The organism is Acinetobacter sp. Tr-809 (assembly GCF_011753255.1).
In the GTDB taxonomy this organism is placed as follows: domain Bacteria; phylum Pseudomonadota; class Gammaproteobacteria; order Pseudomonadales; family Moraxellaceae; genus Acinetobacter.
Genome location: NZ_VWVZ01000002.1, coordinates 575,443 through 690,785 on the forward strand (window position 1 = coordinate 575,443; position 115,343 = coordinate 690,785).

The following is a 115,343-nucleotide window of genomic DNA, read 5'->3' on the forward strand; positions in this document are numbered from 1 at the left end:
TGTATGGTCTAGTTTATTTAAAAATTATCCTGTAGACAGTAAAAAACAGCTTTTGGTGATTTCTTCTGGTGATACCTATTCACGCTTTATTGATCGTTTAGCCAAAGAAAATAAAGTGAATTTTCCAATAGTTTTAAAGCTGTATCAGAAGTTTATGATTCATGACACCATGAAGGCGGGTGTCTATGAAATTACTCAAGGTATGAGTATTCGTCAGGTGATGGATATGTTGTCTGATGCGGATAATGCGCAGATGAACCGTATTCTAGTCATTGAAGGAACAACTTTTTCACAATTGATTCAAAGTCTAAGAAAAGACCCGAATGTCACCAATACCTTACTTGATCTTCCGCACAGTGAATTATTAAAGCGATTAAATATCTCATATACGCATCCAGAAGGTCTATTTGCGCCTGATACTTATTTTTTCGCCAAAGGTGAAACGGATAAAAAAATCTTAACGGATTTGTATCGCCGTCAAATGAAATCCTTGGATGACGCTTGGGCCAAGAAAGCACCGAACTTACCGTATAAAGATAAGTATGAAGCCTTGATCATGGCTTCAATTATTGAGAAAGAAACTAGCCTTGATAGAGAGTTAGAACAAGTTTCGGGTGTATTTGTTCGTCGTTTGAAAATAGGGATGCGCTTACAAACAGATCCAACGGTGATTTATGGCATGGGTGACAACTACAAAGGCAATATCACCCGTAATGACTTGCGTACGCCAACGGCCTATAACACCTATACCATCAATGGTTTACCGCCAACACCAATTGCTTTACCAAGTAAAAAAGCGATTGAAGCAGCGATGCATCCAGATGATGCCAAAAATATTTACTTCGTTGCCACGGGCAATGGTGGGCATAAATTTACCGCGTCTTTAGAAGACCATAATCGTGCAGTGCAAGAATATTTAACTGTGCTACGTTCAAAGAAAAAGCAGGGCGAATAATGTTTATTAGTTTTGAAGGGACGGAGGGTGTAGGAAAAACTACGCTGATTCGTAAAATTCATCAGTACTTTGAACAGCAAGGTAAAGAGGTGGTGTTGACTCGTGAACCGGGTGGAACACCACTGGCGGAACAGATTCGCGCCTTATTATTAGCAGTGAATCATGAAGAGCAAATGAGTCATGATACCGAGCTGTTATTGATTTATGCAGCACGCGCACAGCATTTACAACAAGTGATTTTACCTGCATTAGCAGCAGGTAAAATTGTGCTGAGTGATCGTTTTACCGATGCCAGCTTTGCTTATCAGTGTTCTGGACGTGGTTTAAGTCAGGAAAAGTTGCAACTGTTAAATCAAACTTTTGTGGCGAAAATGCCGAATATTACCTTTTGGTTAGATGCACCGATTGAATTGGGTATGACCCGTGCGCGAGAGCGTGGTGCATTGGATCGTTTTGAGCAAGAGAAATTAAGTTTCTTTACTAAGGTGCGTGCAGGTTATGAGACCTTGTGGCAAGCAGAGCCTGAACGGATCAAGCGCTTAGATGCTACACAGAATGCGGATGTGGTGTTTGAAGATGCTTTGCAATATTTGAGATAGGCCAGTTCTAATGAATAAAGATCATGATAGCGATCATCTAGATAAGGCAATTGATGCGATATCTAGTCATACTGAACTCGCGATTTTTATTAAGAAATTACGTCAGAACTTTATAGATGATCCAAACAATTGGGAGAATATTAATCTGTCTGATTTTCTTGATGCTTTAGCTTCATGGACTGAAGATATGGACGGATATTATAAAAATACAGATCAGGTTGACCGTTTAGCTCAACCTGATTGGAAAACCTTTGCAGAAATGCTTATGGCTGCTCGAATTTATGAATAATTTTGGAGGCTAAAGATGTATAAGTAAGCATCTTTAGCCTTAATTTCATTACTCATTCACCAACGGTTGTTCTACCTTGAAATTTGGTGGTGTTAACACTGTCTTACGAATCTCATGTGAGAGTTCTGGATAATCCAGTGTGTAATGCAAACCACGTGATTCCTTACGCTCCATCGCACAACGTACAATCATTTCCGAAACTAAAACCAGGTTACGCAATTCAATCAGATTCTTGCTGACGCGGTAATCCTGATAATATTCAGTAATTTCACGCTTCAACATTTCAATACGGTGCAAAGCACGTTGTAAACGTTTGGTGGTGCGAACAATACCCACATAGTTCCACATGGTGGAACGAAGCTCATCCCAGTTTTGTAGGATCACTACATCTTCATCGGCATCGGTGACTTGCGTTTCATCCCATGTTGGAACATCTGGGAATTTAAACTCAGCATCAAATTTCTGTTCGATATCTTCTGCTGCGCTCATGCCATAAACGAAACATTCAAGTAGTGAGTTACTCGCCATACGGTTAGCACCATGCAAACCTGTATATGAGGTCTCACCAATGGCATATAAGCCATTTAAATCAGTTTGGCTATGTTCATCCACCACCACACCGCCACAGGTGTAATGCGCTGCTGGCACCACAGGGATCATATCTTTGGTGATATCAATACCGAGTTCAAGCAAACGCGCATACAGTGTAGGGAAGTGTTCGGTAATAAACTCTGGCGATTTATGGGTGATGTCTAACCAAACATGACGAATCCCTAAACGTTTGATTTCATGGTCAATGGTACGTGCCACAATATCACGTGGTGCAAGTTCAGCACGTTCATCAAAACGCAGCATGAAACGCTCGCCATCTGGTAGGCGCAAATAAGCACCTTCACCGCGCATCGCTTCGGTAATTAAGAAAGAACGCGCTTTCGGATGATATAAACAGGTCGGATGGAATTGGTTAAATTCCATATTTGCTACGCGACAACCTGCACGATAGGCCATGGCAATACCATCACCGGTTGCAATATCAGGGTTTGATGTGTAGAGATAAGCTTTCATTGCACCGCCACAGGCAAGGGCGGTAAATGGCGCTAGGAAAGTATGAACCTGTTCATTAGCTTCATCTAAAGCATATAGACCGATTGAACGATTGGCTTGGTTTTGATGCCCAAGCTTGTGCAGGGTAATCAGATCAATCGCAATATAATTTTCAAAAATCGTAATATTTTTTCGTTCTTTCGCACGTTCAACCAATGTAGTTGAAATAGCTTTGCCTGTTGCATCGGCAGAGTGAATGATACGACGTTGTGAATGACCACCTTCACGGGTAAGGTGTAATTGTTCATCATCATCTAGCGTAAATTGCACGCCTTGTTTGAGTAGGAAATCAACGGAAGGTTTACCACCTTCGACGGTATGTTTTACGGCATCCAACTCACAAAGATAACCACCTGCAATCATAGTGTCATTAATATGTTGTTGAATAGAATCTGTCTCGTCTAATACTGCAGCAACACCGCCTTGAGCATAGAAGGTACTGGCTTCTGTCAGCGCAGCCTTAGCTAAAATTGCAATGTTGTAATGACTTGGTAAAGAGAGTGCAAGACTTAAACCTGCACCGCCACTGCCCACAATAATCACATCAAAATGGTGAATTGTTTTTAAATCAGGCATGTCAATCTGCTTCAGTTTTAAACGTTCGCTAATGACACCGCTTTTTTGTCAAAAAGGCAAGGGCTAATCTGCCTGAAATTGAGTGAATTTTTAGCGAATGCTATTTATTCGCTTATTATTTTTGTCTGATCTGTACGAATGAGAAAATGATTACGTTTCAGTACATTGTTTTAATCTATCGTTAAGCTGTTCAGGATAAAACCATTTCTATCAAGTAAGTTATGGCGTATTTCTCCACAGTTTATTCACATTTCATCAGTCTAGATCGTTGTATGCATTGAAAATATAAACATATTTTTACGAAAAGAATGATAGGGGTGTGCTAGAAATATAGACCTAAATTTCATTTTAATTATCAGTGTGTAGGTTCTTGCTTCATGAAAAGTCGCTATTTACAACAAGGAATGTATGCTGCGGTATTTACGATAGCAGCGTCTCAAGTCAATGCTGCTGCGCCAGTAGATTTTTCAAACCTCGTTGAGCAGGTCAGTCCTGCTGTTGTGAGTGTCAATGTTGTAAAGAAAATGACTCAGGAAGAGTTGTTGCAACAACAAGTCCCTGAAATTTTAAGACGTTTTTTTGGTAATCAAGTGATTATCCCGCAACAGCAGGGCCCGCAAGAAAAAACTGCATTCGGAAGTGCATTCTTTATTGGCAAAGATGGTTATTTGCTTACCAACCGACATGTGATTGCCGATGCGTCACGTATTAGTATCACGCTGAATGATCGTCGTGAGCTTGATGCGACGCTTGTGGGAAGTGATGAACGTACCGATATCGCCTTGCTAAAAGTGACTGGCAGTAATTTCCCAGAGTTAAAAGTAGGTGATGTGAATCAACTTCGCGTTGGTGAGCCTGTACTCGCAATTGGTTCACCATTTGGTTTTGATTACTCGGCTTCTGCAGGGATCGTTAGTGCGAAATCACGGAATATGAGTGGGGAAACTTCGGTTCCATTTATTCAAACTGATGCAGCTTTAAACCCTGGGAACTCTGGCGGTCCATTGTTTAACCAGCGTGGTGAAGTGGTCGGTGTTAACTCGCGTATCTTTAGTGGTACGGGAGGTTATATGGGCTTATCATTCTCGATCCCAATTGATGTGGCGATGGATGTCGTACAACAATTGAAGACGACTGGTAAAGTAACCCGTTCTTATCTTGGTATTAAGATGCAAGATATTGATCGTAACTTGGCAGAAGCCTATAAATTGCCGAAACCAGAAGGTTCGTTGATTACTCAAGTAGAGCCAAAGTCTCCAGCTGACAAAGCAGGTCTCAAATCAGGTGATGTGATTTTAAAAGCCAATGGTACTCCAATTCTGCGTACCAGCGATTTACTTTATTCACTCAACCGTATCGCGCCAAACCAAACAGTTCAACTGGAAATCCTTCGTGATGATAAAACACGTACGATTTCTGCAACTCTGGGTACTGCACCAGATGATACGGCCGCTGATGCAGAGAAGAATAACCCAACCAGTGGTTTGGGTATGAGCATTCGTGACTTAACCGCAGCTGAACAAGCACGTTTGGAAGTTCGTGGTGGTATTTTGATTCAAGATGTGAAGCGTGGTGGTACAGCATCTTTATCTAATTTGGTTGCAGGTGATGTGATTGTACAAGTGAATGGTACAGCAATTACCAACAGTCAAATGTTTGCAAAAACTGTTTCTGCTTTGCCAAAAAATAGCGTTGCGCGTGTAACAATTATCCGTCAAGGTCAACGTGCAATTCTTGGATTACGTTTACCTTAATGATGGAATGAAGGTTATGTTGCTAAAACCACTCTAGAATTAGGGTGGTTTTTGTTTTGAAATCCTGTTCTGTTTAGACTAGTGTAGCTAGCGAAACGTTGGCCGTGATGAAATACGCAAAATTATGAGTACGATTTTTGATTTAAAAATACAAGTCCAGCCTAAGCATATCGATGTATTGGGGCATGTGAACAATGTAATGTATATCCAATGGATGCAAGATGTTGCTTCAGCACATATCGAGACATTGGGTTTAGGTTTGGCTCAATATTTAGAACTCAAACATGCAATGGTCGCAGTAGAACATCATGTTCAATATCGCAAGGCTGCTCTGGAAGGTGAAGAAGTCATCTTAAGGACATGGTTAGATGATATTAATGCACTTTACTCGTTTCGTCAGTACGCCTTCTATAGACCTAAAGATCAGAGCATTTTATTTGTTGGCAATACCAAATGGGCATGTATTGAAATTGATTCAGGACGTCCAAAACGTATGTCACCAAGTTTTACTCAAGCGTATCAGCCAATTGCAGCTGATTTAGATCCGATGGATTTCTCTATTTCATATGACGCAGTTTGATTGGTTTAAATATAGATAAATTGTTCGGTTGTTCATATCAAAGAGTTTATTATTTTGAATACTTTGAAAGCCTGTTCTGTTATAATCGCGGGCAATTTTATTAAACCATTTGGCTCACTACTTTTTAAAAGTATAGAGCGTTCTATTTTGTTAAGGTAACCCATGGCGCAAGCTAAAAAATCCGTAGATATCAAAAATATACGCAATTTCTCGATTATTGCTCATATTGACCATGGTAAGTCGACTTTGGCTGACCGTTTCATTCAAATGTGTGGCGGTTTACAAGATCGTGAGATGCAAGCTCAAGTATTAGACTCTATGGAGCTTGAGCGTGAGCGTGGGATTACCATTAAAGCTGCCTCGGTAACGTTGTATTACACGCACCCAAATGGTCAAGAATATCAATTAAACTTCATTGATACCCCAGGACACGTCGACTTCTCTTATGAAGTTTCTCGTTCTTTGGCGGCATGTGAAGGTGCGTTGTTGGTGGTTGATGCTGCTCAAGGTGTTGAAGCACAGTCAGTTGCAAACTGTTATACCGCGATTGAGCAGGGCTTAGAAGTTTTACCAATCTTGAATAAAATTGATTTACCTCAAGCTGAGCCTGAGCGTGTAATCCACGAAATTGAAGAAATTATCGGGATTGAAGCGACAGATGCACCAACCTGTTCAGCAAAAACAGGCCTAGGTGTTGAAGGTGTTCTAGAGCGCTTGGTTGATGTGATTCCTGCGCCAGAAGGTGATCGTGATGCACCGTTACAAGCCTTAATTATCGACTCATGGTTCGATAACTACCTTGGTGTTGTATCGCTTGTTCGTATAAAACAAGGTCGCATCCGCAAGGGCGACAAGATGTTGGTGAAATCAACGGGACAAACACATCCTGTGACTTCTGTCGGCGTGTTCAATCCAAAGCATACCGAAACTGACATCCTTGAAGCAGGTGAAGTTGGCTTTGTAATTGCAGGGATTAAAGACATTTTTGGTGCACCAGTTGGTGATACCATTACGCTTTCAAACACACCTGATGTTGCGACTTTACCGGGTTTTAAAAAGGTTAAACCACAAGTCTATGCAGGTCTGTTCCCGATTGATTCAAGTGACTTTGAACCATTCCGTGAAGCACTGCAAAAATTACAGATCAATGACTCTGCTTTATTCTTCGAACCTGAGAGTTCAGATGCTTTAGGCTTTGGTTTCCGTTGTGGCTTCTTGGGAATGCTGCACATGGAGATCGTACAAGAGCGTTTAGAGCGTGAATACGATCTTGATCTGATCAGCTCTGCACCGACTGTTATTTACGAAGCGTTAACCAAGAAAGGCGATATCATTTATATCGACAGCCCGTCAAAAATGCCAGATGGCTCGACGGTTGAAGATCTACGAGAACCGATTGCTGAATGTCATATCCTCGTGCCACAAGAATATTTGGGTAATGTGATGACTTTGTGTATCGAGCGTCGTGGTATTCAAAAAGATATGAAATTCTTGGGTAATCAAGTTTCAATCACTTTTGAAATTCCAATGGCGGAAGTGGTCATGGATTTCTTTGATAAATTAAAATCATGCTCGCGTGGCTTTGCTTCACTTGATTATAACTTCGTTCGTTTCGAGAGTTCAGCTCTGGTTAAGGTTGATGTTTTAATTAATAGCGAAAAGGTTGATGCCTTAGCAATGATCTGCCACCGTCAAGATGCTCGCCATCGCGGTATTGCATTGGTTGAGAAAATGAAAGATCTCATTCCTCGTCAAATGTATGATGTTGCGATTCAAGCCGCGATTGGTGCGCAAATTATTGCGCGTTCTACTGTAAAAGCAATGCGCAAAAACGTATTGGCAAAATGTTATGGTGGTGACGTTTCGCGTAAGAAGAAACTTCTTGCGAAGCAGAAAGAAGGTAAGAAGCGCATGAAGCAAGTGGGAAGTGTTGAGATCCCGCAAGAAGCATTCTTAGCTGTATTGAAAGTTGATAGATAAAGAATGATGAGGCTGGGGAAACGTTTGTTTTACCCAGTCAAAATACGAGCAGTTACACTGCAAGAGAGGGTTTGTGGATTTTGATTTTAACTTGATTCTGGTACCAGCAACACTGATTTTCTTTTTGGTGTGGTTACTGGATAAGTTGGTATTGAAACAGCGTGCAACACGTGGGCGTAATCAGGAAAATTTTGCTATCACATGGGCATATGATTTCTGGCCAGTGTTAGCTGTTGTACTTGTACTACGTTCTTTCTTGTATGAGCCATTTAATATTCCGTCGGACTCTATGGTACCTACCTTAGAAACGGGTGATTTTATTCTGGTGAATAAATTTGATTATGGCGTGCGTTTACCGATTGTAAATTCAAAAGTAATTAATGTTGGCGAACCGAAACGTGGCGAAGTAATTGTATTCCGCTATCCACCACAACCAACGATTAGCTATATTAAGCGTGTAGTGGGTTTACCAGGTGATCATATTCAATTTAAAAATGGTGAGTTGATTATAAATGGTAAACAGATTGCAAAAGTTGCAACACAATTTGCACGTGCTAAAGACCAGCAGGATACGCCTACAGCACTTTATTTCAAAGAAACTTTGGGTGAACACCAACATTTAATCCGCTACTTAGAGGGACGTAACCCACTTGCTGAGCAATTCCAGTTCGCACAGCTAAGAGGTGCTGAGGCCTTGGTTCCTTTTGTTGCTAAAGAAAATGATGTGTTTATCCAAAGCAATGGAAAAGATTGGGAAGTAACTGTACCTCAGGGACAATACTTCGCAATGGGTGATAACCGTGATCAAAGTGCAGATAGTCGTTTTTGGGGCTTTGTACCTGAAGCGAATCTAACAGGTCGTGCTTTTTATGTATGGATGCATAAAGAACCTGGTTTTAATCTTCCAAGTTTCAACCGAAATGGTAAGATTGACTAATAAAAATATATAGGAAATAGACAGATGCGTAAATCTCAACAAGGGACTTCGTATATTGCAATTTTATTTGGGGTGGTTTTATTTGCAGTTGCTGTGAAAGCAGCAATTGCGATTTGGCCAGCGTACTGGGATGACAAACTGATTAATACTCAGATTGAGGGGCTATTAAAAGATAGTCCTGCAAATATTACACCGAGTAAGTTTAATTCTCAGATGGATCAACGTTTTGATATGAACGGGATTCGTGATCTACATTTTAAAGATATTGCGCAAGTGACTTATAAAGACGATCTTGTGGTGATGAAGAAGTATGAAATCCGTAAGCCTTTCATGCTGAATATCAGTTTAGTGATGACCTTTGAGAAGACTTTTGACCAAAAATCTGCAAAACAAGCTCAATGATACACGGCTGCAAGGGCGAATAGGTCACCAGTTTAAACAGTTTGAATTGTTAAAACTGGCTTTGACCCATCGCTCGGTCAGCCATAAACATAATTATGAACGCCTAGAATTTCTAGGCGATGCATTATTAGGGATGATCGTTGCAAATTATTTATACAATGCCTATCCCCTGGAAAATGAAGGTCGCTTAACACGTATGCGTGCGACGTTGGTTCGACAGGAAGCATTGGGGAAAATTGCAAATGACTTGCAATTGAGTCGGTCATTAATTTTAAGCACAGGCGAGTTAAAATCTGGTGGACATCACCGTGAATCGATTTTGGCTGATACCGTTGAAGCAATCATTGGTGCTATTTATTTAGACAGTAATGATCTCAACTTGCTAGAGCGCATTGTGTTAAAATGGTATGAACCATATCTTGATCATATCGAACCGACAGATCAACTGAAAGACCCGAAATCACGTTTGCAAGAGTATTTACAAGCACGTAAAAAACCTCTCCCAGTTTACGAGGTTGTAGATATTCAGGGTGATGCCCCGAATCAACATTTCAAAGTGGAATGTGATGTAGCGGGATTGCCAAAAATTATAGGCGAGGGCTCAAGTCGTCGTTTTGCCGAACAAACGGCAGCGGCAGAGATTTTAAAATTATTGGAGCAATAACCTGATGTCTCATTCAGAAGAAAATAAGCCAGAAGCAACTGAACAGCAAGATGGCAATAATGTAGTTGATCAATTTTTTAGTTCTCAAGGAACCACAATTCCTTCAGATTTCAAAAGCGGTTTTGTTGCAATCGTTGGCCGTCCAAACGTGGGCAAGTCAACTTTGATGAACCATATCTTGGGTCAAAAACTATCGATTACTTCACGTAAGCCACAAACCACACGTCATAAGATCGTGGGGATTGATTCGCGTGAGAAATCGCAGGCTGTATTCGTAGATACCCCTGGGATGCATAAAAAAGAAGTACGCGCCATCAATAAGATGATGAACCGTGCTGCACATTCAGCATTGCGTGATGTGAATCTAGTTTTATTTGTGGTTGATGCACAAAAGTGGACTCAAAACGATGAATTGGTTTTGGAAAAACTTAAAAATGCAGATATGCCTGTGATCCTAGTGATCAATAAACTAGATACTTTTGAAAATAAAAATGAAGCTTTACCGCTGATTCGAGAGCGTGCCAAGTTAATGAATTTTGCTGAAATTGTTCCAGTTTCAGCATTGCGCGGTGCAAACCTAGATCATTTGCGTGACACGATTGAAAAATATTTGCCGTATCAACCACCTTTATATTCATTAGATCAGATAACCGATCGTTCTGAGCGTTTCCTTGCGAGTGAAATCATTCGTGAGAAAATCATGCGTCAGTTGGGTGAAGAGCTTCCGTATGATTTAACTGTTCAGATTGAATCATTTAAAACAGAAGAAGCAACTGTAAATGAAAAAACAGGTCGCTTAAAGCCACCTTGTACTTATATTGATGCAACGATTTTTGTGGAGCGCCAAGGTCAAAAGGCCATTGTGATTGGTGACAAAGGTGCGAAGCTGAAAAGTATTGGTATGGATGCACGTGCAGACATGGAAAAAATGTTTGAGCAAAAAATCATGCTAACACTTTGGGTGAAAGTCAAAGGTGGTTGGTCTGATGATGAGCGTGCATTGAAAAGCTTGGGCTATAGCGATATTTAACTGTCTTGCAATATGGATAGAGGTATGAAAACAACAATCCGTGTACTCGCAATTGTGACGTGTGTTTTTATGTTGCAGGGCTGTATTCATAAGCTCGTGACTGTACCTGTGAAAGTTGCTTATAAGACCACCAAAGGTGTTGTTAAAGGAACGGCTGCGGTTGTTGGTGCAGTCATTCCTGATGGCGATGATGATGAAAAGGATGAGAAAAAGAAGGACTAGTATCGTTCTATGATGCGTAATGAAGTCCTACATGGCTATTTGATTCATCATCGTAAATATCGCGAGAAAAGCCATATTGTGCATTTATATACACAAGAATATGGTCGAGTGGATGGGATTTTAAGACAAATCCCACCACCTCAATATCAGCCAATTCGTCTACAAGCGACAGGCAAATCAGAACTGAAAAATTTCACTAAACTCGAAATTCTGAATCAACCTGTGTTTTTTCATGGGGATGCTTTTTTTGCTGGTTTTTATTTGAATGAAATTCTATTGCGCTTATGTCCATTAGAAGAAGCCATGCCGCAAACCTTTGAAAAATATCAATTGATATTATTACAATTGCAACAACTCGCCTCACATGAGCAAGCGGCATTATTTCTGAGACAAATTTTACGTCAATTTGAACATGCTTTATTGCAAGAGCTGGGTTATGCAATTGACTTTTCAATTGACGCTAATCAACAAGAAGTTCAAGCACTTCAGCATTATTTGTTTCAGCTGAATGATGGTTTTTTACCAGTCACGCAAGCCTCACGTTCAACTCTTTCAGGCACGCTAATTGGCTCAATGAACGGTTATGAAGATGGACAGGATTTTTCTCCCGAACAGTTGCAATTATTAGGTAAACTATACCGTCAAATGATTAGCTCTTTGCTGGGTGATCGACCGCTGAAAAGCCGTCAACTCTGGATTCAAAATACGAAAACTTGATCTTCTCGATGCATTAATGGTGCAAATAGAAAAGATAAACAATAGGATATTTTTATGGCTGCAATCTTAGGTGTAAACATTGATCATGTTGCAACGTTAAGACAAGCACGTGGTACAACTTACCCTGATCCAGTTCAGGCTGCTTTGGTCTGTGAACAAGCGGGTGCAGAGGGGATTACTTTACATTTGCGTGAAGATCGCCGCCATATACAAGATGATGATGTGCGTCGTATGCGTCCATTGTTGAAAACACGAATGAATTTGGAATTGGCGGTAACTGATGAAATGGTTGCGTTTGCTAAAGAGATTCAACCTCAGCATGTTTGTTTTGTACCTGAGCGTCGTCAAGAAGTGACCACGGAAGGTGGATTGGATGTGGTTGGGCATTTTGAAAAAGTCAAAGCTGCTACTGAAGCGCTGAAAGCAATTGGCAGTGATGTATCTCTGTTTATTGATGCAGATTTAGCCCAAATTGATGCAGCGGTGGCGTGTGGTGCACCAACGATTGAGATTCATACAGGTGCATATGCTGATGCTGAAACTGATGCGCAACAGCAAGCTGAATTAGCCCGTATTATCAAAGGTGCTGAATATGCCGCGGCAAAAGGTTTGGTTGTGAACGCTGGGCATGGTTTGAATCTAGATAATGTTGCAGCGATTGCAGCAATTCCACAAATTCATGAATTAAACATCGGGCATTCAATTATTGCCGATAGCGTATTCGTGGGTTTGGCTCAAGCAGTAACAGATATGAAAGCAGCAATTCAGGCTGCTGCGAGATAAGTTGATGAGTAGCGTAAATTATGATGAGTTAATGCAACCTGTAATCGAGTTTTTAGGTTGTACGACTCCTCAGGCATGGTTGGATGAAGCCATTAATAATCTGGACATCTTAATGCAAGATCATGCCAACTGTGAGAAAAAAGCGGCGAGTACCGCCATGAACTTAATGTTTCGCTATAGTTTCTTTACGGACCTGCAAGTGAAATTGGCGCAATTGGTACGTGAAGAAATGCTGCATTATGAGCAGGTTTTGGAGTTCATGAACAAACGCGGCCAAGAGTGGAAGGGTTTGAGTGCAGGGCGCTACGCGGGTGGGTTACGTAAAGAAATCCGTACCTATGAGCCTGAGGCTCTGATTGATGTGATGATTATTGGTGCATTTGTCGAAGCACGCTCGTGTGAACGTTTTTATGCGCTGGCACCGATTGTGGACGATGAGCTGGGGCGCTACTACCGCTACTTGCTTAAGTCTGAATCTCGTCATTTTGAGGACTATCTGGCTTTAGCGTTGGATGTTGCAAAAACAGCGAAACTCAAAGATCCAGAAGAAACTATCCAGCAACGCATTGAGCATATTCGTGAAGTGGAAAAAAATCTGATCTTAAGTCCAGATGATACGTTTCGCTTTCATAGTGGTGTGCCAGCACAGGTCACTATCTCATCGTAATGAGATAGTGAATTGGGGATATAAAAATAACAACATTGAGAATTATAAATGAGATTTTTATCAAAAATAGTAGTTGTATTATTGTGCTTTTGGGCAGAGGGTATTCATGCTAAGAGCATTGAATTTATTAATATTGATCGTCATGTCTTAAAATGGAAAACAATACCGAAAATATTAGTTAATCCTTCTTTGTTACAAGGTAAAGATAGGGATCTGAATATTTTGATATATGTAAATGAGAAAGGGGAAGTCGTTGCATCAAAAATTAAGAAAAGTAGTGGTATTGTTGAGTTAGATGCTTTGGTGGTGGCTGAAATTAAGAAATCTAGTCTTTATCCGTATCAATTAAATGGTAAATATTATCCTGTTAGAGTCGAGCAACCCTTCGAATTTTATATTAATGATAATCAGGTGGATGATTCAGCTTTAACAGAAAGTGATAGAAGTAAATCAATAGAAGAGAAAGTTCATAAAGAAATAATGGGTTTATGGGAAGTTCCTACTGGTAGTGCAAATTTAAGTAATATAGTGAGATTTAATATATCAAGAAATAACGCAATTGATTCTATTCAGGTTCTTCAGAGTAGTGGGAATAGAATCTTTGATCTATCTACGAGACAAGCGGTTCGTCATTCAACAATTGTAAGTAGTTTAACGAATGCTGAGAAGAATGATTTCTTTCGTGGGTTGGAGTCAAGGGTGGTAACAATAGTATTTCGATCAAACTAAATATTAATTTGTACGTATAAAAAAAGCCCCGATCAATGATCAGGGCTTTTTAGAATCTTGGCTCTCCCACCTGGGCTCGAACCAGGGACCTGCGGATTAACAGTCCGTCGCTCTACCGACTGAGCTATGGGAGATTAGTAGATTGGCTCTCCAACCTGGGCTCGAACCAGGGACCTGCGGATTAACAGTCCGTCGCTCTACCGACTGAGCTATTGGAGAATCTGATGCGCATTTTAGGCATGAAAAGCAGATGCGTCAACAATAATAGTAAATAAAATTAATCGTTTGCTTGATTAATAATCTTTTTGGTGCATAGATAAGAAAATCTGTACAAAAAATACTTAATTTACTTAAAAATTAATCAGTTATTGTGCAGATCCTTAAATTTAGCAAGTGCCTCAATTCGATACTGAATCAGCATTTCACCAATTTCAGGACCAGTCACATGTTCAGGTAAATCCTGTGCACGAATATTTCTGACAATTTGCATTGCATCTAACATGAATTGTGCTTGTGGATATGGGCGTTGCTCTAAGCCTAAACGACCTTTAGCATCACACTCACAAGCTTGTACAAAGGCTTGTACCTTTTCTGGACGGCGAAGTACATCTAAGCGTTGCAAAAGGCGCCATAGAGTGCCAGGTTTTAGATTTTTCACTTGATGGCATTTTAAATGCTCTTTGCAAACGATCAATGCCAGACTTTTTAAATGTGTAGGTACTTTTAAACGATCACAGAGATCTGTCACAGGCTTTATACCACGTTCTTCATGCATGATATGGCGTGGCAGTTCATCTACAGGGGTGAGTGCCTTGCCAAGATCATGCACAAGCACAGCAAAACGCACATCAAGCGCATATTTAGCTAAACAGGCTTGTTTGAGTGCCATGAGGGTGTGAATACCACAATCAATCTCAGGATGATATTCAGGGCGTTGTGGTACACCAAATAGTGCATCAATCTCAGGAAATAAGATTTTTAAGGCATCACATTCTTTAAGTGTTTCAAAGTAAACATCTGCATGATCTTCTAGCAATGCACGAGAGGTCTCTTTCCAGACGCGTTCAGGAGTTAATGCATCAAGCTCACCTGATTGGGCAATTTTTTGCATTAATTGTAGTGTTTCATCTGCTATTTTAAAGCCGTAGCTTGCATAACGAGCTGCAAAACGAGCTACACGGAGTACGCGTAGAGGGTCTTCGGTAAATGCATCAGATACATGGCGTAGAATTTTTTGATCTAAATCTTGTTGCCCACCATAGGGGTCATAAACGGTACCTGCATCATCCATCGCCATTGCATTAATGGTCAAATCACGACGAATCAGATCTTCTTCTAATTTCACTGTGGTATCGGTAAAAAACTGAAAACCGTGATAACCAACACCAGATTTACGTTCTGTACGAGCAAGTGCGTACTCTTCTTTTGTTTTTGGATGTAAAAATACAGGAAAATCTTTACCAACAGGTTGATAACCTTCAGCCAATAGTTGCTCGGGCGTTGCTCCAACCACCACATAATCTTTTTCGTGATAGGGATGGCCGAGTAAATGATCTCGAACTGCACCGCCTACTAAATAAACTTGCATGAAAAAACCTCTATTCTTCACACAATCATGCTACAGAATAGAGGTTTTCTCAAGCGTTAAGCGAAGCTTTTCAATAAAAGCAGGGCTTGAGTGAACTTAGTTTTGACCTTGCTGAATTTCTGCAACCGTTAATGCTGTCATATTCACCAAACGACGAGTTGTCGCTGTAGGTGTAAGAATATGAACAGGTTTTGCAGCACCCAATAAAATAGGACCGATGGTCACATTATTACCAGAAGTTGCTTTTAACAAATTGAATGAAATATTGGCTGAATCTAGGTTCGGCATAATCAACAAGTTAGCTGAACCTTTGAAGCGTGAGTTCGGGAATGCAAAATGACGAATATTTTCATCTAATGCTGCATCACCATGCATTTCACCCTCTACTTCTAACTCAGGTGCCTGTTCTGAAAGTAGACGATAAACTTCGCGCATTTTTTGAGCGCTTGCATCCGTTTGGTCGCTACCGAAGCTTGAGTGAGAAAGCAGAGCCACGCGTGGTGTAATACCGAAACGGCGCACTTCTTCAGCCGCTAAAATGGTCATTTCAGCCAGTTGAGCCGCTGTTGGATTGGTATTTACATAAGTATCAGCAATAAATAAATTGCGATCTTCAAGCATCAACGCATTTAGCGTAAAGAACGTGCTGCGACCTTCTTTTAAGCCAATGACGTTTTTGACGAAATCTAAGTGAATGTCATAGCTTGAGTAAGTACCACACAACATACCATCAGCTTTGCCAAATTTAACCAACATTGCCGCGATAAGTGTAGAACGGCGACGTGCTTCACGTTGCGCATATTCAACCGTCACACCTTTGCGTTGCATGATTTGATGGTATTCTTTCCAAAAATCATCGTACGAAGGATTCTTCTCCTGATCGACGATTTCAATGTTCACACCATGTTGCAAGCGTAAACCTAACTTTCTGATATTGTCTTCAATTACGGCAGTACGACCAATCAGAATTGGTTTCGCTAAGCCTTCATCTACCACAATCTGAACCGCACGTAATACACGTTGATCTTCACCTTCAGCATATGCGATACGTTTTGGATCTGTTTTCGCTTGTGAGAAGATCGGTTTCATCAAGAATGCTGAGTTATAAACAAACTCAGAAAGACGTTGACGATATGCAGAGAAGTCTTCGATTGGGCGAGTCGCAACGCCAGAGTCCATTGCAGCTTTCGCTACGGCAGGCGCGATTTCTAAAATCAAACGTTGATCAAGTGGACGAGGGATCAGGTAATCGCGACCAAATGAAGCTGATTTTTCTCCATAGGTTGCAGCATCTGCTTCAACATGTGCCATGCGTGCAATTGCATGTACACAAGCAATCTTCATTTCTTCATTAATGGTGGTTGCACCAACATCCAATGCACCACGGAAGATGTAAGGGAAGCAAAGAGCGTTGTTCACTTGGTTTGGATAGTCTGAACGTCCTGTTGCCATGATTGCATCTGGACGAACTTCGTGTGCATGTTCAGGTAAAATCTCAGGATCTGGGTTTGCAAGTGCAAAAATAATTGGATTTTCAGCCATTTCTTTAACCATTTCTTTGGTTAAGATACCTGCTGCTGAAAGACCCAAGAACATGTCTGCGCCAGCCATCACTTCATGCAATTGTGTTGCTTGAATGTCTTGCACATAACGTTTTTTCGATTCATCCAATCCTTCACGTGAAGTAGTGAGTAGACCACGAGAATCAGCAACAACGATATTGGCTTTATTGACACCTAAAGCACAAAGTAAGTCTAAGCATGAAAGTGCTGCTGCACCTGCACCAGACGCTACAATTTTAATTTCATCAATTTTTTTATTCACCAGTTGCAAGGCATTGAGCAATGCTGAACCGACGATAATACTGGTTCCATGTTGGTCATCATGGAACACAGGAATTTTCATACGTTCGCGAAGTTTCTTCTCAATGTAGAAACATTCTGGTGCTTTGATATCTTCTAAGTTAATGCCACCAAAAGTCGGCTCTAGTGCAGCAACGATATCAACGATCTTGTCTGGATCATTTTCATCAATCTCGATATCAAATACATCAACACCAGCGAACTTTTTGAACAGAACGCCTTTACCTTCCATCACGGGTTTAGACGCGAGTGGACCAATATTTCCCAAACCAAGCACGGCTGTACCATTACTCACGACGGCAACCAGATTACCGCGCGCTGTGTATTTTGCAGCGGCAGAAGGGTCACGTTCGATTTCCAAACATGGCGCAGCAACACCAGGTGAGTAGGCAAGCGCTAAATCTCGTTGGTTAACGAGCTGCTTGCTAGGTGTCACACTGATTTTTCCTGGGGTTGGAAATTCATGGTAATACAAAGCGGCTTGTTTTAAAGATTGATCGTCCATCTGAGTCTCATTTGTTCCGATAATAATCAGACATCTAGCTGTCTAATTACGATATTAAGATAAGTGCACAAGAATATAGCACTAGTTCATGCTTTCGCACAGTCAAAAAAGCTTATTTTCACTGAACTACATGCATATTGACAGTTGCTATTCAGTGAAAAATAAACAGTAAAAAAGGTTAAAATTCACGTTTAAATGGAATATCTTGCGGTTGACTGCTGCTTCTGTTTTTGCAGGTATTCTGTTGCATGAGTTGATGTCAGCGGTTGTGAAAATAAGTAACCCTGTAATATGTCGCAATTTTGTCGTTTTAAATACTCATATTGCTGTTCTGTCTCAACACCTTCAGCCACAACTTTTAAGCCAATGGTTTTGCCCATGGCAATCATGGCATTAACGATCGCATCTTGTTTTGCATTACCAATTTTCGAGATAAAAGCACGATCAATTTTTAAAATGTCAATTGGATATTCGGTGAGGTATGCAAGAGAAGAGTAGCCTGTACCGAAGTCATCCAGTGCGATCGAAATCTGACGTTCTTTAATGGCATTCAACACCGTTTTGACACTGTCGGTATTTTCGATAAAGGCAGATTCAGTAATTTCCAATTCCAGATTTTTGCCTGAGATCTCGTAAGTATTTAATACAGCATCAATATCATGCAACAGTTGGCCGCGTAAAATTTGCTGTGCCACGATGTTGACTGCGATATTGATATTGTGAAAACCAAGTTTTTGCCATGTTTGCAGTTGCTTTGCAGCTTCATGCAAAACTAGTTGTCCAATATCAGAAATCAGGCTGGTACTTTCCGCTAAAGGAATGAAAATGCTTGGCATGATCAGCCCCTTGGTTGGATGCTTCCAACGGATTAGGGCTTCAAAACCATTAATTTGATGATTATGCGCATTAATCTTGGGCTGATAGTATACAACCAGCTCGTTATTCTGAATGGCTTTTCTCAGATCGAGCTCTAAATCTGTATATTTGGCAACAAAATTTGCTCTTTCATTGGAATAGTAGCGAATGGTATTCCCACCTAAGCGTTTGGCCTCGGTCAGTGCCTGTTCAGCATGAGTATTTAAGTTGTCGACTTGGCGTCCATGTTCTGGATATATAGCGACACCAATCGAAATACTGACGAAGTATTCTTGATCTGCAAGGTAAAATGGCTTGCTAAAGGCTTCAACGATGTTATTGCACAGTTGATGAATCGGTGGATGTAGTGGCGAAATTTCATAGATAATCGCAAAATCATCAGCGCTTAAGTGTGCGACCAATAAGGCATCAATATTACTAATGCGCAGACGTTGTGCGACCTGTTTCAGCAGCTCATTACCCGCTTGATTGCTAATAATTTCATTCAGGGCACGGAAACGGTCTATATTTAAACGAATGACAGCTAAATGTTGGATCGATGCTTCATTGACTAAATACTGGTGCAATTGCTGCTGATAATAAAACCGGTTGGGTAGATCGGTAAGCGTATCGTAATTGGTCAGATAAGAGAGGCGTTGCTCTTGATGTTTACGTTCGGTTTGATCTGAAACAATCCCAATATAATTGATGACACGATCTTGCTCATCTTTCACAGCATTGATATGAATCCACAAAAAACAAGATTTTTCAGAACTATAGGTTTCTTGAAATTCACCTTCATATTCCTGTTCTTCACGTAGTGTATCGAGAATCGATAAATGAAAATTATGATGATGTTGCTTATTTTGCTTGGTAATTTCAAATAACTGTTTATCGATGATGGCCTGTTTACCCATTCCTGTCAGCTGTTCATATTTAGGATTGACTTCAACATAGTTAAAGTTTTCATCTAAAATAAAAATACCTTCAGAGGCTTGCTCAAATACGCTGGCAGCAAGTTTTAAGCGCTCTTGATCTTTCTTTTCCTGATTAATATCGCGATGGATACCTACCATGCGTAAAGGGGTGTCATCTTTTGGATCTCTTAAAATTACCTGTCCAACATCGTGAATCCAAGTCCATTCACCATTATGGCGTTTAATTCTAAATGTTTCTTCGTAACGTTTGGTTTGACCACATAAATGATTATATAAGGTATTTTTTACTCGTTCGATATCATCAGGATGAATGATTTTATGCAACAGAGTGTAATGGTTTTCAGAATGGCGGGTAACGGCCTGACTATGTGCATTGGTCACACCAACGGTATGATTTTCAAGATTCCAGTCCCAAGGGCGGATACCAGCAGTTTCGTGAGCAAAGCTTAAGTTTTGACGATGCTCTTCTAAGCTTTCATTCATTTGTGTGAGATCAAACGTACGTTCACGAACTTTTTGTTCCAACAGGTGGTTGTTGAATTGTAGTTGCGCTTCAATATCTTTGGACTTATTTACTTCGCGTTGTAGTTGCTGACACAGTTCTTCAGTCCATTGGTTATGCTGCTCAGCCACGTCAATCAGTTGTTTATTTTTATCTAAAACCAAGGCCAAGCGTTTATGAATTTTATAGGTCACTTGCGCGCAGAGTACGGTGGCAAAAAATGAGGAATAATAAGCCAGATAGAACAGGGTATGGTCGTGGTCTCGATGCAAAAGCTGTGAGATGATTAAGGGGGCAATACTTGGGATAAAAAATAAGAAAAAGTAGCGAATATGTTGGGTTAAAAACGTCAGTGCAATGATATGGGAAGCAGTGAGCAATAAAGCCGTGAGGGTTAGCACATGCGACCCAATCAAATGCGGGATATCGACTGACAAATAATGATTGATGACAATGGTATTCACCCCAATCAGCAAGCCAGTAAAGAAACAGATCAGTTGGAAAATGATATTGGTCTGGTTGCTATAACGAACTGAGGAATAACGTTTTAATAAGAAATGACAAATACAGGTAAAACTGAACAAAAGGATGAGGGTGATACTCATCCATGTTGTAAAAATGTTGGATTCAAAAGAGTAAAAAATACCAAATAGCGCATAATCTAACAGACAAATACAAAATACGCTTAAGACGAATAAACGTACGTGATTTGGATAATCAATTTGGTCTGTATAGATAAACTGTGGCAAATTTTTGTCCTGAACCCCTAACATACAAAGAATAATCCTTTTAATTTTTTATCTATATTCACAGTCTTTGTTTTTTTGTAAACAGACGGAGCTTAATTTAAATTAGCGCTAAACATCACAGAAAGCAATGCCAAGTACTTAGCTCAATGAGAAGTGATAATTTAAAATCGACAAGGCAACGACAGGAGCGGTTTCAGTTCTTAAAACACGATCACCAATGCACCAGTTTTTAAATTGATGTTGATTAGCCAAGTGAATCTCAGCTTCACTCAAGCCACCTTCTGGACCAATCAATAGTGCAATGTCTGGTGAACTGTCGAGTAAGACATTGTCTTGGTCTTTGTTTGGAGCCAGTACAAAACGCGAAGGTGGTAACTCGGAATTCAGCCATTCAGTTAAGCTGATTGGTGGCAAAACTTGAGGAACACGGTTCATGCCACATTGCTCACAAGCGGCTATGGCGACTGATTGCCAATGATCTATTTTCTTCTGATCACGATCGTACTTTAAACGCATTTCACAACGTTCACTGGTGAGCAGTTGAATGCTCGTCACCCCCAATTCAGTAGCTTTCTGAATCGCATAATCCATGCGATCACCTTTACTCATCACCTGACCCAACACAACACGGAATGGTGCGGTACGATCGGCTGGATCAAACTGGTCTACAGAAACAAAGGCATTTTTCTTGTTGATTTCTGTCAGGGTAACGACATATTCACCACCTTTTCCATTGAAAAAGATGGCTTGTTCTTGCTCTTTTGCACGCAGTACACGGACCCAATGGTGAAATACCGATTCAGTTAATTCAATGGTATTGCCAGTGTTTAATTCAGTTTCGATATAAAAACGATTCATGCTTGGGTCGTGCTCGTACAAATTAGTTTAAACCAAGATCGACAACCAGTTGTCGAGTCGGTTCGGTTTGGTTCATTGAATAAAAGTGTAGGGTAGGTGCACCACCAGCAATCAAGCGTTCGCAAAGTTTTACAATCACTTCGTGACCAAATGCTTTGATACTTGCACTGTCATCGCCATACGCTGCGAGTTGCTTACGGATCCAACGTGGAATTTCTGCACCTGTACCATCTGCAAAGCGGATCAAGTTGCTTGCATTGGTGATCGGCATAATACCTGGTGCAACTGGAATATTCACGCCAGCTTTGGCAATGCGCTCAATAAAGTAGAAATAAGCATCTGGATTGAAGAAAAATTGAGTAATGCCTGCATTCGCGCCTGCATTTACTTTTTCAACAAAACGCTGAATGTCGCCATCAAAAGTCTCAGCTTGAGGATGCATTTCAGGATATGCGGCAACTTCAATGTGGAAGTGATCGCCTGAATGCTCACGAATAAAGCGGACTAAGTCCTGTGCATAAGGCAGCTCACCTAGGCCGACCTGACCTGAAGGCAAATCGCCACGTAAAGCGACAATACGATCAATCCCTTGAGATTTATATAAATCTAAGAGTTCAGCAATACGTGCTTTGTCGTCACCAATACATGAGAGGTGAGGCGCAACTGGTGTACCTTTGCCGTTAAAGTCACTAATCGCAGCTAAAGTACGTTCACGTGTCGAACCACCCGCACCATAGGTAATCGAGAAAAATTCTGGATTTAATAATTGTAATTCTTGATGAACAAGTTTTAATTTTTCCGCGCCCGCATCTGTTTTAGGTGGGAAAAATTCAAAAGAAATAGGAACACGCTTTGTCATTTCAAATCCTTTTTAAAATCGCTTGGAAATTTTAGAAAAAAGGGCAGTCCGTAAAACGTCTGCCCTGATTTTCTTAATATTTATAAGCGTCAGATTTGAACGGACCTTCAACAGGAACGCCAAGGTAATCTGCTTGTACTTGCGTTAACTGGGTTAACACACCGCCAAAACCAAGAACCATTGCAGCAGCCACTTCCTCATCTAATTTCTTCGGAAGGACTTCTACACGAATTGCAGCTTGTTTTTGCTCAGCAGGTAAGTCAGCAAATTTTTCAGCAAATAAATGCATTTGACCTAAGACTTGGTTTGCAAATGAACCATCCATCACACGTGAAGGGTGACCTGTTGCATTACCTAAGTTCACTAAGCGACCTTCAGAAAGAAGAATTAAGTAGTTGTTTTCATCTTCTGAACGATACACTTGGTGGACTTGAGGCTTCACTTCAACCCACTTATAACCACGGAGGTATGCAGTGTCGATTTCTGTATCGAAGTGACCGATGTTACACACTACAGCACCCGCTTTTAAGCTATCTAACATTGCAGAGTCACACACATGGTAGTTACCAGTTGTGGTCACAACAAGATCAGTATTGCCCAATAAGTCTTGGTTAATGTCTTCTTTTTTGCCAGTTTGTAGGCCATTTTTATATGGAGATACAACTTCATATCCATCCATACATGCTTGCATTGCACAAATTGGATCAACTTCAGTTACACGAACGATCATGCCTTCTTGACGTAAAGACTGCGCAGAACCTTTACCTACGTCACCATAACCGATTACAAGTGCACGACGACCAGAAAGTAACATGTCAGTTGCACGTTTGATGGCATCGTTTAATGAGTGACGGCAACCGTATTTGTTGTCATTTTTTGATTTCGTGATGGAATCGTTGACATTGATCGCTGGTACTTTAAGCGAACCGTCTTTCCACATTTCCAACAGACGTTGTACACCTGTAGTAGTTTCTTCGGTAATGCCGTGGATACGCTCTAAAAGTGCAGGGTATTTGTCATGAACAAGTGCAGTTAAGTCACCGCCATCGTCCAAGATCATGTTGGCATCCCAAGGCTGACCATTGACATTGATCTGTTGCTCTAAGCACCATACATATTCTTCTTCAGTTTCGCCTTTCCAAGCGAATACAGGAACACCACTTGCAGCAATGGCAGCAGCAGCATGGTCTTGAGTTGAGAAGATGTTGCAAGAGGTCCAACGTACTTCTGCGCCAAGCTCAACCAATGTTTCAATAAGAACAGCTGTTTGGATTGTCATGTGAATACAACCCAAAATTTTAGCACCAGCAAGTGGTTTAGCAGCTGAATAACGCTTACGTAAGCCGATCAAAGCTGGCATTTCTGCTTCAGCAAGTTTGATCTCTTTACGACCGTAGTCAGCAAGGGAAATATCAGCAACTTTATAATCTGTAAATGAAGCATTCACCGCGTTCATCAGGATCTCCTAGAAAAAATAGTATGGATCATTCTGTTCGCGGATGCCGTTGTTGGTCAAAACGAATGTCTAACCGATCGTCGAGCCTGGCAAATTGATCTTTAGTGCCGATCAATTGTCGCAGCATCCCTCGACTGGGCATAATGATACTTGGAAATTGAGTTGGTTCCAATGAAAATTTGTACGAAATGGTTAGAAAATGAGGGATTAAATAGAAGGGGAGAAATGTTTAAATATTGATTCTTAGCAATCAGGATTCCAAATCCCTTTGAAACCCTGAACGATCAGAAAATTTGTCATTATGCTTTTAAATGATCTTCGAATTCTTCGCCAAGCTGCATTGCTAAAGCATTACCAGATAAGTCACATGTGACTAGACCATATTCTTTTTTAAAGCTGAATGTAAAACCACGGTTATCTGTCAGATTTTTAACTGAATAGCCTAATTTTTCTAACCAAATACGGAAAGCCAATACGTTTTTTGCTTTAACAACTCTGTTTTTCATGACAGATCTCCTTGTGAACATGTAAATATTAATAAGGGTCGGTTAAATTTTTTTAAAGGGGGATTGCATAGATTTATTTTTCCACATGTAAGTAATGTAAATTTAGCGTAATTTTTATAGAGAGAAACTTATCTGCTGTTTGTTTATATTTTTGATTTTGTTTGATTATTTAATTCTGATATTTTAAAAAATAAACTCCTTTTTTTTATAAATGGCGCAGGATAAATGTAAAAAATAATTTCATTTTCCACTTTTAACAAAAATGGAAAATGAATCGTTTAAATTTAATGCGTTTATTTAGAACTGGTCTTTCAAACTGCGGATACGTGCAAAATCTTCAGCACTTTCTGTACGTAAAAAGGGATTGGTTTCAAGTTCTAATTCAATGGTACTTGGCAGGGTGATTTGATCTGCTGCTCTTAGAGCTTTGACCTGCTCTAACCGCTGCTGTAATGCCATATTGTCTGGTTCAACGGTGAGGGCAAATTCTGCATTGGCAAGGGTATATTCATGCGTGCAATATACTTTAGTTTGAATAGGTAAGGCAGCCAGTCGATTTAAAGAGTGATACATTTGTTCGGCAGTGCCTTCAAACAATCGACCACAGCCCATTGCAAATAAGGTGTCACCACTAAACAGCGTCTCTAGTTTTTCAATGAAATAAGTAATATGCCCTAGGGTGTGACCTGGCGTCGCAATAATTTCAACGTTTAGATCATTGAAATGAAAGTGATCATCATTTTGTAATGGGTTGGAGATCAGGGAAATTTTACTCAATTCATCGCGTGGACCGTAGACCATTATATTCTGATCGGCGAGTAAACCTTCAACTCCACCTGTATGATCTTTATGCCAATGCGTTAACCAAATTTGCTTCAGTTGCAATTGGTGTTGCTGGCAAAACTCAATGACTAAGCTGGCTTCTGTTGGATCGATCGCAACAACTTCTTGTGTATCTGTATCTTCCAATAACCAAATATAGTTTTTTAAGGCATTTTTTACGTCAATTGCATGAATCTTATAATGCATAGCCGAATCCTAAATCTTTGTTTCATGTGGTTATTGCGGATTGGGTACTCATAGCGAGTGCCTGTTTCTAGTGTAAGTGTAAATGCAATCTAGTGCAAAAGTCGTGTTGATTAGGAGCGCGGCTTAATGACTTTTTAGGGCATATTTTGACAGCAAAGTTCAGTCGATATCTTTATCGTTGACAAGTACCATATTTTCAATGAAGATGAAGTGAATATTAGATAAGTTAATGATTTATATTCATCTTTATTCATATAGAAACACTTAATTAAAGCTAAACAATATCAATAATTAGATTTAATAAGAGAAATACGGATTCTTTGCAATGGGTGATAAGTGATAAATCAGAAGAATAAGAGAGGGAATTATGTCTGAAATGATCGATCATGAAGTGGTCATTATTTTTAAAAAATATTTATATCCGCTCTCTGCCAAGCTTACTGAAATGTTGAATGAGCATTTTAGCCATCAAACTGAACGACGGGGCTGCGGTTACACGCAGGCGACACGTGTTATTGCGGAGTTTGTTTCTCAAGTTCGAGATCCAGTTGGGTTTCAGGACTTACGTATTTTTGAAGAATATGAGACCAAAGCTTTACGTAATATTCTGAATCAAAGTTCGTCTTATGGCTTAGAGTTAGAGACGTGGCGAAATTTAGATATCAATTTAGACGTTCAAAAGTGCTTACAGCGTTTAAATCCAGAAGAGAGCTTTGCGCAGAGCTTACAGCAGCAAGTCGATTTTCAAGCCACACTCAGAAACATTCATCAATATACCCAACTCGAAGAAAGCAAACTGATTTGCCAGTTACTGACTGACATTATCCTGCCTCAAGATGCAAGAAGTCTTGAAATGATTGAGTGTCAGGCCTTAGAGGAAAAACCTAAAGTCGGTTCTTGTCCGATGGCTGAGAAATTCTTTTTACGTATTGCACATCATCGTTTATTACGGCAGGGCGAAATCAATATTTTTGTCGATACACAGCAGCAACCAATCATGATGGAAAAACTGAACATGGGGGATAATCATTCCTGTATCAGTCTGGTGCCTTTGATGATGAATGGGGTGCGTTTACCTGCGGGTAGTTTATTTTCAGCCAGTTATGACATTGAGCAACTCGCTAAGCATAAAAATAAGCAATATAAGGGCTATGTAATTCCAATTACAGCAATGAATGGCTTTTGGTTTTTACGCTTGACCACTTTGGCCGTGTCTCCTGAAAATCGTGCACGTGCTTTTGGTTATCATTTTAAACAACAGATCGATAATGGATTATTTAGACCTGATACAACCGAATTGAGCCAACTCATGGATATTGCCCAAGATCAAATTTATGTAGGACATCCATGCTAAAAGCTTGTTACTCTCCACGCTATTATGCGCAAACGCATACCAATAGTATGGAAAAACTGACCGCTGTCGCGGATGTGTTACGTGCTCAGCAGATGGTTGAACTGATCGATCCAGGCAGTATTGATGTTGAACTGTTAAAGAAATTGCACAATCCACAGTATGTTGAAGCATTTTTGTCAGGACAGTCTGCATTTGCAACGATACAAGGGTTTAAGCCGTGGAATGAGCAGCTTCGGGATGCAATTTTGGCAGTACAGGCTGGACAATTGATTGGGGCTGAAATTGCATTCAAAGAAGGTATTGCTGCCAATATTGCCCAAGGCTTTCATCATGCCAGTTATGAATCCGGTGCTGCCTATTGTACATTCAATGGTTTGGCATTGGTCGCAAAGCAATATCCTGAGAAGCGGATTTTTGTGCTGGATTGTGATCAGCATGGGGGCGATGGGACTGCGATTTTCACCAACCGCATGAGCAATTTGGTGAACTTTGGGATTTTTGGGATTCGTTTTGGTTGTAAGGCTGGTGACCGTAGTCTGACCCGTTATATCCATCCCAAACAAGGCAATTTTGATTTATATCGTGAGGCGATTTTTGAGGCTTTTCAATATGCCTCCCGTTGGGAGACGGATCTGATGATTTATCAGGCAGGGATGGATTGTCATCAGCATGATAAATATGGTTCAAAGTGGTTTAGTACTGAATTGTTATTCGAGCGTGATCGCATTGTCTTTGAAATGGCGAAGAAAATGAAAATCCCTATGTTGTTTGTGTTAGCGGGGGGGTATCAGGCACTGGATGATTTGGTGCCTTTGCATGTAAATACCTTTAAGGCGGCGAATGAAGTTTACTTTGCATAAGCTGATTTAGTGTTGGCCCAAAACCAGAAATAGGCCCAAAGAAATAAAGATTAAACCACCCAATATAGACATAGTTTTTTGGATACTTTGGGATTTATTCATTTTTCTCATGACGAATTCAGCCAGAAAAACGCATACAAGATCTGCAGAAATAAAAATTGTATTCACGATTAAACCTAAAAGGATAAATTGTAGCCAGACTGGTGATTCAGAAGCACTATTGATAAATTGAGGTAAAAATGCGAGATAAAAAATCGCAGTTTTAGGATTTAATACTTCGACCAAGATACTTTCTTTGAGTGTTTTTCCTGCAATTTCCTCTTGAGCAGTGTTTAGCGTGTTGGATGTTGGAGTATCTTTGATGAGTTTAATACCTAACCAGATTAACCAACATGCACCAAGTACTTTAATGATGGTATATAGAACTGGAAATAAGTGAAATAGCGTCGTGAGCCCAACTGCGGCGGCTATGATATGAGCACATCCTCCTATAAAAAGTCCTAAAGTTGCCATGAAACCAGATTTTTGCCCTTTTGCTAAAGTTTGTGCGGCGGTATATAGCATTGCTGGGCCAGGAATATAAGCAAAAATAAACGTTGTAATTAAAAAGGTGGTTAGTATTTCAAGCGATACCATATTGTGCTCTTGCTGGGTTTTTTACTATTATTTTAATAGAGCATTATTTTATAGCATTTGGTCAATTTTTGAGAAAAATAAAAGGAATATATTGAGTTTTCAATATATTCCTTAATCAGGTATAGAATGAAAATTAACGTAATTTAGCCAACCAATCGCCTAGCATTTGCACGAACTGCACCAGTAGCAATAACACGATCACGGTTAAAATCACCACACTGGTGTCAAAACGTTGGTAACCATAAGAAATCGCCAAGTCACCAATACCACCTGCACCAACAGCACCCGCCATCGCCGTCGCACCGATGAGCGAGATCGTACCTGTGGTTAAATTTAGAATCAGAGAGCTACGAGCTTCAGGGATAATAAACTTAAAGATAATTTGCCAAGGCGAAGCACCCATTGCTTGAGCGGATTCGACAATGCCTTCATTCACTTCAAGTAATGAAGTTTCAATTAAGCGACCTAAATATGGGCCGACATAAATGGTTAAAGGCACAATCGCTGCCCATGTTCCAATTGATGTACCTACCAATATTTTGGTTAATGGGATCACAGCAATTAAAAGGATAATGAAGGGAAGGGAGCGTAAGGCATTTACAATCGGATTGAGAAAATAATAAATCGCACGATTTTGTAAGATACCACCTGTACGGGTAACCACTAAGGTAATGCCTTGGATTAAGCCCCAAATGCAGCCAAACAATAAAGAGAAGAACACCATTTGAAAGGTTTCTTGCAGTGCGGTAACAAACTGGTCAATTGAAAGCGAGCTATGCCAAAATGGTGCTGTGACTTGAGTCAGCCATTGTACAATTAAATCTCTCATTGGCTAACCACTCCAGACTGTTCAACTTTCACACCTTGAAGCTCAAGGAACTTTACCGTTTCTTGGATCATAAGCGGGTCGCCCAGCAGTTGGATAAACATTTGTCCAATCACTGTGCCATTAATTTCGGTCATGTTGGCAAATAGGATATTCAAACTGATATCAAACTGCTTAATCGCTGCCTGAATCACAGTTTCTTGTGCCGATGTACCCAAAAACTGCAGGCTATAAATACTATTATGGTGTTTGTGCTCAAGATTATTCAGAATATTGATCGGCAACTGTTGTTGCAAAACGGTTTGAATAAAGGTTTTAGTGGTTGGGTGTTGAGGCTGACTAAAAATATCTAATGTCGGGCCTGTTTCAATCACATGACCGGCTTCCATCACCGCAACATAATCACAAACGGATTCAATCACATCCATTTCATGGGTCACCATCACAATGGTGATATTTTGTTCTTGGTTAATCTTTTTTAATAAAGCCAAAACTGATTTGGTGGTTTGTGGATCAAGTGCTGAGGTGGCTTCATCGCAGAGTAAGATCTTTGGATGATTTGCCAATGCACGAGCAATCCCGACACGTTGTTTTTGCCCGCCTGAAAGTTCGTCAGGGTAGGCATCTTTTTTATGTTTTAAATCAATAAAATCTAAGAGTTCAACTAGTCGTTTTTCACGCTCAGCTTTGCTATGACCTAATAGCTTAAGTGGCATTTCAATATTTTCAGACACAGTTTTGGTTTGAAGTAAATTGAAGTGCTGAAAGATCATGCCGATATTTGCACGTTCTTGACGAAGTGTGCGTGCATCCATTGCAGTAAAGTCTTTTTGATTAATGATGACTTGTCCCTGAGTTGGGCGCTCAAGTAAATTAATCAAACGGATAAGTGTACTTTTACCTGCACCACTATAGCCGATAATGCCAAAGATACTACCGTCAGGGATCTCTAAATTGATCTGATCCAACGCATTGATCGTTTGACCTTTCAACTGATAGTGTTTCGAAATGTTTTTAAATTGGATCATGTTCGTCAATACTATGGCAGAAAAGAAAAAACAGGCAAAATCACTTTGCCTGTTTTATTTGAGGGTATTATATTACGAATTCGCTTCAGTGAGGTAGCTCGTTGGTTTGTTTACGTCAACTTTAGTACCTGCAAAATGTTCTTGAACATATTGCTTGACTGCTTCAGTGTGGTAAAGCGCGCCAACCTTTTGTAACACAGGATCATCTTTACGAGATTCAGCCGTTGCCAAAACGTTTACATTTAACTTGGTACTTTGGTCGATTGGCTCATAGAAAACCGCATCTTTAAGTACGTTTAAACCGCCTTCCATCGCAAGTGTATTACCCAATAAAATCGCATCAACTTCATCTTTAACACGAACTGCTGTTGCCATTTGAATTGGTTTAATCACGATTTTCTTGCTGTTTTCGATAATGTCAGCAGGGGTGCCTTTTACAGGATCAAAGTCAGCTTTTAACTTGATCAAGCCAGCACTTTGTAAAAGTAATAAAGCGCGTGATTCGTTTGCACCATCATTTGGAATGGCAATAGTTGCACCTTCAGCAAACTCTTCAACCTTTTTCACTTTACTTGAGTAGATCCCCATTGGCTCTAAATAAGTGGTTGAAACAGGTGCAATCTTGTCTTTATTTGCAGCATTGAATGCAACAAGGTAAGCATAAGATTGGAATGCATTCAAATCGACTTCTTTATTTGCTGCAGCGGTATTCATTGCAACATAATCAGTGAAGTTTTTAATTTCAAGTTTAACGCCAGCAGCTTTGGTTTCAGGCAAAGTTGCAATATAACGCCAGATATCAGCATCTGAACCAGTAGAAGCAATTACAACAGTTTGTAATGCAGCTGCATCACCTTTTTGTTCGGTCGATGCGGTATCAGGTTGTTTACTGCATGCCGCAAGTAATACAACAGATACACTTAAAAAAAGACTAATCAGCTTTTTCATGTATAAATCCTAATCGGAATAATGTCGAGAAAATCAGCATTTCTCTAGCATTAATGATTGCAATAGGTTTGTATGTTGTAAATTGGCATCGGCCTCAAACAATCATGTCAATTATTCTTGAAGTTTGAACTAGAGTCCTTTCCACAACACTAGAAAAATGAATGAATATTCATGTGCCCACTCTGTATGCCAGAAATGAAAAAAAATGAATAACACACCCTATTTTCTAATCAAATTTGGATTTAGCTGCAATTTGTTTTGTTAGATTAAATATTCTAATCATTTGAAAATAATGAAAAAGAATATGAAGTTAACATAAAAACAACATCTAAAATTGGGGCAATCATATCAACAATTGAGTATGGGTTATAGGGGGAAGGATTGTACTGTTGCGTATAAGAGACTGATTATTTGAAGAAAATTATGTTCAAAGTAAATATAAATGGATGATAGTTTTATGAATTTTTCAAAATATATAAAAATATGCATCAATTAAATAATAAATATATATTTTTCTGAATTTTATATTTAAATAATGAATATAGAAATTGAATTTATGCTATTTAAGGAATAAAAAGCCTTCCGAAGAAGGCTTTTTGATGTGAAGTCGCTTATTCAGCTTTTTCACGTGCAATAGCACGGTAACCGATATCACTACGGTATTGCATCCCCGTAAATGTGACTTGGCCACAAACTTCTAAGGCATTGATTTGCGCTTCAAGCACAGTATCACCCAGTGCCGTCACACAAAGTACGCGACCACCAGCAGTAATAACATGACCATCTGCGCTCATTGCCGTGCCTGCATGGAAAATCTTGGTGTCTTCTGGAGATTGACCAAGACCTGAAATCACGTCACCTTTACGAACTGTTTCAGGATACCCGCCAGCGGCAAGCACGATGCCGATAGATTTGCGCTCATCCCATTCAGCTTCGCTTGGTAAGTTACCTGCAATACCTGCTTCCACTAAATCCACCAAAGATGATTTTAAGCGCATCATGATTGGTTGAGTTTCAGGATCGCCAAAGCGGCAGTTGAACTCGATCACACGTGGTTGACCTTGCTCATCAATCATCAAGCCAGCATATAAGAAGCCAGTATAAACATGACCATCTGCTGCCATACCATCAACAGTCGGGCGCATCACTTCATTCATGACACGTTCAAATACTTCGGCAGTTACCACAGGAGCAGGAGAGTAAGCACCCATACCACCCGTGTTTGGACCTTGATCACCTTCGAAGATACGTTTATGGTCTTGTGAAGTTGCCATTGGCAAGATGTTATTACCATCAATCATACAGATAAAGCTGGCTTCTTCACCCGCTAGGAACTGTTCGATGACAACACGTGAACCAGCATCGCCAAACTTATTACCTGCAAGCATATCGTCAATTGCAGCAAAAGCTTCTTCGTTGCTCATTGCAACGATTACACCTTTACCAGCAGCTAGACCATCTGCTTTGATCACGATGGGCGCACCGTGGTATTCAATATAGGCTTTAGCAGCATCAACTTCTGTAAATACATCATAAAAAGCTGTTGGGATGTTATGACGTTTTAAGAAGTGCTTGGCAAATGCTTTAGAGCCTTCAAGCTGCGCAGCGTACTGGGTTGGTCCCCAGATTTTTAGACCTGCTTCACGTGCAGCATCCACCACACCATTCACTAATGGCGCTTCTGGACCCACAATGACCAGAGCAACATCATTTGCCTTAGCAAATTCAATAATAGCTGGATTGTCTAAAATATCGAGCTCAATATTTTTACACTTGTCTTCTGTTGCTGTCCCTGCATTACCCGGTGCAACGAATACTTGAGTGACTTTTGCATCTTGTGCGATTTTCCATGCAAGTGCATGTTCACGGCCACCGCTACCCAAAACTAAAATATTCATTATTAAGTTATTTCCTTTTTCCGTATTTAAGAATATACCTGTTCAGAATAAAAAAGTCCCCCAGAATCTCCCTCAAACCCCGCTTTGAGAAAGAGGGATGCATGCTTTTTAGTTTGAGTGAAAAAGTAAGTCCCCCTTTTTTATAAAGGGGGATTTAGGGGGATTTGCGTTAGAGACTCAAATCATTTAATGACGGAAGTGACGCATACCTGTGAATACCATAGCGATACCAGCTTCATCAGCCGCAGCAATGGTTTCTTCATCGCGCATAGAACCACCCGGTTGGATAATGCACTTGATACCAGCTTTGGCCGCATTATCAATACCGTCACGGAATGGGAAGAATGCATCAGAGGCCATGACTGCGCCTTCAACGACTAAGCCAGCATGTTCAGCTTTAATTGCTGCAATACGTGCTGAGTTGACGCGGCTCATTTGACCTGCACCTACACCAATGGTTTGACGGTTTTTGGCATAGACAATTGCATTTGATTTCACATATTTTGCAACTTTCCATGCAAAAATAAGGTCATCAATTTCTTGCTCAGTTGGTGCGCGTTTGGTCACAACTTTAAGATCATCTTTGGTGATCATGCCTAAATCTTGGTCTTGAACCAATAAGCCGCCATTCACGCGCTTATAGTCAAGTTGTGCTGCACGAGCATCGATTGCTGGAAGCTCACCGCACACGAGCACACGGACATTCTTTTTCGCGCCGGTGATTTCAAGTACACCATCCGCGATGCTTGGTGCAATAATCACTTCAACGAATTGACGATCTACAATCGCTTGCGCAGTTGCTGTATCTAATTCGCGGTTGAATGCAATGATGCCACCGAAGGCAGATTCAGGATCGGTTGCATACGCAAGATCATAAGCAGCTTTAATGCCATCAAGTGAAACCGCAACACCACATGGGTTGGCATGTTTAACGATGACACAGGCAGGTTTCGCAAATGATTTCACGCATTCAAGTGCTGCATCGGTATCCGCAATATTGTTATAAGATAATTCTTTACCTTGTAATTGCTTCGCAGTTGAAACCGACGCTTCTTTTGCGTTTGCTTCAACATAGAAAGCTGCATTTTGATGCGGGTTTTCACCATAACGTAAATCTTGTGCTTTATTCAGTTGGGTATTGAAGGTACGCGGGAACAGATCTGCTTCGCCTTCAGTTTTGCCAACGCGCGCGCCTAAATAAGATGCGATCATGCCATCGTATTGTGCAGTGTGCTCAAATGCTTTTACCGCAAGGTCGAAACGAGTTTCGTAAGAAAGTGCACCATTGGCTTTTAATTCAGCAACGACTGTGTCGTAATCAGCTGCATTCACGATAATGCCTACTGAAGCATGGTTCTTTGCAGCGGCACGAACCATCGTCGGACCACCGATGTCGATATTTTCAATCGCATCTGCAAGAGAGCAGTTTGGTTTTGCTACAGTTGCTGCAAATGGATACAGGTTTACAATCACCAGATCAATCGGATCGATGTTGTGTTCTTGCATCACTGCTTCGTCCAGACCACGACGAGCTAAGATGCCTCCATGAATTTTTGGGTGTAGTGTTTTTACACGACCATCCATCATTTCAGGAAAACCTGTATGTTCAGAAACTTCTACTACGGCGATATTGTTGTCTTTAAGCAACTTATATGTACCGCCCGTAGATAAAATTTCTACCCCTAGAGCTGCAAGATTTTGAGCAAATTCAACGATTCCAGTTTTGTCTGAAACAGAGATTAAAGCACGTTTGATAGTCATGATTTTAGTCAACAGTTTGAAGTCTACAGATTAAAAATAAAAGGCAAAAAAAATGCCCACGAGAACGTGAGCATTTTATCAATTATTCACTCATTAAACCGTGAGCTTTTAACTTTTTGCGTAAAGTTCCGCGGTTAAGGCCTAAAATCTCAGCAGCACGTGTTTGATTACCGCGAGTATATTCTAAGACCACAGATAAAAGAGGTTTCTCCATTTCTGCTAAAACCATGTCATAAACTTGAGATGGTTGCTCACCTTGCAATTGTGCAAAATAATGACGAACTGCGCGATCTACATGGATGCGAAGAGCGACATCAGATTGAGCCGTAAAAATAGGAGATTTGCTATTCATGCGTGTTAATCCGAAAAATCAAAATATCACTTGGGTAAAGTGATATAAATGTGGTCTAAAATTAGTGAGTCCTGTTTTAGATCCTAAAACAGTGACTCTAAAACAAAAGGACTATTAGCTTGCCACAAATCCTCGAGTTGTGTAAAAAATAAGCGTAACAATAGTTAAATATTTGTTACCGCCTACTTTTAAAAACAAAAAAACCAACAATGCGCTTATTGGATAGAAGCACAGTTCGTTTAACGATTTTATTGTCTATAAATTACGAGGAGTAAGTGGGTCAAGCATTCGTGGCGCGTATCATACCACTGTCAGCGAAAAAGTGAGCAAATTAACTGCACTTTTTTTTGTTTTTTTGTCACTTTTTTGAGCTTTTAGGGCTGTACAAATTCTAAACTATAGTCATTGAAGCTATTTTTGCTTCTTGGAAGGGTAAATTCGAAGCGAAATGGGCTGTTCGATGGAATGCGTTGAATAGTTTTTAAGCTGTCCACTAAATAGTCTTGTGGTTTTAACATAACGTTAAACACCGCATCATCATTTTGTTTGAGTACCACCTTAATAGAAGGAAGCATGACACTATTCTCGTGATGATTCAGAAGCACACCTGAAAAGACAGTCGCGTCTTTTTCTCCACGTTTAATTTTTACTTTCTCAAAACTGAGATATTTGTATTGATCATTGCTGGTTTTGCACGAAAAAATGCCACAAGCATAATTAAAGATCTGATTTAGAGCTGGGCTTTCATGCATCAGTTTCGGGTTGAACCACAAAATTTGAAAAGCAAACACTAGAATCAAAGCAATATTGCCAAGTCCCCAAAGTGTGTAATACAACCAACCATGTTGTTTATCATTATTCTCATGGTCAATTTGTAAGCTATCTTCGGAAAGATTTAAATTGGGTAGGGCAGTAACTGGTTCGGTATTGAAATAATTAAGGTTATTGAGATAGGTCAATAAATCAATATTTGAATTTTCAATTTTTTGATCGAAGATACTCAAAATTTGCATTTGTTTTTCTGCAAATGAGCTATCTGGTTGAATCGAAGAAAAAAGTGAGCGATTGATCGGTGTCGGAAGCGACTCACTTTCAGATTCTAATAAATTGGTTAATGCGTTAAAGTTAATGACGCATTTGGGGCAACAAACCATACCCTGTGCAACACTGAGTTGTGAAAGGGTCACTTTGTACACAGTTGAACATTTAGGGCAGCGGGTTTGTTTTTCACTCATAAGGAACAATATTCTCAAATTGTTGTTTTACGTTTTCCTGAAATGCGACACCAGTTTTCTTCACGCTTTTCGATCTCTAATATATCAAAAAACTGTGAGTAAACACTAGAAACATCAGCAACTTGCTCTTCGATTACACCAGCAAGTGCGAACTCACCCTCATTTTTTAATAAAGTTGAGAATTCAGGCGCAAGCGCCATTAAAGGTGCCGCTAAAATATTTGCGACAAGGACGTCTGCTTGTTGTGATTTAAATTCTTGATCAAACTCTTCTGGTAATCCTACATAAAGACGATCCAGTACACCATTTAATTCTGCGTTTTGTTTTGTAGCGAGAACGGCTTGTGGATCAATATCTGTCGCATATACCTTTTTAGCACCAAGTAATAGGGCTGCAACACCTAAAATACCTGAACCACAACCATAGTCGATCACGATCTTATCTTTTACATCTGTTTTACCTAACCATTGTAAGCATAAGAAGGTACTTGCATGGTTGCCTGTACCAAAAGCAAGACCTGGATCAAGCTTAATATTGGTTGCATCGGCTTCAGGTGGTTCTAACCATTCTGGTACGATCCAGTATTTTTCACCAATTTGAATCGGTTCGTAATAATCCATCCAAGCGCGTTCCCAAACTTGGTTTTCCAAGTATTCATGGCGCATAGGAACGTCTGGAAGTTGTACTTTTAAGAATGCTTCTAGTGTATCTACATCAATTGGGTCATCTTCTTCTTGTTGGTAAATACCGGTTACGATGACTTTATTCCAAAGTGGTGTTTCCCCTGGTAATGGCTCAAGTAAGGCTTGATCTTCTGCATCATCTAAAGTGACACTTACCGCACCTAAGGATAGGAGTAATGTTTCGGTCAGTTCAACTTGATTTTGATCAACAGTAATATGAATTTGTAGCCAGTTCACAGGAAAACCTAAATAAATGTATTTGTGCTTATTGTAATAGATTAGTGCTTGTTAAAGGGATTATAAAATAGACAGATTACAATTTTAAGATGAAATATCCTACGCTAATCGTATCTATTCTATTGTTTTTATATAAAGAAGGTCGTGTTAGACCTTCTTTATCGTATTAATATTTAAGGTGCTGTTTGTTCAACATCAGGTACAGCAGGTGGTGCTGGAGCTACAGGAGGCGCCTCAATCGGTGCACTACTCACTGGTCTAGGCGCTGATTGGGTTTCAGATATGCGACTTTGCGTATCTGCCGCAGTATTTGACGCTGGTGTAGGTGGCTGAAAGGCTAATTTGCCAGCTTCATCTGCTTGACAAGCCCCATTGAAAACAACGCCTTTATATGCAAATGAAACTGGATCACCTTGCTTTTTGCCTTTACAAACCTGCTGATATTTTTTGGTTTGTTGATCCTGCGTTGTTTTGGTATTTGCATGTGCAGCTACACTAAAACATAGGCCACAAATAAGAGATGAAAATAAAAGCTTTGTGTTCATATCATTTTCCTAAAGTATTTGTTATGCACTTTTTAGGATAAGAAACTGAACAGATAAAACAGTGGTGTTCCAGTTAATAGTGATGAATCGCTGTGTGAGCTATAAGAGAAAAATGCAACACAAGGTTTCTTTTTGTATATTCTGTAGTCAGAACAGAGGCTTGGAATCGCCAAGAATATTGATGGTTTTTGCCAATTTAATGGAAAACTCCTGTATAATGCTCTGTCATTTTTTGAATACACATTTACCACTATGCACTATCCTAAAGTTTACGACGTTATCGTAATTGGCGGCGGTCACGCTGGTACGGAAGCAGCACTTGCTGCGGCACGTATGGGAAGACAAACATTATTGTTAACGCATAATATTGAGACTTTGGGGCAGATGAGCTGTAACCCAGCGATTGGTGGTATTGGTAAATCACATCTTGTCCGCGAGATCGACGCACTCGGTGGTGCAATGGCACTTGCTGCGGATAAAGGTGGTATTCAATTCCGTATTCTGAATTCTCGTAAAGGTGCGGCTGTGCGTGCAACACGTGCGCAAGCGGACCGTGTACGTTATAAAGCCGCAATTCGCGATACTTTAGAAAATCAAGCGAATCTGGATATTTTCCAGCAAGCAGCAGACGACTTGATTGTTGAAGGCGATACAGTTAAAGGCGTTGTGACCCAAATGGGTATTCGTTTTGATACCAAAACAGTGGTATTGACGACAGGTACTTTCTTGGGTGGTGTGATTCACGTTGGTCTACAAAATTCAAGTGGTGGTCGGGCAGGTGATCCACCATCGATTGCATTGGCTCATCGTTTGCGTGAGCTTAAATTGCCTGTCGGTCGTTTAAAAACAGGTACACCGCCACGTATTGATGCACGTAGTGTTGATTTCTCTGTCATGACACCACAACCGGGTGATTTCCCATCACCAGTGATGTCATTTATGGGTGACGCGTCGATGCACCCTGAACAAGTGAACTGCTATATCACGCATACCAGTGAAAAAACCCATGAAATTATTCGTGGTGGCTTAGATCGTTCACCAATGTATACCGGTGTGATCGAAGGTGTCGGTCCGCGTTATTGCCCATCGATTGAAGACAAAATTCATCGTTTTGCTGATAAAGATTCACATCAAGTTTTCTTGGAGCCAGAAGGTTTAGATACACATGAGTTGTATCCAAATGGTATCTCGACTTCTTTACCTTTCGATGTGCAGTTCAATTTAGTGCGTTCAATTCGTGGTATGGAAAATGCGCATATCTTGCGTCCAGGTTATGCCATTGAATATGACTATTTCAATCCACAAGCATTGAAATTCACGCTTGAAACTAAAGCAATCCAAAACTTGTACTTTGCTGGTCAGATCAATGGTACAACAGGGTATGAAGAAGCTGGTGCGCAAGGCTTACTTGCAGGCTTAAATGCTGCTCGCCGTGCGTGGGAACAAGAAGAATGGACACCAAAACGTGATCAAGCCTATATGGGCGTATTGGTCGATGACCTGATCACTTTGGGTACCAAAGAACCGTATCGTATGTTTACTTCACGTGCGGAATACCGTTTGATGTTACGTGAAGACAATGCGGATCAGCGTTTAACTTCAATTGGTCGTGAACTTGGTCTTGTTGATGATGAGCGTTGGGCTGCATATAGCGAAAAAATGGAAGCAGTTGAGCGTGAAACCTCTCGCTTACAACATTTATGGGCTGCGCCAAACAACCCAATGGGTAAAAAATTCGTTGAAATGACGGGTGCTGATCTCAGTAAAGAATGTAGTGCGATTGATTTGTTGAAACGCCCAAATATCAACTTTGCTCAAATTGCTGAATTAACGGGTTCAGAAGTATCTGAACATGTGGGTGAGCAAATTGAAATTGCGGTGAAATATGAAGGCTATATTAATCGTCAGCATGAAGATGTTGCACAATTAAAGCGTCTTGAAGAAACCAGAATTCCAACTGATTTTGAATATGATGGTATTTCAGGTTTGTCGCGTGAAATTACCTTGAAGTTGAAAACAGTTCGTCCTGAAACCTTAGCACAGGCAAGCCGTATCCCTGGAGTAACACCAGCAGCAGTACAATTGTTGATGATTACGATCCGTAAAAACAATATGGCGAAGAAGTCAGCGTAATTATTGCTGTTTCAATCAAAATTGATGTGAAAAACACCCTTTTTAACAAGGGTGTTTTTTCTTGTGTATCGTCCGATAGACGATATTTGATCGTAGGAGATAGGTGAATGAACAATTGGATAATTTTATTCATTGCTATTACTGCGGAAGTGATCGCAACCTCTGCCTTAAAAAGTAGTGAAGGTTTTACCAAACCTGTTGCTTCTATCGTGGTTGTAGTTGGCTACGTAGTTGCATTTTATTGTTTGTCTTTAACCTTAAAAACAATTCCTGTAGGCGTTGCTTATGCGATTTGGTCTGGTGTCGGGATTGTGTTGATTACCACCGTGGCTTGGTTTGTATTTGACCAAAAGCTGGATGTTTGGGGGATCATTGGGATTGTCTTGATCATGAGTGGTGTACTGATCCTTAATTTACTGTCTAAAACCAGCTCACATTAACTTTCCAATAATAAAAAACCGAGCTGTTTTTAGCTCGGTCTTAAACTAAGTTTTCAGAGTTAAATTATCGACCTGCGAAATCAAATATGCCATTTAAGGTAATACTATTGTTGACTTCATTTGCAGGATTGTTTTTAGAGGTCAGAGCTGTATTTTTAAAACTGATTTTGTTTTTCTCGATGTCGTAGCTAAGCCCTGTACATGCTTGAGTATAACCGCAACTATATTCGTATTTGGAATGATCTGATAATAGGCCAGTTGAGGGATCCTTACTTATTCGAGTATCTCTGAAATCGATTTTCTCAATTCTATTATTGCGGATTTTGACTTGAAGAGCATTATTTCCAAACTGCTGTCTATCATGGTTAATGACATCAAAATATAGTGCAGGCTGAACAAAGTTGAAGCTATTTTCATTTTTAAGAATAGCTGAAATTTGAAGTTTTGTACTTGGTATATTGACAGTTACTGAACCATCGAGTTGCACATGAGCAGTAGGGCAATCTTGCTGAATTGGGAAATTAGGCAAATTTGGTGGGGCGTCCTTTTTATCATTATAGATTGCCTGCTTAAATGCTAACGTAATATTGTCTGCATTTATAGTTGGTTGAATCGTTGTTATATCTTTAATAGGGAGTGTAGATGTAATTGTATTACAGAGTCCAGAAACACCAAATAATGTTTCAGTTGACAGTTGAGAGTGTTGAGCGCTGTTGTTTTCAATACCAGTGCTAAACTGAGCTAATTTTAAACTGCTGTCTATGCCATTATTTACATGGGTACTGAATAAGATAATTTTAGTTTTTGGGTCATAAACTGCGCCCATTAAAGAATTGGGTTGATGATTTGCAGATATATTAAATTGACTAGTTTTTCTGATATTGTTAAAAGTCTGTGGTGCTGTAGATAAAGAACCAGTAAGTTGCCCATTCAACGTTATATAGCTTCTTTCGGTAAAAAATTGATTGATTTGATTATTTTCTGGTGATAGTTGGACGATTGATGAGTTTGGTAGTTTCGTATTATGAAAATTAATTTTGCTATAGCCTGTATGATCATCAAAAGTAAGCTCAATACCTTTGCAAAGCTCAAAGAAGAAAGAGTTTGCGCAAGCAAAAAAGTTTTTATTTAATAGGTTGTAAATGTCTGTTTTTAAATAGTTCTCCCCAATCGAAACATCCAATACTTTCTTTAAGATTGGGTCATAATTAATATGTAATGTTTTATTTATATCATTTTTATCAAAATTGTAGCTTAAAATAATTGAATTACTTCCACTGTCAAAATGATGTGTAACTGAATATGCGTTTACTTCATCATTCTGATTACTACTTCTATTTGAAATTTGAATGATCGGATCTGCATCTTTTTGCAAACTTAAAGTACTTTGAAACTCAGTTGTAAAGGGTGTTAAGACTGGGGTAGTGTCTTCAGTTATTTTGCTATCATTTCTATCCCCACCACCACAAGCTGAAAGTATAACTGCTGTGGTTAAAATGGTAATACAAGATTTAATCTTTAACATTTTTAGTTTTCTACATGGATTATTTTAGAGAGGAATAATATCTATTAATGATGTTCTTTCAAAGTGTTTTAAATAGTTTTTGTGATTAAAGCCCAATCAAAATGATTGGGCTCAGTTGGAGGCACAAGAGGATATTTATAACGCTACCTCAATCCCTTGTTTTAAATTCTGTTGATCAAATTGCGTATTGGCATCAATTTGAGCATAGGCTTTCGGTAATAACCGACGTGCTATGCGATTCACTCTTTTTTCCAACCACTTCGGCATGTTGATCGCCAATGGATTGGTTTCCGTGACCGATACATTGGTCATGACTCGCGTTCCCATAATGTAATCAAACCATGGCTTGGTCACACACCAGTTCGCATTTTGGTTACTGGTCATGTGATGGTCATAATGCCAAGGAATTCTTTTTTTAGCATATTCTGGGTCTAGATGTGATTTGGCATGCACCTTCCAATAATTCCAAAGACCATAGTACAGACCCGCGGTAAAGAACGGTGCAACCGGCAGAAAAATCGTGGATGCAGCAGCTAAGCCGATGAGTGCTGATTTCTCATTGTACATTTCAGCGTTTTTAAACATCGACTCAGCATAGCCTTCATCATGAAAGCCATTTAAGCGAGCACGTTTGTGATGAGCAATATGGGTAAAGAAGGGGCTGTTTCTATTTTTGCTTGGAAATTCATGTAACCATACTTTGTGGAAGTACCATTCCATACCATTTGCAACAAAAACACCTACTGGAAAACCGATCATGCTGGATTACCTCGTCTAACATAGATCGGATTTTAAAAAGAGAAGGGCAAAAAGTTTTGACTGATCTGACAGTTTTAAGCTGCCTATCCAATCAATTTAAGCCTGTTTACGTTGTCGATATGCTGTAGGTGTCTCTCCAGTCCAGCGTTTAAATGCTCTTGAAAATGCTGAAGGTTCGGAGAAACCTGTGAGATAAACGATTTGATCAATACTTTCCTGTGTCTGGGATAGTAAGCGACGGGCAAGGCGTTCACGATAATGTGCAATAACTTTTTCGTAGCTGGTATTTAACAGTTGTAGATCTGCTCTTAAGCTACGAGTGCTACGTCCCAAATACCCAGCAATGATGTTTTGATCAAACTCTCCAGACTCTAATAAACCACTGGCCAAGATTTTTTCGATTTCGTTTATAAGCTGGTGCTTGTTTAATAGCTCAAGCTGTGAGGCAGCATGATGTTCATGTACTTTTAACAATTCAGGTTCATGTGCAGCAGAGGGTGTTGTTAATTGTGCTGAATCAAAGCAAATGTAGCCATTATCTTGACCGAGTTTGACAGGACATCCCCATATTTTCTGATATTCCTCTTGATCTGCTCCGTTTAGAAACGGCAAACCGATTTCAAGTGGTGTAAATGTTTCGTCACTAATATATTTAAAGAAGTTAAGCAGAATGCCGATTGCACATTCCAGATAATGCCGAACAGGATGATTTAGACCTGAAATATAAGCAGTATTATCTTCTTTGATTTTTAATTCAAAAGACATGGCGTCAGTGAGTAAGGCCTGATATCGAATGGTTCGTTTGAGGCCTTCCCCAAATGTTGCACTACTCAGAAAAAGATATTCAATCACTTGTCCGCGAAAGGGTGGGACATTGTGACCGACGTGCAAACCAATATCAGGATCATCACTAATTTGTTCTGCTGCTTGCCAAAAGCGTTGCTGTGTGGCGTTGTCACGACGTACGAATTTATCAGGTGGCTGATCAGGTAAATGAACACGGGCAAATATGGCAGCGGCATCTAAATTCATTTTTTGCATGGTTTGATAAACCATCCATAAAAAGATGCCTGCATCACTGGTTTTTTTTGAAGTCATAAAACAAGGTAAGTACGAGTTTTAAAACAATATACGCTGTTATTTTTAAGATAGAAATGGATTGCAACTAAATCAGAAAGGGGAAAGGTACTTATACGCTGATAAGTACCTTGATCAAAAGGCTTATTCAGTCACTTCAACGGTCACGCTGTATGTATAAGATTGAGCGATCGGTTGTTTGGTGTTGTCGGTATTCGTTTCAGGATAAGCGGTGGTAATGAGATAAATACCTGCTTCATTGAATTTCACTTCAACTTCACCTTTGGCGTCAGTTTTGACATGCGGTTGATCACGTTTTGCATTGGGTTGGTAACTGCTGGCACCTTTAAACACATCAACTTCTAAATTTGGAACAGGTTTACCATCCATGAGCACCTGTGCTTTAAAGGATTCACCCGCATAGAGCTCGTTTGGATGGGTAATAAATTTAAATTCAAAGCCTTTATTGGTCACTGTAGGTACAGCACTTGGTTTACCCTTAGTGATAAAACTTTCAGCAATATAAGTGTTGATGGTTTGAGCCGTTTTTGCATTTGCAGGAATTTGGTCTTCAGCAATAAAACGAGGTGGTTGATTTGCTGGTGCTTGCGGCGCTTTTTGCTCTGCATTATTACCTTGTGGCGGCATCGGGTTTGCATTCGCAGGGCGTTGAGGGCGAACACGTAACCAACGACCATCAATCAATGCATATTTCGTTGGGTTGCCAGTCGCATTTTGCGTGCGAAGGCGATAGGTGCCATCCGTGGTTAAATTGACTTCAGCGATATTGAATTTTTTTAATTCTGCTGCTGCTTTAATGATCTCAGTTTTTCCTTCTGGCGTCGTAACCTGATAATCTGTTTTAAAGTTACGGCTTGGAACAAAGAATTTTTCTACAGTGATTCCACTTTGAAAGCTGACGTTATCTGCTTTGCTGTCGAATACTTCTGGCAATAAAAAAGGGCTTGCTGTGTGAGCAAAACTGAATGTTGGTAGTGCAGAAAATAAGGCAACAGTAAGCAGGTGGCGCATGAAGAATTCCTTAAAAGAGAAATAAACAAAAATGCAAAAGAATTGCTACAATCTACTTGATAACGAGTATCAGTTGCAATATTATTTCGATAAATTTTTAATCGTTTTTAAGCCATTAGACATCTAAAGATGAACACGTTATTTTTCTCCCTAATGTGTATCTCAAGTGAATGTAATGTTTTTGATTTTATTGAAAATAAAATGATTTCACTTTCATGTTCTTTTGGCTGTAATTCAAGCGTGAGACCAAGCCATTTGCTTTTATAAAGTGCATGTATTGGCTTAGGTAAATCTGAGAAAAGGAACCTTAACGATGTCATCAACGCAACAAGTTTTTCGTCCAATTCAAATCATATTTCGTTTATCACCGTTGATGGCAGCCATTGCTGTATTTATGTCGCCAATTACCGTAGCACAGGCCAATGAAAGCAGTGTTAAAGATTCTCAGATATTACAGGCTCCAATTCAGACGCCAAGCTATAGTTTTCATCAAGATCATATTTTAGGAACCTCTTTAGATGTTGTTGTAACCACTGCACATCAAAAAGATGCAGAAAAGGCATTACAGGCAATTCAGAACGAAGTAGCACGTTTGGACAAGATTTTATCGGTGTGGCGTGATGACAGTGAAATCAGTCAACTCAATCGTGAACAACAGATTGTGGCTTCCCCTGAGCTGTATGAAGTGATTGCTGCTTGTGAGCAGTGGCGCAGTGCAACCTGTGGAGGTTTTGATGCACGTTTAGGTCAGCTGATTCAGCTTTGGGAAAACAGCAATCACGTGCAAAGTCTGGATGATCAAACCCAAGAAGCTTTATTACGCCAGTTAAAGACACAGAGTATTGAGTTAAATCCAAAAACCAAACAGATTAAGCTTGATTCAGCTGTCAAAATTGCACCAGATGCATACGCAAAAGGCTATGTAATTGATCGTGCCCTGATTGCCGCTAAACAAGCCGTGCCGCATTTACAGGGGATTTTGATCGATATTGGTGGTGATATGCGAGTGTGGGGGCAATCACCACAACAAGCGGGCTGGAAAATTGGTATTCAAGATCCGAATGAACGCTTTGATAATACCGCCCCAACACAGGTTTTAAATATTAAAGATCAAGCTGTTGCTTTTAGTGGGCAAGGTTATCGTTCGTTGGCAGGCCAATCGCATTTGCTTAATCCGCAAACAGGTATGCCAATTCAAACCGTAGAGCAATGTGTCGTCGTAGGGCAGTGCGCTGCAGATGCGGATGCTTTGGCAACGGCTTTAACCGCAATGTCGCCTCAGGAAGGCATGCAGCTGATTGAACAATTGGTTGGTTTTGAAGCGCAATTGGTGGCGACTGATGGCAGTCGTTATCAAAGCTCAGGTTGGTCTACACTTTTAGATGCCAATCAACCTGCGATCATGCGACATGTAGCAGCTAATGGTGCCGCAACGGCCTGGCCTAAAGGTTATCAGGCTCAAATTGAAGTGAATATTCCAAAACTTGCCGTCGATAATTATCGCGCACCTTATGTTTCCGTTTGGGTGACTGACAGCGATAAAAAATTAGTTCGCACGCTTGCAGTTTGGGGCAAAGATGAGAAGTGGCTGAACTCAAATTATGTATGGTGGCGTCGTTATGGCCGCCAAATGCCAAATTTAGATGCAGTGGCTAAGCCATCACGTCAACCAGGACAGTATCGTTTGGCTTGGGATGGTAAAGATGAAGCAGGCAAAGCTGTGGATGCAGGTAAATATTTAATTCATATTGAAACCTCTCGCGAGCATGGCGATCATTCTTATCAAAGCTTTGAGTTAGAGGTTGGCCCTAAGCCTGTAACAAAAACACTTCCTGCACAGGCCGAGATTGGTACGCTGAAATTAAACTTCCAACGTGGTGCTTAATAAAAGGCCCTACTTATTTACGAGGCTTATCTCTTGTATCAACGTCGTGATTTTTACCGCCATGCACGCTATGTGCATGGCTGGCTCTCTGCATTTGCTTTCATCGCACTGATTTTTTTTGCTGCAACTGGGCTATTTCTGAATAATCCTGATTGGTTTAAATCATCTAATGATGAGCAAATAACGAAAATTACGTTGCCACCAGCCTTTGTGAGTGCAATTCAGAAACAAGAAAATCCAAGTCAGGTGATTCTGGATTTTGTTCGTGACAAGCATTCATTGATTGGGCGCTATAAAAGTAGTGAAGTGATGGATGGGGAGGTGATGATTCGTTTGGAGAGTCCAGCAGGTTCAACAGATCTTTGGGTACTGATGGATCAAGGTGAAGTTGAAATTACCCAAAAACCAGCAACCACTGTGTCTTTATTGAATGATTTGCATCGTGGTAAGAATGTCGGTGCAACATGGCATTGGTTCATTGATATCAGTGCGATCATCATCATTTTATTGTCCCTCGCTGGCTATATTTTATTTCTCACTATTAAAACCCGCTTAATTACGCATTTGCTGCTCACAGCAGGCAGTCTAGCGGCAATTATTTTACTCATTTGGTTTGCCATTTAAGGTGACATCATGACTCAGGCTGTGCTGATGGTTATTGCTATATTGGCAATATTATTGAGTCTGCATCTTTTTGTCATTGCGTGGCTATATTTGCAGCAAAGAAATTCAAAATCATCGCTACAATCGCATCCCTCTTATTTGGTGGTCTATGCCAGTCAGTCTGGACATGCTGAAATCTGGGCGAGGCATACCGCTGAACAATTACGTTTAGTTGATGATCAGATTGTGGTTAGGAATATTCAAGATCTGAGTATTAATGATTTAACTGAACAACAGCGAATTTTATGGGTGGTCAGTACCTATGGTGAAGGGGATGCACCTGATAGTGCACAATCCTTTGTGAATAAAGCTTTTACTCAAGGCTTGGATTTATCCCATTTATCTTTTGCAATATTGGCATTGGGAGACCGACGCTATGCTAACTTTTGTCAGTTTGGGCAGCGATTAGAACAGTGGTTAGTTCAACAACAGGCACATGCTCTATTTGATACAGTTTTGGTAGACCAGCTGAATAGCCGTGATTTGGAACAATGGTTGAGTAGTTTAGAGCAACTGACCTCGATGCAATTCAGTGATTTAACCCATTCTGAGCAGATGCTGCAATTAAAGTTTGCACATCGGCAGTGTTTAAATAAAGGCAGTATTGGCGAACCTATTTATAAAGTTCAATTGATTGGTGATGAAGATTTGGTCTGGTCATCAGGTGATATTTTAGAGATCCAATGCGAAAACAATCTGGATGATATTGAGGCGTTTTTGCAATCTCAACAACAACAGATTACTTCTGAGTTGACCATCCAATTAAGCACCCTGAATTTAAGGAAATTACCAACCAAAACAGAGCAATCTTTTGAGCAGTGGATGGCACAATTTGAGTACTTACCCAAACGTGAATATTCCATTGCAAGCTTGGCTGAAAATGGTTTTATCGAGTTAGTTGTCAGGCAGCAACATACGGAAACAGGTCTGGGTTTAGGTTCTGGCTGGCTGACACAAAGCTTGCAGCAAGACCAAATTTTACAGGCTCATATTCGTCATAATCCAAGTTTTCATTTGCCGCATGATGCAAGGCCTTTGATCTTGATTGGAAATGGTACGGGGATTGCGGGTTTGCTGGCACATCTACGTCAGAGAGAGCATTGGGGTTATAAGCAAAACTGGCTGATTTTTGGTGAAAGACAGCAGCAATTTGATCATCTTTATCAGACGGAAATTCACTATTGGCAGCAACATGGTTTTCTCGATCAAGTCGATTATGCATTTTCGCGTGACCAAGCTGAGAAAATCTATGTACAAGACTGTTTAAAAGCTCAATCCGCTCGATTACAGACTTGGGTTGCACAGGGTGCAGCAATTTATGTCTGTGGTAGCCTCAAGGGAATGGCGGGTGGCGTTGATCAGGCATTAAAAGAGGTTTTAGGGCTTGATTTGGTGGAGCAACTCAAACAGGAACAACGCTACCAGCGAGATGTTTATTAATCAGATTCAGCTAAAACCAGTGCTTTAATCTTGCTGGCTTTTTCAAAGTGATCCAGTTGATGTTGCATGATCCACCATTCAGCCGCCTCCATGAGAAGTTCAGGATTATCATTTTTATTGGCAAAGAAAGCATAAAATGAAAGTCCTACATTGCTACCTTTCTTGGCGATTTTTTCATCGCAGACCTGTATGATTTTGGCTTGTAATTCGGCTTTCATCTAGTTGTCTCAGGGGCTAATCAGAGTTGGGGGATCATAGCATCCTAAATATAAGTGCTTGTCATCATTTGGGTTTAATATTTGTTTTGAAATTAAAAAGTCAGCTCAGGATAAGCTGACTTTTGATGCTTCAATCATTTAAAAGCGTTAGAAAATTAGAATTTTTTCTCGAGGCTAAACTGTAATGACGGAATACTTTGATTGGTTCTCGCCTGATATAAGCTGCCATCTGTTTGGTTGGTGAGGCGCTCTTTATAGTTGGTACTTAAAACGTTATTTAGATTAAGACTCGCTGCCCAACCATGTGTAAAGCGTTTGGTTGCACTTAAATCCAAACTAAAACGCTCATTGGTGGTGCGATCATAAGGTTGGCCGTCTAAAGCACGGGTAAATTCAGGTGTGTAACTGATGTTTACGCTGGTCGATAGTTGCCAAGGCTTGTAACTATAAGACATACCAGCACTGGCATTATAAGGTGCAACATCACTGACCAAACGTTCACTATGTTGTCCATCTTCAATCTTGGCACGAATCGTTGACACTTGCCCGTTGAGCATAAATGCATGTCCAGCTTCTGTTTGTTTGAGTGCGTAGCGTCCTGAGAATTCAACACCATAAGTGGTCGCTTGATCTTGGTTTTGTGGACGTTCTACATAACGTGAGCCTTCAAGTGCAATGACTTTTTCAATGTAGTCTTTAATTTCGCGATGATACGCTGTAACACTCACTCCACCACTCGCAGAGTCATAGGCGAGGGTCGATTCAGCAGCACGGATTTTTTCAGGCTTTAGGTTTGGATTACCACCACGATCGGGATTATTCAAGCTACCTGCATCACTATCTGTAGAGACAGTCACATTCGGAATCAGCCGATCGGTATTCGGGCTCTTAAAAGCTTGGCTCAAGTTGGTTTGAATTGACCATTGCTCAGTCAGGTCAAAGCGATAGGCCAAAACAGGACTTAAATGTTGATCTTGATAATCAACCAAGCCTGAACGATTCAGCCATTCCTGACGCGCACCTAAAGTCACCGTTTGACGATCTGTAAAACGCCAGCTACCTTCACCATAAACAGCATAGCGTTGTTCATCGAGGCTTTTGCTAACATTGCTATCGAGTTCGTTGCTGCGGGTATCAAAACCAAATTTAATTTGACGGTCTTTATCTAATTTACGAATGCCATCATAGGCAAGACCGTACTCATTTACTGTTTCATCGGTATAAATTGTATTTTGTGGCGAGCGCGTGAGCTGGGTTTCCGTTTGACGTTCGATAGATAGGCGGATTTTATCACTCAGGTCTTTGTCTTTACGCTCATAACGCGTATTTAAGCGAATACTATCGTTCTTATCATCTTGAGTTTGATTGGTTGAATAACCATCCATTTTGATATTGCGATAGAACAATTCTGCAATCAACTTTTGTTGATCATCGAGATCGTATTGCAAACGAGGGGAGAACATCTGCATGGTGCGGTTTACGGTACGAAGTTGTTCGCGTGTTCCTGTTGCGGTTTCAGTTTTGGTAATCGAAGTATTATCCATCCACATTTGATTGGCTGAAACGCTATATGACCACTGGTTTTCACGACCATCTGCTTGAATGTTGATTTGCTTGCGTTCAGATTGTTGTTCACCACTATCACGTAAGCCATAGCCAAGTTTCACTGAGCCATTTAAACGGGTATCCAGAGGTTCTTTTAAAATAATATTGATCACCGCTGATGATGCAACAGAAGCTTGAGCAACACTCGGTTGTTTGACCACTTCAATACGTTCAATCATTTCAGGGCTAATGGTGTCAATGACTGACATACCACCACGAGGACCACCTTGAACAGGTTCACCATTAACTAAAAAGGTTGGTGCACCGCCACCACGAAAACGCATGCCCGAAGCACCACCGCCACCACGTGGACCTTGACCAAAACTTGGAATCTGAAAGCCAGCAGCGCGTCGTAAAGCATCCATCACAGACTGATCGCCATATTGCAGCATTTCTTCTTGGGTAATGATGGTTTTAGGGACAGCACTAATATCATCATCTTTTGCTTTTTGGGGTTCGGCTGAAGCCTTGAATGAAAGGGTAGGTAAAACTTGAGGACTTGATTCGGATGCTGCGGGTGCAGAAGTCTCGGTAGTTGGCTCAGCTGCAAACATTGAAGCACTTATACTGAGTAATGCTGAGCTAAGCACACTGAGTTTTCCACAATAAACAGCATATTTCATTCTAGAGCCCCAAAAAACGATCAAATTATTTTCTGTGTAGCCTAATGTACAATTGTGTAGAAAAATGGAATTTAGTGCCGATAACTCAAAGATTTAAAAATATTTTTATCATCAATAAGCTTGATAGGGAAAATAGCCAAAATTCTATATGAGCAATAAGTAAACTTAAAATTCAAAAAATAGTGCAAAAGTAGGTGAAAATGAGAATGATTTTTATTAAAATTGTAGCGTTTTTTTATTTTTAATATTTTTTTAATTTTTGTCTGAGTTTTTTGAGAAATTTTATGAGTTCTTTACCTTCAAATATGCATCACAAGCCTATTTTTAAAGTTAGCTTGTTAACCATGATGCTATTGCAAGCACAGTATGCATTTGCCAATGAGACAGCTGCACCAACGGCAGTGATGCCAACCATTAAAATTGAAGCGATGAGCGAGCTTGATCCGATCAAAAGTTATATTGATTATGATCAGGCAAGTGTTACGCGTAATGGTCTTAAGAAAAAAGATATTCCACAGACTGTCGATACCATTGATGTGCAAAAATATAAAATCTATGGGGCAAATGATCTGAGTGTCATGTTACAAGGCACGCCAGGTGTATCCACAAATTACGATACACGTGGTGATGGAATTTCACTTCGTGGTTTTAAAGCGGATGAAGGGGATATCTATCGTGATGGTGTTCGTGAAAGTGGGCAATTACGTCGTAGTACTGCAAATGTAGAACGTATTGAGATTTTAAAAGGACCTGCTTCTGTACTCTACGGGCGAGGTGCTGGCGGTGGTGTGATCAATATGGTTACCAAATTCGCCAATTTTGACTCTAAAAGTTCAGTTGGAGTCTATGCTGGTTCATATGAAAACATCGGGGGGACCTTAGATTTTAATCAGGTTCTAACAGATAATTGGGCTATTCGTCTAACTGGTGAAAAAGCTGATACCAATAGCTTTCGCTCAGGTATTGGTTCACAAATTGAAATGATTTCTCCAAGTGTGACCTATCGTAGTGATGATGAGAAGTTACTTTGGACGACGCAATATACCTATGACAGATTAGATCGTACACCTGATCGTGGTCCGTCATATGAAAATTTACCAAAGGGTGTTTCTATTAAAAATGCTTTTGCGCGTAGCTCTGATTTTATTGAAGATGAATTACAAACAATTCGTACTGATGTGAAATACGAGTTTGCACCAGATTGGAAATTCCATTGGGCTGCGAGTTATCGCCAAGCATATCAAAACTTTGATAATTTCTTTGGTGGAACCTATTGCGATAATAATTTGACTTTAGAAAGTAAGCCTGCGAAATGTGATTGGAATGGCTACCTCCGTCAAAGCTATGCTTGGCAAGAGACCATGAATAAAACTGTAATGAATACTTTTGATATTACTGGTAAATTCAAAACGGGGTCATTTGAACATAACATCATGGTAGGCAGTGATTGGACGCATGAAGATAGAGATCCAAAATTGGGGAACTATTCGAGCGGTCAATATGCAGGTAAATATTACGGATATATTAACCCGTACAACCCTAATGATAATTATGCTTCTCCGTTATTCAGTCAGACGGTTGGTCGGACACCAATGACGTCTTATAGTCAACATAATGCAGAAAATAAAGCTATTTTTATTCAAGACTTAGTAAGTTTAACTCCAACCATTAAAATGATGCTTGGAGCACGTTACGATCAATTTGAGTTTAAAACACATAATATGATGACCGATAAGAAGCAGTCATATGATGGTGAAACGTTTAGCCCGAATATGGGATTTGTGTGGCAGCCTATTGAGAGCCAAAGTTTTTATGCCTCTTATAGCAAGAGCTTTGCGCCATATGGTGGCCGAGGAATGATTAGTATTGATCCAACTCAAAGCCCTGGTGTTTACGATGCTGAACCACAATACAATGAACAGTATGAAATTGGGGTTAAAAGTGATTGGTTGAATGATAGATTAAATACTCAATTCTCAATTTATGATATTACAAAAAACAATATTCGTTATCGTCCTGATGAAGTTAAGCATCCTGAACAATGGGCCGTTGGTCAACAACAGCGTTCAAAAGGGTTAGAGTTTAGCTTTATTGGCCGAGTGATGGATAATTTATTTGTTCGTGGTGGCTATGGTTATACGGATGCTAAATGGAATAAGGACGTTCGTAGCAATGTTCCTGAAGCATCTCGTTTGAAAGACAATCAGTTGGCAAAGGTATCTGAGAATACGGGTAATCTATTTGTTCGTTATTTACCAACTGAAAAAGTTTATGGAGAGCTTGGTGCAACATATGTTGGATCTTTCTATACAAATGATGCGAACACAGCGAAAATTGAAGGTTGGACACGTTTAGATGCCGCTATTGGTTATAAAGATGAACGTTGGGGAGCAACAGTTGCTGTAAACAACATCACCGATAAAGAATACTGGAGAGATCCGTCTATGCCAGGTACACCACGCAACTTCTTGGTGCGTTTGAACTATCAGTTCTAATCCCAAAAAAACATCAATGTAAAGATGAGCACTTTTGCTAAGGCAAAAGTGCTTTTTGTTTTTTACATTATGAAAATGAACAAATTTTTAATTTTAAAGATATAGTTTTAATCTATCTTATTGAATTATATAAAATGGCATTGCTAAAAAAACTGGAATATTCTAATATTTGATTGAGTGAAAATTAAGCAAAAACTTATTAGAATAACTGTATAATTGTGATGTGGTTATCATTTGTGATTTTAATATGCGTTTTTGTTCTCCTTTTCAGTCTTTTTTGTTAGCATTAAAGAAAACTTTATAATAGAGATAATAATAATGAAGATTAAAATTGCGATCGCTTTGGTTTTCTCTGTATTTATTTTGGGTTATGTCGCCTATGTAGATGCCCAAACTAAGAAACGCCAAGAGCTCATGAAAATTGTTCAAGATGCCGAAAACAGCTTGAATACGATACAGCATAACCAACATACGCATTTATCCTCTTATCAGCGTAATCAGTAGTTTTGTGTGGTGCTAAAAGGTCATTGCTGATTCAATCGTCTGAGATTGATCGTGAAATACGCTTTTTTTGTATTGTGATACTCAAGTTTTGAGTAGAATCTGTTAAAATATTTACCATTAAATAAAAAGCTGCATCTTGATATGCGGCTTTTTACGTTTTGATATCGGAATCGAATTTATACATATCTTCTGTGTAACAGGTGCAAAGCTGGCATATAGATTGCTTTTAGCCTTGTATACATTTTTGTGTACATTCAAAAAAGATTGCAAACACAAACGTATAGATTTCACATTCTACGATCTTAGATTTCAACAGGTGCTATGTTATGACAACGCCTAATGCTTCGGCTGGTTTGTTGGAACGCTTATTTAAGTTGAGCGAAAACAAAACCAACTTTAGAACGGAAGTTCTAGCAGGTGTAACTACATTCTTGACGATGTGTTACATCATCATTGTAAACCCACTCATTCTTTCTGAAACTGGCATGGATCATGGTGCCGTGTTTGTTGCGACCTGTTTGGCTGCGGCAATTGGGTGTTTGGTCATGGGGATTATTGCGAACTACCCAATCGCACTGGCACCTGGTATGGGCTTAAATGCTTATTTTACCTATTCCGTTTGTTTAGGCATGGGCGTGCCTTGGCAAACTGCTCTAGCCGCAGTTTTTGTGTCAGGTTTGGTATTCCTTGCGATTAGCTTCTTTAAAATTCGTGAAGCGATTGTCAATGCGATTCCAATGTCACTGAAATTCGCAATTGGTGGCGGTATTGGTTTATTCCTAGCCCTAATTGCACTGAAAAATGCAGGCATTATTGTTGATAATCCAGCGACTTTGGTGGGTCTAGGCGATATCAAGCAACCAACGGTATTGTTGGCACTGTTCGGCTTTTTAATGATTGTGGTTTTGCATCAGTTTAAAGTACGTGGTGCGATCATTCTCAGTATTTTAGTTGTAACTGCAATTGCAACCGCAATGGGCTTAAATGAGTTTAAGGGCGTTGTTGGTCAAGTTCCTTCTCTAGCACCTACCTTTATGCAAATGGACTTTGAAGGTCTATTTACCGCTAGTATGGTTGGGGTCATTTTTGTCTTCTTTATTGTCGATTTATTTGACAGTACAGGTACGCTGGTGGGGGTGTCGCATCGTGCAGGTTTACTTCAAGATGGTAAATTGCCACGTTTGAAAAAAGCATTATTTGCAGATTCAACAGCAATTGTCGCGGGCGCTGCTTTAGGTACATCGTCTACAACGCCTTATATTGAGTCAGCTTCTGGTGTTGCGGCTGGTGGGCGTACGGGTTTAACTGCGGTTGTTGTTGCATTCCTATTCATTGGTTGCTTGTTTTTGGCACCATTGGCTCAATCTGTTCCAGGTTTCGCGACAGCACCTGCATTGTTATTCATTGGTGTGTTGATGATCCAAGGGATCACACATATCGATTGGGATGACATTACAGAAGCCGTTCCTGCATTTTTAACCATCGTGTTTATGCCATTTACCTATTCAATTGCAGATGGTATCGCGATGGGCTTTATCAGCTATGCATTGGTTAAATTACTGACAGGAAAAGCAAAGACAGTTCCTTATATGGTCTGGATTATTGCGGCACTGTGGGTATTCAAGTTTGTTGCATTTGGCGGCTAAGCTAATTCTTTTATCATTTTCTTCTTGAGCTGTATGTGTTTGCAGCTCATTGTGAAGAGAGCCTAAAAGGGCGTTATTTCGATAACACCCTTTTTTCTTTAGACGTGGAGTTAATATGAATCAAATCGAGCTGATTCGTGCTTTACCCAAAGCCGAATTGCATGTGCATATTGAAGGGACTTTTGAACCAGAACTGATGTTTGCTATTGCACAGCGTAATCAGATTCAGATTCCTTATCAATCGGTTGAAGAAGTGAAGCAAGCCTATAACTTTCATAATCTTCAATCTTTTTTAGATATTTATTATGCAGGCGCAAATGTGCTTGTGCTTGAACAAGATTTCTATGATCTTGCTTGGGCATATTTTGAAAAGTGTGCTGAAGATCGTGTGGTACATACCGAAATGTTCTTCGATCCACAAACGCATACTGAACGTGGGGTTGAATTTGCAACCGTGCTTGCTGGTTTAAAACGTGCTTGTAAAGATGCACAAGAAAAGTTGGGAATTAGTTCTCAGTTGATTATGTGTTTCTTGCGCCATTTAAGCGAAGAGAAAGCATTTGAAACGCTTGAACAAGCATTGCCATTCAAAGATGACATTATTGCGATTGGTTTAGACTCAAGTGAAGTTGGGCATCCTCCAGCGAAATTTGAGCGTGTATTTACTAAAGCCCGTGAAGCTGGTTTCTTGATCGTGGCACATGCGGGTGAAGAAGGTCCACCAGAGTATATCTGGGAAGCTTTAGACTTGTTAAAAGTAAACCGTATTGATCATGGTGTGCGTTCTGAAGAAGATGAAAGCTTAATGGCGCGCTTAATCGCTGAGAAAATGCCTTTAACAGTTTGTCCTTTAAGTAACTTAAAGCTTTGTGTTGTAAAAGACATGGCTGAGCACAACATTCGCCGTTTGTTGCAACAGGGCGTACATGTCACTGTGAACTCAGATGATCCTTCATATTTCGGTGGTTATATGAATGATAACTTCGTTGCAATTCAGCAAGCGTTGGATTTAAGCAATGATGAATTAAAGCAACTGGCAATTAATTCTTTTGAAGCTTCATTCATTTCGGATGAAGAAAAGCAAAAGTGGATTGCAGAAGTGAAAAAGATCTAAATTAAAAAAACCGCGTAAAGCGGTTTTTTTATGTCTTAAGGTTTATTTAGGCTGGCGTAACATACTGAGTAAGACATTATCTTTGTCAATCAGGTGATGTTTGATGGCAGCCAAAGCATGCCCTGCAACGAGGAGGCCTGCAAACCATGACAAGTAAATATGTAAAGGTTTAACGATAGCCAATAACTCAGGATTATCTTGTACTAAACGTGGAATTTCAAATAAGTATAAAACAGGAGCAGGATGTCCAGCACTCCAGCTAAATAGACAGCCTGTGATCGGTAGTGCTAGCAGCATGAGGTAGAGGAATAAATGCCCGACATGTGCCAACATTTTCATTGTTGGTGACATGGTATTTGGTAATTCAGGTGCAGGGTGGGTGTAGCGCCAAAAAATACGGATAACGACTAAGAAGATAATGGTGGTTGCTATATTTTTATGTAGGGTAATGACTGTTCCTTTGAAACTCCCATCGGCATCGTAGCTGAGAAAATTGCCACTATAAAAACCGATAAGCCAAGCAATGATAAAAATAGCAGCCATGAGCCAATGTAAAACTTGCGCAGTGCGTGTGTAATATTGTGCTGAGGTTGACATCGCAACATCCTAGCTGTGATATGAGTTCTTTGATTTTAGATAGCACTTTTTCCTGCTCATACAGTGTAAATGTAACGGAGCGTTTTACGAGTGGAACGTTGTAGTGCTTATAAATCATTTATCATTGTTATATTATGTAAAGATAGCACAGGGTCATATCATAAAACGTGTCATTTAGGCACAATACGCCTGCAAAATTTAGATACGGAATAGAAATCATGAAAAAGTTGGTACTTATTGTTGCTCCTGTTGTTTTAGCTTTAACAGGCTGTGTTACTCCAGATGGAAATAACTCAGTGGGTACAACTTCACAGCAGTTAGGTATGGCTGCGTTAAAAGTTGCTGTAAATGCCAAATGTATTAATGAGATTAATACACTACCAGCATGGAAAACTGCGACACGCGTAATGACCGCAGAACAGCGTGAAAATATTCAAACTGAAGTGTGTGGCTGTGTCAGTGAAAAAGCGCCAAACAGCGTAACCGCAGTTGAATTAGCGACTGCAGCGATCGATCCGACAGCGCGTGCGACGATTGTAACTCAAGTGGTTTCTCAAACTGTAAATGCTTGTGTGGCTGAAACTTTCAAGAAAGTAGGTTAATAAGATAAGGCAGAGTCATCGGCCTTTAGAGATTTTTTTATGAGAGTTGCAGGTGTAGATGAGGCAGGGCGAGGACCATTGGTGGGTTCCGTTGTTGCTGCCGCAGTCATTTTAGATCCGAATAACCCGATTGAGGGTTTAAATGATTCTAAAAAGTTAACCGAAAAAAAACGGGAAAAGCTGTTCTTGGAGATTCAAGAAAAAGCTTTAGCTTGGTCAATTGCTGAAGCAACCCATGCTGAAATTGATGAATTTAATATTTTACAAGCAACATTTCTTGCAATGCGTCGTGCAGTAGAAGGGTTGGCAACTTCTCCAGCAAAAGTAATCGTGGATGGTAATCAGATTCCTAAAGGGATTACGATTCCATGTGAAGCGATTGTGGGTGGGGATGCTAGCCATGCAGAAATTAGTGCGGCCAGTATTTTGGCTAAGGTGACGCGTGACCGTCAAATGCATGAGTTAGATCAGCAATATCCTGATTATGGCTTTGCCAAACACAAAGGTTATCCAACTAAAGCACATTTTGAAGCGATTGCGGCTCATGGTGTCATTGACCAACACCGCCGTAGTTATGCACCTGTCAAGAAGGCATTAGGGCTGTAAAAACAATTAAAGCGACTAATTTTAGTCGCTTTAATCATTCGAGAAGAATGCGGCATATTAACGATTGAAGTTATTATGTTGAGAAAAATCATTATTCTCTTCTTCATAAGAATGTTGGTAATCTTGATCAAGATGTTGCAGATGCTCATGCATGGCACGTTCATGTTGGATACGTTGGTAAATTTCCTCACGATGCACAGAAACTTCTTTTGGGGCATTTACACCAATACGCACCTGATTGCCTTTTACGCCAAGCACAGTAACACTGACTTGATCCCCAATCATTAATGTTTCTCCGACACGACGGGTCAGAATCAGCATGTTTATCTCCTTGCTAGACGCTTAAACTTGCGACAGGGAATTCATTGTTTGAAAGCACAGCCTAATATACAGAAAACTCTAACAGAAATATGTAAAAAACATTTTTTTTCGTAAGTTCTGTGAGAGTCTTTTTAAAAACCTCAAGGCTAATATAACAGAGCCACTATAAGAAAAACTATAGTGGCTCTGTTTTTTTTCTTATTTACTTGCGAGTAAATATGTTTAAGCAGCTATTAATTAAGCGCGTGCACTGCTTTCGCCGTGTTCACGATCTAGGCCAAAAGCTGTATGTAAACAACGAACTGCTAACTCTAAATAGTTTTCTTCGATGATCACAGAAACTTTGATTTCTGATGTAGAAATCATGAGAATATTAATGCTTTCTTCAGCTAATGCAGTGAACATTTTGCTCGCTACACCTGCATGAGAGCGCATACCAACACCAACGATAGACACTTTTACGATGTCATCACGTGTCACAACTTCACAACCATCAATGCTGTTTGCAGTTTGTTCTAAAATCGCTTTTGCTTTTGCCAAGTCATTACGATTTACAGTAAAAGTAAAATCGGTGGTGCCGTCTTCTTCAACATTTTGGATAATCATATCCACTTCGATGTTGGCATTACTGATCGGAGACAAGATTTTAGAGGCGATACCTGGCTCGTCAGGAACACCTAAAATAGTGAGTTTTGCTTCGTCACGGTTAAATGCAATACCTGCGATGATTGGTTGTTCCATATCGTCTTCCGCCTCAGTCGTAATTAGTGTGCCTACGTTTTGTTTGAAATCTTCATCAAATGCGCCATCATTATCGTTATCAAAGCTTGATAATACACGTAATGGCACTTGATATTTGCCTGCGAATTCAACAGAGCGAATTTGTAAAACTTTCGAACCTAAAGATGCCATTTCTAGCATTTCTTCAAAAGAAATACGGTCAACTTTCTTCGCTTTAGGCGCTACACGAGGGTCAGTGGTATAAACACCGTCTACATCGGTATAAATTTGGCATTCATCGGCTTTTAGTGCTGCTGCAAGTGCAACGCCTGAAGTGTCAGAACCACCACGACCTAGAGTGGTGATATTGCCATTGGCATCATAACCTTGGAAACCAGCGACAACGATGACACGGCCAGCATCTAAATCAGCGGTCATTACATCAGTATCAATTGATTCAATACGTGCTTTGGTAAACGCACTGTCAGTTTTAATACCAACTTGACGACCTGTATATGATTTAGCTTCTACACCAATTGAATTTAGTGCCATAGCTAACATGGAAATCGTTACTTGTTCACCCGTTGACACCATTTGATCTAATTCACGTGGGTCAGGGGTGCTGGTAATGGCTTTGGCAAGCGCAAGTAAGCGGTTAGTTTCACCACTCATTGCTGATACAACCACGACCACCTTGTGACCATGATCATGCCAACGCTTGACACGATGAGCAACATTTAAAATGCGCTCAGGAGTACCCATAGAGGTACCGCCATATTTTTGAACGATTAATGCCATAGTTGTTCCATATAAGCCATGACCCTGAGAGGCATCAGGGTCAGTTACACAAAAGTGAAGTCTTTATTACTGCTCAAGCCAAGCAGGTAATGCTGCAATGACTTGATCAAACTTCTCGTTAAGTGGCGCGCCACCTTGTGCTAAGTCAGGTTTACCACCACCTTTACCACCAAGCTCTTGAGCTAAGTGTTTGATGATGTCACCTGCTTTTAGAGTTGCAGCGTATTGTTTAGCGACGGAAGCGATTAAACTCACTTTATCACCTTCAACACCAGCTAAAATAATGACTGCATCTTCTAATTTTGATTTTACGCTGTCATGAAGATTGCGTAATGATTTGGCATCTAAACCTTTTACCGATGTGATAAGCGTTTGACGACCTGCAATTTCTTTCACTTGATCTAAAAGTTCAGCCGCTTGGAAGCTGGCTAATTTTTGATTCAATTGTTCGATTTGCTTTTGTAGGCTAGAAGCAGTTTCAACAATTGCTTCAACTTTCTCTACAGTTTGGTCTTTTTGCGCTTTCAACAAACCGTTAATGATTTGGATATCTGTTTCTGCTTTTTGAACTACTTCAAGCGCCTTGCTGCCAGTCACGGCTTCAATACGACGAACGCCCGCAGCAACACCACCTTCAGAAGTGATTTTAAATAGACCAATATCACCTGTACGCTTAACGTGAATACCGCCACAAAGTTCGATAGAGAAGTTTTTCTCTTCAATAATAGAACCCATAGACAGTACGCGAACTTCTTCGCCATACTTCTCACCGAACAGCATCATTGCGCCTTTGGCTTTCGCTGATTCAATATCAAGTAATTCAGTTGTTACAGGGCTATTGGCAATGACTTCAGCATTGACTAAACGTTCAATCTGTTGCAATTGTTCAAATGACACAGGTTGGTCATTGGCAAAGTCAAAACGTAAAATATCGCTCGCAACCAAAGAACCTTTTTGCTGTACATGCTCACCAAGAATTTGACGTAAAGCAGCATGTAGAAGGTGAGTAGCAGAGTGGTTACGTGCTGTTGCTGCACGAATGTCTGCTTTAACTGTTGCTTCAACATTCTGAGCTGCTTTTAGGCTACCCATGGTCACGATACCTTGGTGGACAAAAGCACCGCCAGATTTTTTAGTATCTTGTACCTCGAAGATACCTGTATCGTTTTTGAAGATACCTGTATCACCGATTTGACCACCGCTTTCTGCATAGAAAGGGGTTTGGTTCAATACGATAAGCGCTTCGTCACCTTCATTGATTTCATCAACTTGCACGCCATCTTTATAGATTGCAACAATTTGACCTTGACCTTGAGTTGCATCATAACCGTCAAATTGGGTTTCGCCTTCAACTTTCACAATGCTGTTGTAGTCAACTGCGAATTTACCTGCATCACGTGCGCGTTGGCGTTGTGCTGCCATTTCAACTTCGAAGCCAGCTTCGTCAATCGTGAGATCACGTTCACGTGCGATATCAGCAGTTAAATCTGTTGGGAAGCCGTAAGTATCGTAAAGTTTAAATACGGTTTCACCAGCAATCACATTGCCTTTCAGTTGTGCTAATTCACCTTCTAACAACTTCAAGCCTTGCTCAAGTGTTTTAGCGAATTGCTCTTCTTCTTTAAGCAGTTGTGCTTCGATGCGTGCTTGTTGAGCTGCAAGTTCAGGATATGCTTCACCCATGACTTCAATCAGTGGTTGTAACATCTTATAGAAGAATGAACCTGTTGCACCTAACTTGTTACCATGACGTACGGCACGACGAATGATACGACGTAACACATAACCACGACCTTCATTTGAAGGATTTACACCGTCAGCAATCAAGAATGAACATGAACGTGCATGGTCAGCAATGACTTTTAATGATGCTGGATATTCAACTGGTTTATTTTGTGCTTTCGCTTCAGCTTCAATTGCAGTGGTATCTAAACCAATGATTTCAGCGGCTGCTTTTAATAAGTGCTGGAACAAGTCAATTTCATAGTTTGAATTAACGTGTTGTAAAACAGCAGAGATACGTTCCAAGCCCATACCTGTATCAACAGAAGGCGCTGGAAGAGGGTGCATAACACCATCCGCAGTACGGTTGAACTGCATGAAAACGTTGTTCCAGATTTCGATGAAACGGTCGCCATCTTCTTCTGGTGTACCTGGCAAACCGCCCCAAATGTGGTCACCGTGGTCAAAGAAAATTTCAGAACATGGACCACATGGACCTGTATCACCCATTGCCCAGAAGTTATCTGATGCGTATTTTCCGCCTTTGTTATCACCGATACGGATAATACGATCCGCGTCTAAGCCGATCTCTTTATTCCAGATCTCAAACGCTTCATCATCAGTATGATAAACCGTCGCATATAAACGATCTTTCGGAAGGGCTAACCATTGTTCGCTAGTTAAGAAATCCCAAGCAAATTTCAAAGCATCACGTTTGAAATAATCACCAAAAGAGAAGTTGCCTAACATTTCAAAGAAAGTGTGGTGGCGCGCGGTATAACCGACGTTATCGAGATCGTTGTGTTTACCACCAGCACGAACACATTTTTGTGATGAAACAGCACGGACGTAGTCGCGCTTTTCTAAACCTAAGAAACAATCTTTAAACTGGTTCATACCAGCATTGGTAAACAGCAAAGTTGGGTCGTTGGCAGGAACGAGAGAACTCGAAGCAACACGTGTATGGCCTTGCGATTCGAAATAACGCAAAAAGGCTTCACGGATTTCAGCTGATGTCATAAAGCGAGTACTCACAACCAAGACACTCCATAATTTTGAATTTGGCTATATGCAACAAAGTCCGTTGTTTTTGATGTTCTACAATCGAACCCATTGCGTGGCATAGATTTTAAAGGTGCTAAATTATAACGGAAAATACGCCCCTCACCAACGATTTTACAAGCAATATCATATAAAACTGTGTTTAAGCTAAAAATCTATATTCAACGATGCGCCTGATGTTTTACCATATAGCATAGAAAAGATGATGTTTTTATGAATAAGGACCCTACATGCAACGTATCGCTATCAATGGATTTGGTCGAATTGGTCGAAATGTATTACGTGCATGGTTTGAAAGTCCAAAACAGTTTCAGTTTGAAATCGTTGCCATCAATGACATCGCAGATGTGCAAACTTTGGTGCATTTGTTTAAGTACGATACGACACATGGTCGATTTGCTGGAAAAGTTGAAATTCAGATTGAAAGTGAACATATTTTTCTCAATATACAGTCTAATCAGCGTCAGTTAAAACTGCAGGTCTTTAAACAGGCTCAGCCTGAATTGCTACCTTGGGCAGATTTAAAAATAGATGTGGTATTGGAATGTACAGGTCTATTCCGTTCACGAGCCGATGCAACTCGACATGTTGAGGCAGGTGCGAAGCGTGTGATTATTGGTGCTGCACCTTTTGATTCCGTGGATGCTGCCATTGTCTATGGTGTTAATCACAATGACGTAAAAGCCGCAGATCAAATCATTTCTAGTGTGTCATGTACCACGCAGGCTCTCGTACCGTTGGTTAAAATTATTGATGATGCTTTTGGTATTGATACTGCATTAATGACGGAAATCCATGCGGTTACAGCAGATCAATCGGTTTTGGATCATGCGCATCGGGATTTACGTCGTGCACGTGCATCAGGTCAAAATATTATTCCAACCACATCGAGTGCCTTGGGTGCGTTAAAACAAGTCATGCCAAAAATGGAAGATCGTATTGATGGTTATTCGATTCGCGTACCAACCATAAATGTTGCAGCAATTGATCTTACTTTTGTCTCGCATTCACCAATTACTGTACATAAAGTCAATGAAGTATTAACGAAGGCAGCTCAGTACGATTATGCGCAAATCATGCAAGTGACAGATGAAGACCTTGTTTCAAGTGACTTTAATCATTCACCTTATTCGCTCATTGTAGATTTAACTCAAACCATGGTAGTGGGGCATCAAGCAAAAGTTTTTGCGTGGTATGATAATGAATGGGGATATGCAAATCGTTTACTGGATTTGTGCGAATCTTTTTGTGATTAATTTTTTAATAAAATATAAAAAATAATTTGGAGCAGCGAATGACATTGATAGTGATTTGGGGTTTTCTCATCGTTTTATTGGTGGCGGTTGTTTTTTTATTCTGGTTTCAGTTTAAAAATGTAGACGTACAAAACCAAGATGTTCAAGTTTTGCAACTTGAAGAAAAAGTTGTGCATCTAGAATTACATCTGAAAAAGAGTTTAGAAATCATGCAAGATCTTGCCAAGAAGATGCATGTACAACAAGAAGTTTTGGATCGGACTGTGGCAAATATCGCTGCTTTAGAAAAGCAAAATGTTGAAATGGTAAATTTGCTAGAAGTTGTAGTAAAGGGCGGAAAAGGAACTTAATAAATATTAAGTTAATTTCTGAGAATCTTTTATAAAAAATCAGATTCACGATAAGTTCGAGGTATTGAATGAGCCCAGAATTTGATGAATTGGTGGTTCGTCTCATCACCGAGGAGGATTGGAAAATCCTTAAAACCGTTCGTTTAGAGTCGCTGCTTGATAGTCCAGACGTTTTCGCTGTTAATTATGCCACTGCGGAGAAATATAGTGAGTCTGAATGGCGTGACCGCGCCTCACAAAATTTTCAAAATCAATATATTTTAGCAATTAAAGGGAATCGGGCAATTGGGATTATTGGCGCAACTCAAAACGCTGTACATGAATTTAATGTGATCGCGATGTGGGTTAACCCTATGTTTCGTGGTCGTGGTATAGCCGATCTTCTGATTTCTGCAATTAAGAATTTAGCAATTTCTAAAGGTCATTCTAGGATTGTATTAAGCGTATCTCCAAGAAATGAGCGAGCAGTCTGTTTATATGCTAGGCACGATTTTGTGTTTATACCTGAATGGGAGTCTTTAGCCCTGAGTTCAGGTGAAAGAAATCAAAAAATGGAATGTGTGTTTTTTTAATAAAGGCTAAGCACAAGACCTTCAGGCGTTTCATTTATTTCGGATAATCGCTGCTTAAAAGGCTCGTAATTTCGGAACCGGAGTCTTACATGTAACGCCCAGGCAATCAATGCTATAAAAAATCAAACTTGATCAATTGCAAGCAGGGCGATAGTTCAGATGTTGCGCAGTTCTTTGAAGTAAGAACATGGGTATATACGAGTAATGAGTAGTTTCAATCTATTGAATATACTCGTTAATTTTTCCTATTTGATTGAGTCAGTTGGTTCTTAAATCCGAAAGAATTATTCAAATTCGAAGGTGCATCACAGAAATCTTCGTGCTACACTACGCTGAATCGGGCATTCACCCGATTTTTTTATGTGGTTGCTTTTTGTGTGGATGCTTCCACATTGAACAGATTTTAGGTTTGGAACATGGCCATTTCAGAGACATGGTTGCTCCCTGACGGGGTAGCAGATGTATTGCCAGAACAAGCGCAAGTTGTTGAAACCTTGCGTCGAGAAGCTTTAGATTTCCTCGCAGTTCGAGGTTATCAATTGGTGTATACGCCATTTATTGAATACATCGAATCGCTCTCTCTACTTTCAGAATCTAATCAAGATTTAGATTTAGTTACTTTCAAAGTTATTGATCAACTTTCTGGCCGTTTACTCGGTGTGCGTGCGGATATGACGCCGCAAGTTGCGCGTATAGATGCTCATGTTCGACCAATTGAAGGTGTCGCACGCTATTGCTATGCAGGTTCAGTCTTGCATACCAAACCACAGAATTTTAATGCAACTCGTGCGCCTTTACAGTTAGGTGCAGAGTTGTATGGTCATGACAGCATCGAAGCAGATGTTGAAATGATCAACGTTATGTTGGCGTTAATTGAGCATACTCATACTTTAGAGGGCGCTCATTTAGATTTAGGTCATGTTGGTTTATTCCGTAGTCTGGTTAAACGCGCTGGCTTAAATAAAAATACCGAAAGTGAACTTTCTGACTTATATCAGCGTAAAGCTTTCCCAGAGTTAGAAGAATTCACGCAAGATTTAGCGATGGGTGCGGACTTTTATGCTTTAGGGCGTTATGCAAGCGACCTTGATGCACTAGAAACGCATTTAAGCCAAGATATTTTAAATGATGCGGATTTTAAAAATGCTTTAGATGCATTGAAATCTACATTGGCGAAAATCCAATCACGTTGGTCTGGCCTGAATATTGGCATCGACGTGGTCGAGTTGCGTAGTTATCACTATCATACAGGTTTGATGTATGCCATTTACGCACCGAATCGTGCCGCACCACTGGCTCAAGGTGGTCGTTATGATGGTATTGGTGAGCATTTTGGACGTGCGCGTCCAGCAACTGGATTTAGTTGTGACTTATATGCTTTAGGCGCGACACAGTTTGTAGAAATTGAAACAGTGGTTGCACCGAAAGGCAACGATCAAGATTTATTAAATGCAATCGCAGATGTACGTGGCAAAGGTTCACGTGTGGTGCAGTTGTTGGGTAATGATGATTTAAGCTCAGTGCCTTATGCGACCCATCAGTTGGTGTCTCAAAACGGGCAGTGGGTGATTGAAAAAATTTAATTGCCAAGTTTTTAAGACTTGGTTTCCAATTTTAACAGCATGATGTAATGAGGCTATTATGGGCAAAAATGTTGTGGTACTTGGTACCCAATGGGGCGACGAAGGCAAAGGTAAAATCGTCGACCTGCTCACAGATCAAGCGGCTGCGGTAGTTCGCTACCAAGGCGGACACAACGCAGGTCATACGCTTGTGGTAGGTGGTAAGAAGACTGTATTACACCTCATTCCATCAGGTATTTTACGTGAAAACGTATTGTGCTTAATCGGGAATGGTGTTGTTCTTTCTCCTGAAGCCTTGATTAAAGAAATGGCGATTTTGGAACAAGAAGGCGTACCTGTTAAAGAGCGTTTACGTATTTCTCCAAACTGCCCACTTATTTTGCCAAACCACATTGCGCTTGACCAAGCACGTGAGAAAAAACGTGGTAACGCGAAAATTGGTACAACTGGTCGCGGTATTGGCCCAGCTTACGAAGACAAAGTTGCACGTCGTGCTGTACGCGTAGCAGATTTGATTCGTGGTGGTGCTTTGCTTGAGGAAAAACTCAAGGAAATGCTTGAGCTGCATAACTTCCAGCTTACTCAATTCTATGGCGTTGAAGAAGTTAAGTTTGAAGATGTGCTTGCACTTTGTGATGCATGGCGCGAAGTTCTTGCTCCATTAGTGATTGATGTAACGACTGTATTACATAATTACCGCAAAGAAGGTAAGGCAATCATGTTCGAAGGTGCGCAAGGTTCATTACTTGACATCGACCATGGTACCTATCCATTTGTAACAAGCTCAAATACAACTGCTGGTGGCGTAAGCTCTGGTTCAGGTATGGGTCCATTGCATTTAGACTATGTATTGGGTATTACCAAAGCATATACAACACGTGTAGGTGCAGGTCCATTCCCAACTGAGTTGCATTATGATGCAGCAACAGATACTGGTGATGCAATTGGTCGTCACTTAGGTACAGTGGGCCATGAGTTTGGTGCGTCGACTGGCCGTCAACGTCGTTGTGGTTGGTTCGATGCTGAGATTTTACGTCGTTCGGTTGACGTGAACTCATTATCTGGTATTTGCTTAACTAAACTTGATGTATTAGATGGTTTAGAAGAAGTAAAAATCTGTGTAGGTTATGAAGATGTAGATTCTGGCTGTGCGGGCTCATCTGATGCGATTTCATTCGAAAGCTTGAAACCAATCTATGAAACGATGCCGGGTTGGAGTGAGTCTACTGTTGGTTTGACTCAAATTGACCAACTTCCTGCAAATGCATTGGCATATGTACGTCGTATTGAAACTTTAATTGGTTGCCCAATTGATATCGTTTCAACAGGTCCTGACCGTGCAGAAACAATCGTATTACGTCATCCATTTTCAGCATAAGCTGAATCGATGACAAAAAAGCTCTCATGAATTTGAGAGCTTTTTTTATGGGAAATATTTAGGGAGAAGCAGGTTAAATGACTTTAAAACTGATTGCTGAAGACTATATCCAGCCAGAGAAAATTGATGAGGTGTTAGCGCTTTATCAAGAGCTGGTAGAGAAAACCAAAGCTGAAGTCGGATGTATTGCCTATGATCTTTATCATGACCATAAACAGAAAGGGCATTTTGTTTTTATTGAAGAATGGGTTGATCGTGAAGCACTGGATTTACATGTACAGTCAGAGCATTTCCAACGATTAGTGCCTCAGATTGATCAATATCAAATACAGGCTGGGCGTTTTACGCATCTACATCGCTTCGAAGTTTTATTATCTGATAAAGAAGATGGATAAGTTGATCTTGACTCAAAGATCAGCGATAGCAAAAAATTAGATTTTGATTCCAATCTTTGTTATTTCACAGTCTAAAAAATCCTCGTTATAGTGATTCTACGTTCAGACAAAGAGGGTTTAACCATGACTAAAAAGAGAATCCGCTACAATGGCTATGAATTAGCGTGCCGATGTTAATTTAAATCAAAGCGCTTAAAAGGGTACAAACCAATTTTGATCAAGGCGGGGAGAGAGGTTGGTTTGAACATTTAAACAATAAAAATAATACTGAGTGTTGGATAATAAGATTTATAAAAAATCGAAGAGAACCGAAAGGTTCTCTTTTTTATTCGGTTTGCTCTTCAATCTCTTTCACAGCGTTATAAACGGCAGCGGGTTTAATATTCAGCATTTTTTTACCAAAACTTCTGAGCCACCACACCAGTTGAGAGGTGAATGGGACTGTTGCAGAGACTTCGACAATATTCTCTTCTAGATGTTGAATGATTTGATCTTTACTTAGCTGGCTTTCGTAGAAACTCTTGGCTGTACTCTCGGTCATGGTGAGTTTTAAATGAACTTGTTCGGTTGGCTTGCTGTAGTCAACACGGAAGCCCAAAGCACCAGACTCGATATAATTATCAATTTCAAAGTTCACAGGGTGCAAAGCACGACTTTCTAATACGGTTGCTGCTTTAAAGCGGTGCAATGCGAAGGTTTGTACTTCAGTTTTATCGTTTCGGGTACAGATTAAATAAATCACTGCACCTTTTTGAACCAAAGCCAGTGGATTGAGGATGTAGGTCTTATCTTCACCCTGATGGGTGCGGGCGCGATAAATACATTCGATCTGTTTGTCTTGTAATAAACCTTCATAAATCGCTTGTTGCGCATGTTTGTCGACGATAGGTGGAATCAATGGTTGTGTCGCTGGCACGATACGGACGCGATTAATCCACTGTCGAACGTTATTCTGTGTCGATAGGCTCCGTTTGGCCAGATCAAACCAAGGTGTCATTTCTTCTAATAAACTTGGTGGAAGCAAGTGACGTAAATGCTCTTCGACCATCATAAACGTAACTGCTTGCGAGCTGGTCATGTGGGGCAAACTTTGAATAGGTGCATCTGAACGCCAACGCCAGCCTTGCGGTACGGTCTTATTGCTCTCGATTGGGAAGCGCTGAGCAATTTGGTTTAAATCACGCTGAATGGTACGCAGACTGATATCAATACCTTCACGTTCTAATATTTCTTGTAATTCGCGGGTGCCCATCCATTTCCCAGTCGAAAGGTGGGATAAGATTTGCCATTGGCGATAAAGGCTATTGGATGTTTCTTTTTCTTGTATGGATGACATAAGCGAAATACGTAATTCAATGGTCTAAAGCAGACACAATAAAAAAACTATACTTAATTATCAAGTCCATCCTATCTAGATTACGTATTTACGACTGAAATGCCCCTAGTTTTGCTTAAATATTCTAAGTCTGGTTGAAAATTGATCATTTTGTATAAGTGGCATTGAAATTGCTTCCTTTAGATATAAATAAATGATGAGACGAGGTTTCTATGTCAGAACAAGAACACAACCTACATATCAGCACAGATTATTATGCACCAGAACCCAATCCAGTGGCGTCCGTTGATACCTCTACATTTATTTCACAGCTCAATGTGACCACCAATTTATTTGAGCAACTTAAATCACAATTTTTCAATGAAATGTTAGATGACAAAAGCTTTAACGGTGAAGCGTCCAAAAAAATTGAACAATGGTTGAGTATTCGTAGTCTTGATGATTTAAAAACACTAGAAGTACAAGCAAAACAGCATTTCCTTTATCAAGGCATTACTTTTAATGTTTACGGTGATCAGGAGGGTGCTGAGCGTACCATTCCTTACGATTTGATACCGCGTGTGATTGAAAAGAAGCAATGGGAAAAGATCGCAGCGGGCTGCGCACAACGAGTCAAAGCATTAAATTTATTTCTAGATGATATTTATCATGGACAGCATATTTTAAAAGAAGGTTTGATTCCTGCAGAACAAGTGATTGCACACGAAGCGTTCCAACCGCATATGTTAAAGCACCAGTTGAAAGGCAAGGTTTATTCGCAAATTAGTGGTATTGATATCATCCGTGACGGGCAAGGCGATTTCTTTGTGTTGGAAGATAACCTGCGAACCCCTTCAGGCGTATCTTATATGCTGGAAAGCCGAAAAATCAGCCAGAAATTGATGCCAGATCTGTGTAGCAGTAATAATTTACAGGGGATTGAGCAATATCCAAGTCTGTTAAGAGCAATTCTCGAAGAAAATGCTTATGTTGATCAGCCATTAATTGTGGTGCTTACACCTGGGCGCTTTAACAGTGCTTATTATGAACATTCATTTTTAGCGCGTGAAATGGATGTGCCACTGGTGACCAGCCGAGATTTGTATGTAGAAGATGATAAGGTTTTCGTCAAAACTATTCGTGGCCGCCAGCAGGTAGACGTCATCTATCGCCGTGTTGATGATGAATTCTTAGATCCACTCAGTTTTAGACCTGACAGCACGCTGGGTGTACCTGGACTGATGTCTGCATATTTACAGCACAATGTTGTGATTGCCAATGCACCTGGCACAGGTGTAGCAGATGACAAGTCGATTTATCCTTATGTCGATCAGATGATTCAGTTTTATTTAGGTGAAGCACCTATTTTGAATAATGTGCCAACTTATCAGTGTCGAGAAGCGGAACAGCTGGATTATGTGCTTAGTAATTTAGAAAAATTAGTGGTGAAAGAAGCACAAGGCTCAGGTGGTTATGGCATGTTGATTGGTCCTCAAGCAGATCAACAACAGATTGATTGTTTCAGACAGAAACTGATTGAGACGCCACATTTATATATTGCACAACCGACTTTGGCACTTTCCGTCGCTCCGACCATGACTGCGGAAGGGGTTGCTGAGCGACATATTGATTTAAGACCTTTTGTACTCAGCTCACCTTATCGCACTGAAATTGTGCCGGGTGGCTTAACACGTGTTGCCATGCAAGCAGGTTCTTTAGTGGTGAACTCTTCTCAAGGTGGTGGAATTAAAGATACATGGGTGGTTGAGACTTTACGTTCCTAAACGATAATCCACAGCCTGAATGATGATAACAACGAGGGCTGTGAGATTTATACTAAAAAAAGGGAGGAGATTTATGCTTTTACTTAGCTCGAGCGCTCAACATATTTATTGGTTAGGACGTTATCTATTTCGGATTGGTTATGTGGCTGGACATTTACCTTTTGTAGATGATCAGCAAGCATCAAAATTTGCACAGGCACTTTGTTTACACATTGATGATGCAGAGAACTTGAATCAATTTATGTTAGATCGGCAGCAGCCTTATTCTTTATTGAGTCAGCTTGAGATTGCGCGGGACAATATTCAGGAGCTTAGGGGGGTATTAACAGCGCAGGCCTATGCTGAGCTCAATTTTTTGATCAAAAATGTGGTAGTAGACGGGCTCGCGATTCAAGAAGTGGTACAAAGCTGTTGCAATATTTTAAAAACAGAGCAAGAAGATATTTTTCTATTTTTTCATATTGGGCAATGCGTTGAGAAAATAGATACCTATTTTAGGTTTCAACACAATACACATGCGGTGTTCGATGCGATTGATCCAACCATTGAGCGGTTATTTCAAATGGGATGGCAGGATTTGCAACCATGTTGGGAAGACTTGAAAGATCAGCCTTATTTAAATCAGTTTTATGCATTTACCTATAAATTGGAAAATCAATTTGAGGCATCCTCATGAAACTCATGGTGAATCACCAAACGCATTATCGCTATACCGAACTTGCACGGAACAGTGTTCAATCCATCAAAATGATGCCGCAAAGTTCACGGCATCAGAGTGTTGAGAATTGGCATATCAGTGTACCAGGGCAGTATTCGTGTCAGCGTGATGCATTTAACAATTTATGGATTACCGCAACACAACGCCATGATTATCGTTATCTGACTATCATGGCGCAAGGTGTGGTGGATTTGCATGCGACGGAGTTAGGCTATGTTGAAACCGATGTTTCATCATTGCTGTTTTTACAACGTACAGCAATGACCTGTTGTGACCTGACCATGACAGATTTTGCACATTCAATTGTTACGGTAAAAGATCGTCAACATTTAATTGTTTTATCTGAAAAAATCTTACAGCAAGTCCCATATCAGCCCGAAAGTACCTCGGTTACGACCTCAGCTATTGATGCTTTTTATGCGGGTCAGGGGGTTTGCCAAGACCACGCACATATATTAATTGCCATGTGCCGTGCGTTACAATTACCAGCACGTTACGTTTCGGGCTATATCTACGATGAAAATCAGCCACACCTCGCCAGTCATGCATGGGCAGAGGTTTTTGTGGATAATGAGTGGTATTGTTTCGATGTAAGTAACCAGATATTTACACCCCAAAATCATATATACGTTGCAGTTGGACGTGATTATTTAGATGTAGCACCTGTTCGAGGTATTCGTGAGCAAGGTGGGGTGGAAAGTATGATGTCTGTGGTGCAGGTTTTGGCATGTTGAATGTAAAGAGAGAAAGATGACCTATTGTTGCGCATTAAGATTAGAGCAGGGTTTGGTATTGATTAGTGATACCCGAACCAATGCAGGGGTCGATCATATTTCTGTATTTCGTAAGTTGCATACCTTTGGTGTTGACGGTGAACGTTTTATTGCTTTGCAAACAGCGGGTAATTTGGCGACGACTCAAGCCGTAATTGGGCATTTGCAGAATGCTTTGGCTTTGCACCAAGAGCCGAATTTGTATAGTGCCAATACCATGTTTGAAGTGGCTGAGTTGGTTGGAAAAACTTTACGTAAAGTGCTTGAAGACATTACCAGTGATACTCAAGAACAGATGAATTATTCATGTAGTATTTTGGTTGGCGGTCAGATTAAAGGCGAAGAAATGCAGCTTTATAATGTTTACCCACAAGGGAACTTTATTTGTGCAACCACCGATACGCCGTATTTTCAAATTGGTGAAAGTAAGTACGGTAAACCTATTTTAGATCGTGCTTTACACTACGACACGCCGCTAGATGATGCATTACGTTGCTCATTGATTTCTTTTGATTCGACTTTACGTTCTAATGTTTCAGTGGGTTTACCTTTAGATGCGTTGGTTTACCATAAAGACAGTTTTACAATTCCTGAAGGTAAACGTATTGGTGAGGATGACCCGTATTTTACGCAGATTAGTCGGCAGTGGTCCGAGACGCTGCGCCGTGGTTTACAAGAATTACCAAAGCCAACAACAGATTATGGTTTATAGCCTGTCTTAGCCCCCCCCATAAGCGAATATATGGATGCTTTAGGGGGACGTAACTAAGCTGTTGCTATATTTTTGCTGAGAATGCGATCTAACGACAACATACTTGGTCGAGATGTGATAAGGATGGCTAGAATAAACATGTACAGCAGATCATGCACATAAAAGAACCAACTGAGCCAGCTAATCGGATCTAAGCCATTTGGAATCGTATGAATTCCGACTGTGTATAGTGCTGTCAGGCAAATCATAAACAAGAAAATACTGCTGATCTGAGTAAATAACCCCAAAATCAGAAATAAACCTGCCAACATTTCAGTCGCTGAAACAAAAGTACTCATGATTGCTGGAAATGGAATGCCTGCATCGATGATTGTTTCCAGCATAATCAGTTTATTTTTTTCAACGAAAAGTTTATTGAAGCCTGTAGTAAAGAAAAAAATACCGATCGAAATTCGGATCACAAAGAGCACGAATTGCTGGATCGGCATTTTATACAGCGGATTATCATAAATCAGTTTTAACATGTGAGGCTTAAATTGTTAAAACTGTATTAGAGATAAAACCTAAAAGTTGATCAAGTATTGTTTAGTTACCTAGTTGTCGCACAGGGCGTTGGGTCAGGCGGCAAAGTAGTTCATAGCCAATCGTTCCATTGGCAGCCGCGACCTCATCCACTAAACGATGTTGACCCCAAAGTTCGACTTTTGTGCCGATTTCAGCTTTAACATGACTGATATCAATGGCAATCATGTCCATGCTGACACGACCGACTACAGGAACGAGTTGTTGATCAATGGCAACAAAATTTTGCTTCACAAAAGCACGTGGATAACCATCGCCATAGCCAATTGAAACAATAGCAATTTGTGATGCACATGACGCTGAGTAGGTCGAACCGTAACCGACAAATTCACCTTGTTGAATCTGATTGAGTGCGATGATTTCGGCACTAAAGGTCATGACAGGCTTTAGATCGAGCTCATGTACATTTTTATCAGCAAATGGGGATGCACCGTAAAGCATGATACCTGGACGAACAAAATCAAAATGCAATTCAGGGTATTTATAAATTGCAGCAGAATTACAGCAAGACACCAAGATTGGTTCACAGGCTTGTTTGACTTGTAAGAATTGCTGCTTTTGTTGCTCATTTAAAGGGTGGTCAACATCAGCATTGGCAAAATGCATGGCAAGTACACAGGTAAAACCTTCTGCTTTTAAGCGTTGAATGATATCGATGATTTCATTGACTTTAAAACCTAAACGATTCATGCCGCTATTTAGTTTGACCCAAACCTTTAAGCCCAACGCATTATAAGCAGCTTTATGTTGAATCAACCATTCGACTTGTTGGCTGTGATGAACGATACATTCAAGTTTCTGTTCGATAACCTGTTGCATCTCCTCTTCAGAAAACACGCCTTCAATGAGCGTAATCGGCTGCGTGTATCCCAGTTGCCTGATCTCCAAAGCTTCTTCCAAGCAGGCGACACCAAAAGCGTCCGTGGCCTCAAGGGCGGCTAAACAGTTTTTAACTCCATGTCCATAGGCATTGGCTTTGACCATACTGACGATTTTTGAATGTGGAGCAAGTTGTTTAACACGGTTTAAATTATATTGCAGTGCTGCACTGTCAATATAAACTGTTGCTTGGCGCACCCTGATTTCTCCTTTGGGTCGACTAGGAAACGAGATAATGCAATTTGGATCGCGAAGGGTTTATTCCTCATCCTCATATTGAGCATAGAACTCAGGCGAGAGGTTGCTAAAACGGGTGTATTGGCCTTCGAAGGCAAGACGAACGCTACCAATTGGACCGTTACGCTGTTTACCGATGATAATCTCAGCAGTACCTGCTTCTTTAGATTCTTTGTTATAGACTTCATCACGGTAAATGAACATGATCAAGTCGGCATCCTGCTCGATCGCACCCGATTCACGCAAGTCTGACATTACAGGCCGTTTGTTTGGTCGGTTCTCCAAACTACGGTTCAACTGAGACAGTGCAATTACAGGACATTGCATTTCTTTGGCCAAAGCTTTCAAGCTTCGCGAAATTTCCGAGATCTCGCCAACACGGTTATCACCCATGCCCGGGACTTTCATCAGCTGTAAGTAGTCGACCATGATACAGCCGATTTTACCATCATGCATTTTAGCCACACGACGTGCACGTGCACGAAGTTCGGTTGGTGGCAGGGCAGATGAATCATCGATATAAAGATGCATTTCTTGTAGCTGAAGAATGGTCCCAGTGACTTTGGTCCATTCATCGGCATCCAGATTACCTGAACGTAAATGCCCCTGATGGACTTTACCCATTGCTGAGATCAAACGCATCGCAATCGAGTCTGCTGGCATCTCCATCGAGAATACGAGAGCAGGTAAGCGGTTATATTGCAGTACACTTTCAACCAAGTTCATAGCGAACGTAGTTTTACCCATCGATGGACGTGCTGCAACAATAATCAAATCTCCGGCTTGCATCCCTGATGTTTTATTATCAAGCTCTAAGAAGCCTGTGGTTAAACCAGTAATGTTGCCATCTAATTTAGACAGCTCATCTAGCTTGGTAATCACATCTGCAGTCACTGAGCTGATTGATTTAGGACCTGAATCTTTTTTATTGTTATTGTGCTGTTCTGCCAAAGAGAAAATACTGGTTTCTGCTAAATCAAGAATTTCGCTGACTGGACGCCCTTTGGTGTCATAAGCATTTTGTAAAATATCACTGCTGATTTTGATCATGTTACGCAGAGTTGAGAACTCCTTGATTTTATTTGCATAAATTTCAAGGTTGTAGAAGCTTGATGGAGAGTCTGCCATCAATTGCATCAGATATTCTTCACCACCAATTGCATCTAACAGGTTTTGTTTGAGCAACCAGTCATTGACCAAAACAGCATCATACGGTGAGTTTTCCTGTGCCAGTTTTTCGATGGCACGATAAATATATTTGTGACGTGTCGCATAAAAATCATTTTCTTTGAGTAAGTCACTGACTTGTTCAAATGATTCTGCAACCGTCATTAACGCTGCCAATACCGCTTGCTCAATTGCAAGGTTATGCGGTGGAGTGCGAAATTCTTTTAGTTGACCTGAGTCACTCACTTTACTCTCTGTATTTGGAGAATTTTTTGTAAAATTGGCATTCGCCTGTGACATAACAAGACCTAATAAAAAGATGAAACCAAACCGAATGACTATCTTAATCCAAATGGAGGTCATCGGGACAATTTAATTCAGTGAAAATTGTGTAAGTGGCGAAAAAGTGTGGTTTGAATGCTAGAGCCGATTGGATGCACCCCATTGGCACATCATGTCTAAAAGTGGAATTAATGATAGCCCTCGTTCAGATAAACTGTATTCGACTTTGGGTGGGATTTGTGGATATTCCTTGCGAATAATTAGCTGATCTTTTTCCATTTCTTTCAAGGTTAAGCTTAAGGTTTTGAATGAGATGTTACCGATTGAACGTTTTAATTCATTGAATCGCATGATGGATTTATGTTGATAAAGCCAATACATGATAATCATTTTATATTTTCCATTGATCAGGGAAAGTGTATATCCAAAATCTGTTTGTTCTAAGTCAATATGGGGTGGTGCACAAATTTCCATAGTATTCTTCTAACGCTAACTTTTAGTCTAGTATATAACCATAATGACCGTACTTATATTCTTGAAAGCATACTTTTATAATCAATTCCATGCCGATTACTGAACGACTTAAATGTCTGATGGGATGATTTGAAATGAAAAAAACGCTCGTGATTATTGCTCATCCTGATATTCATAATTCTGTTATTAACAAACGCTGGATCGAGGAATTAGCTCAATATCCAGATGAATTCACCATCCATGAACTTTATCAAAATTATCCCGACGGTCATATTGATGTGGCAAGAGAACAAGCATTGGTTGAAGCACATCAAAATTTGGTCTTTCAATTTCCGATTTATTGGTTTAATTGCCCACCATTATTAAAACAATGGTTGGATGATGTACTGACCTATGGTTGGGCTTATGGCTCCGCAGGTCATCAATTAAAAGACAAGAAAATAACGCTTGCGGTCTCAGCGGGGATCAAAGAGAAAGACTATTCAACTGATGGACGATATCAATTTAGTTTAAAAGAATTGTGTTTACCATTTGAATTGACAGCCCGTTATGTAAAGGCGGATTACCAACCAATGTATGCTTTTTATGGAATGGATACCAATCCGGAAGAAGGGGAGATTCAACCTACTGGGAATGAAATCAATCAGAGTGCAGTGAATTATGTGAAATATTTATTAGAGATGCATTAACTGCATTTTCAATAAATAGAGTGATTTAAGAAAACAAAATAATAGACATAAAAAAAGAGCATGTAAAACATGCTCTTTTTTTTGCAGAAATTACTCAGATACGATAGTAACGAGAACTTCAGCAACAACATCATGGTGCAATTGGATTGCGATGTTGAATTCACCAGTGTGACGAAGCGCACCGTTTGGTAAACGAACTTCTGCACGGTCTACAACAAGACCAGCATTAGTTAAAGCATCAGCGATGTCACGAGTACCGATTGAACCGAAGAGTTTACCTTCGTCACCAGCTTTAGCAGTGATCACGATGTTAACTTCGTTCAATTGTTCAGCACGTGCGTTTGCAGCAGCTAATACTTCAGCTTCTTGCTTCTCAAGTTCAGCACGACGAGCTTCAAAAGCAGCAGTGTTTGCTTCTGTTGCAGCTACAGCTTTACCTTGAGGGATCAAGAAGTTACGACCGTAACCAGCTTTAACTGATACTTTGTCGCCTAATTTACCAAGGTTTTTAATGCGTTGTAATAAGATAACGTCCACAGCTCACCTCACTTACTTATGGTTGTCAGTGTACGGAATCAAAGACAAATAGCGAGCTTGTTTAATAGCTAACGCTAATTGACGTTGATAACGAGCTTTAGTACCTGTAATACGGCTAGGAACAATCTTGCCGTTTTCAGTGATGTACTGTTTTAATGTGTCGATATCTTTGTAGTCGATGTACGCAACATTCTCAGCTGTAAAGCGGCAGAACTTGCGACGACGGTAAAAACGTGCCATTGATGTTCTCCTTATTCAGCTTCTTGAATTGCTTGTTGTGCTTCTTCACGTTGAGCTTTACGCGCACGTTTTTCTTCAGCACTCTTAGCAAGTAAAGATTCTTCAGTGATTGCGTTTTCACGACGGATGATGATGTTACGAATAATTGCATCGTTATAACGGAACAATTCTTCTAATTCATCAAGAGTCGTTTGACCACATTCAACATTCATAAGAATGTAGTGTGCTTTGTGAATTTTGTTAATCGGGTAAGCCAATTGGCGGCGGCCCCAATCTTCTAAACGGTGAATTTGACCTTCAGCTTCTTTGATCTGAGAGATATAGCGTTCAACCATACCTACAACTTGATCGCTTTGGTCTGGATGTACCAATAGTACGATTTCGTAGTGACGCATTGTCAGCTCCTTACGGTTTAAGCAGCCCCTAATTAAAAAAATTAGAAGCAAGGAGTCATAGCTTTAAAAGCTATGTCGCAAATTGCGAAGCGGGGATTATATGCAAATTGACGCTATAAAGCAAATTTGCCATAGTCTTTGGATTGTATTTTTAAAATAAAAAAGGGAAATAACAATGGAACCACAATTTATAAAGACTGTTACTTTAATTGAATCGATTTTGCAGTCGAATACAGAGGAGGCATATTCGGAAGTTTTTGAGCAATATGATGGTGATATTTACCAAATCTTAATGATCGTCGATTGGCGTGAGGAGGATGAAGCGATTGTTGAATATTGTGAAAATATTTTGCAAACGGGAAGTTTAGGTACAGAGACACAAAATGCAGATAATCCACAAGGGTTTATGATTACCCTTTATTATCGAGATCAGGCTTTGATCATTCCTTATCAAGGTGAGGGTGCAGATCGAGATACCACCTTAAAAGCACTCAATCAGATTTTGCAGCCAGATTATGAAATCCGTTTTTGTGTGATTTCTGATGGTTCGGATACATTAGAGTTTTTACCCTTGCCTCAGTCTTTATGGCAGAAATTAGATCAGAAATACTCACATAATATCGATCAATTCTTTAGACGTTTTGAGCAAGATAGTGCATTTTTTGGTTAGATGGGAGTGGTAAAAGTTAATCTTATTTTTATAGAAGCAAAACTGGTTTGAAGATCTATCTATGATGTTTCATTTAGGCAATAAAGAACTAAATGTTTTTATTGCACGAAATGATAAAAATTGGGAGAGCATAAAAAGATAGAGAATGCTCTATCTTTTTAAAAAATAGGGAAGAATGGTGCAGGGCTTTTAAAGGTGAAGCTAAAGCTTAAACTGATAACAGTAATGAGGATTACTGAGAAAAGGAAAAAGCGTTTGGCCCAAAGTTGATCATCTTTGGCCTTGAATCCTAAAATAGCAATGTAGAACCAGTAAATGCAAAGTATGTTGCAGATGACCAAGAACACGATATTGGTGTATCCATATACATATAAAGCATTCATCGCTAGAGTAAATAAAACCACATAAATCAGTGATTCAATTTTTGTTCTAAGGATTGAACGGGCTACAGGTAAAATAGGAACGCCTGCATTTTTGTAGTCGTCAAAACGATAAATTGCGATCGCCCATGAATGTGGCATTTGCCATAAAGCATATGCAACAAAGATCAATAGCGCCGCCATATCGAACTGATGACTTACAGCCACATAACCAATAACAGGTGGACTCGCTCCAGAAATACTACCAATCACGGTTTGATGGATTGTGGTGCGTTTGCTCCACAAACTATAAAAACCGACATAGACCACGAAACCAATCACAGCAAACAAGAATGCATAAGCATTGACATAGAACCAGAGCATGCTAAAGCCAATCACACCTAAAACCAATGCATAACACATGGCAACAGTAGGGGAAATGGTCTTTGTCACAAGCGCGCGGTTCATGGTGCGTTGCATTTTTTGATCGATGTCTTGATCAATTACGTTATTGACTACACAGCCAGAAGCAACCACTAAAGTTGTTCCGAGAAGGGTAAGTAATAATAAGAGGCAGTCTATAGAGCCTTGGGCGGCTAAGAAGAAGCCGCCCAAGGTGGTAATGAAATTACCGAAGAGAATTCCTGGTTTAGTCAGGAATAAGTACTTTTTCCACATGACAATCAGTTTAGATCATCATGTTGTAGTGTAGGTAATTCATAATCCACACAGAGCCGACTAAGAGTACAGCGATACATAAAATTGTGTAGATAAATGCAATAAGGTTCCAACGTTGGTCAGATGATGTGTTCATGTGCAAGAAATACACAAGTTGTACAAGTACCTGAGCAACAGCAGTAATTGCAATTACTGTAACTAAAATGCCACGACTAAAACCGCCAGCCATCACCATCCCGAAAGGGATGATGGTGAGGATGACAGAAAGGATAAATCCAATCGTGTATTGTTTAAAGTTACCGTGTGACGCGCCTGCAGCATTATGGTCATGACTACTCATTAGAGAACTCCCAGTAAGTAAACGACGCTGAATACACAGATCCAAACGATGTCAAGGAAGTGCCAGAACAAGCTTAAGCAAGCAAGACGACGTGTATTCGGTAAGGTCAAACCATTCTTTTTGATTTGGTAGATTAATACCAACATCCACACTAAACCTGAAGTTACGTGGATACCGTGTGTACCAACCAAAGTAAAGAATGCAGATAAGAATGCACTGTGAGTTGGACCATGGCCTTCGTGTACAAGGTGATGGAACTCATAGATTTCCATACCAATGAACGATGCACCAAAAAGGAATGTAACAAATAACCAAGTGATCACTTGATTTACATTCTTTTTATAAGATGCAAGTACAGCAAAACCAAATGTTACCGATGAAATCAATAAGGCAAATGTTTCAGTTAACACGAAGCCTAATGAGTCATGGAACAGGTCATATGCACTTGGAGTTCCTGGTGGAATATGACTGCTTAATACAGCGAACGCAATGAAGAGTGATCCGAAAAGAATCAAGTCACTCATCAAGTATGTCCAGAAACCAAAGACCGTTAAGTCTGTATCATCATGTTCATGATGACCATCGTGGCCGTGGTTGTCGTGATGAAGTACTTCAGCCATTTCCTTAGTCCTTCTTCAAGTGTTTTTCAAGTAAAGCATAGCGTTCGTTTTCAATACGCTCAACTTCAGCAGCAGGAACGTAGTAATCAACATTCTTAGTGAATGAGCTTACGATCAAGCTAACAACAGCTGAAACGAATGAAACAACAACGAGCCACCAAATATGCCAGATGAGTGCAAAGCCAAGAATTGTAATGAACATTGCAATGACAAAACCAGCAGCACGATCAGTCGGCATGTGGATGTCTTCATATTTAGTATTACGTGCGTATGCTACACCATTTTCTTTGTCAGTCCAGAAACGGTCTACACCGCTAGCATCTGGTTCATGCGCAAAGTTATAGAACGGAGCAGGAGATGACGTTGCCCATTCAAGGGTACGGCTATCCCATGGATCGCCTGTATGGTCCATGTTGTCCTTACGTTGTAAGAAACCAACGATGATTTGCATTAAGAAACATGCAATACCGATCGCGATAAGAACAGCACCAAACAATGCAATTGCCAAGTATGGATCCCACTCAGGGTTGTCATATGTATTCAAACGACGCGTCATACCCATGAAACCAAGGATATAAAGTGGCATGAATGCAAAATAGAAACCGATGAACCAGAACCAGAACGCAGCTTTACCCCATGCTTCATTGAGCTTCCAACCAAACATTTTCGGCCAGTAGAAGATGATGCCGGCAAACATACCAAACACCACACCACCGATAATTACGTTATGGAAGTGAGCGATCAAGAATAATGAGTTGTGTACAAGGAAGTCCGCAGGTGGAACAGCCATAAGTACACCAGTTAAACCACCGATACCGAATGTTACAAGGAAGCCAAGCGTCCATAACATAGGTGTTGTATAGGTGATGCGACCTTTATACATTGTGAATAACCAAGAGAAGATTTTCACACCTGTAGGAATCGCAATAACCATGGTCATGATACCGAAGAACGCGTTAACGTTCGCACCAGCACCCATGGTGAAGAAGTGGTGAAGCCATACAACGAATGCAAGTACAGTAATCGCAATCGTCGCATACACCATAGACTTATAACCGAACAACGCTTTACGAGAGAAGGTTGCAACGATTTCTGAGTATAAACCAAATGCTGGTAATACCAAGATATATACTTCAGGGTGACCCCATGTCCAGATCAAGTTCACATAAAGCATTGGGCTACCGCCAAGCTCATTTGTGAAGAAATGGAAGCCGAAGTAACGGTCTAAAGTAAGCATTGCAAGCGTACCTGTTAATACAGGGAATGATGCAATGATTAATACAGCCGTACAAAGTGAAGTCCACGTGAAAATTGGCATATCCATTAATTTCATGCCAGGTGCACGCATTTTGATGATGGTAACAAAGAAGTTAACACCAGATAAAAGCGTACCTAGACCAGAAACCTGAAGTGCCCAGATATAGTAGTCAACACCCACACCAGGAGAATATTGAATGCCAGATAGAGGAGGGTAAGCCATCCAACCAGTCGCAGCAAATTCACCTAATACAAGTGAAAGCATCATCAAACCAGCAGCACCAGCGAATAACCAGAAGCTTAAAGAGTTTAATAATGGGAAGGCAACGTCGCGAGCACCAATCTGTAAAGGTACAGAGATGTTCATCATACCTACAACGAGACCCATTGCTACGAAGAAGATCATGATTACACCGTGTGCGGTGAAGATCTGGTCATAGTGGTCAGGGTGTAAGTAACCTTCGCCGCCGCCTTTCGCGAGGAAAAGTTGTAGACGCATCATGATCGCATCGGCGAAACCACGCAACAGCATGACTACAGATACGATGATATACATGATACCAATCTTTTTATGGTCTACAGTGATAAACCATTCATTCCACAAATATCCCCATTTCTTGAAATAGGTGATACCGCCCAATACAGCAATTGCACCAAGTGCCATAAAGACCATGGTGACAAGTACAAGGGGTTCAGTCGGGATAGAATCCCACCCTAATTTACCAAAAATCATATCCATGTCTTATTCCCCTTGAGCAGCGTGTTCTGCTGCAGCATGAGTTTCTGCTGTTGCATCATGTCCAGCAGAATGGTCAGCACCGTGATAGTTACTCATGTAGTGGTTGATGATTGTTTCAAACAATTTTGGCTCAACTGATGAGTAATAAGTCACTGGGTGTGGCTTAGTCGGGAACGGTTTCATCGCTTCAGCTTTAGCAAGTGCTTCTTCATCACCAGCAGCTTTAGCACGATTCACTAAATGCTCGATCTGGTGTTTAGAACGATCACCATCTTTAAGTGTTGCTAACTCAGCTTGGTCAAGTGTGCCTTTTTGAATTGCTTCAGGGTTGATACTTGTACCATTGCCAGCTTTCACTGCTTCTACCCATTGTGCAAATTCTGGCTCAGTCACGCTATGTGCTTTAAAGCGCATTTGTGAGAAACCGTAACCTGAATAGTTTGCTGAGAAACCACGGAAGATACCTGGTTCGTCTGCTAATAGGTGAAGGTGAGTCTGCATACCAGCCATTGCATAGATCTGGCCGCCTAACTGTGGAATGAAGAATGAGTTCATTGTGAAGTTAGAAGTGATCTTAAAGCTTATTGGTGTTTGTTCTGGGAAGCGTACTTCGTTTACCGTTGCAATGTTTTGCTCAGGATAGATAAAAATCCATTTGAACTGTTCAGCGACAGCTTGAATAGTCAATGGTGCTTTATCTGATTCTAACGGACGGTAAGGGTCGTACTTGTGGGAACCCCACCAAGTTAACCAAGCTAAAATACCAATAATAATGACAGGTACACCCCATACAACGATCTCAATTGTCGTTGAGTGTGCCCAAGTAGGTTTATAGTCTGCATCTTTATTCGATGCGCGATATTTCCAACCAAACCATAATGCCATAACGATTGATGGAATCACCACCAATAGCATTAAATAGATCGCAGTCATCATCAGGTTACTTTGACCTTGACCAACTGGACCTTTATTGTTTAGAAGTACCATATCACCACCGCACCCAGTCAAGAGCGCAGCCATCGTTGATAAAGACAATACAGCTAAAATCGTTTGTCTCATTTTACAACCTCGGTGAAGAGTCCCATTCCCTAATTAAAATTATGGGATAGCGATTAAAGTGTCGCGTGATTGATAAGGATTGGTTAAAAAATGCTTAGCAATCACGCGACACCGCAACGTTGTTGGGCATTATGCCTTATATTGAAAAACTAAGCTACTCATAAAGTCGTGTGAAATACTTGTTTTAAAACCCGATTTATTTTGTAGGGATTGTTATTTGCATCTGTGCTTTTTATATAGATATCAGCTTAATACATAAAAAAAGAGGAATAAATCCTCTTTTGTTTATCGATTTGTGATTACTGCTTAATGACCTTGGTTTTTGCCAATTTATCGTGCAAAGTTTGTCTTTTTTTCCCAAAAGCAAACAAAGATTCCAAAACAGAAATCAATGGAACCGTAATTATATTTAAAATAATAAAAACAATGCTTCTCAACCAAAAGCCCCGAACTGTACTGACTGGTTCAGACGTTTCAGCATCGACAATTTTGATTTTGGTTAATTTCTTACCAATACTCTGACCTGATTTTCCAATCAAAAAAGCTTGTATCATAAGCATGATAATAATATAGGCACACATTGCCATCCACGCATGGGAGGGAACAACCGTCAATATTTCTTCCTGAACTTTTTGAGCTAAAGCAATGTCTGATGAACGATCTGCCATGAGCTGGAACAGCTGTTCATTGAGTTGGGTGAACTTTTGTGCTTGTTCAGGCGTAAAAAAGCTTGTAAGAATAAATGTGGCAGGGAGCCATAAAAATATATCAATCACTTTTGCAAAAAAACGCGAAGGAATAGAAGCCAAGTCCGATGCCTTTCGCTCAACTTTGATTGTGTAAGTTGGTTCGTTCGTTTCAGTTTTAATTTGAGAACTAAAAGGAGAGTAACCTACAGGTTCGTAGACAAGTTTACCTTGTGTCAATTCGCCAAGTGTTTTCCATTCGGCCATGCCTTCGTGCCAAGCCAAATCTGTCAATAAAACTTGTTGACTGGCAAGCATTTGGTTCACTTGTTCTAAATTATAAGGTCCTGCTTGTTGATTGTTACGAGCCAAGTAAATTTGCATAATTTTAAAATCTCAATTACAGAAGATGAAAAAAGACCCTACGAAAGAGGGTCTTTTTCTAAAAAAGACTAGGCTTTCTTGATTTGTTCTTCAGCAAGGAAGAACCAAGTATCAAGTACTGAGTCAGGGTTAAGTGACACAGATTCAATACCTTGTTCCATGAGCCATTTAGCAAGGTCAGGGTGATCCGAAGGACCTTGACCACAAATACCAACGTATTTTCCTGCTTTACGGCAAGCATGAATTGCCATAGAAAGGAGCGCTTTAACTGCTGGATCACGCTCATCGAATAAGTGAGATACGATACCAGAGTCACGGTCAAGACCAAGTGTTAATTGTGTTAAGTCATTTGAACCGATAGAGAAACCATCAAAGTGCTCAAGGAATTGTTCAGCCAATAATGCATTGGTTGGTAATTCACACATCATGATGATCTTAAGACCATTCTCACCACGTTTTAAGCCATTTTGAGCAAGCAATTCAATCACACGTTTTGCTTCAGAAACGGTACGAACGAATGGAATCATGATTTGGATATTGGTTAAGCCCATTTCATCGCGTGCTTTTTTCAAGGCACGGCATTCAAGCTCAAAGCAGTCGCGGAAGTTGTCAGAAACATAACGACTTGCGCCACGGAAGCCCAACATTGGGTTCTCTTCTTCAGGCTCATATAACTTACCACCAATCAAGTTTGCATATTCATTTGATTTGAAGTCAGACATACGAACAATCACTGGCTTTTCTGCAAATGCAGCAGCGAGTGTTGAAATACCTTCAACCAACTTTTCAACATAGAATTCGATTGGAGAAGAGTAGCCAGAAGTACGCGCCATAACCGCAGCACGTGTTTCGCGAGGTAAGCTATCAATATTTAATAATGCTTTTGGATGCACACCGATCATACGGTTAATGATGAACTCAAGACGTGCAAGGCCGATACCTTCATTCGGGATTTGAGCGAAGTCAAATGCACGGTCAGGGTTACCAACGTTCATCATGATTTTGAACGGTAGTGATGGCATTGAATTAATCGAATTACGTTGTACTTCGAAATCTAATGCGCCTTCATAGATGAAACCAGTATCACCTTCAGCACATGAAACTGTTACTTCTTGACCATCAGAAAGCACTTCAGTTGCGTTACCACAACCCACGATTGCTGGAACACCTAATTCACGTGCAATAATTGCTGCGTGACAGGTACGACCACCACGGTTGGTCACAATTGCAGCAGCACGCTTCATCACTGGTTCCCAATCTGGGTCAGTCATGTCAGATACAAGCACATCACCGTCTTGAACCTTGTCCATTTCTTTAATTGAAGTCACAACACGTACTTTACCAGAACCAATACGTTGACCGATTGAGCGACCTTCACAGATAACTGTACCGCGTTGCTTTAATAGGTAGCGTTCCATTGTGCCAACATTCTGACGGCTTTTTACCGTTTCAGGACGTGCTTGAACGATATAGATTTGACCATCATCGCCATCTTTTGCCCATTCGATGTCCATCGGTGAGCCATAATGTTGTTCGATAATTAACGCTTGTTTCGCCAATTCATGTAATTCGTGATCATTCAATGCAAATTGTTGACGTTCTTGTTTTTCAACATCAACGACGACCACTGATTTACCTGCTGCACCTTCTTCACCATAAATCATTTTCTGGTGTTTAGAGCCAAGGTTGCGACGTAATACAGAATGTCTACCCGCATTTAAAAGCGGTTTAGATAAATAGAATTCATCTGGGTTGACTGCACCTTGTACAACCATTTCACCCAAACCGTATGATGCAGTAATAAACACCACATCACGGAAACCAGATTCTGTATCAAGTGTAAACATGACACCCGCAGCACCAGTTTCTGAACGAACCATACGTTGTACACCAGCAGAAAGGGCAACAACACTATGTTCAAAACCTTGGTGTACACGATAAGCAATTGCGCGGTCGTTATAAAGAGAAGCAAAAACTTCTTTGATCGCGATCAGGATATTGTCAATACCGCGAATGTTGAGGAAAGTTTCTTGTTGACCTGCGAAAGACGCATCTGGTAAATCTTCAGCCGTAGCAGAAGAACGTACCGCAACAGCAATGTCTGGGTTGCCGTTTGAAAGTGCTGCAAATGCCTCACGAATTTCTTGTTCTAATGTCGCAGTAAGCGGAGTATCAACAATCCATTTACGGATTTTTGCACCAGTTTCAGCAAGTGCAATTACATCATCAACGTTAAGCTGTAAAAGTTCAGCTTGAATACGAGCGTTTAAGCCGCTTTGATCCAAGAACTCACGATAGGCAGCAGCAGTAGTTGCAAATCCACCAGGTACCGATACACCAGCATTGGATAAATGGCTGATCATTTCACCCAAAGATGAGTTTTTCCCACCTACGAGTTCGACATCGTGTTTTCCTAATTTTTCCAGACCGATTACGCGCGCTTCCAAAGTATTTACTCCACTTTTTTTGCAGTATGAATGACCATCATTGGTATGAAATTATACAAAAGTGCTTAGATTTAGTATTTTACTAAGCGACAGTCATGTTAGATGAGTTTACTATAAAGATTATAGAGCACTAAGACAAATGTTTAAGGAGAATTTTGATGCCCGTAAGTAAAGAAATTAAACGGAGCGTTTTTTTTATTTCAGATGGTACCGCAATTACCGCAGAAACCCTTGGACATTCACTACTTGCGCAATTTCCAAACGTCGATTTTGACATCCATATTATACCGTATATTACAACTGAAGAAGCGGCCATGAATGTGGCTGTAGAGATCAATGCATGTCAAAGTCGTGATGGTTCTTTACCGCTGGTTTTTGATACTTTGGTTGATCCGCATGTCCGTGAAATTATCAATACTGCCAAGGCGGTCAACTTAGACGTTTTTGAGGGCCTGATTAGTAAATTAGAACAAGAATTGGGTACGCCACCGACGACCTTGGTTGGGCAAACTCATGCTGTCACCGATTCAGAATATTATAAAGCGCGTATCGATGCAGTACATTTCGCATTGGATAACGATGATGGTGCAAGAACACGCCATTATGATAAAGCTGATATTATTTTAATTGGTGTGTCCCGTTCAGGCAAAACGCCGACCTCGATTTATTTGTCATTACAGTTTGGTATTCGTGTAGCGAATTACCCTCTGACTGAAGAAGACCTAGATGACAACCGTTTGCCAAAAGTTTTGCGTGAACATAAAAACAAGTTGTTTGGTTTGATGATTGATGCTGAACGTTTGGTGGCCATTCGTAATGAACGTAAGGCCAATAGTCGCTATTCAAGTTTTAGTCAGTGTCAAATGGAGTTACGTGCTATTGAAGGGATTTATATCTCGGAAGGGATTAAATACCTCAATGTCACTGAAATGTCGATTGAAGAAATCTCAACACGGGTTTTGCAAATGACAGGCTTGAAACGTCGCATTGGTTGATCGTTTGAGACGGCCTAAATTTAGGTGAATTAGGTCGTCTTTAATGTACCGATAATTTGAAATTTTATGGTGACTGGTTGAATAGAAATCATTAACTAATAATAAACAATTGATATTCAATGACAAACTTGGCTTAACTCATCAGTACTTGAGTTGATGATAATTTTCCCACATTTCTGCTATAATATTGTGACTTAAATCTCATTTTTTATTTTTGGTGGTCTATGACTTTTATTGCAACTGAATATCTTGATAAAAAGAGTTCTGTTTGGAACAGAAGTCTGTGAATCTCGCATTTCCTTTTCACTCTAACCATCAAGTGAGTGAAGTTCAGCAAAATGTTTATAATAGTATCCCGAGTTTGGTCTGGCTGCTTTCAGAGCAGGGTGATGCTTATTTCTTCAATAGTATCAGCCAAGAATATATTGGTTTTAATAATTTAGAACATTTTGCGAAAAATTGGGTAGATTTAATCTATCTTGATGATATTTCACTTTTTCAGAGTGAATGGGAGCAAGCATTTTCTTGCCAGTCTCCTTTTCAGTTGGAATGTCGCTTAAAACATCGATCGGGTGCGTATCGCTGGTTTTTGTTATCGGCAAAATTTTTGGAAGCTGAAGGTGAAGGCTATTGGTTTATCAATAGTGTTGATATCCACGAAACAAAACAATATCAGCAGAACTTAGTACAGTGTATCAATGCACAAACCAATATGCTGGATAATAGTATTGACTGTATAAAATTATTAGAAGCTGATGGCTCACTATTACATGTTAATAAAACGGGCTGTATTGCACTGAATATTCCAGAACACCATCAACGATTTGGAATGAAATGGGCCGAACTTTTACCTTCAGAGATTCGTTCGAAAGCAACGTATGCATTGAAAATGGCACTTAAAGGGAAAACTGCTCGCTTTCGTGGAATGAGTGGAGATGGCGCTGAACGACAGTACTGGGATAATTTGCTGACGCCTATTTTAAATGACCAAGGTCAGATTGTGCAGGTTCTGTGTTTATCTCGTGATGTGACCACACAACGACAGACCGAAATACAGCTACGTCTTTCAAGTGAGTTAGACGAGTTAACGGGACTCTATAATCGTCGTTTCTTCAAACAGCAGCTAAGACGCTCATTATATCGACATAAAAAAGTTGGAAAACTTGTCGGGTTAATGTTGCTGGATCTCGATTATTTCAAACATATCAATGATACCCTTGGACATGCAGCAGGGGATCATTTACTTCGGGTTTTATCTAAGCGTATCGAGAATATTTTACCAGACAATACATTTGTGGCGCGTTTGGGTGGTGATGAGTTTGCTGTTGTGGTGAATGGCATTAATACTGAAGTAGAGCTTGAAAAAGTGGCTCTGGATGTGAGTCGGCAGTTAGAGGCTCCAATTACTTATGCGGGTAATTTGATTAATGGCAGTATGAGTATCGGTTGTGCAATTTATCCGCGAGATGCTAAAGACTCAGCGAATTTAATGAAATGTGCGGATACAGCACTCAATGATTTAAAGGCAACTGGGCGTGGCGGATTCCGTATGTTTAATCAACAGATGCAAGTCGCAGCGCAAAATATTGCCATTCAATTAAATCAGGCACGTCATATTATCCGTGATGATTTGATTGTTCCATTCTATCAGCCAAAGGTTCGCTTAACGGATACTAAAGTCGTAGGTTTTGAAGCATTATTACGCTGGCAAACGGAAGATAAACACATTCATTCACCGAATAATATTGAGCAGGCTTTTCAAGACTATCTCCTCGCCACAAAAATTAGTGATGCGATGCAGAATAAAGTTTTTAAAGATATCGCCATGTGGATTGAACAAGGGCTGGAAGTCGTTCCAGTATCAATCAATGCAGCACCTGTAGAGTTTCTCAAAGATAATTATGCCGAGCGTTTATTGCAGCGTTTGAATTTATATAAAATCCCATATCATTTGGTTGAAATAGAAATTACCGAGCACATTCTGGATGATCGTGGCTCAGATTATGTGGTTCGGGCATTAAATTTATTAAAACAACATGGTGTTAAAATTTCACTCGATGATTTTGGGACGGGCCACTCTTCTTTAACTCGTCTACGTGATTATCCAGTCGATTGTTTAAAAATTGACTGTGATTTTATTCGTCAAATGAATGAAGATGATGCAATTCTTGCCATCGTCCAAGCGATCATTGCTTTAGGACCTAAGCTGTCCTTGGATATTGTTGCTGAAGGCATTGAGAACACTGAGCAGTTAGACGCGTTGAAATTGTCTGCTTGTTCAATTGGGCAGGGCTACTTATTTAGTCCTGCTGTGGATGTAGAACAAGCGACAGCAATGCTTCAACGTGGGTCTCAGTTGATTTAAATTTCACCATATAAAAACAAAGACAAGGCTTAGTAAAATAAGCCTTGTCTCATTAATAAGCTAGGTTGTTAGTGGGTTTTAATATCCATCAATAAACTAAAGTTTTCTAAACGTTTTTGCGTATCGTAAATATCACAGGTAAAAATAAATTCATCGACATCGTATTGTGCCGCAATTTTATTTAAGCCTGCTTTAACCGTTTCTTGAGAACCAATTTGTGCCATAGCATAAAAATTCTGAATAGCCACTTGTTCAGCACTCGATGCTAGACCTTCAGTTGAGTCAATTGGTGGTTTTAGCTTTAAGCTGTGACCACGAATCAGATTTAAAATACGCTGATATGAACTGGTTGCTAGATATTGAGCTTCCTCATCTGTTGCAGCAACGACTGTTGGGATACCCATTGAAACATAAGGTTTATCGAGGTATTCCGAAGCTTGGAAGTTATCACGATAGATTTCGATCGCTTGACCTAACATTCGTGGTGCAAAATGAGAGGCAAAAGAATAAGGCAGTCCAAGTTTTGCGGCCAATTGTGCGCTAAATAAACTTGAACCGAGTAACCACACTGGCACATGGGTATTTTGACCAGGTGTAGCGATAATTCTCTGATTCGGTTGCGGTGTTTTAAAATATTGCAGAATCTCCATCACATCTTGAGGGAATTGATCTTCAGTTTCCTGACGGCCGCGACGTAAGGCACGCATTGTCATTTGATCTGTACCAGGCGCACGACCCAGACCGAGTTCAAAACGATTTGGGTAGAGTGTGGCTAACGTTCCAAACTGTTCTGCAACCACCAATGGTGCATGGTTTGGTAGCATGATACCGCCTGAGCCTAAACGGATTTTTTGCGTATTTGCAGCAATAAATCCTAATAAAACAGCTGTCGCTGAACTGGCAATTCCATCCATATTATGATGTTCAGCTAACCAAAAACGCTCATAACCTAACTTTTCCGCATGCTGAGCCAGTTCTAATGCATGACGGAGAGAAAACTCGATACTCTTGTCATCTCGAACAGGAGCAAGTTCGAGGATAGAGAATTTTATATCTTGTAGTGATTTCATTATGCAGTCTCAAAACAATATATCGAAATAATACGATATAAGTTTGACTTTGTATATCGTTTTAGTTCGATGTATTGTTGTTTTGATCAAACAAAAAAAGCGCCCGAAGGCGCTAAAGGGGTAAAACGTTTTGATCTGATTAACGGTGTTTGTACCAACCACGATGTCGACCATTGTCATGGCGGTAGCTTTCACGAGAATTGTAATAGCGACGGTCATCATAAGAACGACGGTTATCGTAACGGCGGTCATAACGACGATCATCGTAACGTCGATCAGCATCGCGGTCCTGACCCACTTTTTGACCTAAAGCTGCACCACCAGCTGCACCGAGTGCTGCACCAATATAGCCACCATTGCTTCCACCCATATTGCGGCCAACGGTATAACCACCCACACCACCTAAACCACCACCAATGGCAGCTTCAGTACGGTCACGTCGATTACTAGATGCAGCTGCACCACCAGCACCACCAATTGCAGAGCCGATCATTGCACCAGTGTCACCGCCAAGTTGTTTACCTAAGGTAGTACCAACCACACTTCCTAGGGCAGAGGTTGCTGCTACACGCGTTGTATTATCTGCATGTGCAACAGTCATCATTGAAGACGCTGCTAAGATAACGCTACATAACCACATATTCGATTTCATGGTGAAACTCCTTATCCATTCTTTTGGACAATATTCTTTTTGCTTGTGACAAATGTAACAAGACTTGTGAGTGAAAATATGGAGTGCAATATCTAGATTGAGAGTGTTTGACGATGGTTTTGTTGGTGTTCTATAACAAATGAAGGGATTGTGAATAAATTATAAAAATAAAGAATGAATAGGCAACGAGCAACAGCCATCGTTGTAATCGAGTACAATGGGCGCAGTTTCGCTTAGGATTTATTTATGCTGCTGGAAAAAATTTTGCAATCACAAGGCTTTGGTTCACGTAAGTATTGTCAGCAGTTAATTAAAAATGGTTCTGTTCAGATTGAAAATCAGGTCTGTGATAATCCGAAGCAGAATTTCAATACCGATCAACTGGTCTTTCAGGTATTTGGTGAAGAATATCAATATCGAGAGCATGTCTATATTGTTTTAAATAAACCGCAAGGCTATGAATGTTCGCATCAGGCGACACATCACAAAAGTGTATTTAGTCTTTTTCCTGAAATTCTGCTACATCGCGGAATTCAATGTGTGGGTCGTCTAGATCAAGATACCACAGGTCTATTATTGCTGACCGATGATGGACAATATTTACAGGCATTAACACATCCTCGTAAACATGTACCCAAAGTTTATCATGTGACGACTGCAGATCCTGTTACAGCTGAACAGCAACATGGTTTGGAGCAAGGCGTCGAACTGCGTAATGAGAAAGGTATCTATGCCGCCACAGATGTACGATTAATCTCGGAACATCAAATTGCAATGACCATTCACCAAGGCGTTTACCACCAAGTAAAACGTATGCTGGCAGCTGTTGGAAATAAAGTCGAAGCCTTACATCGTCACCAAGTGGGTTTGCTTGAACTTCCTGAGTTGGAAGAAGGTGAATGGATCTATTTAACTCCACCGCAAAAACAGTTAAGTCAGAACATGGCTCTTGATGAATAATTACTTTAAAAAACAATGAAAGGTTTTGAACTCACTGTCTTGGATAAAGCCCATTTGCTCATATAGACGGTGAGATTGATAATTATTTTTTTGTGTTTCTAAGCTGATGCGTTGTGCATTTTCATGTCGTGCAAATAAGATTGCGGTATCAATCAGCTGTTTTGCTGCACCCTGTTTTCGGTAAGAGGGGGTAACATAGACATCATCGAGGATATAGTAGGTTTCACAAGCGACAGAAGAAAAGGCAAGGTAGAGCAATACAAAGCCCGTAAATACATCATCTTTAACATGAATAAAAATGACACTATCTTTATTGTCGAAGCGATGTTTTAAAAATTGATACGATTGATCAATATTTGAGGATGCACCGTAAAACTGACGGTATTCGTCAAACAAGACAGCAAGTTGATGAAGATCTTCCTTTGTTGCTCGCTTAACAATCATTCCTGTCCATCCTTACACTTGTTAATTTTATTAGGACTGTCAGGATAGCGAAAAAAATTCAGCTTAAAAAATAAAAACTTGTTTATAAATGCAACATTGTTAAGTTTTGTCACTTTCACCAAGTAGTGCATTCAACTCTTCAAATAAATCTTCATGATCATCTTCAATTTCAACCGATGATGGATTTTCAGTACTTGCTGCGGCTCTAGATTTACGCAATTTGAGTAACTGTTCCATGTTGATGTTTTGATTTTCAATTGTAAAAGGAATCGACTTGGTCAATACCACTTGTTTAAAGAAAAGACGAACGGCTTGAGCAGGGGAGATACCCAGCTGTTTAAACACGGCAAAAGCTTGCTTCTTTTCCTGTGAATCGAGGCGAACCTGATAAACTTCTGTTTTTCGCATGAAGAATGAGACCAAATATTTTTAGTTATCGTCATGTATTTTAAACCATTGCAATGTAATTTCAATATTTTTGAAGTGAAAAAATAGAATTTTTGTCATTACGGTGTATTTACAATGTGAGTTCAAGCTTGGAGCTAAACCGCATTTCTTGATTTAAAATCGGATCAATAAAGCAAATTTCTTTAGCCAATAGCTGTAATGGCTGACTAAAATCATCCTCAGCTTTATGCTCAATGTGTGGATAAAAAGAATCGTTAAGTATTGGAATATTAAGATAATTTAAGTGTACGCGTAATTGGTGCTGCTTTCCTGTTTTGGGACTAAGTTTATATTTGGCATGCTGCTGATCATGTATTAACAGTTCAATTAAAGTCTCAGTATTATTAGGTTTTTCAGCATTAATTTGCATCGTATAAAAAGGCTGACCTTTTTCTAAATGTAGCTGCAAAATTTGCGGAAAATCCAGTTCAGGTCGATATTTTGCAATTGCATGATAGATTTTTTGCACTTTTCTTTCGGCAAAAAGTTGTTGGTAGATGCCTCTAGATGCTGCTTTTTTACAGAATAAAACCACACCTGCTGTTTCTCGATCAAGTCGATGGATGGGGGTGAGATCTTCGTAACCAGTTTGCTTTTTCAGTCTGACCAAGAGGGTTTCTTGTACGTATTGCCCAGTTGGTGTCATGGTCAAAAAGTGCGGTTTATCGACGACAAGTAAATCATCATTTTCAAATAGGATTTCATGTTGAAATGGCACAGGTACTTCATGCGCAAGAAAACGATAATAAAAAATATGAGTATTGGGGGTATAGCGGCTTTCTAATATGAGCTTGGTGCCATCTGCTGCATAAATCAGTTCATCTGCAAAACGCTGTTGCCATTCGCTAATTTGGATATGTGGAAAATGTTGGCAAAGGTATTCAAAAATTGTAGGTATGGAAACATCGTCGGGTAAAAATACCTTGCTGGCACTGACGCCATTCATCAGCGGAGGAGAGAAAATAGGTGTAGTAGAGTTAATCATAATTACTAAGGTAGCTGAACTTATGTGGATTGCTGGATTGGATATATATTGTGTTTATTTTTTATCTCGCTATAGCACTCAGCGCAGACAATAGCCATATTATTAAAATTACGAAATAGATCAGTCATACCATTTTCTTGTGTAAAAACATATTCACACGCCAAACACCATCCTTGTGGATTTGTAGGTGTTGAAATGTTTTCAATAAAGCCTAACGGTTGATTGTTGTTATTATTGTGAAGCACATGTCCGCACACTACAGCAGCATAATTTTGACCATGACATTCGCAATTTATAAATAAAGATTCGGCAGACATTTTGATCCTTAATACTGAAATAGTAATTGCATTAAAAAGAATCAACTTCTTTCTATGGATTAGGCTTTAAAGCAGGGCAATGTTATCATAGCTGCCATCCCAATTATGTTTTATTTGCCATGTCATCTTCAGTGAAATTTACTTTAAATCATGAACAAGACACACAGCGTTTTGCACATATCCTTTCTGAACAGGTACGCTCTGGCATTATTTATTTAATTGGTGATTTAGGTGCTGGAAAAACCACTTTTACCCGTTATTTCTTACAGCATCTAGGACATCAAGGTTCAGTAAAAAGTCCAACCTATACCTTGGTTGAGCCTTATTCAATCCAAGGTAAAGAAATTTTCCACTTCGACTTATATCGTCTAGATGATCCTTATGAATTAGAGCTGATGGGTATTCGTGATTATTTACAAACGCCCGATGCTTTATTTTTGTTTGAATGGCCATCGAAAGGTGGGGATGAAATTCCAAAACCTAATGTGGTGATTGATATTCAAAAATCGGATGATGAATTAACGCGGTTTGTCACCTTAACCACTGAATCCGAATCTTTATCTCAAATTTTGCAGGAACAATTGAATGGCGCATGATTCAACTCGTCGTATTCATACCCTTGATGCTGCCTTAGCCAACCAGATTGCGGCGGGTGAGGTAATTGAACGTCCATCATCTGTGGTCAAAGAATTATTAGAAAACTCAATTGATGCGGGCGCAACGGAGCTGATTATTCGAGTTGCGCAGGGTGGTTCTACGCTGATTGAAATCATTGATAACGGTAATGGTATTCATGCAGAAGATTTACCTTTAGCGGTAATGCGTCATGCCACCAGCAAAATTCAAACTGCTGATGACTTACATGCGATTGTTAGTCTAGGATTCCGTGGAGAGGCTTTAGCGTCAATTGCAGCCGTGTCAAGGTTAACGCTGACCAGTAGCCAAGATGAGCTCGGCATCGGCTATCAAGTTGAAGTGAATGGTACGGCTTTTGATCATCAACAAATTCAGGCGGTCGCTGCACAAAAAGGTACACACATTCGTGTACAGGATTTATTTTTTAATGTGCCTGCACGTCGTAAATTCTTAAAAAAACCAACAACTGAATTTAATCATATTGAAGAAATTGTTCGCCGTCTGGCTTTAACCCATTTCGATATTCGTTTTGTACTAGAGCATAATGATAATATTCGTTTAAACCTACCTGTCGCTGACAGTGGTGAATTACGCTATCAACGTGTGCAGCAATTATTGGGTCAACAATTTATCCAAAATGCGTATTGGATCGATTCAGACAGTATTAATATGCGTTTATCTGGCTGGTTGGGGCATCCTTCTGATGCGCGTGCGCAAGCTGACATGCAATATGTGTATGTGAATGGTCGTATTGTCAAAGATAAAACCATTTCACATGCGTTGCGTATGGCCTATGAAGGGATTTTGCATGGGCATCAACATTCATCATATTTGCTGTTTTTAGAAGTTGATCCCGAAAATATTGATGTGAATGTGCATCCGACCAAGCATGAAATTCGCTTTTTGAATCAACGTGAAGTGCATGAATTTGTACGTCACTACGCTAAAGCAACGCTTTCACAATTTCAGACAGCAAGCGCAGATTTGGCACAGGCAATGAAAGCAGATGCGGCGGATGATAATTTTAATTATCAGCCACAGCCAAAATACCAAGAACAATTCAATTTACATCGTGCGACCGTAGAAGTAGAACCTCAATCAAATCAAACGACTGAAGTATCAACAGATTTGTTGACAGAGTTTAATCAAAGTCGACCACAAGCTGTGCAATACAACTCATCGCAAGCACAGCAGCCTCGATATAATGGTTCTGCACAACTGAATAATGCATTAAAAAGTTATTTAGCGCCTTTACGTGATGAGCAAATGCCCTCAGCCACCTTTGATAAAGGGGAGACACCAGATGATCAAGCTCCATCTCGTGTAGATGAGTTTCCATTAGGGATTGCGATCGCACAACTGCATGGGATTTATATTCTGGCGCAAAATACCGAAGGCCTGATTATTGTGGATATGCATGCGGCACATGAACGTATCTTGCTGCAACAAATGAAATCGGCTTGGGATAAACCTGAATTTTGGACGTCTCAGCAGTTATTGATTCCAAAAATTGTATCTATCACACGCATGCAAGCGACACGTATCGAAGATTTACAATCACAATTGCAACGGCTTGGTCTAGAAATTGATCAATATGGTGATGATCAAGTGATTGTGCGTGGTGTCCCCGCGATTTTGCATAAAGCTGATTTTAGCAACCTCATTCCGGAACTGCTAAATGATCTTGACCCAAATGATGAAGCGAGAGGTTTATTGCAAAAACGTGATGAATTGCTCGCTGGGATGGCTTGCCATGGCGCTGTGCGTGCGCATCGCCAGTTAAGTTTATCTGAAATGAATGCTTTATTACGTCAAATGGAACAAACCGAGTTTGCCAGCCAATGTAATCATGGGCGCCCAACTTGGCGTGCGTTTCCACTCCATCAATTAGATAAATTATTTGCTCGAGGAGAGTAGTTTTACATGTCAAATCAATTGCCCGTCATCAATTTAATGGGGCCTACCGCAAGCGGTAAAACAGCATTGGCATGTGAACTCTATGAGCGTGGAAATTGCGAACTGATTTCAGTCGATTCAGCTTTAGTTTATAAAGATATGGACATCGGCACAGCGAAACCAACCAAAGCAGAGCAGCAGCAATACCCACATCATTTGATTGATATTATTACGCCTTTAGAGGTGTACTCGGCAGCACAATTTGTTGAAGATGTTTGCCCATTGATTGATGATATGCATGCGCGTGGCAAAACCCCAATTTTGGTAGGTGGAACCATGTTGTACTTCAAAGCCTTACTTGAAGGTCTGGCAAGTAATTTACCCAATGCCGATCAAACGATACGTGATGCCATTATTCACAAAGCTGAACAGCAGGGCTGGCAATCCGTCTATGAAGAGTTGGTTGAGGTGGATCCTGTTGCAGGAGAAAAGTTTAAAGTATCGGATAAGCAGCGGATTATTCGTGCGCTTGAAGTGTTTCGAATCACGGGTGAACCGATAACAAAACTACAAGCTGAGCAACCTAAAAATCAACCATATCGTTACATATTTCATAACTACGCATTAATGCCAGATCGTTTAGAATTACATCAACGCATTGAGCAAAGATTGAGCAAAATGTGGAATATTGGTTTTTTGAATGAAGTAGAGGAATTGATTAAAAAATACGATTTAAATGATGATTTACCGTCTATGCGGTCTGTTGGTTATCGTCAAGCTTTAGATTTTTTACTAAAAAGTGACTTAAGTCTCAAAAATAAAGTAGAAATGGAGAACAAAGCCCTTTTTGCGACTAGGCAATTAGCCAAACGTCAATACACATGGTTACGTTCTTTGCAAGAAATACACGATTTTAAAACTTACGTGACGATAAAGCAGGCGAAAGAAGACTTGCGAAACTTCTTTGGATAAAGCAAAATTCGCAGGCTGTCTTTTTATAATTTTTAGTTGAAAAATAAAGATAGTTTTTTTGCGCTGATTTAAAAATTTTTTGGAGTTAAAAATGTCTAAAGGTCAAACTTTACAAGATCCGTTCTTAAATTCTCTCCGTAAAGAACGTATTCCAGTTTCTATTTTCCTTGTAAACGGTATCAAATTGCAGGGTCATATTGAGTCATTTGACCAATATGTTGTTTTGTTGAAAAACACTGTAAGTCAAATGGTTTATAAACACGCGATTTCTACAGTTGTTCCTGCACGTAACCCACGTCCTGCTGGTGCTCAAGGTACTGCTGGTGGCTTCCCTGCGCAAGGCGCAACTGGTGGCTTCGGTGGTCAAGGCGCTGCTGGTGGCTTCGGTGGTCAAGGTGGCGGCTTCGGTGGTCAAGGTGGCTTCGGTGGTCAAGGTGGCTTCGGTGGTCAAGGTGGCTTCGGTGGTCAAGGTGGCGGCTTCGGTGGTCAAGGTGGCGGCTTCGGTGGTCAAGGTGGCTTCGGTGGTCAAGGTGGCTTCGGTCATCAAGGTGGCTTCGATAGCGAAACTAAATTTGAAGATGGTCAAGAAGACGAAAACAATCGTTAATTGATTGATGCTCTTTAAGAAAATGCCAGTCTCACGCTAGACTGGCATTTTTTTGTCTATTAGAAAGCTAGAATAAATACTATGGAAATGATTGTTGCTGCGGCATGTTGTAGTGTATTGGTCTCGATTTTGCTGAAATACTTGAAGGCAAAGGGATTTGATGTTTTTCAAATGATTGCGTGGAATTATTTGAGCGCAAGCCTTTTATGTTTTTATTGGTTTAAAACCGATATTACTCATATTTCTTTAAATCATACCCCTTGGTGGTTAATTCTGATTTTAGCAGTGTTATTACCCAGCATATTTTTATGCTTGGCGAAGTCTTTACAATTTGCAGGAATCCTGAAAACGGAAATTGCTCAGAGGCTTGCAGTCATACTGTCGTTATTAGCTGCCTATTTTATTTTTGGGGAGCAATTTAGCCAGTTAAAATTAATTGGTGTAGTACTGGGTGTCATTGCGATTTTAGCGATTATTATCGGACAGGCCACAGAGCAGGCAAGTAAAGGCATGAATTTAAAATCAGCCTTGTTTTTGTTTAGCGTATGGGCTGGTTATGCTGCTGTAGATATATTACTGAAATATAGTAGTAGTTTAGGTTTACAGTTTGCAGTCACACTGAATTTAACGTTTATTGCCGCTTTTATTTTATCCATTGGCTATATCGCAATTACTCAACCAAATTGGCAGCCTAAAAATATTTTTACAGGCTTATTTTTAGGTGTACTGAATTTTGCCAATATTGCCTTATATGTCAAAGCACATATGATTTTTAAAGAAACGCCTGCCATTGTCTTTGCTGGTATGAATATTCTTGTCGTGGTACTTGGTGTTCTCAGTGGTGTTGTATTATTTAAAGAACGCTTAAAAGCCTATACCTGGATTGGATTGATTTGTGGTGTGGTTGCAGTCCTGTGTTTAGCCAAAGCAATGATGTAAAGCGATTTGGTTAAATTTGATGGAAGTAAAATTATGACTGGTAAGAGACTAAGTAAAGAAGAGCGTAGACAACAATTGTTGCAGGTGGCCCGTTCAATTATTCGAACTCAAGGTGTAGAAGCCTTAACTCTGGGATATTTAGCAGAGCAGGCTGGTATTACCAAGCCAATTGCATATCGACATTTTATTGACCGCGAAGGGTTACTGATTTCGATTTATCAGGAGTTTGATGATAAACAGACTGCAGAACTTAATCGGTCTCTAGCCACCGAAGCAAAAACCTTACAGCAAACCATTCATATTTTTTGTGAAGCTTATTTAAGTTGTTTTATTTCCACTGGTCCAGAGGTTGGATTGGTGATCGCTGCTTTGTCTGGTAGTGATATCTTGCAAAACTATTTTCAGCAATGTCAGCAAAAATTCACAGAAATTTTTAAACAAAGCATGCATCCATTTATTCAATTGGATGGAAAAGAGGGTGAAGCGATCGTGATCGCGATCATGGGCTTGATTGAAACGGTATCGACAGCAGCAAGTAAAAATCAAATTGATGCACTGACTGCACAGCATGTGATGGAAAATTCACTTTTAGTTATTTTACAAGATTATTCAGCATCCTAAATACAGACATCAAAAACTGAGTTGACAGCATAAGTTACTATTGGTAACTTGTGAGAATCATCTATTCGGAATGAATCTATGTCTAATTCAAATAAACCTCAGCACGCTTTGATTGTCATAACGCATCCAGATACCCAATCACTTTCTCATCAGATTGCACAGCATATTTCTCATGATTTAACGGGAAAGGGAATTTCAGTAGAAATTGTCGATTTAAATAAAGAAGGTTTTCAAGCTGCGATGACGCTTTCTGATATTGAAGCTTATCGTGGTCGCCAAGCTTTGGATGCCGATGTTCAATTTGAACAAGCGCGTTTTGATCGTGCAGATATGGTTTATTTTATTTTTCCTGTGTATTGGTGGTCAGTTCCTGCTGTCTTAAAAGGGTGGTTTGAACGTGTATTTAGTCAGGACTGGGCCTACAAATATGATGAACAGGGGAATTTATCGGGTATTTTAAAAAATATTCCAGTCAAACTGATTGGGACCGCAGCAGGAACGCAATCTGGATACGATCGGCACGGTTATACGCAAGCGATTCACAAACAAATCGTGGAAGGTATTTTTGCCTATTGTGGGATTGATGATGTCCAAACATCAATGCTGTTTAAAGCAGATTTTACTCAGGTCGATGATCTGAAAGTTTTCTTTGAAGAATTAGACCAGACTGTTTTAAATCAATTTCAAGTCAATATGAATGCGTAATGCTAAGCCCTAATAATAAAGTCATAGGTTATTATTAGGGCGTTCATTTAATAAATGCGCTTATAGACGAGTAAAAACCACTTCATCGGGGAGTCTTGATTTTGGCAGTTTGGCATTGAAATCACTGTCACTGCGATAACCGAGTGCAACAATTACAGAGGCTTTTAAGCCTTTTTCAGCTAATCCAAATTCTTTATTAATGAGTTCTCTATCAAATCCTTCCATAGGTGTTGCATCGATTCCTTCTAGGCCTGCAGCAAAAAGCAGTTGTCCAAGTGCTAGGTAGGTCTGGTTTTCCATCCATGCAGGAAGATTTTTAAGTTCATTACGATAAAACTCAACATAACCAGAACGGGTATCACGTTGTCCTTGTTTGGCAGTTTCATCTTTAAAACGACCACTGGCATCATCTTGCTGTAATAATTGCTCTAGGTATTCCGCAGAAATATCAGTACGTGTACAAAATACCAAGGTATGTGAGGAATTTAGAACTTTAGCGGCGTTATAAACATAATTGCCTGTCAATGCCGATGCGATACGCTGCTTTGCTTGATCAGATTCTGCAACCAAGAAGTGCCAAGGTTGAATATTTACCGAAGAAGGGCTGAAACGTAAAATTTCGAGTAGTTTTTCAAACTGTGCATGAGGAATTTTTTTCTCTGCATCATAAGCTTTTGTGGCATAACGTGTTTTTGCTGTTGCTAAAGTATCCATCCGTCATTAACTCATTTTAAAATTTAATTTATTTTACTTGATCTAAATTTCACGAAAAGTAGCTAAATGTGATTTCTATATAGATTTAAGTCGTATATGAGCTTTATCAGAGCGACTAAAGCTCTGATAAAGCGCAATGGGATAAACGACTGAAGGTTTAGCCAAGTGCAACAAATGTTTTATAAAAATATTCAGAAATGAAGAAATCGATTAGTACGGCTATTAAAAAATGATTAATAGGACCACTGTTTAAAATCTAATTGATAATTTTCTTGCTCATTCAGCTCTAAAATCCAAGCTGAATCTGCTCGCCAATCTCCTAAAACAATACGTTTTTTATTAAGGACATGGTGAATTTCTGGACGATGGGTGTGACCGTGAATTAAATAATCAACGTGTTCGATTACGGATTCTACCGCTTGAGCATTCACATCCATGATGTCATAGCTTTTCAGTTGTTTGGTTTCGCTACTTTTTTTTCGGAAACCATTGGCAAGTTTCTGTCTGAAACTAAGAGGAGTCCTTTTTATCAGCCCTAATAGCACAGGATTTCGAATCACTTTACGGAAGCGTTGGTAGGCAACATCATCAGTACAGAGTGCATCGCCATGTTCCAATCGGAAAGTATGTTGCTGAATATTTAAGGTATAAACGTCAGGTAATAAAATCCCATCGAATTGCTTTAAGAATTTTTGACCTAAGGCAAAGTCACGATTGCCCACTTGGAAGTAAACTTGGTTGTTCGCTGCGGTGAATTTTTGCAAAGCATTGACAATTTCATCTAACCACGGAGCAGTGTAATCATCACCAATCCAAGCATTAAACCAATCACCCAAAATATAGAGTTGCGTGTTTTTATCTTGATATTGTTTCAATAAAGCCAAAAACCCTCGAACGAGTCGAGGGTGATCAGGTGACAAATGTAGATCTGAGATAAACAGGTAGGTCACACTTTTATCCTATTTTATAATCCCTCCCAACCTCCCTTTGTAAAGGGAGGAGTTTCCCCTCTTTTAAAAGAGGGGTTAGGGGAGATTCTTATTCAGAGATAATTTTAGCAGATTCGATGACAACGTTCTCTAAAGGAACGTCTGCGTGATAACCACGGTTACCAGTACGCACGCCTTTGATTGCTTCTACAATATCAAGACCTTCAACAACTTTACCAAATACTGCATAACCCCAGCCTTGTGCTGTTTTACCAGTGTGGTTTAAGAAAGAGTTGTTTTTAACATTGATAAAGAATTGAGCAGATGCAGAGTGCGGAGCTTGAGTACGCGCCATTGCAATTGTGCCTTCATCGTTGCTTAAGCCGTTGTCAGCTTCGTTTTCGATTGAATCACGAGTTGCTTTTTCTTTGAAGTTTTCGTCCATGCCACCGCCTTGGATCATAAAACCATCAATCACGCGGTGGAAAATTACGCCGTCATAGAAACCGTCACGTACATATTCTAAGAAATTTGCAACCGTTTTTGGTGCTTTTTCAGCGTTAAGCTCAAGAACAATACGACCTTTGTTGGTGTTTAATTCGACTTGAGGAAAACTCATTACATTAATCTCCTAAACATGGGCAAATTGACCATGGGTTTTTGGTTGAGAGAAGCATAAGCAAACTGTAAACTACAAGGCAAGTAAAAAACGTTAAAATCTTTCAGAAAAAGCAAAGATTGCGTTTTTATTTCCCATTTTTAACTGTAAGAAGTGATTTACACCCTATGAAGCCAAATGATGTTGTTTCTGAACTGCCAAAGACCCCGACGCCGAATACCCATGCCTCTGTCGATGCCGCGCAGCAAGAACAACAGGCAGGCTTAGATTTTGTTCGTCAAGTGATTACTGATGATCTTAAAGAAGGGCGTACCCAAAAAGTAGTAACACGTTTCCCACCTGAGCCAAATGGTTATCTGCATATTGGTCATGTCAAAGCAATTTGTTTGAACTTTGGTATTGCTGAAGAATTTGATGGTCTATGTAATTTACGTTTTGACGATACCAACCCAGATGCCGAAGAACAAGAATATGTTGATGGTATTGCCAACGATGTGAAGTGGTTAGGTTTTAACTGGAATGGCGAGCCGCGTTACGCCTCTGGTTATTTTGATCAACTATATGCATGGGCTGTTCAGTTGATTGAACAAGGTGATGCTTATGTTGATTTGCAAACCCCAGAAGAAATTAAGCTGAACCGTGGTAATTTCGTTGAACCTGGAAAAAATTCACCATACCGTGATGCAACCGTTACTGAGAACTTGGCACGTTTTGAGCAAATGCGTAATGGTGAAATTCAGGAGGGCGGTGCTGTACTTCGTGCCAAAATTGATATGGCAAGCCCGAACGTGCATATGCGTGATCCGATTCTTTATCGCGTATTGCATTCAGAGCATCACCAAACAGGTGATAAGTGGAAAATGTATCCAATGTATGACTATGCTCATCCATTATCAGATGCAATCGAAGGTATTACGCACTCATTATGTACCTTAGAATTCCAAGATCACCGTCCATTCTATGACTGGATTGTGGAGAAGGTACATTCGCAAGCTGTACCGCGTCAGTATGAGTCTTCACGTTTAAACATTGATTATACGATTACGTCTAAACGTAAATTACGTAAATTGGTTGAAGGCAATCATGTGCATGGCTGGGACGATCCACGTATGCCAACAGTTGTGGGGATGCGTCGTCGTGGCTTTACTGCAGAAGGCCTACGAGATTTCTGTAAACGTGTTGGTGTATCGAAAACTGACGGTATTGTGGATGTGGCAATGCTTGAGTTCTGTATTCGTCAGTCATTGGAAAATGCCGCAGCGCGTGGTATGGCAGTATTGAACCCGTTAAAAGTAACGTTAACCAATTTACCTGAAGAATTAGATTTAACTCATGCACGTCATCCAAATGTTGATATGGGTGAGCGCGTTATTCCGTTAACACGTGAAATTTATATTGATCGTAAGGATTTTGAAGAGGTTGCACCAAAAGGCTTTAAACGTTTGATTCCAGAAGGCGAAGTGCGTTTACGCCATGCTTATGTGATCAAGTGTGATGAAGTCATTAAAGATGCCAATGGTGAAGTGGTTGAGCTTAAATGTTCAATCGATCCTGAAACTTTAGGTAAAAACCCGGAAGGGCGTAAAGTGAAAGGTGTGATTCATTGGGTATCAGCAAGCAAAGGTGTACCTGCGGAAGTTCGTATTTACGATCGTCTGTTCACAGAAGCTGCACCAGATGCGGATGATGATTTCTTGGCAAATTTGAATCCTGAATCTTTGAAAGTGGTACAAGCTGTGATTGAGCCTGCTTTAGCACAAGCGCAGCCAGAAGATCGTTTCCAGTTTGAACGTGAAGGTTATTTTGTTGCGGATCAATATGATCATAAAGCGGAAAAGCCTGTGTTTAACCGTATTCTGGATTTAAAAGATAGCTTCAAAGCAGAAAAGAAGTAAAGTTGAAGTAAATTCTCCTCACTGCGTGTTTGGAGAATTGGATTTAGACTGAAAAAAAGCCCAATTAAAAAATTGGGCTTTTTTCTTGAGACTCAAAAAGAATGAGGTTTTAAACATTCAGATTGTCTAAGAAAGTTTGAATTACCAGTCGGCACTGCTGCTCTAACTGTGCTGCATAAGCCTGATTATCTTGACGTAATTGAGGAATAGATAAACCTGCATGGCGTATTTCACAGGTATGCCCAATGAGCCATTTCTCAAAACTTTCTTCAGCGATTTCAAGATGGAATTGCAACGCTAGAATATTGTTACCGACAGAAAAGGCTTGGTTTGGATAGATCGCTGAACTTGCCAATAGCGTGCTATTTTCAGGTAGGTCAAAGGTATCGCCATGCCAGTGCAAGACTTCAACGTTTTCTAATGCTGCTAAGGGATTCGTCTCAACCACTTTAATGTCTAATTTGCTCCAACCAATCTCTTTTTGGTGTCCAGCATAGACTTTTGCACCGAGTGCGATTGCAATGAGCTGTGCACCCAAACAAATTCCAATGGTGGGTTTATTGGCTTTTAAGCGCTGTTTTAGCCTGGCAATTTCATCCTCTAAAAACGGATAGTCCTCGGTTTCATAAACACCGATCGGTCCACCGAGAATCACCGTTAAGCCATCATAATGAAGAGCGGGGCTCAGATCATCAACACCCGCTTCAAAATAACGGACGCGAAAACCTAATTGATAAAAAATATCTTCTAATGAACCTAAATCTTCAAAAGCGAGATGTTGAATGGCATAAACGGTTTTCATGTGAGCAGCGAGGGTCATGGCTGAATATCAATCCATAGAAAAACTGTAGCTATCTTAAATCATTTATCCGTCTGCTGTCTTGCGCTTCAAACTTGAATAGAACAGAGAAAAGTACTTCTCTGTTCATATGTGTTTTTAAAAAAGTAATTCAGGCTGTTTGCTTTCTTCGAGGTTTGGAAGCAGATGTTCATCCTTCAAATCGATACCAGAAAGCCCCAGTCATTTGGAGTTATGCATTAACGCCAATAAGTGTTGTGTGGCAGCTGGAATACTTAATCTTGTGGGACAAATAGTGGAAATACAGTTGGGTTGCGAATCTAGCAACTGCTATGTGTAGTAGAGTTTCGTACTGTCAGGCGAACTGAGATCAAAAATGTCCAGCGATTAGCATAACCAACATACGGGTCTAAAAAATTTCAGCGATTTCATTGCCCAAAGTAAGGCAGCTTCTAATGGCAATACGAGCATCAGTAAATTGTTTTAGAGTTTCCCATCGATCTTGATGGGGACTGGCTGGATATTGAATATTTTTGGAAAGCTTTCTGAGATTCTCTTAAATGCATTAATAATCTGGACAATTGACTGGGCATTTGCTCTGCCCAATGAATCTCATCCTGCATAAAATATGCTCAGTAAGTACTAAGACAGCTGAGCATTGGGATAGTCATAGTAAAGTTATCTGGGTTATTTGATTTTTTCAGATAGCCATGCAAAAAGTTGTTGATAAACTTGCTCGCGTACAGGTGGTGCAGACAGCACAAGATCATGCAAACCGTTTTGAATAGATAGGGTTTGTACATCACCTTTCATTTTTTTTGCATTCTGAGTCATATCATTGACATCCAGAATCACATCACTCTGTTGGGCATCAATGCCCCATTTTTTAGGGAATTTGGATTGATGTGAATGCATGATTAAGGTAGGCACATTTAAGGTCACACCTTGATGGATTTCTTTTTGTGCTTCGTGAATCGCTGTGACAAAACAAAGGTGTACAAAAGGCATGGTTTTTGGTTTCCAATCCAGATTGAAATCCCATTCGCCGTAAAAATCTTTATGCAAGCTAGGGGTGTACCATGGATTTAAGCCACTTGGGAATTTAGCATTGGGCAAGCGTTTACCCACTTCACTGAGTAAGGGAATTCCGACTTTTTTCTCAATGACACTTTTATAGAAATCATAAAATGGACTGTTGTTCCAGACCGCTTTAATTAAACGATGGTCAGGATAATGTGCAGCATATAAAGTTGCAATTAAACCGCCTGTAGAATGTCCTGCTAATACAACCTGATTGTGATTTTCTTGACCGATGATTTCGAGTGCTTTACTGATTTCAGCATCATATTCGCGTAAATCTAAAACGTAGTAGAGTTTTTGATGAGGGAGTTTTGAACGACCATATTTTCTAAGGTCAAGTGCGTAAAAATCGAAACCATGCTGATTAAATTGTTCAGCCATTTCTTTTTGAAAAAAATAGTCTGCAAAACCATGAATATATAAAACTGCTTTTCTAGTCGCTTCAACGGCCTTCTTGCGAACTAAAGTTGCAACAACTTTTCCATCATAATCATCAGCGAAATTTAACGTTAGTTGCTGATAATCTTCACCAAGTATATCTGTTTGATATTCATAAAGATTTGAAGTAGTCATTTTTATAGATCAAGTCTGAATTCATTAACAAACACATTAAATGAAAACCTTCGGATGTCAATGTAATTATACGACACCTAGCGTTCGCAATTTGGATTTGCGTTTTTATTTTTGACAAAAAATCGTTAAGCTATGCGTTGTTGTTTTTGACTGAAGAAATTATGAAACAAGAGACTGCACTCAAGTTACTCAAGGCTGGGGAAAATGTTTTTTTAACGGGCTCAGCAGGTGCAGGAAAAACCTATACGCTTAATCAGTACATTCATTATCTCAAAGCACGTAAAGTGCCTGTGGCGATTACTGCATCCACAGGAATTGCAGCAACCCATATGAATGGTATGACCATCCATACTTGGGCGGGTATCGGGATCAAAGACCGCCTGAGTGATGATGATCTGAAACGGATGAAAGAGCGTAAATATTTAAAAGAGCATTTAGAAAATGCCCAAGTGTTGATTATTGATGAAATTTCAATGCTGCACGCTAAGCAATTGAATTTGGTTAATCAAGTATTGAAATACTTTAAAGAAAGTGATGAAGCCTTTGGCGGCATTCAAGTCATTGTTGCGGGAGATTTCTTCCAGTTACCACCCGTCGGTAAAAAGGATGAAAGCAACCGTGATAAATTTTGTTTTATGTCAGAGGCTTGGGTCGAAGCTAAATTCCGTGTCTGTTATTTGACTGAACAGCATCGTCAGGATGATGAAATCCTCAATCAGATTCTCAATGCAATCCGTGCACAGAATATTCAGACGAAACATCTCACTGCATTACAACAATCGCGTCAGCACGATATTGGTGAGACCTTTACCCGTTTATATACGCACAATATGGATGTCGATAATATTAATTATCAGCATCTGAATGAAATTGATAATGAAAGCCATCAATTCAATGCAGTGGTTGATGGCAATGAAAAGCTGATGGAAACCTTAAAATCTTCAGTGCGAGCACCTGAAGAACTGACCTTGAAAAAAAATGCCAAAGTCATGTTTGTTAAAAACAACTTTGATATGGGCTATATCAATGGCAGTTTGGGTGAAGTCATTGGTTTTGAAGAAGATGATAAGCAGGGCATTCTGCCTAAAGTGAAGTTGACTGATGGCACAACATTTTTAGTCGAACCTGAAACATGGTCGATTGAAAATGAAGCGGGTAAGGCGATTGCCAGCTTTCAACAGATTCCGTTGCGTTTAGCATGGGCAATTACCATTCATAAAAGTCAGGGTATGACTTTGGAAGCCGCAGAGATCAATCTCAGCAATACTTTCGAAAAAGGTCAGGGCTATGTGGCTTTATCACGTTTAAAATCACTGACAGGTCTTAAGCTACTTGGTTTTAATGAGCAGGCACTTGAACTGGATAGCTTGGCGATTAAAGCAGATCGCCGTTTTCAGGAATTATCAACTGAAGCGGAAGCCAATTTTGAAAATGTGGATTTAACCACACAGCATAATGCCTTTATTCGGCATTGTGGTGGCACATTGAATAGCACTGAAATTGCGCGGAATGAAAAGAAAATCGCCAAAGGTGCAAAACAGAATTATGCCGCAGCGACCTTGGATGAAACTCGTACTTTATTTGAGGAAGGCTATGAAATTGAAGATATTGCGCATGAGCGTGGTTTAACCCCTGCAACGATCATCAATCATTTGGCACGTCTGCATAAAGAGCAGGGCTTGGATATTTCGGTGGCTAGTCCGGGGGATGAAGTGATTGAAGAAGTGCGCAAAATTTATAAGCGTTTGCATAAGCGTAAAAATCCTGAGCATTTTACCGATGATGGTTCAATTAAATTGCGTCCAATCGTAGAAGCGAGTAGTCCGCGAATGGCTTATGATCAAGTCCGTTTAGCTTTATTATTTATTGAATAGGAATCATAAAAATGCCACATTTGACTGCAAACTATTCAGCCAATTTAACTGAATTAGATCCGTATCAATTATTGCAAGATATGAATACTGCGTTAATTGAAACGGATTTATTCGTTGCAAATGATATTAAATCTCGTGCATTTAAAGATGACGTATTTTTAATCGGTTTAAATGAAACTGAAGAAGCCTATATTCATTTAAAATTGTATTTATTGAGTGGTAGAACGCAGGCTCAAAAACAAGCCGTTGGTGCAGCATTGTTGCGTCAATTGGAACAAAAGAACTATATCCAGTCTGTGGTTGGCTATCCTGTTCAGTTGTGTGTAGAAGTGATTGATATGCCCAAAGCAGATTATTTCAAGGCAACAGTTTAGTTTGAAATAATCACGATTTTATCAAATAAGGAGAATTGTCCTTATTTGATAAAATATGTTGATTAATATGTATCTTGATTTGAGTGTCTTGAATTTTTTTATTAATAATAATTTTAATGCTTTAGTATATATTTTTTAAGCTAGGGTTGTATTTGCTGAAATAACATTACATTAAAAATATAGACAGATTTGTATGCTGTTTATAGAATGCACTAAATTTTAGTTCATATTTATACAATAATGTTGAGTAATATATTTCAGGCTCTAGAGGGTTTGGGCCTTACCGCACAAAAACGTGCGATCCATATTCAGTTTTCCAATCAAAAATTAAATTCGCAGGTTTTTCTGCAACGTATTGATGCTCAACATGCATTGAATGTAGGCTTTAAAGCAGAATTGATCTGCTTGTCGACCAATGCCACTATTCCATTGAAACAATTTATTGGTAGCCAAGCAGCGATCGATACCGTCACTGATCAAGGTCAACTCACCCGTGTCACAGGGATTATCACCCAAGCCTTGCAAGGGCAGTCGGACGGTAGTCTAACTTTATATAAACTGACTTTAGAAGACCCAACTGCACTGTGGAAACAACGCCGTAACAGTCGCGTGTTTATGAATAAAAGCGTGCCTGAGGTGGTAGAAATCATCTTCAAAGAGTGGCAACAAAAAAGCCCCTTATTCGCTTCCAGTCTGACATTAGATTTGACTGGACTGAGTCAGGACTATGATATCCGTCCCTTTATCATGCAGTCTATGGAGGGTGACTACGAGTTCCTTACTCGTTTGCTACGTAGCGAATCGATTAACTGGCTCATTGACGAAGCCGAGCGCACTGTTGCACTCAGCAGTGCTGCTATCCAAGCACAAAAACTACGTCTGATTGATGACAATAGCCAATACCAAGCGCTAGACAGAAGAACGATTCGTTACCACCGTAGCAGTGCCACAGAACAATACGACAGTATGACCAGTCTGATTGGGCAACGTTCACTACAACCTAGCAGCGTACATGTACAACGTTGGCAGGCTGATGCACTAGAACAAGAAGATGGTGCAGGCAGTGTACAAAGTACACATAAGCACAGTACGCAATACGACAATGCCAGTCTTGGCCTAGAACAAGCATGGCATTTTTCACCCGCATGGATGCAAGACCTCAATGGTGAAGATGGTGCAACCCCATCGAGCAATGCCCAAATCGAAAAGCTGAATCGGAACTTGGGTCAATATTATGACTTACAATCCAAACAGTTCGTGGCGAAGACTACCGTGCGTGATACCCATGTGGGGTACTGGTTTGAACTGGCAGAACACCGTCGATGAATGGGGACGGATTAAAGTCCGCTTTCTGTTTACCCGCAATGAAGATCACAGTCACGATGGTGGTGCAGGTGCCAATGACAACGACACCGATTCAGCGTGGGTCGATGTCCTAACGCCTTGGGCAGGCGAAGGCTATGGAGCCCGCTTCCTGCCACGAATCAATGAAATTGTGGTGATCGACTTCTTTGATGGCAATATTGATCGACCATTTGTTGTAGGGCGTATTCACGAAGCCCAACGCAGCCCAACCAAATTCGACAATGCGGGCAAGCTGCCAGACACCAAGAAACTGGCAGGGATCAAATCTAAAGAGTACCAAGGTGAAGGCTATAACCAACTACGTTTTGATGACACCACAGGGCAAATCAGCGCACAACTACAAAGCAGTCATGCAGCGAGCCAACTCAACTTAGGTAAACTGAGTCATCCTAAAGCAACAGCAGAAAGTGAAGATCGAGGTGAAGGGTTTGAGCTGCGTACCGATCAATGGGGTGCGGTCCGAGCTGGCGAAGGTTTACTTGTTTCCACGCATAAGCAGGATCAAGCGCAAGGTGAACACCTCGATGCTCAACCTGCCAAGCAACAGCTAGAAGGCAACCAGAGCAATGCCAAGGCACTGAGCGAAGTGGCTAAGAACCAGCAGACTGATGAGATTGAATCCGTTGAACAACTAAAAGCATTTTTTGAATCGCTGGAGTCTAATATTGCCAAATTTAACAAGGCTGTTCTATTACTCAATTCTCCTGAAGGTATTGGCCTAAGTACTAATGAAGATATTCATTTATCTGCTGATGGACAGATCAATCAGTTTGCGAGCGACAGTATCAATCTAAGTACACAGAAAAACCTGATTACACATGCTCAAAACCGAATCAGTCTGTTTGCCGCCCAGAATGGAATTAAACAGGTCGCAGCAAAGGGTAAGTTTGAAATCCATGCTCAAGGTGATGGAATAGATTTACTTGCCAAGCAAGGCATCCAGATTATCTCAACTGAAGATCGTATTGAGATTACCAGTCCGAAAGAAATTGTGATTACTGCGGGTGGTTCTCAGATCAAGCTGAATGGTTCGGGGATTTTCCCAACCACTGGCGGCAAGTTTGAGGTGAAAGCGGGTCAGCATTTGTTTATGGGTGGGGCGAAAGTTTCTGCTTTTCTTCCAATGATGCCTAAATTAGGTGGATATAACATCGCTTTTGATGCAAGGGATAAAGAGACGAATGAAATTTTAGCATTTACTGATTATGTTTTAGTCAGCGATTCGGGGCAAATGCATTACGGTAAAACAGATGCCTCAGGTAAAACAAAAACAATTTATTCAAATCGTCCCGAGAGTTATACATTACA

Annotated in this window: 107 protein-coding genes, 2 tRNA genes and 2 pseudogenes (2 of these 111 only partly in view); 54 read left to right on the top strand and 57 right to left on the bottom strand. The window is 40.1% G+C overall.

Going from position 1 to position 115,343, the window contains the following annotated elements; translation table 11 throughout:
• The 3 genes in view from mltG to F3J02_RS06725 are tightly spaced (at most 10 nt apart) and all read left to right on the top strand, a layout consistent with a single transcriptional unit that may run on beyond the window.
• Nucleotides 1-955, top strand: the 3' portion of a protein-coding gene (mltG, locus tag F3J02_RS06715; RefSeq protein ID WP_167248261.1) for an endolytic transglycosylase MltG. Its footprint begins 125 nt before the window's first position; 955 of the gene's 1,080 nt are visible here — the last part of the coding sequence; its start codon lies off the left edge, out of view; it ends in the stop codon at nt 953-955.
• Complete coding sequence (tmk, locus tag F3J02_RS06720; RefSeq protein WP_167248262.1) at nt 955-1,554, top strand: dTMP kinase; 600 nt, start codon at nt 955-957, stop codon at nt 1,552-1,554. Before mltG ends, tmk begins: the two co-directional genes overlap by 1 nt.
• A 10-nt stretch (nt 1,555-1,564) precedes the next feature.
• Entirely contained in the window at nt 1,565-1,843 is a 279-nt protein-coding gene (locus tag F3J02_RS06725; RefSeq protein WP_167248263.1) for a hypothetical protein, read from the top strand.
• A 48-nt stretch (nt 1,844-1,891) separates the two neighbouring features.
• Here F3J02_RS06725 and nadB read toward each other — a convergent pair whose 3' ends face one another.
• Nucleotides 1,892-3,529: an L-aspartate oxidase gene (gene nadB, locus F3J02_RS06730; protein WP_323127320.1), complete on the bottom strand. Its 1,638-nt coding sequence runs from the start codon at nt 3,527-3,529 to the stop codon at nt 1,892-1,894.
• Nucleotides 3,530-3,900: 371 nt separating this feature from the next.
• Between nadB and F3J02_RS06735 the strand changes: the two genes are divergently transcribed.
• The 12 genes from F3J02_RS06735 (at nt 3,901) to F3J02_RS06790 (ending at nt 13,988) form a co-directional block, all read left to right on the top strand.
• Nucleotides 3,901-5,277 (top strand): Do family serine endopeptidase, encoded by a 1,377-nt coding sequence (locus F3J02_RS06735; RefSeq protein WP_167248265.1) that lies wholly within the window; start codon nt 3,901-3,903, stop codon nt 5,275-5,277.
• Nucleotides 5,278-5,401: 124 nt separating this feature from the next.
• Nucleotides 5,402-5,857: an acyl-CoA thioesterase gene (locus F3J02_RS06740; protein WP_167248266.1), complete on the top strand. Its 456-nt coding sequence runs from the start codon at nt 5,402-5,404 to the stop codon at nt 5,855-5,857.
• A gap of 162 nt (nt 5,858-6,019) precedes the next feature.
• Nucleotides 6,020-7,837, top strand: a complete 1,818-nt coding sequence (lepA, locus tag F3J02_RS06745) for a translation elongation factor 4 (protein ID WP_167248267.1) — start codon at nt 6,020-6,022, stop codon at nt 7,835-7,837.
• Nucleotides 7,838-7,910: 73 nt separating this feature from the next.
• On the top strand, nt 7,911-8,774 hold the full coding sequence (gene lepB, locus F3J02_RS06750) for a signal peptidase I (RefSeq protein WP_167248268.1): 864 nt from the start codon (nt 7,911-7,913) through the stop codon (nt 8,772-8,774).
• A gap of 24 nt (nt 8,775-8,798) precedes the next feature.
• Nucleotides 8,799-9,176 (top strand): DUF4845 domain-containing protein, encoded by a 378-nt coding sequence (locus tag F3J02_RS06755; RefSeq protein ID WP_167248269.1) that lies wholly within the window; start codon nt 8,799-8,801, stop codon nt 9,174-9,176.
• Nucleotides 9,145-9,840 carry a ribonuclease III gene (rnc, locus tag F3J02_RS06760; protein ID WP_167248270.1) on the top strand — a complete coding sequence of 232 codons (696 nt, stop codon included), beginning with the start codon at nt 9,145-9,147 and terminating at the stop codon, nt 9,838-9,840. Before F3J02_RS06755 ends, rnc begins: the two co-directional genes overlap by 32 nt.
• 4 nt (nt 9,841-9,844) lie before the next feature.
• The gene (gene era / locus F3J02_RS06765) at nt 9,845-10,870 is read left to right on the top strand and encodes a GTPase Era (RefSeq protein WP_167248271.1); all 1,026 of its coding nucleotides are present in this window, start codon (nt 9,845-9,847) and stop codon (nt 10,868-10,870) included.
• A 24-nt stretch (nt 10,871-10,894) separates the two neighbouring features.
• Complete coding sequence (locus F3J02_RS06770) at nt 10,895-11,092, top strand: NF038104 family lipoprotein (RefSeq protein WP_167248272.1); 198 nt, start codon at nt 10,895-10,897, stop codon at nt 11,090-11,092.
• A 9-nt stretch (nt 11,093-11,101) separates the two neighbouring features.
• The gene (gene recO, locus F3J02_RS06775) at nt 11,102-11,809 is read left to right on the top strand and encodes a DNA repair protein RecO (RefSeq protein ID WP_167248273.1); all 708 of its coding nucleotides are present in this window, start codon (nt 11,102-11,104) and stop codon (nt 11,807-11,809) included.
• A gap of 54 nt (nt 11,810-11,863) precedes the next feature.
• A complete protein-coding gene (gene pdxJ / locus F3J02_RS06780; protein WP_167248274.1) occupies nt 11,864-12,592 on the top strand; it encodes a pyridoxine 5'-phosphate synthase in 729 nt (242 codons plus the stop codon).
• 4 nt (nt 12,593-12,596) lie between these two features.
• Nucleotides 12,597-13,259, top strand: a complete 663-nt coding sequence (locus tag F3J02_RS06785) for a tRNA-(ms[2]io[6]A)-hydroxylase (protein ID WP_167248275.1) — start codon at nt 12,597-12,599, stop codon at nt 13,257-13,259.
• Between the two features lie 48 nt (nt 13,260-13,307).
• Nucleotides 13,308-13,988, top strand: a complete 681-nt coding sequence (locus F3J02_RS06790; RefSeq protein ID WP_167248276.1) for a TonB C-terminal domain-containing protein — start codon at nt 13,308-13,310, stop codon at nt 13,986-13,988.
• A 58-nt stretch (nt 13,989-14,046) separates the two neighbouring features.
• Here F3J02_RS06790 and F3J02_RS06795 read toward each other — a convergent pair.
• From F3J02_RS06795 to gloB, 10 genes are all read right to left on the bottom strand, one after another.
• Nucleotides 14,047-14,122 (bottom strand) — tRNA-Asn (locus F3J02_RS06795).
• 9 nt (nt 14,123-14,131) lie between these two features.
• Nucleotides 14,132-14,207 (bottom strand) — tRNA-Asn (locus F3J02_RS06800).
• 142 nt (nt 14,208-14,349) lie between these two features.
• On the bottom strand, nt 14,350-15,576 hold the full coding sequence (locus tag F3J02_RS06805; RefSeq protein ID WP_167248277.1) for a multifunctional CCA addition/repair protein: 1,227 nt from the start codon (nt 15,574-15,576) through the stop codon (nt 14,350-14,352).
• Between the two features lie 96 nt (nt 15,577-15,672).
• Nucleotides 15,673-17,943, bottom strand: a complete 2,271-nt coding sequence (locus tag F3J02_RS06810) for an NADP-dependent malic enzyme (RefSeq protein ID WP_167248278.1) — start codon at nt 17,941-17,943, stop codon at nt 15,673-15,675.
• Between the two features lie 191 nt (nt 17,944-18,134).
• On the bottom strand, nt 18,135-21,011 hold the full coding sequence (locus tag F3J02_RS06815; RefSeq protein WP_167248279.1) for an EAL domain-containing protein: 2,877 nt from the start codon (nt 21,009-21,011) through the stop codon (nt 18,135-18,137).
• Between the two features lie 114 nt (nt 21,012-21,125).
• Nucleotides 21,126-21,845: a 16S rRNA (uracil(1498)-N(3))-methyltransferase gene (locus F3J02_RS06820; RefSeq protein ID WP_167248280.1), complete on the bottom strand. Its 720-nt coding sequence runs from the start codon at nt 21,843-21,845 to the stop codon at nt 21,126-21,128.
• A gap of 22 nt (nt 21,846-21,867) precedes the next feature.
• Entirely contained in the window at nt 21,868-22,704 is an 837-nt protein-coding gene (metF, locus tag F3J02_RS06825; protein ID WP_167248281.1) for a methylenetetrahydrofolate reductase [NAD(P)H], read from the bottom strand.
• 73 nt (nt 22,705-22,777) lie between these two features.
• Nucleotides 22,778-24,160 (bottom strand): adenosylhomocysteinase, encoded by a 1,383-nt coding sequence (ahcY, locus tag F3J02_RS06830; RefSeq protein ID WP_167248282.1) that lies wholly within the window; start codon nt 24,158-24,160, stop codon nt 22,778-22,780.
• Between the two features lie 299 nt (nt 24,161-24,459).
• On the bottom strand, nt 24,460-24,666 hold the full coding sequence (locus tag F3J02_RS06835; protein WP_004654498.1) for a hypothetical protein: 207 nt from the start codon (nt 24,664-24,666) through the stop codon (nt 24,460-24,462).
• A gap of 297 nt (nt 24,667-24,963) precedes the next feature.
• The gene (gene gloB / locus F3J02_RS06840) at nt 24,964-25,695 is read right to left on the bottom strand and encodes a hydroxyacylglutathione hydrolase (RefSeq protein ID WP_167248283.1); all 732 of its coding nucleotides are present in this window, start codon (nt 25,693-25,695) and stop codon (nt 24,964-24,966) included.
• A gap of 367 nt (nt 25,696-26,062) precedes the next feature.
• On the opposite strand from gloB, the gene F3J02_RS06845 reads away from it, so the two are divergent.
• Both F3J02_RS06845 and F3J02_RS06850 read left to right on the top strand, forming a co-directional pair.
• On the top strand, nt 26,063-27,049 hold the full coding sequence (locus F3J02_RS06845) for a hypothetical protein (protein WP_167248284.1): 987 nt from the start codon (nt 26,063-26,065) through the stop codon (nt 27,047-27,049).
• Nucleotides 27,043-27,909, top strand: coding sequence for a histone deacetylase (locus tag F3J02_RS06850; RefSeq protein WP_167248285.1), 867 nt, complete (start codon nt 27,043-27,045; stop codon nt 27,907-27,909). The genes F3J02_RS06845 and F3J02_RS06850 overlap by 7 nt, the downstream gene beginning before the upstream one ends.
• A gap of 6 nt (nt 27,910-27,915) precedes the next feature.
• Here the strand turns inward: F3J02_RS06850 and F3J02_RS06855 are convergent, their stop codons facing one another.
• From F3J02_RS06855 to F3J02_RS06900, 10 genes are all read right to left on the bottom strand, one after another.
• On the bottom strand, nt 27,916-28,545 hold the full coding sequence (locus F3J02_RS06855; RefSeq protein WP_167248286.1) for a LysE family translocator: 630 nt from the start codon (nt 28,543-28,545) through the stop codon (nt 27,916-27,918).
• Between the two features lie 133 nt (nt 28,546-28,678).
• On the bottom strand, nt 28,679-29,374 hold the full coding sequence (locus F3J02_RS06860; protein WP_167248287.1) for a methionine ABC transporter permease: 696 nt from the start codon (nt 29,372-29,374) through the stop codon (nt 28,679-28,681).
• Nucleotides 29,371-30,399, bottom strand: coding sequence for a methionine ABC transporter ATP-binding protein (locus tag F3J02_RS06865; RefSeq protein WP_167248288.1), 1,029 nt, complete (start codon nt 30,397-30,399; stop codon nt 29,371-29,373). The genes F3J02_RS06860 and F3J02_RS06865 overlap by 4 nt, the downstream gene beginning before the upstream one ends.
• Before the next feature lie 72 nt (nt 30,400-30,471).
• The gene (locus F3J02_RS06870) at nt 30,472-31,347 is read right to left on the bottom strand and encodes a MetQ/NlpA family ABC transporter substrate-binding protein (RefSeq protein ID WP_167248289.1); all 876 of its coding nucleotides are present in this window, start codon (nt 31,345-31,347) and stop codon (nt 30,472-30,474) included.
• 611 nt (nt 31,348-31,958) lie between these two features.
• The gene (gene purD / locus F3J02_RS06875) at nt 31,959-33,245 is read right to left on the bottom strand and encodes a phosphoribosylamine--glycine ligase (RefSeq protein WP_167248290.1); all 1,287 of its coding nucleotides are present in this window, start codon (nt 33,243-33,245) and stop codon (nt 31,959-31,961) included.
• 186 nt (nt 33,246-33,431) lie between these two features.
• Nucleotides 33,432-35,006, bottom strand: a complete 1,575-nt coding sequence (gene purH / locus F3J02_RS06880; protein ID WP_167248291.1) for a bifunctional phosphoribosylaminoimidazolecarboxamide formyltransferase/IMP cyclohydrolase — start codon at nt 35,004-35,006, stop codon at nt 33,432-33,434.
• Nucleotides 35,007-35,088: 82 nt separating this feature from the next.
• Nucleotides 35,089-35,358, bottom strand: coding sequence for a DNA-binding transcriptional regulator Fis (gene fis / locus F3J02_RS06885; RefSeq protein WP_001086304.1), 270 nt, complete (start codon nt 35,356-35,358; stop codon nt 35,089-35,091).
• Nucleotides 35,359-35,732: 374 nt separating this feature from the next.
• Nucleotides 35,733-36,593 carry a DUF3426 domain-containing protein gene (locus F3J02_RS06890; protein WP_167248292.1) on the bottom strand — a complete coding sequence of 287 codons (861 nt, stop codon included), beginning with the start codon at nt 36,591-36,593 and terminating at the stop codon, nt 35,733-35,735.
• A 14-nt stretch (nt 36,594-36,607) separates the two neighbouring features.
• A complete protein-coding gene (gene prmA / locus F3J02_RS06895) occupies nt 36,608-37,513 on the bottom strand; it encodes a 50S ribosomal protein L11 methyltransferase (protein ID WP_167248293.1) in 906 nt (301 codons plus the stop codon).
• Nucleotides 37,514-37,686: 173 nt separating this feature from the next.
• Nucleotides 37,687-38,058 carry a hypothetical protein gene (locus F3J02_RS06900; RefSeq protein ID WP_167248294.1) on the bottom strand — a complete coding sequence of 124 codons (372 nt, stop codon included), beginning with the start codon at nt 38,056-38,058 and terminating at the stop codon, nt 37,687-37,689.
• A 252-nt stretch (nt 38,059-38,310) separates the two neighbouring features.
• On the opposite strand from F3J02_RS06900, the gene mnmG reads away from it, so the two are divergent.
• Nucleotides 38,311-40,191, top strand: a complete 1,881-nt coding sequence (gene mnmG / locus F3J02_RS06905) for a tRNA uridine-5-carboxymethylaminomethyl(34) synthesis enzyme MnmG (protein ID WP_167248295.1) — start codon at nt 38,311-38,313, stop codon at nt 40,189-40,191.
• A gap of 107 nt (nt 40,192-40,298) precedes the next feature.
• The gene (locus F3J02_RS06910; RefSeq protein WP_167248296.1) at nt 40,299-40,631 is read left to right on the top strand and encodes a DMT family transporter; all 333 of its coding nucleotides are present in this window, start codon (nt 40,299-40,301) and stop codon (nt 40,629-40,631) included.
• A gap of 64 nt (nt 40,632-40,695) precedes the next feature.
• On the opposite strand, the gene F3J02_RS06915 is transcribed toward F3J02_RS06910, so the two are convergent.
• The 4 genes from F3J02_RS06915 to F3J02_RS06930 all read right to left on the bottom strand — a co-directional run bounded on the left by F3J02_RS06915 (nt 40,696) and on the right by F3J02_RS06930 (nt 45,024).
• Complete coding sequence (locus F3J02_RS06915) at nt 40,696-42,156, bottom strand: hypothetical protein (RefSeq protein WP_167248297.1); 1,461 nt, start codon at nt 42,154-42,156, stop codon at nt 40,696-40,698.
• 135 nt (nt 42,157-42,291) lie between these two features.
• Nucleotides 42,292-42,915 carry a sterol desaturase family protein gene (locus F3J02_RS06920; RefSeq protein WP_167248298.1) on the bottom strand — a complete coding sequence of 208 codons (624 nt, stop codon included), beginning with the start codon at nt 42,913-42,915 and terminating at the stop codon, nt 42,292-42,294.
• Nucleotides 42,916-43,011: 96 nt separating this feature from the next.
• Nucleotides 43,012-44,013, bottom strand: a complete 1,002-nt coding sequence (locus F3J02_RS06925) for an AraC family transcriptional regulator (RefSeq protein WP_167248299.1) — start codon at nt 44,011-44,013, stop codon at nt 43,012-43,014.
• A gap of 123 nt (nt 44,014-44,136) precedes the next feature.
• Nucleotides 44,137-45,024 (bottom strand): DUF4198 domain-containing protein, encoded by an 888-nt coding sequence (locus F3J02_RS06930; RefSeq protein WP_167248300.1) that lies wholly within the window; start codon nt 45,022-45,024, stop codon nt 44,137-44,139.
• A gap of 313 nt (nt 45,025-45,337) precedes the next feature.
• Here F3J02_RS06930 and F3J02_RS06935 point away from each other — a divergent pair, with 313 nt between their 5' ends.
• The 3 genes from F3J02_RS06935 to F3J02_RS06945 are packed head-to-tail and all read left to right on the top strand — an operon-like array spanning nt 45,338 to nt 49,012.
• Entirely contained in the window at nt 45,338-46,909 is a 1,572-nt protein-coding gene (locus F3J02_RS06935) for a DUF2271 domain-containing protein (protein ID WP_167248301.1), read from the top strand.
• 33 nt (nt 46,910-46,942) lie between these two features.
• On the top strand, nt 46,943-47,533 hold the full coding sequence (locus F3J02_RS06940; protein ID WP_167248302.1) for a PepSY-associated TM helix domain-containing protein: 591 nt from the start codon (nt 46,943-46,945) through the stop codon (nt 47,531-47,533).
• A gap of 9 nt (nt 47,534-47,542) precedes the next feature.
• Nucleotides 47,543-49,012, top strand: coding sequence for a sulfite reductase subunit alpha (locus F3J02_RS06945; RefSeq protein ID WP_167248303.1), 1,470 nt, complete (start codon nt 47,543-47,545; stop codon nt 49,010-49,012).
• Here the strand turns inward: F3J02_RS06945 and F3J02_RS06950 are convergent.
• Both F3J02_RS06950 and F3J02_RS06955 read right to left on the bottom strand, forming a co-directional pair.
• The gene (locus tag F3J02_RS06950; RefSeq protein WP_167248304.1) at nt 49,009-49,230 is read right to left on the bottom strand and encodes a DUF6500 family protein; all 222 of its coding nucleotides are present in this window, start codon (nt 49,228-49,230) and stop codon (nt 49,009-49,011) included. The two genes, F3J02_RS06945 and F3J02_RS06950, sit on opposite strands and share 4 nt — an antisense overlap.
• A 155-nt stretch (nt 49,231-49,385) precedes the next feature.
• Nucleotides 49,386-51,458 (bottom strand): TonB-dependent receptor plug domain-containing protein, encoded by a 2,073-nt coding sequence (locus F3J02_RS06955; protein WP_167248305.1) that lies wholly within the window; start codon nt 51,456-51,458, stop codon nt 49,386-49,388.
• A gap of 284 nt (nt 51,459-51,742) precedes the next feature.
• On the opposite strand from F3J02_RS06955, the gene F3J02_RS06960 reads away from it, so the two are divergent.
• From F3J02_RS06960 to F3J02_RS06975, 4 genes are all read left to right on the top strand, one after another.
• Entirely contained in the window at nt 51,743-53,953 is a 2,211-nt protein-coding gene (locus tag F3J02_RS06960) for a TonB-dependent receptor (RefSeq protein WP_167248306.1), read from the top strand.
• A gap of 318 nt (nt 53,954-54,271) precedes the next feature.
• On the top strand, nt 54,272-54,457 hold the full coding sequence (locus F3J02_RS06965; RefSeq protein ID WP_167248307.1) for a hypothetical protein: 186 nt from the start codon (nt 54,272-54,274) through the stop codon (nt 54,455-54,457).
• A 326-nt stretch (nt 54,458-54,783) separates the two neighbouring features.
• The gene (locus F3J02_RS06970; protein ID WP_004805960.1) at nt 54,784-56,103 is read left to right on the top strand and encodes an NCS2 family permease; all 1,320 of its coding nucleotides are present in this window, start codon (nt 54,784-54,786) and stop codon (nt 56,101-56,103) included.
• Nucleotides 56,104-56,218: 115 nt separating this feature from the next.
• A complete protein-coding gene (locus F3J02_RS06975; protein ID WP_167248308.1) occupies nt 56,219-57,217 on the top strand; it encodes an adenosine deaminase in 999 nt (332 codons plus the stop codon).
• A 42-nt stretch (nt 57,218-57,259) separates the two neighbouring features.
• Here F3J02_RS06975 and F3J02_RS06980 read toward each other — a convergent pair whose 3' ends face one another.
• Complete coding sequence (locus F3J02_RS06980; RefSeq protein ID WP_167248309.1) at nt 57,260-57,814, bottom strand: cytochrome b; 555 nt, start codon at nt 57,812-57,814, stop codon at nt 57,260-57,262.
• A 218-nt stretch (nt 57,815-58,032) separates the two neighbouring features.
• Here F3J02_RS06980 and F3J02_RS06985 point away from each other — a divergent pair, with 218 nt between their 5' ends.
• Both F3J02_RS06985 and rnhB read left to right on the top strand, forming a co-directional pair.
• On the top strand, nt 58,033-58,416 hold the full coding sequence (locus tag F3J02_RS06985; protein WP_167248310.1) for a hypothetical protein: 384 nt from the start codon (nt 58,033-58,035) through the stop codon (nt 58,414-58,416).
• A gap of 30 nt (nt 58,417-58,446) precedes the next feature.
• Nucleotides 58,447-59,022 (top strand): annotated as a pseudogene (rnhB, locus tag F3J02_RS06990) (ribonuclease HII); the annotation flags it as partial.
• A gap of 57 nt (nt 59,023-59,079) precedes the next feature.
• Here the strand turns inward: rnhB and csrA are convergent.
• The 3 genes from csrA to alaS form a co-directional block, all read right to left on the bottom strand.
• Nucleotides 59,080-59,343 (bottom strand): carbon storage regulator CsrA, encoded by a 264-nt coding sequence (csrA, locus tag F3J02_RS06995; RefSeq protein ID WP_004805969.1) that lies wholly within the window; start codon nt 59,341-59,343, stop codon nt 59,080-59,082.
• 237 nt (nt 59,344-59,580) lie between these two features.
• Nucleotides 59,581-60,861 carry an aspartate kinase gene (locus F3J02_RS07000; RefSeq protein ID WP_167248312.1) on the bottom strand — a complete coding sequence of 427 codons (1,281 nt, stop codon included), beginning with the start codon at nt 60,859-60,861 and terminating at the stop codon, nt 59,581-59,583.
• A 66-nt stretch (nt 60,862-60,927) separates the two neighbouring features.
• Nucleotides 60,928-63,618, bottom strand: a complete 2,691-nt coding sequence (alaS, locus tag F3J02_RS07005; RefSeq protein ID WP_251111129.1) for an alanine--tRNA ligase — start codon at nt 63,616-63,618, stop codon at nt 60,928-60,930.
• A 257-nt stretch (nt 63,619-63,875) separates the two neighbouring features.
• On the opposite strand from alaS, the gene F3J02_RS07010 reads away from it, so the two are divergent.
• The 6 genes from F3J02_RS07010 (at nt 63,876) to F3J02_RS07035 (ending at nt 69,179) form a co-directional block, all read left to right on the top strand.
• Nucleotides 63,876-64,901 carry a type I glyceraldehyde-3-phosphate dehydrogenase gene (locus F3J02_RS07010; protein WP_167248313.1) on the top strand — a complete coding sequence of 342 codons (1,026 nt, stop codon included), beginning with the start codon at nt 63,876-63,878 and terminating at the stop codon, nt 64,899-64,901.
• 38 nt (nt 64,902-64,939) lie between these two features.
• Nucleotides 64,940-65,251: a hypothetical protein gene (locus F3J02_RS07015; protein ID WP_167248314.1), complete on the top strand. Its 312-nt coding sequence runs from the start codon at nt 64,940-64,942 to the stop codon at nt 65,249-65,251.
• Between the two features lie 68 nt (nt 65,252-65,319).
• The gene (locus tag F3J02_RS07020) at nt 65,320-65,823 is read left to right on the top strand and encodes a GNAT family N-acetyltransferase (RefSeq protein ID WP_167248315.1); all 504 of its coding nucleotides are present in this window, start codon (nt 65,320-65,322) and stop codon (nt 65,821-65,823) included.
• 416 nt (nt 65,824-66,239) lie between these two features.
• Nucleotides 66,240-67,406: an ATP phosphoribosyltransferase regulatory subunit gene (locus tag F3J02_RS07025; RefSeq protein ID WP_167248316.1), complete on the top strand. Its 1,167-nt coding sequence runs from the start codon at nt 66,240-66,242 to the stop codon at nt 67,404-67,406.
• A gap of 58 nt (nt 67,407-67,464) precedes the next feature.
• Complete coding sequence (locus F3J02_RS07030) at nt 67,465-68,784, top strand: adenylosuccinate synthase (RefSeq protein ID WP_005204729.1); 1,320 nt, start codon at nt 67,465-67,467, stop codon at nt 68,782-68,784.
• A gap of 77 nt (nt 68,785-68,861) precedes the next feature.
• Nucleotides 68,862-69,179 carry a putative quinol monooxygenase gene (locus F3J02_RS07035; protein WP_167248317.1) on the top strand — a complete coding sequence of 106 codons (318 nt, stop codon included), beginning with the start codon at nt 68,862-68,864 and terminating at the stop codon, nt 69,177-69,179.
• Between the two features lie 325 nt (nt 69,180-69,504).
• Here F3J02_RS07035 and F3J02_RS18500 read toward each other — a convergent pair whose 3' ends face one another.
• A complete protein-coding gene (locus F3J02_RS18500) occupies nt 69,505-70,515 on the bottom strand; it encodes a helix-turn-helix transcriptional regulator (protein ID WP_167248318.1) in 1,011 nt (336 codons plus the stop codon).
• 212 nt (nt 70,516-70,727) lie between these two features.
• Between F3J02_RS18500 and F3J02_RS07045 the strand changes: the two genes are divergently transcribed.
• The 4 genes from F3J02_RS07045 to F3J02_RS07060 all read left to right on the top strand — a co-directional run bounded on the left by F3J02_RS07045 (nt 70,728) and on the right by F3J02_RS07060 (nt 74,481).
• The gene (locus tag F3J02_RS07045) at nt 70,728-72,278 is read left to right on the top strand and encodes a circularly permuted type 2 ATP-grasp protein (protein WP_167248319.1); all 1,551 of its coding nucleotides are present in this window, start codon (nt 70,728-70,730) and stop codon (nt 72,276-72,278) included.
• Between the two features lie 73 nt (nt 72,279-72,351).
• Complete coding sequence (locus F3J02_RS07050) at nt 72,352-72,954, top strand: alpha-E domain-containing protein (protein ID WP_167248320.1); 603 nt, start codon at nt 72,352-72,354, stop codon at nt 72,952-72,954.
• On the top strand, nt 72,951-73,730 hold the full coding sequence (locus F3J02_RS07055) for a transglutaminase family protein (protein WP_167248321.1): 780 nt from the start codon (nt 72,951-72,953) through the stop codon (nt 73,728-73,730). Before F3J02_RS07050 ends, F3J02_RS07055 begins: the two co-directional genes overlap by 4 nt.
• Nucleotides 73,731-73,746: 16 nt before the next feature.
• Nucleotides 73,747-74,481 (top strand): proteasome-type protease, encoded by a 735-nt coding sequence (locus F3J02_RS07060; protein ID WP_167248322.1) that lies wholly within the window; start codon nt 73,747-73,749, stop codon nt 74,479-74,481.
• 53 nt (nt 74,482-74,534) lie between these two features.
• On the opposite strand, the gene F3J02_RS07065 is transcribed toward F3J02_RS07060, so the two are convergent.
• The 4 genes from F3J02_RS07065 to F3J02_RS07080 all read right to left on the bottom strand — a co-directional run bounded on the left by F3J02_RS07065 (nt 74,535) and on the right by F3J02_RS07080 (nt 78,102).
• Nucleotides 74,535-75,005 (bottom strand): DoxX family protein, encoded by a 471-nt coding sequence (locus F3J02_RS07065; RefSeq protein WP_167248323.1) that lies wholly within the window; start codon nt 75,003-75,005, stop codon nt 74,535-74,537.
• A gap of 61 nt (nt 75,006-75,066) precedes the next feature.
• Nucleotides 75,067-76,140, bottom strand: a complete 1,074-nt coding sequence (gene alr / locus F3J02_RS07070) for an alanine racemase (protein ID WP_167248324.1) — start codon at nt 76,138-76,140, stop codon at nt 75,067-75,069.
• A 60-nt stretch (nt 76,141-76,200) separates the two neighbouring features.
• Nucleotides 76,201-77,646 carry a replicative DNA helicase gene (dnaB, locus tag F3J02_RS07075; protein WP_005204716.1) on the bottom strand — a complete coding sequence of 482 codons (1,446 nt, stop codon included), beginning with the start codon at nt 77,644-77,646 and terminating at the stop codon, nt 76,201-76,203.
• A 120-nt stretch (nt 77,647-77,766) separates the two neighbouring features.
• Entirely contained in the window at nt 77,767-78,102 is a 336-nt protein-coding gene (locus F3J02_RS07080; RefSeq protein ID WP_167248325.1) for a winged helix-turn-helix transcriptional regulator, read from the bottom strand.
• Nucleotides 78,103-78,236: 134 nt separating this feature from the next.
• Between F3J02_RS07080 and F3J02_RS07085 the strand changes: the two genes are divergently transcribed.
• The gene (locus tag F3J02_RS07085; protein WP_167248326.1) at nt 78,237-78,791 is read left to right on the top strand and encodes an NAD(P)H-dependent oxidoreductase; all 555 of its coding nucleotides are present in this window, start codon (nt 78,237-78,239) and stop codon (nt 78,789-78,791) included.
• A 90-nt stretch (nt 78,792-78,881) separates the two neighbouring features.
• Here the strand turns inward: F3J02_RS07085 and rplI are convergent, their stop codons facing one another.
• The 3 genes from rplI to rpsF are packed head-to-tail and all read right to left on the bottom strand — an operon-like array spanning nt 78,882 to nt 79,963.
• Nucleotides 78,882-79,328, bottom strand: coding sequence for a 50S ribosomal protein L9 (rplI, locus tag F3J02_RS07090; RefSeq protein ID WP_004654410.1), 447 nt, complete (start codon nt 79,326-79,328; stop codon nt 78,882-78,884).
• 12 nt (nt 79,329-79,340) lie between these two features.
• Entirely contained in the window at nt 79,341-79,568 is a 228-nt protein-coding gene (gene rpsR / locus F3J02_RS07095) for a 30S ribosomal protein S18 (protein WP_000090661.1), read from the bottom strand.
• 11 nt (nt 79,569-79,579) lie between these two features.
• Complete coding sequence (gene rpsF / locus F3J02_RS07100) at nt 79,580-79,963, bottom strand: 30S ribosomal protein S6 (protein ID WP_167248327.1); 384 nt, start codon at nt 79,961-79,963, stop codon at nt 79,580-79,582.
• 175 nt (nt 79,964-80,138) lie between these two features.
• Between rpsF and F3J02_RS07105 the strand changes: the two genes are divergently transcribed.
• The gene (locus F3J02_RS07105; RefSeq protein ID WP_167248328.1) at nt 80,139-80,633 is read left to right on the top strand and encodes a hypothetical protein; all 495 of its coding nucleotides are present in this window, start codon (nt 80,139-80,141) and stop codon (nt 80,631-80,633) included.
• A gap of 158 nt (nt 80,634-80,791) precedes the next feature.
• Here F3J02_RS07105 and cyoE read toward each other — a convergent pair whose 3' ends face one another.
• The 7 genes from cyoE to ppsA form a co-directional block, all read right to left on the bottom strand.
• On the bottom strand, nt 80,792-81,670 hold the full coding sequence (cyoE, locus tag F3J02_RS07110; protein ID WP_167248329.1) for a heme o synthase: 879 nt from the start codon (nt 81,668-81,670) through the stop codon (nt 80,792-80,794).
• A gap of 10 nt (nt 81,671-81,680) precedes the next feature.
• Complete coding sequence (locus F3J02_RS07115; RefSeq protein ID WP_004806013.1) at nt 81,681-82,010, bottom strand: cytochrome o ubiquinol oxidase subunit IV; 330 nt, start codon at nt 82,008-82,010, stop codon at nt 81,681-81,683.
• A complete protein-coding gene (gene cyoC, locus F3J02_RS07120; RefSeq protein ID WP_004806016.1) occupies nt 82,010-82,630 on the bottom strand; it encodes a cytochrome o ubiquinol oxidase subunit III in 621 nt (206 codons plus the stop codon). Before cyoC ends, F3J02_RS07115 begins: the two co-directional genes overlap by 1 nt.
• Before the next feature lie 4 nt (nt 82,631-82,634).
• The gene (gene cyoB, locus F3J02_RS07125; RefSeq protein ID WP_167248330.1) at nt 82,635-84,626 is read right to left on the bottom strand and encodes a cytochrome o ubiquinol oxidase subunit I; all 1,992 of its coding nucleotides are present in this window, start codon (nt 84,624-84,626) and stop codon (nt 82,635-82,637) included.
• Nucleotides 84,627-84,629: 3 nt separating this feature from the next.
• On the bottom strand, nt 84,630-85,685 hold the full coding sequence (gene cyoA / locus F3J02_RS07130; protein ID WP_167248331.1) for a ubiquinol oxidase subunit II: 1,056 nt from the start codon (nt 85,683-85,685) through the stop codon (nt 84,630-84,632).
• A 299-nt stretch (nt 85,686-85,984) separates the two neighbouring features.
• On the bottom strand, nt 85,985-86,755 hold the full coding sequence (locus F3J02_RS07135) for an RDD family protein (RefSeq protein ID WP_167248332.1): 771 nt from the start codon (nt 86,753-86,755) through the stop codon (nt 85,985-85,987).
• Nucleotides 86,756-86,823: 68 nt separating this feature from the next.
• Entirely contained in the window at nt 86,824-89,202 is a 2,379-nt protein-coding gene (gene ppsA / locus F3J02_RS07140) for a phosphoenolpyruvate synthase (protein WP_167248333.1), read from the bottom strand.
• A gap of 158 nt (nt 89,203-89,360) precedes the next feature.
• Here ppsA and F3J02_RS07145 point away from each other — a divergent pair, with 158 nt between their 5' ends.
• Both F3J02_RS07145 and F3J02_RS07150 read left to right on the top strand, forming a co-directional pair.
• Nucleotides 89,361-90,197 (top strand): pyruvate, water dikinase regulatory protein, encoded by an 837-nt coding sequence (locus F3J02_RS07145; protein ID WP_004806023.1) that lies wholly within the window; start codon nt 89,361-89,363, stop codon nt 90,195-90,197.
• 283 nt (nt 90,198-90,480) lie between these two features.
• Nucleotides 90,481-92,562: an EAL and GGDEF domain-containing protein gene (locus F3J02_RS07150; RefSeq protein ID WP_167248398.1), complete on the top strand. Its 2,082-nt coding sequence runs from the start codon at nt 90,481-90,483 to the stop codon at nt 92,560-92,562.
• Nucleotides 92,563-92,630: 68 nt separating this feature from the next.
• On the opposite strand, the gene F3J02_RS07155 is transcribed toward F3J02_RS07150, so the two are convergent.
• Together F3J02_RS07155 and F3J02_RS07160 are read right to left on the bottom strand one after the other, a co-directional pair.
• A complete protein-coding gene (locus tag F3J02_RS07155; protein ID WP_167248334.1) occupies nt 92,631-93,632 on the bottom strand; it encodes an LLM class flavin-dependent oxidoreductase in 1,002 nt (333 codons plus the stop codon).
• A gap of 139 nt (nt 93,633-93,771) precedes the next feature.
• Nucleotides 93,772-94,284 (bottom strand): glycine zipper 2TM domain-containing protein, encoded by a 513-nt coding sequence (locus F3J02_RS07160; RefSeq protein ID WP_167248335.1) that lies wholly within the window; start codon nt 94,282-94,284, stop codon nt 93,772-93,774.
• Between the two features lie 246 nt (nt 94,285-94,530).
• Between F3J02_RS07160 and F3J02_RS07165 the strand changes: the two genes are divergently transcribed.
• Nucleotides 94,531-95,244 carry a pseudouridine synthase gene (locus tag F3J02_RS07165; protein ID WP_167248336.1) on the top strand — a complete coding sequence of 238 codons (714 nt, stop codon included), beginning with the start codon at nt 94,531-94,533 and terminating at the stop codon, nt 95,242-95,244.
• Here F3J02_RS07165 and F3J02_RS07170 read toward each other — a convergent pair whose 3' ends face one another.
• The 4 genes from F3J02_RS07170 to F3J02_RS07185 all read right to left on the bottom strand — a co-directional run bounded on the left by F3J02_RS07170 (nt 95,245) and on the right by F3J02_RS07185 (nt 97,437).
• Complete coding sequence (locus F3J02_RS07170) at nt 95,245-95,688, bottom strand: GNAT family N-acetyltransferase (protein ID WP_167248337.1); 444 nt, start codon at nt 95,686-95,688, stop codon at nt 95,245-95,247.
• A gap of 99 nt (nt 95,689-95,787) precedes the next feature.
• Complete coding sequence (locus F3J02_RS07175) at nt 95,788-96,096, bottom strand: type II toxin-antitoxin system RelB/DinJ family antitoxin (RefSeq protein ID WP_167248338.1); 309 nt, start codon at nt 96,094-96,096, stop codon at nt 95,788-95,790.
• A gap of 109 nt (nt 96,097-96,205) precedes the next feature.
• On the bottom strand, nt 96,206-97,120 hold the full coding sequence (locus F3J02_RS07180; RefSeq protein ID WP_167248339.1) for a pseudouridine synthase: 915 nt from the start codon (nt 97,118-97,120) through the stop codon (nt 96,206-96,208).
• A gap of 20 nt (nt 97,121-97,140) precedes the next feature.
• Nucleotides 97,141-97,437 (bottom strand): hypothetical protein, encoded by a 297-nt coding sequence (locus tag F3J02_RS07185; protein ID WP_016164162.1) that lies wholly within the window; start codon nt 97,435-97,437, stop codon nt 97,141-97,143.
• Between the two features lie 119 nt (nt 97,438-97,556).
• Between F3J02_RS07185 and tsaE the strand changes: the two genes are divergently transcribed.
• The 7 genes from tsaE to F3J02_RS07220 all read left to right on the top strand — a co-directional run bounded on the left by tsaE (nt 97,557) and on the right by F3J02_RS07220 (nt 103,813).
• A complete protein-coding gene (tsaE, locus tag F3J02_RS07190) occupies nt 97,557-98,033 on the top strand; it encodes a tRNA (adenosine(37)-N6)-threonylcarbamoyltransferase complex ATPase subunit type 1 TsaE (RefSeq protein ID WP_167248340.1) in 477 nt (158 codons plus the stop codon).
• A complete protein-coding gene (gene mutL, locus F3J02_RS07195) occupies nt 98,023-99,990 on the top strand; it encodes a DNA mismatch repair endonuclease MutL (protein ID WP_167248341.1) in 1,968 nt (655 codons plus the stop codon). The genes tsaE and mutL overlap by 11 nt, the downstream gene beginning before the upstream one ends.
• A gap of 6 nt (nt 99,991-99,996) precedes the next feature.
• Complete coding sequence (miaA, locus tag F3J02_RS07200; RefSeq protein ID WP_167248342.1) at nt 99,997-100,941, top strand: tRNA (adenosine(37)-N6)-dimethylallyltransferase MiaA; 945 nt, start codon at nt 99,997-99,999, stop codon at nt 100,939-100,941.
• A 91-nt stretch (nt 100,942-101,032) separates the two neighbouring features.
• Nucleotides 101,033-101,548 carry an RNA chaperone Hfq gene (hfq, locus tag F3J02_RS07205; protein WP_216076269.1) on the top strand — a complete coding sequence of 172 codons (516 nt, stop codon included), beginning with the start codon at nt 101,033-101,035 and terminating at the stop codon, nt 101,546-101,548.
• Nucleotides 101,549-101,629: 81 nt separating this feature from the next.
• Nucleotides 101,630-102,487 carry a DMT family transporter gene (locus F3J02_RS07210; RefSeq protein ID WP_167248344.1) on the top strand — a complete coding sequence of 286 codons (858 nt, stop codon included), beginning with the start codon at nt 101,630-101,632 and terminating at the stop codon, nt 102,485-102,487.
• A gap of 33 nt (nt 102,488-102,520) precedes the next feature.
• Nucleotides 102,521-103,108 carry a TetR/AcrR family transcriptional regulator gene (locus F3J02_RS07215; protein WP_167248345.1) on the top strand — a complete coding sequence of 196 codons (588 nt, stop codon included), beginning with the start codon at nt 102,521-102,523 and terminating at the stop codon, nt 103,106-103,108.
• Between the two features lie 78 nt (nt 103,109-103,186).
• Nucleotides 103,187-103,813, top strand: coding sequence for an NAD(P)H-dependent oxidoreductase (locus F3J02_RS07220; RefSeq protein ID WP_167248346.1), 627 nt, complete (start codon nt 103,187-103,189; stop codon nt 103,811-103,813).
• A 60-nt stretch (nt 103,814-103,873) separates the two neighbouring features.
• Here the strand turns inward: F3J02_RS07220 and nfsB are convergent, their stop codons facing one another.
• From nfsB to F3J02_RS07235, 3 genes are all read right to left on the bottom strand, one after another.
• Nucleotides 103,874-104,527 (bottom strand): oxygen-insensitive NAD(P)H nitroreductase, encoded by a 654-nt coding sequence (nfsB, locus tag F3J02_RS07225; protein ID WP_167248347.1) that lies wholly within the window; start codon nt 104,525-104,527, stop codon nt 103,874-103,876.
• A 233-nt stretch (nt 104,528-104,760) separates the two neighbouring features.
• Nucleotides 104,761-105,477, bottom strand: coding sequence for a UDP-2,3-diacylglucosamine diphosphatase (locus tag F3J02_RS07230; RefSeq protein ID WP_167248348.1), 717 nt, complete (start codon nt 105,475-105,477; stop codon nt 104,761-104,763).
• 88 nt (nt 105,478-105,565) lie between these two features.
• Entirely contained in the window at nt 105,566-106,075 is a 510-nt protein-coding gene (locus F3J02_RS07235; RefSeq protein WP_004661403.1) for a peptidylprolyl isomerase, read from the bottom strand.
• A gap of 167 nt (nt 106,076-106,242) precedes the next feature.
• On the opposite strand from F3J02_RS07235, the gene F3J02_RS07240 reads away from it, so the two are divergent.
• Nucleotides 106,243-107,970 (top strand): glutamine--tRNA ligase/YqeY domain fusion protein, encoded by a 1,728-nt coding sequence (locus F3J02_RS07240; RefSeq protein ID WP_167248349.1) that lies wholly within the window; start codon nt 106,243-106,245, stop codon nt 107,968-107,970.
• A 109-nt stretch (nt 107,971-108,079) separates the two neighbouring features.
• Here F3J02_RS07240 and F3J02_RS07245 read toward each other — a convergent pair whose 3' ends face one another.
• Together F3J02_RS07245 and F3J02_RS07255 are read right to left on the bottom strand one after the other, a co-directional pair.
• Entirely contained in the window at nt 108,080-108,790 is a 711-nt protein-coding gene (locus tag F3J02_RS07245; RefSeq protein ID WP_167248350.1) for a glutamine amidotransferase, read from the bottom strand.
• A 666-nt stretch (nt 108,791-109,456) separates the two neighbouring features.
• Entirely contained in the window at nt 109,457-110,422 is a 966-nt protein-coding gene (locus F3J02_RS07255) for an alpha/beta hydrolase (protein WP_167248351.1), read from the bottom strand.
• 161 nt (nt 110,423-110,583) lie between these two features.
• On the opposite strand from F3J02_RS07255, the gene F3J02_RS07260 reads away from it, so the two are divergent.
• From F3J02_RS07260 to F3J02_RS07270, 3 genes and pseudogenes are all read left to right on the top strand, one after another.
• On the top strand, nt 110,584-112,296 hold the full coding sequence (locus F3J02_RS07260) for an AAA family ATPase (RefSeq protein ID WP_167248352.1): 1,713 nt from the start codon (nt 110,584-110,586) through the stop codon (nt 112,294-112,296).
• Nucleotides 112,297-112,307: 11 nt separating this feature from the next.
• A complete protein-coding gene (locus F3J02_RS07265; protein WP_167248353.1) occupies nt 112,308-112,670 on the top strand; it encodes a 5-carboxymethyl-2-hydroxymuconate Delta-isomerase in 363 nt (120 codons plus the stop codon).
• Between the two features lie 240 nt (nt 112,671-112,910).
• A pseudogene (locus F3J02_RS07270) lies at nt 112,911-115,343 on the top strand (DUF2345 domain-containing protein); it runs 55 nt beyond the window's last position.

Coding starts and splice junctions, on each gene's coding strand:
- tmk (WP_167248262.1), top strand. CDS start 955: ATGTTTATTAGTTTTGAAGGGACGGAGGGTGTAGGAAAAACTACGCTG.
- F3J02_RS06725 (WP_167248263.1), top strand. CDS start 1,565: ATGAATAAAGATCATGATAGCGATCATCTAGATAAGGCAATTGATGCG.
- F3J02_RS06735 (WP_167248265.1), top strand. CDS start 3,901: ATGAAAAGTCGCTATTTACAACAAGGAATGTATGCTGCGGTATTTACG.
- F3J02_RS06740 (WP_167248266.1), top strand. CDS start 5,402: ATGAGTACGATTTTTGATTTAAAAATACAAGTCCAGCCTAAGCATATC.
- lepA (WP_167248267.1), top strand. CDS start 6,020: ATGGCGCAAGCTAAAAAATCCGTAGATATCAAAAATATACGCAATTTC.
- F3J02_RS06755 (WP_167248269.1), top strand. CDS start 8,799: ATGCGTAAATCTCAACAAGGGACTTCGTATATTGCAATTTTATTTGGG.
- era (WP_167248271.1), top strand. CDS start 9,845: ATGTCTCATTCAGAAGAAAATAAGCCAGAAGCAACTGAACAGCAAGAT.
- F3J02_RS06770 (WP_167248272.1), top strand. CDS start 10,895: ATGAAAACAACAATCCGTGTACTCGCAATTGTGACGTGTGTTTTTATG.
- recO (WP_167248273.1), top strand. CDS start 11,102: ATGATGCGTAATGAAGTCCTACATGGCTATTTGATTCATCATCGTAAA.
- pdxJ (WP_167248274.1), top strand. CDS start 11,864: ATGGCTGCAATCTTAGGTGTAAACATTGATCATGTTGCAACGTTAAGA.
- F3J02_RS06785 (WP_167248275.1), top strand. CDS start 12,597: ATGAGTAGCGTAAATTATGATGAGTTAATGCAACCTGTAATCGAGTTT.
- F3J02_RS06790 (WP_167248276.1), top strand. CDS start 13,308: ATGAGATTTTTATCAAAAATAGTAGTTGTATTATTGTGCTTTTGGGCA.
- F3J02_RS06805 (WP_167248277.1), bottom strand. CDS start 15,576: ATGCAAGTTTATTTAGTAGGCGGTGCAGTTCGAGATCATTTACTCGGC.
- F3J02_RS06810 (WP_167248278.1), bottom strand. CDS start 17,943: ATGGACGATCAATCTTTAAAACAAGCCGCTTTGTATTACCATGAATTT.
- F3J02_RS06815 (WP_167248279.1), bottom strand. CDS start 21,011: ATGTTAGGGGTTCAGGACAAAAATTTGCCACAGTTTATCTATACAGAC.
- F3J02_RS06820 (WP_167248280.1), bottom strand. CDS start 21,845: ATGAATCGTTTTTATATCGAAACTGAATTAAACACTGGCAATACCATT.
- metF (WP_167248281.1), bottom strand. CDS start 22,704: ATGACAAAGCGTGTTCCTATTTCTTTTGAATTTTTCCCACCTAAAACA.
- ahcY (WP_167248282.1), bottom strand. CDS start 24,160: ATGAACGCGGTGAATGCTTCATTTACAGATTATAAAGTTGCTGATATT.
- F3J02_RS06835 (WP_004654498.1), bottom strand. CDS start 24,666: ATGAAAAACAGAGTTGTTAAAGCAAAAAACGTATTGGCTTTCCGTATT.
- gloB (WP_167248283.1), bottom strand. CDS start 25,695: ATGCATTATAAGATTCATGCAATTGACGTAAAAAATGCCTTAAAAAAC.
- F3J02_RS06845 (WP_167248284.1), top strand. CDS start 26,063: ATGTCTGAAATGATCGATCATGAAGTGGTCATTATTTTTAAAAAATAT.
- F3J02_RS06850 (WP_167248285.1), top strand. CDS start 27,043: ATGCTAAAAGCTTGTTACTCTCCACGCTATTATGCGCAAACGCATACC.
- F3J02_RS06855 (WP_167248286.1), bottom strand. CDS start 28,545: ATGGTATCGCTTGAAATACTAACCACCTTTTTAATTACAACGTTTATT.
- F3J02_RS06860 (WP_167248287.1), bottom strand. CDS start 29,374: ATGAGAGATTTAATTGTACAATGGCTGACTCAAGTCACAGCACCATTT.
- F3J02_RS06865 (WP_167248288.1), bottom strand. CDS start 30,399: ATGATCCAATTTAAAAACATTTCGAAACACTATCAGTTGAAAGGTCAA.
- F3J02_RS06870 (WP_167248289.1), bottom strand. CDS start 31,347: ATGAAAAAGCTGATTAGTCTTTTTTTAAGTGTATCTGTTGTATTACTT.
- purD (WP_167248290.1), bottom strand. CDS start 33,245: ATGAATATTTTAGTTTTGGGTAGCGGTGGCCGTGAACATGCACTTGCA.
- purH (WP_167248291.1), bottom strand. CDS start 35,006: ATGACTATCAAACGTGCTTTAATCTCTGTTTCAGACAAAACTGGAATC.
- fis (WP_001086304.1), bottom strand. CDS start 35,358: ATGAATAGCAAATCTCCTATTTTTACGGCTCAATCTGATGTCGCTCTT.
- F3J02_RS06890 (WP_167248292.1), bottom strand. CDS start 36,593: ATGAGTGAAAAACAAACCCGCTGCCCTAAATGTTCAACTGTGTACAAA.
- F3J02_RS06900 (WP_167248294.1), bottom strand. CDS start 38,058: ATGAACACAAAGCTTTTATTTTCATCTCTTATTTGTGGCCTATGTTTT.
- mnmG (WP_167248295.1), top strand. CDS start 38,311: ATGCACTATCCTAAAGTTTACGACGTTATCGTAATTGGCGGCGGTCAC.
- F3J02_RS06910 (WP_167248296.1), top strand. CDS start 40,299: ATGAACAATTGGATAATTTTATTCATTGCTATTACTGCGGAAGTGATC.
- F3J02_RS06915 (WP_167248297.1), bottom strand. CDS start 42,156: ATGTTAAAGATTAAATCTTGTATTACCATTTTAACCACAGCAGTTATA.
- F3J02_RS06920 (WP_167248298.1), bottom strand. CDS start 42,915: ATGATCGGTTTTCCAGTAGGTGTTTTTGTTGCAAATGGTATGGAATGG.
- F3J02_RS06925 (WP_167248299.1), bottom strand. CDS start 44,013: ATGACTTCAAAAAAAACCAGTGATGCAGGCATCTTTTTATGGATGGTT.
- F3J02_RS06930 (WP_167248300.1), bottom strand. CDS start 45,024: ATGCGCCACCTGCTTACTGTTGCCTTATTTTCTGCACTACCAACATTC.
- F3J02_RS06935 (WP_167248301.1), top strand. CDS start 45,338: ATGTCATCAACGCAACAAGTTTTTCGTCCAATTCAAATCATATTTCGT.
- F3J02_RS06945 (WP_167248303.1), top strand. CDS start 47,543: ATGACTCAGGCTGTGCTGATGGTTATTGCTATATTGGCAATATTATTG.
- F3J02_RS06950 (WP_167248304.1), bottom strand. CDS start 49,230: ATGAAAGCCGAATTACAAGCCAAAATCATACAGGTCTGCGATGAAAAA.
- F3J02_RS06955 (WP_167248305.1), bottom strand. CDS start 51,458: ATGAAATATGCTGTTTATTGTGGAAAACTCAGTGTGCTTAGCTCAGCA.
- F3J02_RS06960 (WP_167248306.1), top strand. CDS start 51,743: ATGAGTTCTTTACCTTCAAATATGCATCACAAGCCTATTTTTAAAGTT.
- F3J02_RS06965 (WP_167248307.1), top strand. CDS start 54,272: ATGAAGATTAAAATTGCGATCGCTTTGGTTTTCTCTGTATTTATTTTG.
- F3J02_RS06970 (WP_004805960.1), top strand. CDS start 54,784: ATGACAACGCCTAATGCTTCGGCTGGTTTGTTGGAACGCTTATTTAAG.
- F3J02_RS06975 (WP_167248308.1), top strand. CDS start 56,219: ATGAATCAAATCGAGCTGATTCGTGCTTTACCCAAAGCCGAATTGCAT.
- F3J02_RS06980 (WP_167248309.1), bottom strand. CDS start 57,814: ATGTCAACCTCAGCACAATATTACACACGCACTGCGCAAGTTTTACAT.
- F3J02_RS06985 (WP_167248310.1), top strand. CDS start 58,033: ATGAAAAAGTTGGTACTTATTGTTGCTCCTGTTGTTTTAGCTTTAACA.
- csrA (WP_004805969.1), bottom strand. CDS start 59,343: ATGCTGATTCTGACCCGTCGTGTCGGAGAAACATTAATGATTGGGGAT.
- F3J02_RS07000 (WP_167248312.1), bottom strand. CDS start 60,861: ATGGCATTAATCGTTCAAAAATATGGCGGTACCTCTATGGGTACTCCT.
- F3J02_RS07010 (WP_167248313.1), top strand. CDS start 63,876: ATGCAACGTATCGCTATCAATGGATTTGGTCGAATTGGTCGAAATGTA.
- F3J02_RS07015 (WP_167248314.1), top strand. CDS start 64,940: ATGACATTGATAGTGATTTGGGGTTTTCTCATCGTTTTATTGGTGGCG.
- F3J02_RS07020 (WP_167248315.1), top strand. CDS start 65,320: ATGAGCCCAGAATTTGATGAATTGGTGGTTCGTCTCATCACCGAGGAG.
- F3J02_RS07025 (WP_167248316.1), top strand. CDS start 66,240: ATGGCCATTTCAGAGACATGGTTGCTCCCTGACGGGGTAGCAGATGTA.
- F3J02_RS07030 (WP_005204729.1), top strand. CDS start 67,465: ATGGGCAAAAATGTTGTGGTACTTGGTACCCAATGGGGCGACGAAGGC.
- F3J02_RS07035 (WP_167248317.1), top strand. CDS start 68,862: ATGACTTTAAAACTGATTGCTGAAGACTATATCCAGCCAGAGAAAATT.
- F3J02_RS18500 (WP_167248318.1), bottom strand. CDS start 70,515: ATGTCATCCATACAAGAAAAAGAAACATCCAATAGCCTTTATCGCCAA.
- F3J02_RS07045 (WP_167248319.1), top strand. CDS start 70,728: ATGTCAGAACAAGAACACAACCTACATATCAGCACAGATTATTATGCA.
- F3J02_RS07050 (WP_167248320.1), top strand. CDS start 72,352: ATGCTTTTACTTAGCTCGAGCGCTCAACATATTTATTGGTTAGGACGT.
- F3J02_RS07055 (WP_167248321.1), top strand. CDS start 72,951: ATGAAACTCATGGTGAATCACCAAACGCATTATCGCTATACCGAACTT.
- F3J02_RS07060 (WP_167248322.1), top strand. CDS start 73,747: ATGACCTATTGTTGCGCATTAAGATTAGAGCAGGGTTTGGTATTGATT.
- F3J02_RS07065 (WP_167248323.1), bottom strand. CDS start 75,005: ATGTTAAAACTGATTTATGATAATCCGCTGTATAAAATGCCGATCCAG.
- dnaB (WP_005204716.1), bottom strand. CDS start 77,646: ATGTCACAGGCGAATGCCAATTTTACAAAAAATTCTCCAAATACAGAG.
- F3J02_RS07080 (WP_167248325.1), bottom strand. CDS start 78,102: ATGGAAATTTGTGCACCACCCCATATTGACTTAGAACAAACAGATTTT.
- F3J02_RS07085 (WP_167248326.1), top strand. CDS start 78,237: ATGAAAAAAACGCTCGTGATTATTGCTCATCCTGATATTCATAATTCT.
- rpsR (WP_000090661.1), bottom strand. CDS start 79,568: ATGGCACGTTTTTACCGTCGTCGCAAGTTCTGCCGCTTTACAGCTGAG.
- rpsF (WP_167248327.1), bottom strand. CDS start 79,963: ATGCGTCACTACGAAATCGTACTATTGGTACATCCAGACCAAAGCGAT.
- F3J02_RS07105 (WP_167248328.1), top strand. CDS start 80,139: ATGGAACCACAATTTATAAAGACTGTTACTTTAATTGAATCGATTTTG.
- cyoE (WP_167248329.1), bottom strand. CDS start 81,670: ATGTGGAAAAAGTACTTATTCCTGACTAAACCAGGAATTCTCTTCGGT.
- F3J02_RS07115 (WP_004806013.1), bottom strand. CDS start 82,010: ATGAGTAGTCATGACCATAATGCTGCAGGCGCGTCACACGGTAACTTT.
- cyoC (WP_004806016.1), bottom strand. CDS start 82,630: ATGGCTGAAGTACTTCATCACGACAACCACGGCCACGATGGTCATCAT.
- cyoB (WP_167248330.1), bottom strand. CDS start 84,626: ATGGATATGATTTTTGGTAAATTAGGGTGGGATTCTATCCCGACTGAA.
- cyoA (WP_167248331.1), bottom strand. CDS start 85,685: ATGAGACAAACGATTTTAGCTGTATTGTCTTTATCAACGATGGCTGCG.
- F3J02_RS07135 (WP_167248332.1), bottom strand. CDS start 86,755: ATGCAAATTTACTTGGCTCGTAACAATCAACAAGCAGGACCTTATAAT.
- F3J02_RS07145 (WP_004806023.1), top strand. CDS start 89,361: ATGCCCGTAAGTAAAGAAATTAAACGGAGCGTTTTTTTTATTTCAGAT.
- F3J02_RS07155 (WP_167248334.1), bottom strand. CDS start 93,632: ATGAAATCACTACAAGATATAAAATTCTCTATCCTCGAACTTGCTCCT.
- F3J02_RS07160 (WP_167248335.1), bottom strand. CDS start 94,284: ATGAAATCGAATATGTGGTTATGTAGCGTTATCTTAGCAGCGTCTTCA.
- F3J02_RS07165 (WP_167248336.1), top strand. CDS start 94,531: ATGCTGCTGGAAAAAATTTTGCAATCACAAGGCTTTGGTTCACGTAAG.
- F3J02_RS07170 (WP_167248337.1), bottom strand. CDS start 95,688: ATGATTGTTAAGCGAGCAACAAAGGAAGATCTTCATCAACTTGCTGTC.
- F3J02_RS07175 (WP_167248338.1), bottom strand. CDS start 96,096: ATGCGAAAAACAGAAGTTTATCAGGTTCGCCTCGATTCACAGGAAAAG.
- F3J02_RS07180 (WP_167248339.1), bottom strand. CDS start 97,120: ATGATTAACTCTACTACACCTATTTTCTCTCCTCCGCTGATGAATGGC.
- F3J02_RS07185 (WP_016164162.1), bottom strand. CDS start 97,437: ATGTCTGCCGAATCTTTATTTATAAATTGCGAATGTCATGGTCAAAAT.
- tsaE (WP_167248340.1), top strand. CDS start 97,557: ATGTCATCTTCAGTGAAATTTACTTTAAATCATGAACAAGACACACAG.
- mutL (WP_167248341.1), top strand. CDS start 98,023: ATGGCGCATGATTCAACTCGTCGTATTCATACCCTTGATGCTGCCTTA.
- miaA (WP_167248342.1), top strand. CDS start 99,997: ATGTCAAATCAATTGCCCGTCATCAATTTAATGGGGCCTACCGCAAGC.
- hfq (WP_216076269.1), top strand. CDS start 101,033: ATGTCTAAAGGTCAAACTTTACAAGATCCGTTCTTAAATTCTCTCCGT.
- F3J02_RS07210 (WP_167248344.1), top strand. CDS start 101,630: ATGGAAATGATTGTTGCTGCGGCATGTTGTAGTGTATTGGTCTCGATT.
- F3J02_RS07215 (WP_167248345.1), top strand. CDS start 102,521: ATGACTGGTAAGAGACTAAGTAAAGAAGAGCGTAGACAACAATTGTTG.
- F3J02_RS07220 (WP_167248346.1), top strand. CDS start 103,187: ATGTCTAATTCAAATAAACCTCAGCACGCTTTGATTGTCATAACGCAT.
- nfsB (WP_167248347.1), bottom strand. CDS start 104,527: ATGGATACTTTAGCAACAGCAAAAACACGTTATGCCACAAAAGCTTAT.
- F3J02_RS07235 (WP_004661403.1), bottom strand. CDS start 106,075: ATGAGTTTTCCTCAAGTCGAATTAAACACCAACAAAGGTCGTATTGTT.
- F3J02_RS07240 (WP_167248349.1), top strand. CDS start 106,243: ATGAAGCCAAATGATGTTGTTTCTGAACTGCCAAAGACCCCGACGCCG.
- F3J02_RS07245 (WP_167248350.1), bottom strand. CDS start 108,790: ATGACCCTCGCTGCTCACATGAAAACCGTTTATGCCATTCAACATCTC.
- F3J02_RS07255 (WP_167248351.1), bottom strand. CDS start 110,422: ATGACTACTTCAAATCTTTATGAATATCAAACAGATATACTTGGTGAA.
- F3J02_RS07260 (WP_167248352.1), top strand. CDS start 110,584: ATGAAACAAGAGACTGCACTCAAGTTACTCAAGGCTGGGGAAAATGTT.
- F3J02_RS07265 (WP_167248353.1), top strand. CDS start 112,308: ATGCCACATTTGACTGCAAACTATTCAGCCAATTTAACTGAATTAGAT.